Source organism: Mesorhizobium sp. WSM4850 (genome assembly GCF_055811735.1).
The window spans coordinates 1-108,275 of record NZ_JBVVPV010000008.1 but is presented as its reverse complement, the minus strand read 5'-3'; the positions used below and the strand labels follow the sequence as shown (position 1 = coordinate 108,275).

Sequence of the window (108,275 nt, the reverse complement as noted above, 5' to 3'; positions counted from 1 at the left end):
TCATCTCGACGGCGAGACCGGCCTTGACGCGATCGCCAAACTGCGCGCTATCCATGGCCATGACATGCCGGCGGTGCTGGTCACCGCCGACCGCTCGAGCGAGGTGCGCGCCAGCGCCGGCAGGCTCGACGTGCCGGTGATCAACAAGCCGCTCAAACCAGCGGTGCTGCGCTCGATGATGGCGAGGGTCAGACCGCTGGCGTCGGCAGCCGAGTAAAGCCGGAGGGTCAGCCGGCCGCCGCCAGCGGGTCGCTGCCGATCTTGGACAGCAGGATCACCGCCTGGGTGCGGCTGTCGACGCCAAGCTTCTGCAGAATGGCCGAGACATGCGCCTTGATCGTCGCTTCGGAGACACCGAGCTCGTAGGCGATCTGCTTGTTGAGCAGACCTTCCGCCAGCATGCCGAGCACGCGCGTCTGCTGCGGCGTCAGCGTCTGCAGCCGCTTGATCAGATCGGATATCTCGGGATCGCGCTCGACGCCGAGATCGATGCCGGTGGGCGCAGCGATGTCGCCGGCAAGCACCGACTGCACAGCGCTGCGGATCTCCTCCATGCTGGCCGATTTGGAGATGAAACCCGAAGCGCCGAGGTCGAGCGCGCGCCGGATGGTCACCGGGTCGTCATGTGCCGACACCACCACCAGCGGCACCGTCGGATGGATGCCGCGCAGCGAGATCAGACCGGAAAGGCCGCTAGCGCCTGGCATCGACAGGTCGAGCAGCACCAGATCGACGTCCTCATTGGCCACGACCAGCGCCTTGGCGCTTTCGAAATCGCCGGCCTCGTGAATGCCGGCGACGTCGCCGATGCCGGCAAGCGCCTCTCTCAGCGCACCGCGAAAAAGCGGATGATCGTCAGCGATGACGAAAGTATAGCCTGACGGCACATGGCCCTCCCCGAATCCCATTGATGATTGTCTGCTTCTTGCGGGATCAGTCGAACGATTATGCGGCGATATCAGCCGTTTTCAAGCGGCAAGCCGGTGCGCCGGGCTTCCCCGGTGAACGGTGCTCAGGTTTTTTGCGAATTGGGCTTGAGGCCATCCTCGCCGCTGTCCTTTTCCATGTCCTTGACGATGCCCATGAAGCCGCGCAGGAAGCGCTCCATGTAGCTCATCGTCTTGTTGAAATCCTCCTCGCTGGGCAATGTCGACTCAAAGCGGGCGGCAAGCGAGTTCTCGAGCTTGACGACGCGCTGGTCGAGCGCCTTCACCGAACTTTGCAGCCGGTCGATCTCGTCCTGGAAGGCGGCGCGTTCATCGGCCGCCATCTTGCAGACGAGCTGGCCGGAACGCTCCTCGCAGATCGACATCGCACCGGTCTGCGTGTCCATGCGGACATAGCCGGTGGCCGACTTTTCCAACCGGTAGCGGTCGGCTTCCTCGGAAAAGGCTGATGCCGCGACGAGCGAGACGAGGGCTGCAGGGATCAAGACGTGCTGCGGACGCATATTGTTTGTCCTCCATAGGCCAGTAAGCGCAATCTTATCGCATGTTTGCGCCGGAAATGGGGAAGAACCCTGGCCTTTACCTTGACGCAGGTTCCGTCGGAAAACCGTGTGACACTTTTCCGGAACCTGCTTGCCTCTTCCCCGTACGATTGGTTCGGACTATAGCGCAACCATGTCTCAGCTTATCTACAAGATAGTGCCTGAACCGCTGTGGCGCGAGGCCGAAAGAAATCGTCGCTTCACCGGCGCGCCGATCGATGTCGCCGACGGCTTCATTCATTTTTCCACCGCCGGCCAGGCCAAGGAAACCGCGGCAAAACACTTTGCCGGCCAGACCGGGCTGCTGCTGGTCGCCGTCGATGACGCCAGACTGGGTGATGCGCTGAAATACGAGGTCTCGCGCGGTGGTGCGCTGTTCCCGCATCTTTACGGCCCTCTCGACCTCAACGCCGTCGTCTGGGTGCAACCATTGCCGCTCGGCACCGATGGCCTGCACCAATTCCCGACGCTGGAGGCCGAATGAGCGTGCTCGACCGGCTCGGCCAGAGGTTCCTGTTCGCATTCGATCCGGAAGCCGCCCACGGCCTGTCGATCGCGACGCTGAAATGCGGGCTGCCGATAGGCGGGAGACCCGTGCGCGACGACAGGCTGAAAGTCAGCGTCTGCGGCATCGATTTCCCCAATCCGCTCGGCATGGCCGCCGGCTACGACAAGAACGCCGAGGTTCCCGATGCGCTGCTTGGCCTCGGCTTCGGCTTTGCCGAGGTCGGCACGATCACGCCGCTGCCGCAGGCCGGCAACCCGAAGCCGCGCATTTTCCGGCTGACATCCGACGAAGCGGTGATCAACCGGCTGGGCTTCAACAACGAGGGTCACGCGGCCGCCGAACAACGGCTTGCCGCCCGCAAGGGCCGCGCCGGCATCGTCGGCGTCAATATCGGCGCCAACAAGGACAGCACAGACCGCGTCGGTGACTATGAACGCGGCGTTGCCAGGTTTGCGCCCTACGCCAACTATCTGACGGTCAACATCTCCTCGCCGAATACGCCGGGCCTGCGCAACATGCAGGCGCGTGAACAGCTTGGCGAGCTGCTGTCGCGCGTCATGGCCGCACGTGCGGCAGCGGCCGCGCAGCCGGCCATCTTTCTGAAGATCGCGCCGGACCTGGTCGAGGCCGAACTGGAGGATATCGCCGCCGAGGTCACCGAGAAAGCAATAGACGGCGTCATCGTCTCCAACACCACCATCGCGCGGCCGCGGCTGCGCAGCGCCGATCTTGCCGGCGAGACCGGCGGGCTTTCGGGAAAACCGCTATTCGAGCGCTCGACGATCGTGCTGGCAAAGATGCGCAAACTGCTTGGCCCGGACCCCGCCATCATCGGCGTCGGCGGCGTCGATTCCGCGGAGACGGCACTTGAAAAGATCCGCGCCGGCGCCGATCTCGTCCAACTCTACACCGGCATGATCTATGCCGGGCCGGCACTTCCGGGCCGCATTCTTGCCGGTATGGCCCGGTTCGCGGACATGCAAAGGCTCAAATCACTGCACGAGTTGCGCGATACCAGCCTCGATCAATGGGCATCCAAGCCGCTCTGACCCGAAGTCGCTCTAAAAAGCACCTGCCGCTCATGCCCCTGCAGATCGTTCATCATCCCGACTACGACGCCGGTTTTGCCGTCAATCATCGCTTCCCGATGAGCAAATACAAGCTGCTGATGGAAGCCTTGGGCGCGCGCGGACTGGCCGGCCACGCCGCGCTCAACATGCCCGAGCCGGCCCCGGCATCATGGCTGAAGCTTGCCCATGCCGCCGGCTATGTCGACCAGGTGCTGGGCTGCGAAGTGCCAGAAAAAATCGAGCGCGAGATCGGCTTTCCGGTAGGCCCGCGCGTCTCGCTCAGGGCGCAGCTCGCAACGGGTGGCACCGTGCTGGCAGCGCGGCTGGCGTTGCTGAACGGCATCGCCTGCAATACCGCCGGCGGCAGCCATCATGCGCGGCGCGCGCAAGGCGCCGGCTTCTGCACCTTCAACGATGTTGCGGTGGCTTCACTGGTGCTGCTTGCCGAAGCCGTCGCCGGCAATATCCTGATCGTCGATCTCGACGTGCATCAGGGTGACGGCACGGCCGACATTTTGGGCGCTGAACGGCGCGTTTTCACCTTTTCCATGCATGGCGATCGTAACTATCCGACGCGCAAGATCGCTTCCGACCTCGATATCGCCCTGCCCGACGGCATCGGCGATGCAGCCTATCTCGAAAGGTTGGGCGGCATGCTGCCGGAACTCACCGCCAGGGCGCGCTGGGACATCGTTTTCTACAATGCCGGGGTCGACGTTCATGCCGAGGACCGGCTCGGCAGGTTGTCGCTGTCGAACGACGGGCTGCGTGCGCGCGACGACATGGTGATCCGTCATTTCCGCGCGCTCGGCATCCCGGTCTGCGGCGTTATCGGCGGCGGCTATTCGACTGACGTGGCGGCTCTGGCCGCGCGCCACGCCCTCCTGTTCGAAACGGCCTCAGGCTTCGCCTGACGCACGCTGACCTTCGGTTCGGCGTCTGCTCTATTTCCGGTAGTTGGCGATCCTGAGCAGGATGAAGGCTGGAATGACGATCGCCGCACCGAGCAGGATGTAGCCGAGGAAACGGTCAATAGCGCGGAAGCCCAGGTTCCAGAGATCGACGAAGACATTGCGGATGCCGTAGAGCACATCCATCGGCGACCAGCCGAAAGCGTTCATGACAAGGCCGACGAGGAACGACAGCACCAGCAGCTTCAGGAGCACCCGGAGCGGCGTGTCGCCGAGAAAGCGCGTCAGTGCGGACAAGGCGTGTCTCCAGATTCGGTTGCCCCGATTCGGGCACAGCTCCAGAAATACGCACTTGCCGCGCTGGCATCAAGGCGGGGCTCTAATTCGGACAACTCTGGCGATTGCCCAATCCACGGCTTGCATGTTATCGAGGCAGTTGCGCGGAGTGCAATGTCAGCCTCAGCGCGTTAGCGGCGATTGGTAGAGGTGCGCCACCAATGCAGCCAACATCCCACAATGTTTGAAGCGATCGCCACAGTTTGTCGACCATCTACATCTCAGGACTAAATGGAAACGGTCGAGCACAATCCTTTGGAAACAGATACTTACGATATTCTTAAGGAGCGCAACGCTGAGGCCTACAAACTTTTTTTTGACATTGAAGTGTTACTTCGTGAAGTGATTCAAGATCGCCTTTTGAAGCTACATGGTCCAAAGTGGCTCCGCGTGGGTCTTCCTGGGGACATACAGGAAAAGGTCAAAAATGGCGTTTCACATGACAAGCGAACATCATGGAGCAATCAATTTCCGCATCCTCCGCTTTACTTTATTGACTTCCCCGACCTTAAGAAGCTTATCTTGAGCGGAACTAATTGGCCTTCTGCCTTTTCCGACATATTTTTCCACAAGTCTACGCCCGAGTCTGCATTGTCTGACATTGAAATCGTGAGGAATAAGGTCGCGCACAATCGTATAGCGTCAAAGCAGGACCTAACCGTCCTGCAGGCCGCTTGGACCAAGTTGATTGAAAGCCTGAACGCCTCAACCATCAATGACGCGAAAGCTACGGTTGCAGGTCGAGTATCTGTCAAGAGGGATGCTTATTTTCTGCACGCCGCCCTTGTTTCTGCCTGTCATTCTGTAAATATTGGCGAGAAAATTCACGAAATCCCCGCTTCTGCTTTCAAAATTGTCAACAACTGGTGGTTCGATGAGATATACCTCACCTATGACTTGTCGCCGATTATCCAGGCGATAGAGCTATGTGAACAATACATCATGATACCTTCAGGTCTTGGTCAGGCGGTGGTTAGGCGGCAATGGGCAGAGAATAATAATGCAGAATCGCTTTTTAATAACGCTTTGTCGCTATTCACCTTAATACTGAAAGAAATAGACATTCACTATGACTAAAGATATGCGAGAGCTACCAAATCCGTATGACTTCGCTAACCCAGTGAGTGAAGATCGGTTTTTCTTTGGCCGTACAGCAGAAAGTTCTGATCTTACCTACTACCTCAATCACGCGTTGGCGACCCGTAAACCCATCCATTTAGCTCTGGTTGGCGCCAGAGCCTCGGGAAAGACGAGTTTCCTAAATGTTGCCCAGAACGATGCGCGTAGACGTGGATTTTGCACAGTGCGCATAAATCTAAATGAGGGAGATGTTAAGACCGACCTCGATTTTTTTCGAAAATTACTTCACAGCGTTCTGATGGCTGCGTTCGATGCTGGAGCATATGGCGGAAAGCGTGGCGCAGCCTATTTTGCATATCTTGAATTGACAGCCACTTTTGTGGTGAAGGACTTAGAGAATTTGCCGTTCGTGTCTCCGATACAGATGGCCTTTGCGTTGAAATCCGGAAATAGGGAATTCTCTATTCCTGATGATATCATTTCAGACGACCTCCGCCTAATATATGAAAATATCGGAATGCCTATCTGCATACTTGTCGATGAGTGCAACGTTCTTCGAGAAAATCGAATAATCCTCGAGAAGTTGAGAAACGTATTTATGAATATGAACGGCTATATGCTCATACTTGCCGCGACCGAGGATTTCTTCCCTATGATGGATGAGGTATTCTCACCGATCATGCGTCAATTTAAGCGTATCGATATCGGCCCGTTCAAACTGGAAAGCGACGTGAAGGAATGCATCACCAACCCTTTGGCAAATGTTGGGATCAGCCGTCCCGAAATCCGGAAGTTGGTATCGAACATTTTTATCCGAGATATCGACGTACTGTCTGGTCGACGGCCTTATGAAATTCAATTGATCTGCCATACCCTTTTCCGCAGGTGTCAGGAAGGTGTCTCAAAACGCTTTAGCTTAGATCTTAAAACCATTGAGGCGATACAACGCGAAATCGCATCGGGCCAGAAGGTAGACGAAAGACCAATCATTCGCTCGGCTAAGCTAACTAAGCGAAAGACTTTTTCGGTGCTGAACTCGGTTTCGGGGAGCATCGAAAGACTAAGTCGACATGATTGGTGGCGTCTTGAATGGTTTTTGAATGGCAACAGCCAGTGGTCTGAGGCAAGTTTTTCTAATGCGATCGACGAACTGGTCGCTGCTGGCTTACTCACTGAGACTGGCGCCGGAGTTGAGTTTGCGGGTGACGCGTTTGATCGACTCTATATCAAATACATAGCGAGACAGAAAGGCGCTTATATAAACTCGACGGGGAGCCAATTTGAATATATACTGTTTCGCTATTTGATGGATGCCTTCTCCGAATTTGACCAGTTAGAACCACTTGGCGCTATTCAGGCACCCGATTACGTCGACATTTTATCTATGCTGATACCTTTTCTTGACGGCAGTAGACCGATCGAGCAGGGGGAGAGGCTTGAATTTGCCCCACTGGCGGAGGATTTTCTTTCTCGAGTTTTGGGGATGGAAGAAAGCAAGCATGTAGTCATCTTGGAGTTGTATTTTAATTCTGACCTGGGCGCTTGTCAGGGGTGGTTCGTCTGGGACGACCCGGATCATCAGGTTAGCCTTCGAAAGCTTGAGAAGAAAATAGCGGAGATGCAGAGTAGAGCTAACGATATTGGCTTTACGTTTGTATCTACAAAATATGCGTTCGTTGTTCCACCGCATGACTCTCTAGTGTCGAGAATCCATCTGCTCGGCAACGAGCAGTTGGCCACACGCTTGAGTGGCAGTCTAATGGCTGAATTGCCTACCGTCTATCTTGATGGCCGAAATATTGAAAAAGCAAGGCGCTTGGTAGAGATCGCTTTTGCAATCTCAGAAAGCCGGATGACACGTGATGCCAATAACGTAGGTTACTTATACATGGCGTGCGGGGATTATAGAGAAGCTAGACTATGGTTCCAGGCGGCTCAACAATACGCGATCGATGATGACAGGCAGTTGCTTGAATACAACATGGGAGTTCTCTCTGCAATGATCGGTGACTTCGCGGAGGCCCGAACTCATCTTTTGACGGCAAAGTCCGCAGAGGCATTTAACGAAGTCTCTGTCGTTTATCGCCTTTTTGTGGAAGATAACGCTCTAAAGAACGAAGAAGTTTACGATCCTAGCTCCATGTCAGACCTTATTGATCAAGCGATAGCGGCTGTTGATACGTTCAGTTTACATTAAGCCATGAGCTACAGACTTCGAATACAATACTAGATCTTTCGTCGAGAAGTCAGTGCGGACAAGGCGTGTCTCCAGATTCGGTTGCCCCGATTCGGGCACAGCTCCAGAAATACGCACTTGGCCGCCCGGCATCAAGGCGATCGCTCAGTTGCGGCGGTCGGCGCTTTGCCGAATTGTGCTCTTGACACTTATGTTGCAGTGCAGCAAAATTGGGCGACAGAGGGTAACCAGTTGATATCGAACTGCCAGACTCATCGCCCGGTGATGGACGGACTGCGCCGTCTTACCCTGGCTCGCCAACACAGGGCTTCTTGAATGAAGTACAGGCGCGATATCGATGGCCTTCGGGCCGTTGCGGTCCTGCCGGTCGTACTCTTCCATTTCGGCATCTCGGCAATTCCAGGCGGCTTTACCGGCGTTGATATCTTCCTCGTCATATCTGGCTATCTGATCACCGGAAGCCTGCTGGACGACCTTGAACGCGGCCAGTTTTCGATCGTCAGCTTCTACTGGCGCCGCGCCCGGCGCATTCTGCCGGCGCTGATCTTTGTCACGCTTCTCACCTGCGTTGCGGCCCTGTTCATTCTTCTGCCGTCGGATATGCATGAATTCAGTCTCAGCGTCATAGCGGCTTCGACTTTCTGGTCGAACATCTATTTCTGGAAAACGTCAAATTACTTCTCGATCGATGCCGAGCTCCGACCGCTGTTGCACACCTGGTCGCTTTCGGTCGAGGAGCAGTACTATATCTTTGCCCCGATCCTGATGTTCCTGATCTACCGCTTTTTTGCCAAACGCTGGCTGACGATACTCCTGCCGATCATCCTCGGCAGTTTCGTGCTGGCGGTCATGGCGACGTGGCTGGCGCCAAACGCGGGATTCTACCTGCTGCCGACACGGATCTGGGAACTCATGCTGGGCTCCGTGCTCATGCTGAAACGCCCCCCGCCCCTGAGCAGCCGGTTTCTTATGGAACTGCTCGGGTTGGCCGGATTTGGCCTTCTCGCCATGGGGTTCTTTGCGATCTCGGAGAGCGATCCGTTCCCGGGCTACAACGCCTTGTATCCCTGCGTCGGAACGGTCCTGCTTATCTATGTTGGCCAAAACAGCCCCTCGACGATCGCCAGCCGCATACTAGAAGTCCGGCCGCTGGTCTGGATCGGCCTCATCTCCTATTCGCTGTATCTTGTTCACTGGCCGATCAATGCGTTCGCGCACTATCTCTCACTAGAAGAATTCGACCCGTCGATGACCGTTGCGTTGACGGTAGCAAGCCTCGCGCTGGCTGCGTTTTCCTGGAAGTACGTCGAGCAGCCGTTTCGGCAGAAAAGGAGCTTCACCGCCCCGGCGCCCATCTTCGCCTTTTCAGCGGGCGCAATCGCTGTTCTTTGCCTTGGCGGGGCGGCGGGGGCGCTCGGCAACGGCTTTCCGCAACGCTTTCCAGACTATGTCCAACAGCGGATTCCTGTCGGGGACTGGGGCAATGGCACCTGTTTCAACGAGGGCTTCAGCCGGATCGAAAACTGGAATATCGAGGATTGCACGCGCACACGCGGCTTCCCTACAACCGTTTTGTTGTGGGGTGACTCGTTCGCCGCCCACTATGTTCCAGGCCTGGACGCCAACATAAATCAACTCCGGGCCAATATCGTGGAATACACCTACGCGGGCTGTCCCCCGATTCTCTCCTACTTCTCCTATGGACGCCCGGATTGCATGCGGTTCAATCAGCAAGCCCTGAAGATTATCCAGGACGCTGGCATCAAGACGGTCGTGCTCAGCGGTCGGTGGACCGACTACGAGGCCAGAAGTTTCGACGGTCTCCAGCAAACGATCGATACGATTCGTGGTCTGGGTGTGCGTGTGTTTGTCATCGGCCAGTCCCCGCAGTTCATAACCGATGTTCGGAAAATCGCGTTCTTCGCAAAGCGCGAAAATCTCGATGATACGTCGTGGCCAATGGCCATGGATCCCGACATCAACAACCGTGTGCGCGCATTTACCAAAGGCGCCACCTTCATCGATCCGCTGAATTTCCTCTGCAGCGCCGGACGCTGCTCCTACGCCGACGCAGGCCAGTTCCTCTATTTCGATTACGGCCATTTTTCTACCGTCGGGGCCACGCTGGCCATTTCGAAATACTGGCCGTCCTTTGCCACAGACGATGCCGTTGCCACGACGGAGTAACAGTCGGCCCGCTGGCAAGGCACGAGTGCACACGAGTATACGCATAACGATTGCCCGAATGCCGGCTTGCGTGGTAACGAGGCTGCTGCGCGGGTATGATGTAATGGTAGCTTGTCAGCTTCCCAAGCTGAACGCGCGGGTTCGATTCCCGCTACCCGCTCCAGCTTGCCCAGTCGGGCCGGCCGGCGCCGCACCTCACAGGACCACATGATCAGGTGAGCGGCAAACATCAGCCGGATAGAACATAACGTGATTCTAATAAGAGGCGGCAACAAAAGACGCTGATCCGCGTTTGCGCTTGATCTGAAGGCCAGCCAGGGAGGAACCCAAATGGCCGACGACAAGAGCAATAGAGGTTCTGGCGACGGAAACCGCGTCGCGCGCGACCAAGACTATGAATTCCGCTATTTCGCTACCAAGTTCGGCCTCTCAATACCGCAGATCCGCGAGCTTTTTGGCAAGCACGGCAATGATCGCGAGACCCTGTATCGGGAGGCTCGGAAGCTCGGAAACGCCGTGACCACACAAGAACGGATCTCGAACGACGACCGAACGTTTCACAACCAGGGCCGCCCATGACCGGCAAGCGACATAGCCAAGAAGTCGAACATGAGAGCGACCTTTTCTATCTGTGTCCGACAGGCGGCCAAGTCGTAGATGCTCGGGACCTGCGGCATGTCAATTGGCACGAGCCGCTGGAACTCGATGCCTGATCTGCTCAAAAGGCACCGCGATGTTCGGCAAAGACCTCCTGGTTCACATGCTCGACCGCCGCGACACCCTGCCGCCAGACGAGATCGCGCTCATTGAGGCTCTTCCGGTTCGGCCGGTAACTTTCGGACCCGATGAGGAGATCGTCAGGGAGGGATCCCGCCCCACCGAAAGCTGCCTTGTCGCGAATGGGTTCGCAGTTCGAAACCAGGCTATTCGGGAAGGAAAGCGTCAAATAACGGCAATTCACGTGCCGGGAGACTTTGTCGATCTGCATAGTTTACTGCTAAAAGTGATGGACCACAGCGTGAGCGCGCTGGGTTCGTGCGATGTAGTTTTCATTCGACACAAAGACCTGCTTACAGCAATGGGTGGAAGTCCACATCTCACCCGGATGCTCTGGCTTTCGACGACTATCGACGCCTCGATCCAAAGGACCTGGATAACCTGCCTCGGGCGTCGCTCCGCCAAACAGCATCTCGCACATATAATTTGCGAGTTGTATGTCCGATTAGAGATAGTCGGATTGGCCTCTGACCAGAAGTTCGCTATTCCACTGACGCAAGCGGAAATGGGGGACGTGCTTGGTCTATCTGTAGTTCACGTGAATCGGACACTGCAGGAGCTTCGAGCGAAGGACCTGGTTATCTGGAAAGACCGCAGGATTGTTATCCTTGATTTCCAGCGATTGGCCTTACTGGCCGACTTTGATACGACTTACCTAAATCTCTTCCACGAGCCACGGTGACCGCCCTCGGCCAAGACGCGTCGGCGCACTGATGCGGCATCAAGATTTCTCGTCAAATAAACAATGTGAATGAGCCCTCGCTCCGGATCGATTACGGCTGGGTCCAATTGGCACAGTTGACGTCAAAGAAGGATTGCACATGCGTGAGCTCGAAAATCTCATCGAACAGTATGTAAATAGTCGGAGGCGGCGCCATAGTTTCATATCGACGGGGCTCGCCGTAAAGGCGCTCAAACAGATCGTACCGGCATGTTCGGTCTCAGATTCCGACCTGGCGAACATGATTGCCAATCGTGCAATAGACTACAACCTTCCGGTGAGCTTTGACCTTAATGAGAGCTAGGCGTGGCGCGTCATTATGCAGTCCGACCATGAGCCTTCCGAGGCCTACGAAACGGTCAAGGAAGAGGCCGACCGGCAAAGCTCGGGTGGAGATGCCGGCACCCTAGCAGGCAAGGTCGGCAAAGTTGTTGAATCGACCGCAAACAGAACTGAGGAAGCCATTCGCGATCGTTTGCAGGGGTCGTCGGACGGGTCTTCTACCACCACATAGCGTCGCCACCAGCCTGAAGGTCAGGTCCATAGGACGTCATCCGGCATCGTCTCCGGCGCGCGCCCGGGCCTTGCGAGAGCAGGTGGCGGGCCAGTCCGCTTTGCTACGGGGCAAGCTCGTCGACGGCGCGGGCGGTCTCGTCCTTGAACTCGACCTTCGTGCCCGGCTGCACGATGGAGCCGAGATCTTCGACATCCCAATTGGTCAATCGGATGCAGCCATGCGAGAAGGTCGTGCCGATCTTGCCAGGTTCGGGCGAGCCGTGGATGCCGTAGCTTTCGATGGAGAGATCAATCCACACCGATCCCACGGGATTGTTCGGCCCGGCAGCGATGGTGAAGGGACGCTTGGTCTTGACTCCCTTGAAGGCAAAATCCGGATGGTAGTGATAGGTCGGATTGCGCACCACGCGCTTGACCTCCGCCGTGCCGCTTGGCGCCGGATTTTCATCGCTGCCGATCGAGGCGGGGTAGACTGCGAGCCATTTGCCGGAAAGGTCGAGCACGCGCACCAGGCGAGCGTCCTTGTCGACCTCGATGCGGGCTACGCCCGCGGGAGGATCGCCGCGGCCAACATCAGGCACGATCAAGGTCTTGCCGGGCCTCCTGAAGCCGACGCCCGGATTGAGCATCCTGAGCAACTTTTCGCTGACATGGAAGCGCTCCGCCAGCTTCTCCACCGCGTTGCGATAGGCGAGCCGCCGCAGGCGGGCCATCCTCTCCATGCGAGCCGGAATACGCCTGGTGAAAGGTCCGCGCACATCCTTGCGCGTCACCTCATAGGTGACCAGAACCGGGTCGGCGGAGGTCGCCGTGAGCTTGCTCCAGGTCTCCGCAGTGAGCTTGCCATCGGATCGGAGTCCGTTCGCCTGCTGAAAGGCGCCGACTGCCTTGGCGAAGTTCTCTGAGAGGCGACCATCGATCAGCCCCGGCGAGAAGCGGGCGCCATCCAAGAGGATCTGCGCCTTGAGCAGCGTCGGATCGTTCGGTTCACCGGCGGTGAATTGGGCCTGATTAATGGTCGCCAGGTCCAGCTTGGCCGAACGCGCCCCGCCGCACGCGAAGGCAAGCAACGCGGCGAAGACGAGGAGAAGCCTGATCATAGATAGCCTCCCTGGGGACCTGCACAGGAGCCCGCTTCTATGACGTGGCACGGCCCTGTGTGGTTCCTTCGCTCGAGCGATATTCTGATTGAAGCGACATGGCGGAAGAGTGAATTGGCAACGGATCGCTTGATTTAACGCCGTCAGCCCACCTCTCGCAAAATGAAGTCGTGCAGCATCTTGGCCGCCGGCGACAGCACGCGATTTTTTACGGTGATCAGACTGTAAGGCCTGACCTCGATGTCGAATTCGGTCTGGACGACGTCGATGGCGCCGGCCAGCCCCTCGGGGTTCTGGATGAATTTCGCCACCTGGATCGACACCGGCGCGATGGCGTCCGACTGCGCGACCATGACCAGGGTGAGCAGCAGCGAGCTGGTGTTGAGGATGCGGTCCGGCAGCGCGATGTTGCGGTTCAGGAAATTGCTCTCCATCGCCTGGCGCAGCGGCGAGCCGCCCGACTGGAAAACCCAGTCATAGGCGGCGGTCTGCTCCAGCCGCACCGCCTTGCCCTTGGCCAGCGGGTGGCCGCGGCGCACAATGAGGCAGGCTTTTTCGACGCCGATGACGCGGGCCTCGAACAGCCGCGGATTGAGGTCCTCGGGGATGCGCGCGATGATGAAATCGTGACGTGTGGCGATCAGTTCGCGCGCCAGCACATTGGAGGTCTCGACCTGCATGGTGATCTCGATACGCGGATAGATGCGCCGGATCTCGCGGATCGCCGGCACGGCGAGCTCGATTGCAGGGGCCGTCACCGCGCCCAGGAACACCGAGCCGCCCTTGCCTGCCTTGAGCTCGGATATCTCGCGGTCGACCTCGCGCATCTCGAGCAGGATCGAACGCGCGCGCCTCGCCAACGCCTTGCCATAGGGCGTCAGCGTGATGCCGCGCGGCAGCCTCTCGCACAGCTTGACGTCGAGCACCGCCTCCATCTCGGCGATCATGCGCGAGGCGGCGGGCTGGGAGATGTTCATGACCTGGGCTGCCGCGCTGACCCGGCCATGGTCGTCGAGGGCTGCGATCATGCGCATGTGGCGCAGACTGAGGCCGCTGCGCAGCAAGGTCTCACTCCTGCCGGGACGTTCCCCATAACCCTCTGTAAGTCCGCCAGAATCCCGTAGCGCCGCCATGATCTCCGTTTGCTCCTCGCTGGTGGCCGGCCGGCAATCCCGGCCCGATCTTTTGGCCACTTTCAATTCTTTTGGCCACTTTCAGTATACCAGTTTGGGTATAGCAACTACCAAAGATCGCATTTGACAGTTATGGCAAAGCGCCACACCTTTGCGCGTCCTGAAACCTGACCGTCGCCAGCGAGAAAAATCGCATCGACCGGAACCAGAGTCTCAGGGCCGATTGGGAGGATACCGGAGATCGATATGGCGGCAGCGGCGCGTTTTGGCGCTCCTGCACGATCGCGCGGCCCACGAAACCCAGGGTGCGCGTCCATCAACCAGGGAGAGTTAATGTGAAGATCATCAAGACACTGGCCGCCGTCGCGGCCCTTAGCATCGCGGCCATGACGGTCCCGGCGCAGGCAGGCGAAGGCCTCATCGGCGTGCTGATGCCGACCAAGACCTCGCAGCGCTGGATCAACGACGGCGACGCCGTCAAGTCCCAGCTCGAGGCTCTGGGCTACACTGTCGACCTGCAATATGCGCAGGACGATATCCCCAATCAGCTCAGCCAGCTCGAAAACGAAATCACCAAGGGCCCAAAGGCGCTGATCATCGCCTCGATCGACGGCACCACCTTGTCGGACGCGCTGCAGAAGGCGGCTGACGCCGGCGTCGTCGTCGTCGCCTATGACCGGCTGATCAAGAAAACCCCGAATGTCGACTACTACACCACGTTCGACAATTTCGGCGTCGGCGTCATCCAGGCGAAATCGCTGCTCAAGGGCCTCGGCTATCCCGAGAACAAGGGGCCGTTCAACGTCGAACTGTTCGGCGGCTCGCCTGACGACAACAACGCCTTCTTCTTCTACGACGGCGCCATGTCCGTTCTGCAGCCGCTGATCGACGACAAGACCCTCGTCGTGAAATCCGGCCAGATGGGCATGGACAAGGTCGGCACGCTCCGCTGGCTGGCAGCCACCGCCCAGGCCCGCATGGACAATCTGCTCTCCGCCCACTACTCGGATGGCAGCCGCGTCGATGGCGTGCTCTCGCCATATGACGGCCTGTCGCGCGGCATCATCGCCTCGCTGCGCGCCGTTGGTTACGGCACGGCCGATCAGCCATGGCCAATCGTCACCGGCCAGGACGCCGAAACCGCTTCGGTCAAGGCGATCATCGCCGGCGAGCAGTACTCGACCGTGTTCAAGGACACCCGCGAACTCGCCAAGGCGACGGTCGAGCTCGTCGACAAGGTGCTCTCGGGCGGCAAGCCGGAGGGCCTCGACACCAAGACCTACAACAACGACGTCAAGGTCGTCCCCTCGATCCTGCTGACGCCGCATGATGTCGACAAGTCGAACTACCAAGCCCTGGTGGTCGATTCCGGCTACATCAAGGCCGAAGAGCTGAAGTAACCGCAGACGTAAAACCCGGGGTCCTGCGCAACGCAGGGCCCCGCTTCGCCAGTGAACGACCCGGTATGTTTCCGGACCTCGCAGGAGTGGTATTCCCGATGGCCCAGACGATTTTGGAGATGCGTGACATCACCAAGACGTTTCCCGGCGTCAAGGCGCTTTCGAATGTCAACCTCAGCGTCGAGGAAGGCGAGATCCACGCCGTTGTCGGCGAGAACGGCGCCGGCAAGTCGACTCTGATGAAGGTGCTGTCGGGCGTCTATCCAGCCGGCACCTATGATGGCGAAATCGTCTATCGCGGCGATGAGTGCCATTTCAAAGGCATCCACGACAGCGAGCGCCGCGGCATCGTCATCATCCACCAGGAACTCGCGCTGGTGCCGATGCTGTCGATCGCCGAAAACATCTTCCTCGGCAACGAACACGCCAGCTACGGCATCATCGACTGGAATTCCAACGAGACGCGCACCAGCGCTCTGCTCAAGAAGGTGGGCCTCAAGGAAGACCCCAAGACGCTGATTACCAATATCGGCGTCGGCAAGCAGCAACTGGTCGAGATCGCCAAAGCGCTCAGCAAGGAAGTGCAGTTGCTGATCCTCGACGAGCCGACGGCGAGCCTGTCCGAAAAGGACAGCCAGGCGCTGCTCGACCTGCTGCTCGAATTCAAGCGGCAGGGCATCACCTCGATCCTGATCTCGCACAAGCTCAACGAAATCAACCGGGTCGCCGACAAGGTCACGATCATCCGCGACGGGCGGACGATCGAGACGCTGCCCAAGAAGGACATCTCGGAAGACCGCATCATCACCTCGATGGTCGGCCGCTCGCTGGACGACCGCTATCCGTCGCGCGAGCCTGACATCGGTGAGGTCGTGCTCCAGGTGAAGAACTGGTCGGTCTATCATCCGATCCATGCCGAGCGGCAAGTGATCAAGGGTATCGATATCGACGTCCGCAAGGGCGAGGTGGTAGGTATCGCCGGGCTGATGGGCGCCGGACGCACCGAATTCGCGATGAGCCTGTTCGGCCGCTCCTATGGCCGCCGCATCACCGGCGAGGTGCTGCTTAAGGGCAAGCCCATCGATGTCTCCTCTGTCAGCAGGGCAGTCGAACACGGCATTGCTTACGTCACCGAAGACCGCAAGACCTACGGTCTCAATCTGATCGATCATATCAAGCACAACATCACGCTGGCCAATCTTCCCGGCGTGTCGCGCCACAGCGTGATCGACGACATGCGCGAGCTCGCCGTCGCCAACGACTACAAGGCCAAGACCAACATCCGCTCGTCCAGCGTTTATCAGATGACCGGCAATCTATCGGGCGGCAATCAACAGAAGGTGGTGCTGTCGAAATGGCTGTTCGCCAATCCGGAGGTGCTGATCCTCGACGAGCCGACGCGCGGCATCGACGTTGGCGCCAAGTATGAAATCTACACGATCATCGCGCGGCTCGCCTCGGAGGGTAAGGCGATCATCGTCATCTCGTCCGAGATGCCCGAACTGCTCGGCATCACCGACCGTATCTATGTCATGAACGAAGGACGTATCGTCGGCGAAATGGCGGCGAGTGATGCCAGCCAGGAAAAGATCATGCGCGCCATCGTTCGCGGAGAAGGAAAAGCATCATGAGCACCGAAAGCGGTCCCGTCCCGAAAAGCGGCGTCGCCGAAGATGTGCAGCAAGGGCCGCGCATCGCTGTCTCGGCGCTGGTCACCAACCTGCGCGAATACGGCCTGATCCTGGCGCTTATCGCCATCATGGTGTTCTTCCAGTACACGACGTCCGGAACGCTGTTCAAGCCGGTGAACTTGAGCAACCTGGTGCAGCAGAACAGCTTCATCATCGTGATGGCGCTGGGCATGCTTCTGGTGATCGTCTCCGGCCATATCGATCTCAGCGTCGGCTCCGTCGCCGGTTTCATCGGCGCGCTGGCGGCGATGATGATGGTCATCTGGCCTCTCGGCCCTTTCAGCAATCCGCTGGTGGTGTCGATCATCTGCCTGATCGTCGGGGGTGCAATCGGCGCGGCACAAGGCTACTGGATTGCCTATCACCGAATACCGAGCTTCATCGTCACGCTGGCGGGGATGCTGATCTTCCGCGGCATCTGCCAGGCGCTGCTGGGTGGGGGGTCTTCCGTGGGGCCGCTTCCGGTCGGCTTCAAGGCGCTCAGTTCCGGCTTCATTCCCGACGTGATCGGCTCATTGACGCTGATACCGCCGGTGGTGAACGCCGCCGGCAAGACAATCGTCGGCAGCGGCCTGACGCTGCACATGACGACGATCGTGCTCGGCATCGTCGCCGTGGTCGCCTATGCTTATTTCGGGCTCAGGGCACGGCGCAGCCGCGAGCGGCATGGCTACGAAGCCGAGCCCTTCTCGCTGTTCGTCGTCAAGACCTTGGTGACCAGCGCCCTGGCGCTGTTCCTGGTCTACCAATTCGCCACCTACAGGGGTCTGCCAATCGTTCTCGTGGTGATGGGCGTGCTGATCGCGCTGTTCGTGTTCGTCACCAAACGCATGACGGTCGGCCGCCGCATCTACGCAATGGGCGGCAATGCCAAGGCGGCGCAGCTATCGGGTATCAAGACCGAGCGGCTGACCCTGATGGTGTTCATCAATATGGGCGTGCTCTCGGCGCTCGGCGGGCTGATTATTGCGGCGCGCCTTGGCCAGGCGGTGCCGGCGGCCGGCCTCGGCAGCGAGCTCGACGTCATCGCCGCCGTGTTCATCGGCGGCGCTTCGGCGATGGGCGGCGTCGGTCAGGTTGTTGGCGCGGTGGTCGGCGGTTTCATCATGGGCGTCATGAACAACGGCATGTCGATCATGGGCGTCAATGTCGATTGGCAGCAGGTGGTCAAAGGCCTGGTGCTGCTCGGCGCCGTGGTCTTCGACGTCTACAACAAGAACAAGGCTTGAGGGAACTCATGCATGTCGCCAAACGTGTGCAGCGTGTTGGGACAACGGCATGCATGAAAGCAAGGATTAAAGTGGGCCGCTTTTCAAAGGCGGCGCGCTTTTAGGAGGCACGGGTCACATCGCGGCGCTGCCGGGCGGCGCAAGGAAGTCCCCCAGGGGACCGGGCCCGCGAGCAATCCGGACGAAGAATTTCACCCGTGGCGCGGACACCGTCCGAGCTGCGCCAGGAAAAGCTTGCCAGACCGGCAGGCCGGCCAAGGCAATTGAGAGAGGGTACGTCATGCTGATTTCCCAGATCCTCGACGAGGCGGAGACCATCCGCGTCGTCGCCCGCAACGGCGGCAAGACCAGAATCATCAACGGCGCCCGCAGCGTCTATTCGCTGGCAATGGAGGCCGCGCGCACTGGCACCGGGCTCGTCGCCCTCATCGAGCGCAAGGGTTTTGGTGAAGCGGTCGACCTCGATGCCGCCTACAAGAAGGGGCGGCTGCTGTCGCCGATCAACCATCCCGACCCGGCGCATCTCCACCTCACCGGCACCGGGCTGACACATCTCGGCTCCGCCGCGACCCGCGATTCCATGCACAAGAAGCTCAGCAGCGACGGCGAGAAGCAGCTCACCGATTCCATGAAGATGTTCCGCATGGGGCTGGAGGGCGGCAAGCCGGCCAAGGGCCAGACCGGCGTGCAGCCGGAATGGTTCTACAAGGGCAACGGCACCATGGCAGTGGCGCCCGGTGCGGCACTTCTGTCGCCCGCCTTCGCCGAGGATGCCGGCGAAGAGCCGGAAGTCGCCGGCATCTATATCATCGGCGACGACGGCGTCCCGTTCCGCGTCGGCTTCACGCTGTCAAATGAGTTTTCCGATCACGTCACCGAGCGCGTGAACTATCTTTTCCTCGCGCATTCCAAGCTGCGCAACGCTTCGTTCGGGCCGGAAATCCTGATCGGCGAGCTGCCGTCCGACGTCAGGGGTTCATCGCGCATCCTCCGCGACGGCCAGGTGCTGTGGGAAAAGCCTTTCCTGTCGGGCGAGGCGAACATGTCACACACCATCGCCAATCTCGAACATCACCACTTCAAATATTCGGCCTTCCGCCAGCCGGGCGACGTGCATGTGCACATGTTCGGCACCGCGACACTGTCCTTCGCCGACGGCGTCAGGACCGAGGCCGGCGACGTCTTCGAGATCGAGGCCAAGGATTTTGGCCTGCCGCTGCGCAACCCGCTTGAAATCGAGCAGCCGGTGAAGGTGGCGGTCAAGGCGCTTTGACGGCGTGATCTCCCCCCTTGAGGGGGAGATGTCGCCGAGGGCGACAGAGGGGTCGTCTCGCGTGGAGCGCCAGCCCCCTGCGTCTGCGATAAAGAGAGCCGGGCCCGGCCGGACCGACCCCCTCTGGCCTGCCGGCCATCTCCCCCTCAAGGGGGAGATTGGCAGCTTCGACCTCTCAATAAATATCGAAGTCGAAATATTTGGCCTGGATCTTCTTGTAGGTGCCGTCTGCGACGATCGCGTCGATTGCGGCGTTGAGCTTTTCGCGCAGCGCATTGTCTTCCTGGCGCACGGCGATACCGGCTTCGGTCTCCGTGCCCTTGACGTCGCCGACCATCTTGCAGCAGTCGTCGCTCGACTTCTTCATCCAGTCCATCAGCACGAATTTGTCTGAAAGGACGGCATCGAGACGGCCGTTCATCAGGTCGGCGACCGCCTCCTCCTGGGTTGGATAGAGCTTCGCCTCGGCGCCGGCCTTGCCATAGACATCCTGGGCATAGTCGGCCTGGGTGGTCGAAGCCTGGGCGCCGACTGTCTTGCCGGCGAGTGCCGCCGGTTCGGTCGAGGCAATATCGCTGTCCTTCAAGGCCACCAGCGAAAGCGGCGTCGTATAGTATTTGTTGGTGAAGGAGACCTGCTTCTTGCGCTCCTCGGTAATGCTCATGGACGCGATGATGGCGTCGAACTTTTTGGCCTGGAGCGCCGGGATCATGCCGTCCCAGTCCTGCGTGACAAGTTCGCATTCGACCTTCATCTGAGCGCAAAGCGCATTGGTGATGTCGATGTCGAAGCCGACGAGCTTGCCATCCGCGGTGATGGTGTTGAACGGCGGATAGGCGCCTTCAGTGGCGATCTTCAACTTTTCCTGTGCTTGCGCCGACAGCGACCCGGCTGACATCGCCAGCATGACGGCTGTTGCTGCCGATGCGATCCATCTTGAAATCTGCATTTTCTGTTCCCCTTGTTCCAACCGTATTGACGGCTAAGACAGCCAAGCACGACCCGTAAGGTCAGGCAAGCATGGTCTGATCATAGCGGGCGATCAGCGCGCGGCGCGAAAATGCTTGGACAGTTTCAGGCCCTGCGCCTGATAGTTCGAGCCGAGATCTGTGCCGTAGAGCGCCTGCGGCCGCTTCAGCATGTGCTCGTAGACCAGCCGTCCGACGATCTGGCCGTGATCGAGGATGAACGGCACTTCGTGGCTGCGCACTTCGAGCACGGCCCGGCTGCCGGTGCCGCCCGAGGCCGAATGGCCGAAACCCGGATCGAAGAAACCGGCATAGTGGACGCGGAATTCGCCGACCAGCGGATCGAAGGGCGTCATCTCGGCGGCATAGAGCGGCGGCACATGCACCGCTTCCTGGCTGACGAGGATATAAAATTCGTCCGGGTCGAGCACCAGTTCGCCGGCACCGCTCTTGTAGAGCGGGTCCCAGAAATCGACGACATCCTGCGCGGCGCGCTTGTCGACATCGACCAGGCCGGTGTGGTGCTTGCCGCGGTAGCCGACCAGCCCGTCCTTGTCACCATCGAGGTCGATCGACAGTGCGATGCCGCCGCCGGAAATGTTCGGCGGCTCGGTGGCGACGAGCGTCTCGGCACGGTGCAATTCGTGCAGCTCGCTTTCCGACAAAAGCGCGTTGCCGGTGCGGAACCGGATCTGCGACAGCCGCGAGCCGGTGCGGACGACGATCGGAAAGGTGCGCGGGCTGACTTCGAGATAGAGCGGGCCGTTGTAGCCGGCAGCGATCTTGTCGAACTCGTGGCCGCGATCGGTCATCACGCGGGTGAAGATGTCGAGCCGCCCGGTCGAGCTTTTTGGGTTGGCCGAGGCGGAAATGTTTGCCGGAAGCGCCAGGCTCTCGAGCAGCGGCACGATATAGACGCAGCCCGTCTCCAGCACCGCACCATCGGTGAGATTGATTTCGTGCAGCTTCAGGCGGTCGAGTTTTTCAGCAACCCTGTGGTTGGGGCCGGGCAGGAAGGAGGCGCGCACCCGCCAGGCCTTGTCGCCAAGCCTGAGGTCCAGGCTGGCCGGCTGGACCTGGTCGGCGTCGAGCGCGCGCGGCGACTTCAGCGCGCCCGACTGGTACAGCGCGGAAATATCCTGATCCGGAAGAATGCCTGTCTGCCGCAAAGTCTGGCTCCGCTCGAAGGCCGGGCGTGGTCTCGTCTTGTCGCAGGTTCTTGCCGTGGAACCCGCTGGTACAAACCTCTTAATCATGCCGGCAATTGACGCAAGCGCGGTGCAGGTCTAAAGGATCGTTATCCCGTGGTGATTTGGCCGGTCGGCTTGCAGCCACGTTAAACAAGTCGCTAAAGGACCGTCGGGCCGAAAGGCCGTACGACCGGTTGCGACTTTCGCGGCCGGTTTTTTTGTGTTTGGACCATTTTTTGTGTTTGGAACAAGGTGATGACGAGCAAAACGCGCAACTGGAAGCCTCAGACCGCCCTCGTGCATGCAGGAACGCTGCGTTCCGGCTTCGGCGAAACCTCCGAGGCGATGTATCTCACGCAAGGCTATGTCTACGACACGGCGCAGGCGGCGGAAGCCCGCTTCAAGGGCGAGGAACCGGGCTTCATCTATTCGCGCTATGCCAATCCGACGGTCGACATGTTCGAGAAGCGCATGTGTGCGCTGGAAGGTGCCGAAGATGCCCGCGCCACCGCATCCGGCATGGCGGCGGTGACGGCGGCGTTGCTGTGCAGCGCCCGGGCCGGCGACCACATCGTGGCGGCGCGCGCGCTGTTCGGCTCCTGCCGCTGGGTCGTCGAGACGCTGGCGCCGAAATACGGCATCGAGGCGACGCTGGTCGACGGCACCGACATCGCCAATTGGGAAAAGGCGGTCAGGCCCAACACCAAGTTGTTCTTCCTTGAAAGCCCGACCAATCCAACGCTGGAGGTCGTCGACATCGCAGCCGTAGCCTCGCTTGCCGATTCGATCGGCGCGCGGCTGATCGTCGACAACGTCTTTGCCACGCCCTTGCAGCAGAAGCCGTTGCAGCTCGGCGCCCATATCGTCGTCTATTCGGCGACCAAGCACATCGACGGCCAGGGACGCTGCCTCGGCGGCATCATCCTGTCGGACAAGAAGTGGATCGACGAGAATTTGCACGACTACTTCCGCCACACCGGTCCCAGCCTCTCGCCCTTCAATGCCTGGACGCTGCTGAAGGGGCTGGAGACGCTGCCGCTGCGCGTTCGCCAGCAGACGGAAAGTGCCGGCCGGATCGCTGACTTCCTCGCCGAGCGATCGGAAATTGTCCGCGTCATCTATCCCGGCCGCGCCGATCACCCGCAGGCGGCGATCGTCAAGAAGCAGATGTCGGGCGGCTCGACGCTGATCTGCCTCGACGTCAAGGGGGGCAAGCAGGCGGCCTTCGCCTTCCAGAACGCGCTCGATGTCGTGCTGATCTCCAACAATCTCGGTGACGCCAAGAGCCTGATCACCCATCCGGCGACGACGACACACAAGAATCTGAGCGACGAGGCGCGGGCCGAACTTGGCATCGGGCCAGGCACGCTCAGGCTGTCCGTCGGACTGGAGGACACTGACGACTTGCTCGAAGACATCGAGCAGGCCTTAGCCGCCAGATAGGGATACGCGCCGAACTGCTGCGCTCTGATCTGCAAAGCGGCGCGGTCAGGCGCCCGACGGCGACTCTTCCAATTCCGCAACGGCGCTGGTTTGGATGGTCATCGTGTTGCCGCGCCAGTCGACGGCACCGCTGAGCCAGCCGCGCACCCAGATGGCGGGAAGCATCACGTCCCGCGCAACCATCGCCGGGATCATGCGCAGCGACAGGTGCCAGCCCTTGGCCGAGGCGAGAGCGCATTCCGGCAGATAGGCGACTATCAGCACGGCGACGGCGGTAGCCGGCAGGCTGAAACCGGCGCCTGCTGCCGCAACCAGCGCCAGCACCAGCGGCGGCGCCGCTCCGATCAGGATCTCGGGCGCGAAGAACAGTGGGAATGTGACGCGACGCAGGCGTGCCCAGCGGGCCTGGCGCGACCAGATTTCGCCAAATGTGCGCAAGCCGAGCGGCTGCTCGAACGGCGAGGCAACGAGATTGACGCGCAGTCCGAGCCCGTTGACAAGCTTGGTCGCAGCGGCATCCTCGGCAATCTCCGCAGCAAGCGCACGGATGCCGCCATTGGCGTCGAGCAATGGCTTGTTCCACAGCATGCTCTTGCCCTGGGCAAAACCGAGGCCGAGCGCCTCGCCGGTATATTGCCAGCGCGCCTGCAGCGTATTGAGGAAAGCGCATTCGACCTCCGCCCAGATCCCGTCCGGCCGCGAGCCGATCGGCGTCGAGCAGACGAGGCCGGTGTCCTGCCGCCATGCCGTCATCAGATGCTGGACATAGTCCCTCCGCATCAGGACGTTGGAATCGGCAAGGACGACCCAGTGGTGGCGCGCGGCCTCCCAGCCCTTCACGCAATTGTTGAGTTTCGGATTGCCGCTGATGCGGTCGTCGCCGACGAGCAGCCGGGCCGGCACGGCCGGAAAGCGGGCGATCGCATCGGTGATCCGCCCGACCACCGGGTCGTCGGCATGGGCGACGCAGAAGATGAGCTCATAGTGCGGCCAGTCGAGCGAGAAGGCGCGCTCGAGCGTCTCCTCGGTAAACGGCTCGACGCCGCGCGACGGCACGACGATCGACACCGGCGGCGCCTTGGCGGCTGGCGGCGTGATCCTGCCAGGCCGCTTCAGCTTCAACGAAGCGAGCAGGATGCTGGCGAGATTGACAACAAGCAGAACTATGGAAAGCAAGGCGGCTGTGACTGTCAATTCCATCAATATCTGGTCGCTCCAGAAAAAACCGGCCGCATGAAGCCGTTTTCAACAGTTCGACAGAATGCTGAGTCGCCCGGCCCTGCACACCATCCCCGGCCCTGCACACCATCATTGTCACGTGTCACTTAAATGACATTGTTGTTCGGCACCTGCGCTTAACAAATTCGGGCAACGATGGCAGACACCGAGGCGACGCACCCCGTTGACCGAACTGCGGAGAGGGTCGAATGTTCCGTCTGCATAGTGTGGAGTGATTTATGTACAGCGCCCTCACGCGCGACATCGAAGTGCAGGTCAGGCCGTTCTATCTGGAAGATCGCTCCGACCCTTCGGAGAACCGCTATGTCTGGGGCTACCAGGTGACCATCGACAACCAGTCGGATGAATTCGTGCAGCTTCTGTCGCGCTACTGGCAGATCACCGACGGCACCGGCCGGGTCGAGGAGGTGCGCGGCGCCGGCGTTGTCGGCGACCAGCCTGAACTCAATCCAGGCGACAGTTATCAGTATACGTCTGGCTGCCCACTCTCGACGCCATCCGGCATCATGGTCGGCCACTACACGATGCGCAACAAGCGGGGCGAAACGTTCGACGTCGCCATCCCCGCCTTTTCGCTCGACCTGCCGGGCACGCGGCGGACGGTGAACTGAGAGAGATAGATGGCCGGAAGGTCGTGCTGCCCCTCATCCGCCTGCCGGCACCTTCTCCCCGTATAGTGAACGGGGAAAAGGGAACCCATCTATCTATCAACTGGACAACCTGTCGCAACGCTGGCGCCCCCTCTCCCCGTTCTTCACGGGGAGACGGTAAGGGTGAGGGGCAGCGCCAACGCTTCGTCGGTGATTTCAATTCTATTGAGCCGCAGCAAATTCCGCCGGGTCGAAGTCATATTGCTTCGAGCAGAATTCGCAGGCGACGTGAATGCCGCCATCCTCGGTGCTGTCCCTGATCTCGTCGGCGGAGAAGCCTCCGAGAATGCCGCGGATCTTCTCCCTGGAGCATGAGCACTGGTCGGCTACCGGCACGCCGCCGAAGACGCGCACGCCGTGCTCGTGGAACAGCCGGTAAAGCAACCGCTCGGCGCCGATCGTCGGGTCGATCAGTTCCGTCGGCTCGATGGTGCCAAGCAACGCGAGCAGTTCCTGCCAGGAATTGTCGGCCGGATCATGGATCTCCTCGCGCGGATCGCCGTCGCCACCCGGAAGGTCGGGCACGCGCATGCGTTCGGGCGATTGCGGCAGGAACTGCGCCAGGATGCCGCCGGCGCGCCATTGCTCGCGGGCACCGCCGATGCCGGGCGTCAACAGCTTGGCCACCGAAAGCCTGAGATCGGTCGGGATCTGCTCCGACTGCCGGAAATAGGTGCGCGCGGCCTCCTCGAGCGTCTCGCCGTCGAGCTGGACGATGCCCTGATAGCGCTGCGTGTGGGCGCCCTGGTCGATGGTCAGCGCCAGGACACCGCTGCCAAGCAGCGTCCGCTGCGAGGTCTCGCCGGCAGACGTCAGTGCCTCCAGCCGGTCGGCGTCGAAGCGGGCATAGGCACGCAGCGCATGCGGCGTGGAAAAATCCGCCACCAGCATGTCGACCGGCCCGTCGGTGCGGGTCTGCAGGATGAACTTGCCTTCGAATTTGAGCGAGGTGCCGAGCAGCACCGTCAGCACGCAAGCTTCCGCCAGCAGGCGGGCGACCGGCTCGGGATAGTCATGCCGACCGAGGATCGCGTCGAGCATCGGCCCGAGCTGGACGGTACGGCCGCGCACGTCGAGCGGGCCGACCTCGAAAGGCACGACATGATCGTCGCCGGCGTAGCCGAATTCGCCGAGTTTGGGTTGATGTTCAGCCAATTGACGGGTTTCCAACATGACAAAGCTCCGGGGCGCGGCGATGCCGCCCTCCGGGGCGCATGCGTCGAAACGCGCTCGATTTGCGTGATGCGCCTGAGATAGGCATCACGCACTCCCGGATCAAGGCGGCCGGGATAACGGCGGCCCGGATCACGGTGACCCGGATCAAGCGCCGAGGCACCAGGCCAAAACCGCCTTCTGCGCGTGGAGCCGGTTCTCGGCCTCGTCGAACACCACCGAATGCGGGCCGTCCATGACTTCGTCGGTGACCTCCTCGCCGCGATGCGCCGGCAGGCAGTGCATGAACAAGGCGTCGGACTTTGCCTTCGCCATCAGTGCCGCATTGACCTGATAGGGTGAGAAGACATTGTGGCCGCGAGCACGGTGCTCCTGGCCCATCGACACCCAGCAATCGGTAACGACACAGTCGGCCTCGTGGACGGCCTCCTCGGGCGAGCGGGTGAAGTTCAACTTGCCGCCATGCGCCCTCGACCAGTCGACATGCTTCTGCGCCGGCTCGCTGCCTTCCGGCACGGCGACGTTGAGGTTGAAGCGGAACCGCGCCGAGGCCTCCAGCAGTGAATGCAGCACGTTGTTGCCGTCGCCGGTCCAGGCGATGGTCTTGCCGGCGACCGGGCCGCGATGCTCCTCGAAGGTCATGATGTCGGCCATCAGCTGGCAGGGATGGGTATCGTCGGTCAGCCCGTTGATGACGGGGACGGTGGCGTTCTCGGTCAGTTCCAGCAGCCGGTCATGCGATGTGGTGCGGATCATGATCGCGTCGACATAGCGCGACAGCACCTTGGCCGTGTCGGCGATGGTTTCGGAGCGGCCGAGTTGCATCTCGGCGCCGGTCAGCATGATGGTCTCGCCGCCGAGCTGACGCATGCCGACGTCGAAGGACACGCGCGTGCGCGTCGACGGCTTGTCGAAGATCATCGCCAGCACCTTGCCTTCAAGCGGTTTTGTCCGCTCGCCAGCCTTGAGCCTTGCCTTTCGCACGACGGCATCGTCCAGCATAAGGCGCAGATCGCCCTCGGAAACGGCGGAAAGATCGGTGAAATGGCGAAGGCTCATGTGGGTCTTCCGACTGTTATTTCGCCGCAGCCGCGGCGATGGCGTCCGACAGGCCCCGGGCGCCGGCGCGGATGCGGTCGAGCGCCGCATGGATCTCGGCGTCGGTGACGGTGAGCGGCGGCAGCAGGCGAAGAACGTTGTCGCCGGCAGGAACCGCCAGCAGATGCTGGTCGCGCAATGCCATGTTCACCTTGGTGTTGGGCGCGGCGCATTTCAGGCCGAGCATCAGGCCGCTGCCTCTGATGTCTTCGATGACATCGGGAAATTCGTCGGCGACGCCCGCCAGCCCCTGCTTCAGCAGCAACGCCTTGCGCTGCACATCCTCCAGAAAACCGTCTGCCAGCACGACGTCGAGCACGGCGTTGCCGACCGCCATCGCCAGCGGATTGCCGCCGAAAGTGGTGCCGTGCACGCCGGCGGTCATGCCGACGGCGGCCTCGTCGGTGGCAAGGCAGGCGCCCACCGGGAAGCCGCCGCCGATGCCCTTGGCGACGGCCATGATGTCGGGCGTGACGCCAGCCCATTCATGCGCGAACAGTTTTCCAGTGCGGCCGATGCCGCACTGGACCTCGTCGAAGATCAGCAGCAGATCATGCTGTTCGCAGAGCTGCCTCAACCGCTTCAGCGACTGTGTCGGCACCGGGCGAATACCGCCCTCGCCCTGCACCGGCTCGATCAGGATCGCGGCGGTCTCTGATGTGATCGCCTTTTCGACGGCCTCGATGTCGTCGAAACCGACCTGGTCGAAACCTTCGACCTTGGGGCCGAAACCTTCCAGGTATTTGTACTGGCCGCCGGCGGCGATGGTCGCCAGCGTGCGGCCATGAAAAGCGCCTTCGAAGGTGACGATGCGAAAGCGCTCGGGATGGCCCTTGACGAAATGGTAGCGCCGCGCCGTCTTGATGGCGCATTCCAGCGCCTCGGCGCCGGAATTGGTGAAGAACACCTTGTCGGCGAAGGTTGCGTCGGCCAGCCGCTCGCCCAGACGGCTCTGCCCCGGAATCTCGTAGAGGTTGGAGACATGCCAGAGCTTGGCCGCCTGCTCGGTGAGTGCCGAGACCAGATGCGGATGGCTGTGGCCCAGCGAATTCACGGCAACGCCGCCGCCAAAATCGAGATATCGCTCGCCCTTGTCGGTGACCAGCCAGGTGCCTTCCCCATGGTCGAAGGCCAGGGGCGCGCGGGTAAAGGTCTCGAAAAGCGCCGAACCGCTCATTATATGCGTCTCCGGAACCGGAAAATCAAAAAGCCGCCAAAGCGGCGGCCTGTGCGGCTTATCGTGTTTTTCGGCCATGAAGTCAACGAAAACGTCGCGCAAGGACGCGCGGCAAGCTTTCCAGCGAGACGCCGGCTCATCAGCGACCGGGCAAGTTGGGGAAAACCGAAAAAACCGATTCGTGTTGGCCCTCGGACTCTTGTCACCGAGTCAGCGCATAAGGTACTTATAGGTCGAGAAATAACTAGATTTCGTGCGGCGGACCTAATCACCCGATATATGTGGTGTCTGCCCGGCGGAAGCCGGATCGTGGAAGGATTCCGATCGCCGCACATTTCAGCAGGAGCGCGGTCTCATGAATTGGACTGACGAGCGGGTCGAACTTCTTAGAAAATTGTGGTCGGAGGGGCTGAGCGCCAGCCAGATCGCCGCACAGCTTGGGGGTGTCAGCCGCAATGCCGTCATCGGCAAGGTGCATCGGCTGAAACTGTCGGGCCGCGGACGCGCGACTGCCACGCCGGCACGCCAGAAGAAAAGCGTGCAGGGATCGAGCGTGCAGAAATCGGTGTCGCGGGCCGCGAGCACTGCGCGGCATATCACCACGTCGATCGGCGCGACCGCGCTGCAGGCGCAATTCGACGCCGTACCGGTGACGCGTCATTATGTCCGTCCGGTCGAGAACGTCGTCGTGCCGATCTCGCGGCATCTGCAGCTCGTCGAATTGACCGAGCGGACATGCAAATGGCCGAATGGCGATCCGCTTTCGGAGGAGTTCCATTTCTGCGGCAACGACGCGGCCGAAACCGGACCCTATTGCAAGTATCACGCCCGCGTTGCGTTTCAGCCCGCTTCGGAGCGGCGGCGCAGTAGGTAGGGGAGTAAGGGAGTGAGGGGGTACGGCAGTATATATGGGGTGAACTGCAAAAGACTGCGCTCGTGAGGCGCCATCTTTCCCTACTGCTCTACTGCTCTACTGCCCTACTCTTCACAGCCAGCCGCTCTTGCGGAAGCGCCAGTAGAGAACCGAGCAGACCAAAATAATCGCTCCCAGAACGACCGGATAGCCATATTCCATCCTAAGTTCCGGCATGTCGTTGAAGTTCATGCCGTAGATGCCTGCGAGCGCCGTCGGCACCGCCAGGATTGCAGCCCATGAGGCGAGCTTCTTGGTGATCGCCGTTTCCTGGCTCTGGCCAACCAGGAGGCTCGCCTCGAAGGCAAATGCGAGCACCTCCCGCAAGCTGTCGATCTTCTCCTGGACGGTGCGGATGTGGTCGGTGACGTCGCGGAACAGCGGGTGCATGGCCACATGGATCTGCGGCAGGTCGGCGCTGGTCAACCGGCGGCAGACTTCCACCAGCGGCAGCGCGGCGTTGCGCAGGCGCAAGAGATCGCGGCGCAGCATGTAGAGCCGCTCTATGTCGGAGCCGGTCATCGGCTTCAGCAGAACCCTGTCCTCGATCGCCTCGACCTCGTCCTCGATCTGCTCGAGCACCGGCATGTAGTTGTCGACGATGAAATCGAGAATGGCATAGAGGACGAAATCCTCGCCTTTGGCTAGCGAATGCGGGCAGCTTTCCCAATGCTGGCGAACGGCGGCATAAGAAGTCGACGGACCGTGCCTGACGCTGACGATGTAGCCGGCGCCGACGAACAGATGCGTCTCGCCGAAGGTGACGCGCCTGTCGATCAGTTGAGCCGTGCGGGCAACGATGAACAACGCATCGCCATATTGCTCGATCTTCGGCCGCTGATGCGGATGCTCGGCGTCCTCGATCGCCAGATCGTGCAGGTGGAATTGCGCCTGGACACGAAGCAACAGGTCGCGGTCCGGCTCCAGCAAGCCGATCCAGACGACATGACCTGGCTTCTTGGCCCATTCGCCGGCTTCCTCGATCGGAATGTCGGCGACACGCCGGCCGGCGGTATAGACGCTGGAAGCGACGATGGCCGATGTCGGCGGGGCCGGCGTCAGGTTCCGAACGGTTTCCATCGCTACCTCCTGGAGGCATGGCCTCGGGTCAGGATCAGGAACGTTCGGTAAAGCTTAGCCTAAATCAGCAATGGGTTCGAGAGGCAGCCGCTCACTTCGCCGGTAGCGTTGCGGGAAGCACAATCTTGTCTGTCTTGTCGCCCTTCGGCCGCTCGGCCGGCATCTGGTCGCCGGTGACGATGTAGTAGATCGTCTCGGCGATATTGGTGGCGTGGTCGCCGATCCGCTCGATGTTCTTGGCGCAGAACAGCAGGTGCGTGCAGGGCGTGATGTTGCGCGGATCTTCCATCATGTAGGTCAGCAACTCGCGAAACAGCGAGGTGTACACGGCGTCGATCTGATCGTCGCGGTCACGCACGAAGCCGATCTTTTCCACCGAGCGCGACGCGTAGACGTCGAGCACTTCCTTGAGCTGCGTCAACGCCAGGTCCGCCAAAGCCTCGATGCCGCGGAACAGGCTGGTCGGCTGGCGCCCTTCTATGACGGCAACCACGCGCTTGGCGACATTCTTGCCGAGGTCGCCGACCCGCTCGAGATCCGCCGAGATGCGGATCGCGCCGACGATCTCGCGCAAATCCGTCGCCATCGGCTGGCGCTTGGCGATGATGATGATCGCCTTGTCGTCGATCTCGCGCTGCCCCTGGTCCAGAACGGCATCGTCGCGGATGACCTTCTGGGCAAGGCCAGGGTCGGCGTTGACCAAGGCCGCAATCGCCTGTTCGACCATGCGTTCGGCATGCCCGCCCATCGCGGCAATGCGCTTCGACAGATATTTCAGCTCCTCGTCATAGGCGCTGACGATGTGCACGGACTGCATGGAGATGCCTTCCCGGGTCTTCTGGTCCGAGTCGTTCCTCGAATCCCCGCTGATACGCTAGCCGGATGACAGAAAAAAGAAAGCGATAGAGCGACGTGCGTCCACTAGGCCACAGAGTAGGCTCTAAAGTCCTGTATCCACGCATCGGGTGGTCCTAAAGTCTTCCGGTACTCGGGCCGGCGCGTGCTTAGATAGTGAGGTGTCAGTGCACCGGCAAATGCACCGTGAAAGCTGCGCCGTTGCCGACCTCCGACTTGATCGACAGCCTGGCGTTGTGGCGCGTCAGGATATGCTTGACGATGGAAAGGCCAAGGCCGGTGCCCTTCTGGGTCCGGCTGTTTTCGACATCGACGCGGTAGAAACGTTCGGTGATGCGCGGGATGTGCTCCTCGGGAATGCCGGGGCCAAAGTCCCGGATGGTGATGTCGATGCCCGGTTCGGGACCGTCATCGCTGTGGGCAATCGTCACCACGACACGTCCACCCGACTGTCCGTATTTGCAGGCGTTTTCCAGCAGATTTTCGAAAACCTGGAAAAGTTCATCGCGATCCCCCGGCACATTGAGTGGTCCTTTCGCGAAATCCCGCTCGATGGCAACGCCGTTTTCCCGGGCAAGCGGACCCAGCGAATCGATGACGCTGTCGAGGGTCTGGCGGAGATCGACCTCGGTTCCCGGCTTCAGATAGGGTTTCATCTCCAGCCGCGACAGCGACAGCAGGTCGTCGATCAGGCGCGCCATGCGGCCGGTCTGGTTGTGCATGATCTGCAGGAACTGCTCGCGCGCCGCCGGGTCGTTGCGGGCTGGGCCGCGCAGCGTCTCGATGAAACCGGAAATCGAGGCGAGCGGAGTTCGCAACTCATGGCTGGCATTGGCGATGAAGTCGGCCCGCATCCGGTCGATCCGGCGCGCCTCGCTCTGGTCCTTGAAGACCAGCACATAGAGGTCGGTGCCGTGGCCGACCGAAGATGCACTCACGCGATAGGCCCGTTCGACCGGCAGCTTTTCGGTATATTCGACGACGTCCGAAGCGGCGGCGCCCGACAGGATACTGTCCAGCAAGGCCTGCATCTCGGGCGCGCGGAATTTCAGCGACAGCGACATGCCCGGTGCGATGCCGCCGAAGGCGGCGAAGGCGGCGGCGTTGGCATGGACAATCGTCGCGGCGCGATCGAAGATGATCAGCGGATCGGCAACGGCAGCCGCCAGATATTCTCCCGACAGCTGTTGCAGCCCGCCTGCCTCGATCGCCGCGGCATCCTCCGCGGATTGGCGCGCTACGCCGGCCGGCAGCATCGCGGCGGCGAGCAGCAGCACCGCACATGCCAGCAGCACAACATAGAAGGACATGTCTGCGAAACCATAGACCGTCAAGATCGCGACGATGCCGGTCGCAAGCAGCCAGCGGCTGTTCCACAACCGGGTGGCGACGGCTTGCGCCGTGGTTCGCTGTTCTGCGCCGCCCATAAAAGCCATTGTCAGCTACTGTCAGCCATTCGCGCGCACTATGCCTCCGTCCCCACCCCGACCGGCAGGTTGGAAACTTCCCGCTGACCGTCGCTATCACTAATCTGCTGCATCGTTCCTTTCGAAAATCGATTCCGATTTTCGGGCCGATGCAGTAAGGCTCCCAATAGCATGAGTCCGGAAGCTGGAAAGGTTGGTCTCGATGGAAAACCCCAAGGAAGATGCCGCCGCGCCTGTTCCGGGTCCGCAAAAGATCCGGATCAACGGCAAGGAGTTCGAGTTCGACATCGAGGATCCCAAGCTTCCGGACTGGATCGAGGACAACAAGCTGACCGCCGGCGGCTACCCCTACGACAAGAAAATGAAAAGCGACGAGTATGACGAGACGCTCGAGCGGCTGCAGATCGAGTTGGTCAAGGCGCAGGCATGGCTGCAATCGACGGGCAAGCGGGTGATGTCGCTGTTCGAAGGACGCGATGCCGCCGGCAAGGGCGGCACAATCTTCGCGCTGCGCCAGTACATGAACCCCAGGACTGCGCGCAACGTGGCGCTGACCAAGCCTAGCCCAACCGAAATCGGGCAATGGTATTTCCAGCGCTATGTCGCGCACTTTCCGACATCCGGCGAGTTCGTCACCTTCGACCGCTCCTGGTACAATCGAGCCGGCGTCGAGCCGGTCATGGGCTTCTGCACGCCGGAGCAGCATCAGAGATTCCTGGACGAGACGCCGTATTTTGAACGGATGATCTGCAACGAGGGCATCCATTTCTTCAAATTCTGGCTGAACATCGGTCGGGAAACACAGCTTGAGCGGTTTCACGATCGCCGCTGGAGTCCTTTGAAGAACTGGAAATTCTCGCCGATCGATATTGCCGGCATCGCCAAATGGGACGATTACACCAAGGCGCGCGATCTCATGTTCGAACGCACCCATAAGGAATTCGCGCCCTGGATCATCATCCAGGCCAACGACAAGCGGCGCGCGCGACTTGCCATCATCCGGCGCATCCTGTTGTCGCTTCCCTATGACGGCCGCGATCTCGACGCCATCGGCAAGGAAGACAAGAAAATCATCGGGGAAGGGCCTTCGTTCCTGGGAAGACAGGCCTGAAGCGCTGCCGCGCGCCCCCAAGGACGCGCGGCACGATTCCGGATATTTTTGTCATTCTGCCGAATGACGTCTCATGCCGCCAGCCGGGCAATCCGCTGCAGCCGCCGCAGTGTGGTATCGTCCTGCAAAGCCTGCTGAAATAGCGAAATCTCCTGGTCGATGCGATCGCAGAGTGCGCCTGTGTCGCCCTTGAGCAGGTCGCGCGTCTGCAGCAGTGCGGCAACCGGCTTCTTGGCGAGTTGCCTGGCTCTGCCAAGTGCGGCTTCCTCGACGTCGCCGACCACGATCTCCGTGACCAGGCCCAGCATCCTGGCGTCCGCGGCACTGAGCGTGTCGCCCAGGCAGAAGAAGCGGAAAGCGCCGGCATAACCGAGTTTCTGCGGCGCCAGGATGCTGGTCGCCGCGTCCGGCACGAGGCCGAAATCGACGAACGGCACCCGGAACGTGCTTTCGTCAGATGCGATCACCATGTCGCAATGGAACAGGATGGTGCAGCCGACACCGACGGCATCGCCGTCGACACAGGCAAGGACCGGTTTGGGGAACGTCGCCAACGTGCGGAACATGTCGGTGACGGCAGCGATCAACCGTTGATGCTTGGTGGCGTCGAGGAACTCGGAGAAATCGCCGCCGAGGCAGAAGCAGCCGGCGAGGCCGCGCAGCACCACGACGCGCACATCATCGTCGATTGCAGCTTCGTGGAAGATCCTGGCCAGGCTTTCATAGGCTCGCCCGTCCAGCACCGGCCGGCCGTCATCCGACGACACCGTGACGATCAACGAATGATTGCGGAACTCTGTTTGCGGGTGGATGTTCATGGCTGTCTCCAATTCTCACGAGGCCTGCCTCATTCCGAGCCTGTCGGGATATCCCCTGGCCAGGACCGGCGCGAAATGACTGCGACGCGACCGCACCACCTCAAGCGTGTGCTCGTTGAAGGTGAGCAGTGTGGCGACGACCTGCTGGTTGCCATAGGTGCGCTGGTAGCCAAGCGGCTTCGCCAGGAAGTGCAACTGCAGCGCCCGCAGAACCCACATCGGCTCGAACTCGATGATCACCTGGTTGACATTCCGCTTCAGCCCCCACTCGACGAAGCCGGCAATGAGCTCGGTGCCGACCGTGGAGACGCCGCGCTTGCCGTCACGAAAGCCCGGCGCGACCGCATAGCGGGTCAGTTCCCACACGTTCGGCCCGGATGGCGGCGTCCCTTCAAAGAGGTCCGCCAGCACCTCGGTCAGAAGATGCGCACGCGTTGTCGGCAACATCCGCTGATAACCGGCGAGCTCGCCATTGCGGATGACGAGTTGGTGCACCGCCTCGTCATGGTCGAACTGATCGATCTCAAGGCCGTCGGGGCGCTGCAGATCGGTCCACCCCATCTCCTCGACGAAAATTTTGTAGCGTAAGCGATGAACGGCCTCCCAAAGGTCGGGACGTTCCATAAGTTCCTGTGTTGTAAGGGAAAAAAGCATCTGCCGTCTCCTAGGTTCAATAGGAAGATACGGCCGGGCTGTCCCGAGGAAATTACGCGATCACGTAGGCAAGAATTTCTAGGCCGGCACGGCCGAGCTAGCTAATATAGCCGCGCCTTATCGCTTCCGCGACCGCCTGCACCCGGTTGACGGCACCGAGTTTGCTTTTGGCGTTAAGAAGGTGTTTCTCTGATGTGTGTTCCGAAATGCCGAGAATCTGTGAAATCTCCCATTCGGACTTGCCGACGGCGGCCCATTGCATGCATTCGCGCTCACGCGGCGTCAGTTCGACGTGGTGGTCGAGGGTCTTGGCCGCCATCGTGTGGATCTGCATGGCGCGGCCAATCGCATAGGTCGCCACCAGCGACACCAGCCCAAAATCGGCGCCCGACAATTCGACGGCCTCGCCGCCCAGCGACACCATGACGATCTGGCCATCGAGCGTGATCAGCGGGAAGGCCAATCCGTCGCGCAGCTTGAATTCGCCGGCGTCGCCCATCACTTCGCCGCTGCTCTTGTCGATGCGGATGCTCTGGGACGCTTCCCGCCACTGGAACGGCGCCTGCAACTGCTTCATATGGCTGACGACGGGGTCATGGTCGACATAGTTGCGCGCCACATAGCGCTCCAGCCATTCTCCCGGCCACTCGCAAAGCAGCACATGGTCCTTTTGCTGGCCTCTTGGCGTGCCCGGCTGCGGAACCGTTCCGGCCATCAGCGCCGTCAGGCCGAACTCCGAGGTTATGCCAAGCAGCTTTTCGCAGACCGCGGCCGCCGTATCGGCGTGCTGCAGCTGATCTATGAATTCCAGTGTGCGATCGAAGTGGCCCATTGCAACATCTACCCCATGTTGCCTTCCCGCGTTGAGATCAACGGCCCAGTGCTTGACCCGCACTTTGCCCTCGACCCCGGATTACAAACCTGCTCCCCTCAGTTTGCAGCGGCTTGCGGCTACCCTCCAGCCGACCGCCACACATGTTTGCAAGCTCGCTGAAGCATAGCCCTAAATCGGCGTGATGAAATCAAAAACCGTTGTGCCTGTGGCATTTTCGTACCAAAAGCCACATTGGACAGGACAGGGCGGAGCTCGATCGTGACGATTCGGTGGATGACCATCGTCTTGATGCTGGCAATGACGGGGGCAGCGTGGCTCACGGGAGCGCGTGCCGCGGAGCCGCAAGTGCCGGTGCTGTGGGATGCCAAGGAGCGGCTGCCGAAGCCTGACCTGTCCGCGCTGCCGCGTCTGAGATTCCTGACCACCACCGATTTCCCGCCGTTCAACTTCCTCGACGGAGCGGGCCGCTTGTCCGGCTTCCATGTCGATCTGGCGCGCGCGATCTGCGCCGAGCTCGGCATCGCCGAAAAATGCCAGATCCAGGCGCTGCCTTGGGCCGAGCTCGAAGGGGCACTGCAGAAGGGCGAAGGGGAAGCGATCATTGCCGGCATTGCCGCCACGCCGGAGTCGCGGTCAAAATATGCCTTCTCGCGTTCCTACCTGCAGTTTCCGGCGCGCTTCATCATGCCGAAGGCAAAGGCGCTCACGGAGCCTATCTTCGACAGACTGCGTGGCAAGCGCGTCGGCGTGGTCGCAGGCTCCGCGCATGAGCGGATGCTGCGCGATTATTTCGGCACCGTTCAGGTCGTTCCTTTCGCGCAGCTGGAAGCGCTCTACGATGGTCTCAAGGCCGGCAAGGTCGACGCCGGCTTCGGCGACGGCATGCGCTTCGCCTTCTGGCTGGGTAGTTCGAATGCCGCAGCCTGCTGCCGCTTTGCCGGCGGTCCCTATCTGGCGCCCGAATATCTGGGGTCGGGTATGGCCATCGCCACCAGGGCCAACGATCCAGCGCTGGCCGCAGCGTTCGACTACGCACTGCAGGAGATTTCAGTGAAGGGTATCTTTGCCGAATTCTATCTGCGCTACTTCCCGGTCAGTTTTTTCTGATCCGGCCCGGTCAGCTTCTTCTGACCCGTTGGCGTCTGGATCAAGTCAGCGTGCGCAGGCGAGCCTTGGCAGCACGGGCGATGGCGGCGACGGTGAGCGTGTCGAGATCGAGCTGGCGACGGATAAGCTGCAGCACCCTCACCTCCTCCAAGCGCATTTCGAGGTCGACGGCCGCAACCTCGAAGGCCGCGGCATAGGCGGTGTCAAGCAGGCGATCGGGCAGTGCTTCAGCGACGCGCGCCAAAACGCCTTCCAAGCCGTCCTTTTCGTGCAGCAACTTTTGGCAGTCCTGGGCGACGCCGACCAGCCGGTCGTGGTCGAAGTCCTCGAACACCGGCCATGAGCGGACGACGTCGCCAATCCGCGCCAATTCGACATTTGTCATGTCGCGATCGGACGCGGAGGTGATGACCATAAGATAGATCAGGGCTTCTTGCGGCGGCAACGGCATTTAAAACTCCTCAAACGGGCTCCGAAGTTAGGAACGAGGCACCGACGTCGCAAGGAAAAAGAGCCGCGATCGTTGACGCCCACGGCAGGCACGCCTAGAGACCGGTTGAAAAAATCATCCCTTTTTGCGGCGATGCCGGCGAATAATTTGGAAACGGTGACATGGCGGGATCAAACATCATCGATCTCAATCCCGAGGTGCTTGCGGCAGCGGCTGAAAGCAAGGCGTGGCCGTTCGACGAAGCCAGGAAGATCGTCGAGCGCTACAAAGACACTGACTTTCCCGAGACCGTCCTGTTTGAGACCGGCTACGGTCCGTCGGGGCTGCCGCACATCGGTACTTTCGGCGAAGTCGCACGCACTTCGATGGTGCGCCACGCCTTCCGCGTCCTCACCCGGGACACGGTCAAGACCAAGATCTTGTGCTTTTCCGACGACATGGACGGCATGCGCAAGATTCCGGACAACGTCCCCGATCGCGCCGCACTCGAGCCGCACCTGCACAAGCCGCTCTCGTTCGTCCCCAATCCTTTCGGCGGCGACTATGCGAGCTTCGCAGACCACAACAACGCAATGCTTTGCCGTTTCCTGGACACGTTCGGCTTCGACTACGAGTTCGCCAGCGCGACGGAATACTACAGGGCTGGCCGTTTCGACGACGTTCTGCTGCGCGCTGCCGAACGTTTCGATAAGATTATGGACGTGATGCTGCCGACGCTCGGAGAGGAGCGTCAGGCGACCTACAGTCCGTTCCTGCCGATTTCCCCCAAAAGTGGCCGCGTGCTTTACGTCCCCATGAAGCATGTCGACGCCAAGGCCGGCACGATCACCTTCGACGATGACGGCACCGAAACCACGCTGCCCATAACCGGCGGCAGGGTGAAGCTGCAGTGGAAGCCGGATTTCGGCATGCGCTGGGCGGCGCTCGGCGTCGATTTCGAAATGTTCGGCAAAGACCACCAGACGAATGCGGTGATCTACGACCGTATCTGCAATATCCTGGGCGGGCGCGCTCCCGAGCATTTCGTGTATGAGCTGTTCCTGGACGAGAACGGCCAGAAGATTTCGAAGTCGAAGGGCAACGGACTGACCATAGACGAGTGGCTGACCTACGCGCCGACCGAAAGCCTCGAGCTCTACATGTACCAGCGGCCGCGGCAGGCCAAGAAGCTCTATTTCGACGTCATTCCGAAGGCGGTGGACGAGTATTACGCCTTTCTGTCCGCCTATCGCCGGCAGGAGTGGAAGGAGCGGCTGGGAAATCCCGTCTGGCACATGCATGACGGGAACCCGCCTGTCGTCGACCTGCCGGTGTCGTTCGCGCTGCTGCTCAATCTGGTCAGCGCCTCGAACGCCCAGAACAAGGACGTGCTGTGGGGGTTCATTTTGCGCCACACCTCAGGCGTGACGCCGAAGACCCATCCCGAGCTCGACCGGCTGGCCGAATATGCGATCCGCTATTTCGACGATTTCGTGAAGCCGGCCAAGGTGTACCGGGCCGCCGACCCGGTCGAGCGCGAGGCGCTGACGAAACTGTCCGAAGCGCTCGCCGCATTGCCGCCAGATGCCGATGGCGAGGCGATCCAGAATGCCGCGCTCAACGTCGCGCGCAAGATCGAACGCTATCAGGACCATTCGAAGCAAAGCCCGGAAGGCGGGCCGGGCGTCTCCGTCGCCTTCTTCCAGATGATCTACCAGATTTTGATCGGACAAGAGCGCGGCCCGCGCTTCGGTTCCTTCGCCGCGCTCTACGGCATCGCAGAAACCCGCGCGCTCATTCAGAAGGCGCTGGCCGGTCAGTTGGCGGCGTAGCAGTCGTCTCGGATGTCGGCGTAGCCGTCGCCGACGGATCGAGAATCGGCTGCGTCGGCTGGGCTGTGGCCGCAAAAGGGGCTGGCGCCGGAGGCAGGCCGGAGAGACTGGGCGCCGGCCCGAAAATGCCCTTCCTCGCCATACGGGCCTTCTCGCCGGTCTCGACATAAGGGCCACCCTTGGCGGCGCGCGCCCAGCCGTTTTCGATCAACCACTGGCCGACATCCCGGTGGCCGACGCGGCAATCGGCGGTGATCAGGTCGCGGCCGCCCTCGGGTGGCACCGTGCAGACCACCGCCCGACCGCGCAGGAAGGCACGGAACGCCGTTCGCGCCCGGGTGCCACACGTCCACGACTTGCCGCCGTCGGTGCAAGTTTCGTCCTGCCTGACGATGTCGACGCCGGAAATCGCGACGGAGTAGCCCTTGGCCTCGATCACACCGGCGGCCGATGCAACCGGCTGGAACAGTTTTGTCCCGTTCCAGTCGTCGGGCATTTTCGTTTTGGGCGGCTTGGGCGGTCCGGCCAGCGCCAACTCACTCAGCGGCGCGCGCGGCTCGACCCGTTCAAGCTCTTGCGGCTGAAGCTGCGGCGGCGCGACGACTTCGGGATCGATGGCCCTGGAATGCGCCTCTGGGCTCGCCGCCTTGGGTCGCGGATTTGCTGATGCAGCAGGCGCTCGGGATTGCGCCGCGATGCCGGCCTGCGCCCGAGCCGCGACGCGCCCATTTTCGTCCTGCAGCACGGCGCGGCCACCTGCGGCAATCGCAGCCCCCATTGCCAGGATCGTCAACACCGCGGCGGCGGCATGAAGCGGACGCACCGGCGGCCCCTACTGGCTTGCCCAGACAATCCGCGCCACCCATTCGACATCGCGCATCGGGATGTCGCGATCCGGGTGATCGGGATTGAGCGAGACCAGCATGATCGACTTCGCCGTCTGACGGTCCAGCACCTTGGCCATTACCTCGCCGGCATAGGTCTTGACGACGACGCGATCGCCCTTGCGGGTGGCGGCGCCCGGCTCGACGATCAGCACGTCACCGTTGCGGTAGAGCGGCAGCATGGAATCGCCCTGGACCTGTAGCGCATAGGAGGTTTCGGTCGCCCGTGCCGGAAGCTCGATCAGGTCCCAGCCCTGGCCCACGGGAAAGCCGGCATCGTCGAAAAAGCCGCCGGCGCCGGCCTGGGCGAAGCCGAGCAGCGGCACCGAAGACGTCTGTGCCGGCAGAGATCCGGGAACGGTCTTGCCCCGGCCTTCGACCAGTCCGGTGAATTCGTCGAGCGAGGCGCCGGTCGCCTCGATGATCTTGGCCAGCGACTCGGTCGACGGCCAGCGCGGCCGCCCATCCGAGGACAGCCGCTTCGACTTGTTGAAGGCAGTCGAATCGAGGCCCGCGCGTTTCGCCAGCCCCGAGGCCGAGAGCGAATAGCGCTCGGCGAGAGCATCGATGGCGGCCCATACGCGGTCATGCGAGAGCACTTTTGCCCTCCTTCCGAACAGGAAAAAATACCTTCTCCGTTCTAACCGGTGGCCGTGATTTTGTCCACCACCGAAGGCGGCGTCACGCCGCCTTCTTGGCCTCGCTCCTGGCATAGGGATCGAAGCGTTCGTAGAAAGTCTCACCCTTCTCTGCCATGTCGAGCAGGAGCTTCGGCGCTTTGAACTCGGCGCCGTACTTCTTCTGAAGACCCTTGGCGATCTTGACGAATTTTTTTGCGCCGATGCCGTCGATGTAGGACAGCACGCCGCCGGTAAAGGGCGCGAAGCCGAAGGCGAGAATCGAGCCGACATCGGCCTCGCGCGGATCGGTGACGATGCCCTCCTCCATCACCCGGGCCGCCTCCAACGCGATGATGACCAGGAGCCGCTGCTTCAGTTCCTCATAGTCGACCTTTTCAGGCGGCAACTGCCGATAGAGATCCTTCAGGCCCGGCCACAGCTTCTTCTTGGCAGGCTTTTGCGGATAGTCGTAGAAACCCTTGCCGTTCTTGCGGCCGAAGCGGCCATGCGTGTCGACCAGCGTGTTGATCAGCGTCATCTGCTTCGGGTCGACCGCCTTGTCGCCGAGATCGCGCATGGTCTGCTTCATGATCTTCTGCGCGAGGTCGATCGCCGTTTCATCCGTCAGCGCCAAGGGGCCGACCGGCATGCCGGCGGCCTTCGCCGCATTCTCGATCATCGGCGCCGGAACGCCCTCGATCAACATCTTGTAGGCTTCCGACATGTAGCGCAGCACGCAGCGGTTGACGTAGAAGCCGCGCGTGTCGTTGACGACGATCGGCGTCTTCTTGATCGCGCGGACGAAGTCGATCGCGGTGGCCAGCGCCTTGTCGCCCGTCTTCTTGCCCAAAATGATTTCGACCAGCATCATCTTGTCGACCGGCGAGAAGAAATGGATGCCGATGAAATTCTTCGGCCGCGCCGAATCCTTCGCCAGCGACGTGATCGGGATGGTGGACGTGTTCGACGCGAAGATCGCCGACGGCTTCAGCACGGCCTCCGCCTTTTCGGTGGCGTCCTTCTTGACGCCCGAATCCTCGAATACCGCCTCGACCACCAGGTCGCAGCCTGTGAGGTCGGCATAGTCCGCCGTCGGCGTGATCAGCGACAGCAGCCTGTCCTTGTCCTCCGGCTTGGCGCGGCCCTTCCTGACCTGATCCGAGATCAGGCTGTCCGAATGCGCCTTGCCCTTGGCGGCAGCGTCCATGTCGCGGTCGAGCAGCACCACCGGAATGCCGGCCTTGGCCGTGACATAGGCGATGCCGGCGCCCATGAAACCGGCGCCGAGCACGCCGATCTTCTTGAACTTGGTTTCCGGCACGCCGGCCGGACGACGCGCGCCCTTGTTCAGTTCCTGCAGCGACACGAACAGCGAGCGGATCATCGCCGCCGCTTCTCTGGTCTGCATGATTTCGGTGAAATAACGCTGCTCGATGCGCAAGCCGGTGTCGAACGGCACCAGCAAGCCTTCATAGACGCATTTCAGGATGGCCGCGGCGGCCGGATAGTTGCCATAGGTCTCGCGACGCAGGATGGCGATTGCAGGTGGCCACAGATTGGCGCCGGCCACCGAATAGACCGGGCCGCCGGGCAGCTTGAAGCCCTTCTCGTCCCACGGCGCCACTGGCTTCAAGCCATTTTTGATCATGGCTTTGGCGGTTTCGACCAGCTTCGTCGGTTCGGCAATCTCATGGATCAGGCCCATCGACCTGGCCTTCTGCGGCGACAGCGTCTGGCCGGAAGTCAGCATCTGCAGCGCCTGCTGCTGGTCGGTCAGCCGCGGCACGCGCTGAGTGCCGCCGGCACCCGGGAAGATGCCGATCTTCACTTCGGGGAGCGCCATCTTGACCTTGTCGGAATCGGCCGCGACACGGCCATGGCAAGCGAGCGACAGCTCGAACGCACCGCCCATGCAGGTGCCGTTGATCGCCGATACCCACGGCTTGCCTGAGGTCTCCAGCTTGCGGAACAAGCCGGTCATGTAGCCGGCATTGTCGAACAATGCCTTGGTCGCCTTGTCCAGGTCCTTGGCTTTATCGGCTGCGAACTTCGACAGCATCTTCTGCAGCATGGTGATGTCGGCACCGCCGGAGAACGTGTCCTTGCCGGAGGTGATCACCGCCCCCTTTATCGACGCGTCGCTCGCCACCTTGTCGACGATGGCGTTCAGCTCCAGCATCGCCTCTTCGGTGAAGACGTTCATCGAGCGGTCGGGCATGTCCCAGGTGACCAGCGCGATGCCATCGGCGTCGATGTCGAGGGTGAAGTTGGTGTAGCTCATCGGTCTCTCTCCCGTCAGACGCGTTCGATGATCGTTGCGGTGCCCATGCCGGCGCCGATGCAGAGCGTCACCAGCGCGGTGTTCAGGTCCCGGCGCTCCAGTTCGTCCAGCACCGTTCCGAAAATCATCGCACCGGTTGCGCCGAGCGGATGGCCCATTGCGATGGCGCCGCCATTGACGTTGATCCTGTCGTGCGAAATGTCGAAAGCCTGCATGTAGCGCAGCACCACCGAGGCGAACGCCTCGTTGAGCTCGAACAGATCAATGTCCGACAGCTTCATCCTGGCACGCTTCAGCAGCTTCTCGGTCACGTCGACCGGACCGGTCAGCATCAGCACCGGCTCCGAACCGATATTGGCGAATGCACGGATGCGAGCGCGCGGCTTCAGGTCGAGCGACTTTCCAGCCTTCTTCGAGCCGAGCAGAACGGCCGCCGCGCCGTCGACGATGCCGGACGAATTGCCGGCGTGGTGGACGTGATTGACCTCCTCCACCTCGGGATGCTTCTGCACCGCGACGGCATCGAAGCCGCCCATTTCGCCGGGCATGACGAAAGACGGGTTGAGGGCCGCCAGCGATTGCATATCGGTCGAAGGCCGCATGTGCTCATCGTGGTCGAGGATGGTCAGGCCGTTCTGGTCCTTGATCGAGATCACCGAATTCTTGAAGCGGCCTTCGCCCCAGGCTTTGGCGGCGCGCTTCTGGCTTTCGACCGCATAGGCGTCGACGTCGTCGCGCGAAAAGCCGTACTTCGTGGCGATCAGATCGGCCGAGATGCCTTGCGGCACAAACCAGCCCGGCAGGCCGACCGAGGGGTCCATGAACCAGGCGCCGCCGGATGCGCCCATGCCGACGCGCGACATCGATTCGACGCCGCCGGCGATGACGATCTCGTCGGCGCCTTGCGCGATCTTGGCGGCGCCGAAATTGATGGCGTCCAGGCCAGAGGCGCAGAAACGCGAGATCTGCATGCCGGGCGCTTTCGTGTCGTAACCGGCCTCGAAGGCGGCGGCGCGCGGAATGACAGAGCCCGCCTCGCCGACCGGATCGACGCAGCCGAAGATGATGTCGTCGACGGCGCCGGTGTCCAGCCCATTGCGGTCACGGATCGCCTCAAGCACCTTGGCGCCGAGCCGCACCGCCGGCACCTCGTGCAGCGAGCCATCCTTTTTGCCCCTGCCGCGCGGCGTGCGCACGGCGTCATAGACATAAGCTTCGGCCATTTTCTGCTCCTTGGTTTGCTGAAAGTCTCTCAGAGAGAGCGCCCGATCAGCAATTTCATGATCTCGTTGGTGCCGCCGTAGATGCGCTGGACGCGGGCGTCGCGGAACATGCGGGCGATCGGATACTCATTCATGTAGCCATAGCCGCCATGCAATTGAAGGCATTCATCGACGACTTTTCCCTGCAGGTCTGACAGCCAGTATTTGGCCATCGAGGCCGTCACCGGGTCGAGGCCTCCATTGATATGGCGGGCGACGCAGTCATTGTAGAAGACCCGGCCGATGGTCGCCTCGGTCTTCAATTCGGCCAGCTTGAACTGGGTGTTCTGGAAATCGATAATCGCCTTGCCGAAGGCCTTGCGCTCCTTGACGTAGTCGATGGTCAACGCCAGCGCCCGTTCGACCATGGCGATGGCGCCGGTGCCGATCTGCAGCCGCTCCTGCGGCAATTGCTGCATCAATTGGACGAAGCCCTGGCCTTCCTCGTGGCCGAGCAGATTGGAAGTCGGCACGCGCATATCGTTGAAGAACAGTTCCGACGTGTCGTTGGCCTTGAGCCCGATCTTGTCGAGGTTGCGGCCGCGCTCGAACCCTTCCACCTCGTCGGTCTCGACGACGATCAGCGAAGTGCCCTTGGCGCCCTTCTCCGGGTCGGTCTTGGTGACAATTATGATGAAATTGGCGAGCTGGCCGTTGGTGATGAAGGTTTTTGAGCCGTTGACCTTGTACTGGTTGCCGTCCTTCTCGGCGCGCGTTTTGACGCCTTGCAGGTCGGAGCCGGCGCCGGGCTCGGTCATGGCGATGGCGCCGATCAGCTCGCCGGTCGCCAGTTTCGGCAGCCACTTCTTCTTCTGCTCCTCCGAGCCGTAGTGGAGGATGTAAGGGGCGACGATCGAATTGTGCAGGCCGATGCCGAAACCGTCGACGCCGACATGGCCGATCGCCTCGATGATGGCGCTCTCATGCGCGAACGTCCCGCCCGAACCGCCATATTCCTCCGGCATCGAGGCACAGAGCAGACCGGCCGCGCCCGCCTTCAGCCAGCACTCACGGTCGACCATCTCGTTCTTCTCGAACTCGTCATAGCGTGGCGCGATCTCTTCCGACATGAAGCGGTGCGCCATGTCGTAGAGCATGCCGACCTCGTCCGCCGCCCAGGCTGGTTTGGGAAGGCCAAGAATTTCGGCGGGGTTGGTCATGCTGTTTCTCCCTTGCGCCGACGTCCCCCCTCCCCTCGAGGGGAGGGAAAATCGAGCTTAGAACGCTTCCGCCGGCAGTGCCATTAATGTATCGGCGCCGCTGGAGATGCGGGCGAGGTGCGCCGACGTTTCCGGCATGATTCGCTCCATGAAGAAGCGCGCCGTCACCAGCTTGCTATCGTAGAACGCCGAAGAACCATTGGCGCCGTTCGCCAATTTCGCCCCGGCCGCCTTGGCCATCTGCGCCCACATATAGCCCAGCGCCACCAGGCCGAAGAGATGCATGTAGTCGGTCGAGGCGGCACCGGCGTTATCGGGCTTGGCCATGCCGTTCTGCATCAGCCACATCGTCGCCGCCTGCAGATCGTTGAGGCCCTTCTTCAGCGCCTTGGTAAAGGGCGCCATCTTCTCGTCAGTGCGGTTCTCCTCGCAGAACTCGCCGACCTCCTTGAAGAAGGCCTGCACGGCACGGCCGCCATTCAAGGCCAGCTTGCGGCCGACGAGGTCGAGCGCCTGGATGCCGTTGGCACCCTCGTAGATCATGGCGATGCGGGCATCGCGCACGAACTGGCTCATGCCGTGCTCTTCGATATAGCCGTGCCCGCCGAACACTTGCTGCGCCATCACTGCGTGGTCGAAACCCTTGTCGGTGAGCACGCCCTTGACCACCGGCGTCATCAGCCCGGTGTAGTCGTCGGCGGCCTGGCGGTCCCTGTCGTCACTGGCACGGTGGGCGATATCGGACTTGATCGCCGTCCACAGTGCCAGTGCGCGACCGGCCTCGTTGAAGGCCTTCATGGTCATCAGGCTGCGGCGGATATCGGGGTGGACGATGATCGGGTCGGCCTTCTTGTCCGGCGCCTTCGGCCCAGACACGGAGCGTCCCTGCAGGCGATCCTTGGCATAGGACACAGCGTTCTGGTAGGCGACCTCCGACAGAGAAAGCCCCTGCAGGCCGACGCCGAGCCTCGCTTCGTTCATCATCGTGAACATGGCTTTCAGCCCGCCATTCGTCTCGCCAAGCAGCGTGCCTTGTGCCTCGTCATAATTCATGACGCAGGTCGAATTGCCATGGATGCCCATCTTCTCCTCGATCGAGCCGCAGGAGACGGTGTTCTTCTCGCCAGGATTGCCTGATGCATCGAGCTTGAGTTTCGGCACGATGAACAGCGAAATGCCCTTCACGCCTTCCGGCGCGCCGTCGATGCGGGCCAGCACCAGGTGGACGATGTTGTCCGCCATGTCGTGCTCACCGGCCGATATGAAGATCTTCTGGCCTGAGATCCTGTAGGTGCCGTCGCCATTGGGAACCGCCCTGGTGCGCAGCAGGCCGAGATCGGTGCCGCAATGCGGCTCGGTCAGGTTCATGGTGCCGGTCCAGACGCCTTCGACCAGCTTCGGCAACCAGAGCGCCTTCTGCTCGTCGGTGCCATGGGTAATGATCGCGGCGATCGCGCCCTGCGTCAGGCCGGGGTACATCATCAGCGACATGTTGGCCGAAATCATATATTCGGAAACAGCGGTATGCACCGCGTAAGGCAGACCCTGGCCGCCAAATTCGACGGGTGCGGCCAGCCCCAACCAGCCGCCCTCGCGGTATTGGTCGAAGGCCTCCTTGAAGCCCTTCGGCGTCGTCACCGAACCGTCGCCATGGCGCTCGCAGCCTTCCATGTCGCCGACGCGGTTCAGCGGCTGCATGACATTTTCAGCGAGCTTGGCGCCCTCGGCGAGGATGGCCTCGACCACGTCCGGCGTCGCGTCGGAAAATCCGGGAAGATTGGAATAGCGCTGGTAGCCCAGCACTTCTTTCAGCACAAACAGCGTGTCCTGGACCGGCGCCCTGTAGATCGGCATGCATTTCCTCCACCATGCGGCCTTGGCCCCGAATCCCCAATGTGAAGTCAGACGGGCATGCGGACCAATGTTCAGGTCGGAATAGCAAAAGTTGACGTTTGCGTAAACGTCAATTTTTTGATGCGACAAATTAATCCCCGCCGCTCGCTCATAGCGTAACGGCGCTGGCCGTAGCCAGTCCGAACAGATTGAAAGATATTCGTCCCGTCGCAGCCGCAAGACAAAGGGAAGAGCCGCGCAGCCAAGGCCCACGCGGCTCTCTCCCAGAAGGCCGTTCACCGGAAGCGGGCGAAGAATTACCCGGCGACGCTGGCCTGCGGCGCCGAGCGTTCGCTCAGCATCTGACGCACCGCCGCCATCGAGTTGCTCAACTCGTTGATGGCATCGTCGATCAGAGCCCGCTGCTTCTGCAGGCGGGCAAGCTGCTTCTCCGACTTTTCGAGCGTCAGTCGCAACTGCTTGGTGTTGGAACCGCTGGGGTCGTAGAGGTCCATCATCTGCTTGACGTCGCGCAGCGAGAACCCGACCTTGCGGCCTAGCAGGATCAGCTTCAGCCGCGCCTTGTCGCGGCGCGTGTAGAGACGGGTCGAGCCGTCGCGCTGCGGATTGAGAAGGCCCTTGTCCTCGTAGAAACGCAGCGTACGCAGCGTTACTCCGTATTTCTTGGCCATCTCGCCGATGCGGACAAGATCCTCGCCGGCTTTATCGGACATGTCATTGGTATTGGCCGCGGCTTCGCCGGGCGAAACAAGTTTCATGGTCACTGGCTTTCCCCATCTGGTGGCGCCGCGGTCCTGGACCGTGCGTCGCCTGAGTCGAAGCGGGGGCGTGCTTCCACTCGTGGTTTCAACAAACAAAATCGCAAACGGCACAATCTGCACCCTTACGTTTACGTCAATTCTATACCGATAGCCGCCTCACGAAGCAAGGGCGTCGTGCGGGAGGACCTTTTTGCCGCATCCGCCACCGCATGGCCCGGCGGCGCTTCAGGCGCTCGTCAACATCGTTGCAACTTCTTAAGCTTGGTTAACGCGTTGTTAGCTAGGTTAGCGGCGCAAGCCGTTGATATCGCTAGCCAGTGTTACGGCGCGTTACCGTTGGCGTTATGGGCCTTGACATGGTGGCCAATGGCCACTATATGTGTCGTATCGAAAGAGGGAGATACGGACATGACTGAACAATTGCCAAGACCGCTCTTGTACTCGCCCGAATCATGAAGGGCGCGCAAGATAATGAAGCTGGCAATTTCGGGCATTTCTTCGGCCCGATGACGGATGCGGAATGGAACGCAGTTTGCGACCGCGCGGAAGAATTCATGCCCGACATCGACGTCACTGCTGAAGAGCGCGCCGCATGGTCTCGTGCTAGCCGCGATTTCAATGCAGAGCAGAGTGCGGAGCGCGTCGCATTCGCCTGTGATCGTTAGGTGCCATGACGCCCGATGAATACCGGGGTGCCCTCAAGCGGCTCGGACTATCGCACAATCGGGCCGCGCCCCTGTTGGGTGTCGACCTTAGAACTAGCAAACGGTGGGCTCTTGGCGAACGCGCCATACCCCCACCCGTCGCCCGCCTGCTCGCCTACATCGAGCGCTACGGCGTTGGGTTGGCGAAAGAGATGATGGACCGCGATAGCGGCAAGGAGGAATGATGAATCTGGAAGGTCTGGCGCGCGGTTTTCCGTTCGCAAAACTCGCGCCACTGCCGTGGAAAGTTATGGCCGGAGGAACGGGCATCGCTTGTTCGGACGAGGTGGGTAACAAGGTCTGCGCCACGACGGCCAATCATGTTTTCCCATCGCGCGGCGAGCGCGAGAGTATGGCCATAGCCAAGGAGATTACGTGCCGCGTCAACGCCCACGACGCGCTCGTGGCTGCGCTGAAAATGGCGCGAGCCGCGTCGATGGGCAAGGTTCGCGGTAGCGTCCTAAACGAAATCGACGCCGCACTTGCGCTTGCGCGCGGAGGGAAGTGATATGGGTGGTGGATGGATGACGCAAAAGCAATATGTGGACGCGCTGTCACGTCTTAATATCTCGCACCCCATGGCGGCAAGGCTGCTTGGAATTCAAGAAAGGACATCCCGTTATTACGCGAACGGCACCACTCCAGTGCCACTCATAATCAAGAAATTCCTCGCACACTTTGAGAAATATGGCGTTGATTTTGCCCATCAGATGTGGCTTGAAGACCTTCGTTCCGGTGCGCGCCAATGACCCTAGAATCCCTAGCCCGCACGATCGCCAAAGCCAGGCACGGCGCGGACGCGATGTGGGCGAACTGGCACCAGGCGTGCACCATATCTCCGCTGTCGATCACATCCTGAATGACTCTGCCTGCCATCCAGCCGATATAGCATCGATCCTTGACGATCGCCAGATCCGCGGCAGAATGTGCGCCTCGTCAATCGATAGGGACAGAACTATACATGCTACCTGGAATCTTTGAAGAAGTCCCATGGTCGGACTCGATCACGGATTACGACAGACAGAATTTCACGGTCTATTGTCAGATCCTCGACGCCTGCGCCGACGATGCCAGCATAGAGGAGATGGCAGATCTCATCCTCGGCATCGACCCGGCTATTGAACCGGTGCGCGCCCGCAACGCTGTCCGCAGCCATATCGACCGGGCAAACTGGATGGTAACGACCGGCTACAAGGAACTGTTCGCAGGCTGACTGCGGGCTCACTCGTCCCTAATCTCCTTCACAGACCCGTGCCGTAGCTTAGGCTCGCCACGTAGCGACCTCACAACGGCTTTGAAGCCTGGCGGCACCCATTCGACGTCAGCCGTGGCAACGGCCTTTGGCAGCCCTGCAGGCGGCTGCGGCTTGGCCTTCCGAACACGCCGCAGGAGACGTTCGCGGATTTCCTTCGTGAGCGATATGGATGGTGACCCGGCATACTTCCCGTCCCGCGCGACAATCGCCTCTGTGCGCTTACCGTTCTCGCGCTTGATGCCGAGCAGATCGAAGTTGCCCAACTCCCAGCATTTTATCTTCAGCCAGGATTCGCTTTCGCCGCTGCGATACGGGCTGCCGCGGCGCTTCGAGACCATGCCCTCCAAGTCCATCCTCTCGACGGTCGCATAGAAGTCGGCACCGCCGCCTTCGACGTGCTGGCTATACTGGATGATGCCTTCGGCCGGCTTGACCATATCCCACAGGATCGCCTTGCGCTCGATCGCCGGCAAGGAGCGCAAATCCTTGCCGTCAAGATGCATGATGTCAAAGGCTACGAAGGCCAGCAGTTCGGCGTTCCATGCCATGCGGGAGTGCATCTCGTGAAAGTTCGGCCTGCCGTCGGGATCGGGCGCTATCATCTCACCGTCTAGGATGAAGGACTTGGCCTTCATCCTCTCGGCTGCTGCGACGATGGGCCAGTATCGCTTTGACCAGTCTATGCCGGTTCTAGTGAGTGCTCGAGCGCCGGCCCAATCAAGAATGATCTGGGTACGGAATCCGTCGTATTTGATCTCATGCAGCCAGTCGTCGCTCACTGGTGGCGTTTCCACCAAGACCGGCTCTTGCGGCTTTATGAACTTCAGCCGGTCGGGGCTGGCGGTTTTACGCATGCACGAAACTCCAACGATCGCGATTCAATTAGCGAACGCTAAGTTGGTTCCGTTTCGATTCAAATGCTAGGCTAGGAATTTATTCCGCTGCGCGCTACACTCGTCCGATGGAGCTCTCAGAACTCACCGGCAAGGTCTATTACGAAGTTCGTTTCGATGACGTCGCCGACTGGTGGGTGCTCGGCGCGCGGTGCGGCTCGTGCGGCCACGAGGCACCGATAGACCGCGACCGACTCCAGCGCCGGTCAGGCGAGGCTTATCTAAGATTTGCCGCCAAGTACATTAGATGCACCGCATGTAACAACCGGCATCACAACCGGATTTATGTTGCTGGAAAACTTCCAAGGTGACGGTAGCGCTGCCACACGGATGATTATGCACAGTTGCCTAGAGACGCAGTCAATTTTCTATTAAGGCCAATTAAGATTTTGCTTACATAACAAATACCTCTTGCAGTCCGTCACGATTAGTTACAATACGATCATGGGCTTGATAACCCACACCCTACCTCGGCACGTTGTGTCGGTGTTTTGTGCGATTTGCTCGGTGGCAACGCACGTCCTGGCTTCGGCCGGGGGCGATGCGTTATGTCCAGGCGAAAGCTAAAAGCCATCGGCTCACCGCCGAGTGAGTTATCAACCCCCGGCTTGCCGCCCTAACGACGGCTTGTTGACGAAGCATTGAGGTGCGGACTTTGCGCTCTGCGCGGGAAAGAAAGGGATGCTCTAAACAAAGAAAGTGGTTTGGGTAAAATGGGCAACATGGCGATGCCGTCCGCTACCGGTAACGTGTATGAGGATAGTGACTGGCAATTCAAACTAGGGCAATGCGTATCGCACAAAGACCAGTCGATGCCATCTCTGGTTATGTGCAGGAACAAGGTAGGAAGACGAGGAGAGGTTTACGGGGTGCGATCGTTCGCAGCCGTGGATCCAAACAGAGACAGAATGATGCTAGGCGATAGCCTAGTCAACGTGGTGCCGGCGACCGGGCCATGCCAAGACTGTCTGCTGCTTAATACGGGATTGTGTCCCAGCGCTTTACGTTTAGCGCCCTAGGCTTGCGGCCCGCCAGCCGACAAGCTATAGGCCATGCATTCCATAGAGGGACAATGCATGGCCGCAACTATCGATAAGATTCGACCGGAACTACTCGAGATAAGCGACGCTGAGTTTGAGCGCAGGCAGGCCGAATTTGAACTGGCGGCCCGCGAGCGTAAGAGGCGCGCAGAGATCGCCGCCAAGGAAGCGCTGGCCGCAGAGGCAGGTGAGCGTGTTGATCGCGTGGTAGCAGATGTCAAATGGCTTCATGACAATGGATTGCTGCCCGAGCGCGTCACCCAAGGCTTTAGCCGCGGTGACGGCATGTTCTCGCCTGGCATGATCCTGCGCGCACCAACCGCAGAAAGCCTGGTGCCTCGCGAAAAGAAACCTGCCGGCGAGCGCAAGTTTCGCCGTCGCAAGGATCCGAAGACGGGCGAGTACATACCGTCAAAGGCTGCGCAGAAGGCAGGTGTCTCCTGAAAAGGAAATAGCCGCCCAAGCGTGAGCAAGGGCGGCTGTTGTTACCATTCAGGCGGACTTATTCCGGCCAGCCCATCCATCGTTTTAACGTTTGCCCAATCTTGGCAGCCGCTCCGCAGTGTTCGACATTGCGCCCCCATATGTCGTCATGTGCTCGCCGTGTGGTTCAGGGCTATCGTGGCAGACCCTCGCGTAGACAATTACCTGGTCGTATCCGTACTCGGTCGCAATGCGCTTCGCTGCGCTGATTGGGATTTCCTGCATCAGGCCCCACCAATCAGCTGCTGCAAGGCTTTCCGCGCCTTATCCTTCAACTCATCAACGGACGTCGCTCCAATGGTGGCGTCTGCGGCAATCGCAGCCTGTACAGCGTCGCTTTCGACGCCGGTCGGTCCTTCATGCCCTGGCCGATCGAGACGCCACACGGTGCCTCCCTGTGCGCGGAACCACGGCGCTTCATAGACGAGAGATTCCACCACGATAGGCCTTCCCGGGTAGCGCCTTCGAGCAAGCGCCACCTCAAGTCCGAGCGTCCAATCGACACCCATGGTCGAGCCCATGAAGTGCCCGAATTTCTCGAGGAAGAACCGCGGCGCAACACCTCCAGGCAATTCGTCGCTAGGCACGTCCTTCAGGTCGCCGTAGACCATCTCCCACGCCGTCTCTGCATCGATGCCAATGGCGATGAACCACTCTCGGGTCGCCTCCTTGCCCGACGCAAAGGTATGCACGGGTACGAATCCGAACTCGTCCTTGAGCAACTTGGCTACGGTGGACTTGCCGACGTTGCGCAGACCGGTGAGGCCAATCATGACTGGTTTGCCGCGTGCTGGCTCGCCATTGTCGTTGGCTGGTAGATCGTGTCCGCCCCAAGGGTCATATGCGAGGGCGGCGGTCATATGTACAAGCCTAAGATGGCGCCAGAAACGGCTGCGCAGCCATACCAAAGCAACGGATGGACAGACAATGTTAGCGACACAAGCGCACCGTGTCCGATTTTGCGGTAATCATCATACGTCATCCTCAATACCTCTTACCGCCAGCTATCATTCGAGCTCCGGGCTTATGGTCCGCCCGCACAGAGTTATAAGCGTCCTTCTCCATCGTCGCGCCGCCAAGGTCATATCTGAGTGCGCCAGCTAGATCGCAGATGCGGATAAGCGCGTCGCCAAGCTCGACTTCCCCCATCTTTCGATGCGGCAGTTTGTCGTCCATAAGGTCTTTGCGCAGCCCCTCCATTGCCTCTGAAAGCTCGCTTACCGCCAGCATGAGTTTGGTGGCGATGACATAGGGATTGGACGGAGAGGCATCGCCATCCCACCATCCTGCCGCAAGCGACTTGCCGTGGAAGTACGAGACGAGACCGTTGATGTGGTTGGCGCGAGCCGCTGCCGGCGCTTCTAAGCGGTTGTCGTTGGCTGGCCTGGCATACTTGCCTGTGCTGTAGCCAAAGTCCTCAGCATCATCGTAGTAGTGCCCGTTCGCTGTCAATTTCAAACATCCTCCTTAACTCGCTTCTTCACACCATCACCGCCATCGTCATCCTGAACAGGCACACCGCGCACTGGGCCTTCCGGTGCGTCGATCTTGAAATCCGGGTCGGTCGCAATGCGCTTGAAGAGAGCGAGCGGATCATTGACAGCCGGTCGAAAGCGCTTGGCGTTGAAGGGCGGATCGTCGTGGCCATAAGTCGGGCACACGCCGCGCTCGATTCCCTCAAGACGAACGCCGATGAACTCGCCATCGACATAACTGGCGTAAGGGCCAATCCAGCGGATTTTGTAGATCTGGCCCTCGGCCACAGGCAGCGGGATGGTTACGTGCGGTGGCGTCTTGGCGTCGATGCAGACGACTTCCTGTCCGACGTAGAAGGTGTTCATGATGTCTCCTCGGTAGGCACAATCTGGAAACGACCGTCGACTTGCCGCCACTGCGGCTTGCCATTGGCCACCCACGCGCGCATGTCCCGCAGGTTCTGATTTACGTTGCCGAACCGCTTGGCGTAGTGCACGGCACCAGCAACCGCCACTGCGTTTGCCGCCGCGACAATGGCCAGCGCACCAAGCGCCCCAGCCGACCACAAGATAGAATAGCCTGTCCACCAGATGATTTGCTCGGTCATGCGGCAGCCCTCGCCACATTACGAGAGAAGAACTCGAACGACGCCAGGAAGGCGTGTTCGGCCGTGGCCGGTGTCCAATACTGAAGGCTGACGCCCAGCGGCTTGTCGTAGCCACCCGCCCACGCGGCGACGCACGGTGCCATGTTGGCTCGCTCGTCGGCAATGATGTCGTGGTCGGCTTCGTGTACGACCTTCGGCATCTCCGGCGGCAAACCGAAGCGCTCACAAACGACCGCCATGACCCTGGCCTCGGCAGGCTTGTAGCCAGTAAGGAAAGGCTTCACGGGCCGCGGCACATCCACAAGGTAGGCTTCGCTTGCATCGTGCAGTAGCGCCCACAGAGCCACGGCGTGACCATACTGAGGGAACAGCCACCAAGCCAGATGATCGCTGTGCTCGGCTACGCTGTAGAACTGAAGGCAGTGGCCAGCGTACCGGCACTGCATGCTCAGCGCATGAGCGATGTCCTCAACAAACACCTCGTCTGCGCGCGGATCCATCGGCCAGAACTGTCGGCCGGTGAATGTCTGCATCCAATCACCGGATCGCGGCAGGCCTTCATTCCAATCCCTCTTGCGCTCAGTTGCCGCCGTAGGCACAACCTGGCGCAAGTTGTCGTTGGCCGTCCTTTGACCAGCCTGCAGTTTTCGCTCCTCTCGCAAGCGAAGGGCTTCATTGAATGTACCCATTGACGCATTTGCCTCTGCAACAGCGTTGGCTACGGCTCTCATCGGCCCAAACGTCTCTTGCGGCAGCGTGTCGTGCTCAACCCAATTGCGGGTGGTCTTTGCGTACGCCTCATATTCCCGATCAGTCTTCGCGTCGGGAATCATGCCGCCAACTCCGGCGCATACCAGCTCTCAACGCGATACACGCTGAAGCGCGTCCGAAACACGTCGCCTTCTTCGGACATGATGGTGCTTGTAGTTATTCGCTCACCGTCGCGGAACCGGCCTTTTGTGTCGCCATAGACCTGACCGCTCAAGCACGGCGCGCGGATGTCTGCTCCCCGCGGCACTCGGTAGGCATTGCGAAGCGTGCCGTTGACATTGTCGTTCATAGCTTTTTGCTCCTCCGCATCCACAGCCGCAAAGCCGCGCTCAATCCATCGCCGGCAGTCCTTTAGCGAAAGCTGTTCGGACTTCGCCAGTTCGGCCGTCATGATTTCAATCTGTCGTTGGCGGATCATTAAAGCACCTTCTCGGCTATGGCGCGGATGACGCCGCGCAGCTCATAAAAGTTCTTGGCCTCATCGATCGAATTCAGAAGGTATTCGCGGTCCAACTGCTTTTTGGCCTCGTACAGACCGACTTTCTCCTTGAGCACCTTGAGGCGAGGCACGTAGTCTAGCGGATCGAGTTTCACGCCTGGCACCCATGAACCAAAGCCCGCTCCAACTGCTGCGCAGTCATGTTGGCCACCATTCTTGCCAGTTCATGCTGCGGCCCCAGCCGGTTCGTTGTCATTGGCGAAAGGCCCGTCAAACAGTTTGCCTATGTCTTCCCACCGCTTCCTGCTCGCGCGCACGATTTCTCGCGCCGCATCGACTGCGGCATCGCGCGATTCGTAGATGTCGTAAGTTGAGAACGCCCGTCAGCCGGGAACGCGGAACTCTGTTATGTCAAACTTGTGCGACGTGTAGACTTCCTCCGTCACAAGGTCACCCTCAAGTAATTCGACCTCATATCCGTAAATGAAGTCACGATATTCTCGCTTGTAATTGATGACATACCGTGCGCAGCGCATTACGCAGCCTCCCTCACTGGTTCATTGTCGTTAGCTGCGACATATGCTCCCGCCACCATTTCTGGCGTCATGACGTTGCGACCGACATAGCCAAACCTCGAGTGGTAGTAGATGACCTTGGCAGACCGACCGGAGAGCCATCCGCCGTTAGCAGCATAGGCGTCTGGCGCCGCCAGCGTCTCGTGCTGCTCAACCTTCATGAGGTTGGTGGTTTTGAGCTCGTCGGCGTGCTTATGTCCGACGTGGGCATATGAGAACCGAGTGCGCCCGTAAGCCTGTCGGAACTTGCCGACAAACACGGAGTCGACGTTAGCAACGCCGCGACGGTGACCGTGATGATAAAAGAGAGTCACGTCGCCATGCTCAATCATGGAGTACGTGCCAGGATTGGTGTCTACCTTGATACGCGGCTCGTGGTCGTAGAAAGCGGCCAGCATCTCGCGCAACCAGACCTCGCTTGACGGGTCATGGTTGGCATCACTCATGATGATGTCGATTTCCTCGTGCTTCTCAAGCAGGAGGCGGATTACCGTCCGCACGATGCGAATGGCAGCCCGCACCATCTTCGGATAGCGCGTGTCGCCGTCGAGCAAATGGCCATGCTCTGGCGTGATGCTCTTGAACGAATCGTAATGGAGGAAATCGCCAAGCTGCGCAAACACGGCACGGCGAGCGGGTGGCGAGGTTGCGATGGCGGCAGCAAACCAGTCGACAATCAACCTTTCACCTATCGACAAATCATAGTCGCCGCCGCCCGTCTCCTCATTCCATGCGAGCGCGCCAAGGTGAGCGTCTGTGATGGTGTACTGGCAAAGAAGGTCGCCATTTGTCCACTGCGGCACAGCAACGGGATCTGCGCGCGGAATCTCTTCCTTGAGCGCCTCCACCGCAGCGCGCATGAACGCTGCGGCCTGTTCGCGGTCTGTGTCGGTCTTAATCCACTTGATGATTTCGCGGCCGTCCGGATCCACGAGCGCGCTAACGCCCTTGATCTTCTGGCCGGCAGGCATTTCGAATTGCTCGCCTCGTTCCGGCTTCTGCTGCACGAAGTCACCGTGCGGTGTACTCGTGGTTTGGCTAATGCGGAACCCCGGCAACACAGGCTTAAAGCCCATCATGCCGCGTTCAGCAGCCCGCTTCAGTTGCGACTTGAGCGTGCTGTCTGGGATGCCAAGCGCGCGCGCTGCGGCCGCCGATGATGGATGAGCCTGGCGAGCCACAACTGCGGCCGCGAGTGCTTCGTCTGTATGCGGGATCAATTGGCGGATTCCTTGTTGTCGATCATGAAAGAGCCTGCCACCCAAGAGACCAATGCAGCCAAACCTATTGCTGGCGTGTAGTCTCCCCTCTCCCAAAAGAACGGGATAATTTCCGTAAGCCAAAACCATATTCCGATTGCGGCCATGACAAGGAAGGTAAGCAAGCCAAAAGCAACAAGGGCAATTCCAATTTGCCTAATCCAACCCGCGTCGCCGTTCTCTTGCGTCCCGCTCATCGTCAGTCTCCTTGTCCCAATTAAGCGCATCGCCGTATGACCAGACGCCGCCTCTTGCGTCGCCTAGCCAGACCTTGCCGCCCTTGCGGGGCGACAGCCGGCCAGCAATACGGCCAGTGCGGTAGGCGTATGTAGTCGCCTGGCTGGATGGTCATGCTGCCAGTGCGTCGGCCAGATCGGCAAGCACCTTGGATGCTTCACGTAGCTGTAGCGCCGAATACCCGCATGACGAGGAAATGAATACCGGAACGCCGTAGACGCCAGCCTCGCCTACCTCAACAATTCCATAGGTGCCTGGCGCAATCTCGCGGCTCGTCACAATGCGGATGGGCGATGCTTTGTCGAAGTGAGTTTCGATGTCTTCCGCAGGCCATGTGTGCCGAGTGCTCTCAACGTTTTCGTTGTCGTCCGTGACATAGAAACAACCGGGCCGATACTCCTTGGCAATCTCATATTCTTTGCCGACCGTGTACATCGACGCCCTAAATACGCCGCGCCACTTTAGCTTATCACCAACCTTAAACTTCGCCATATCCCTCACCCTCCCACACTAAGCTGCGGCCTCTCGGCCTGCTTGTCCTCGTCGCCTTGCACTGGCGGCTCGCCGTCATAAGAGACGGCGCCACCAAGGGAAGTCGCGGCAAGAATGCGCATTGGTGTTCCCCTTGTTTGTTTAAAAGGCAGGCCAAAGCCTGCCGTATTAGTTCCGGTTGGTCGTCAACTCGCCAGCATCTCCCCTGAAGTCGAAATCGGGCAGGATCGTCTGTGGCTTGAAGGTCACTCTGTAGTGGTAGACGCTGACATCTGCGGACTCCATCTGCTAAACGAAGTAGGTCACGTTGTCGGACAGGCCGAGGAAGTGCTTTTTGAAGGCATTCGGTCCCGTCTTGCATGTGACTGAGAGTTGCCCCGAACTGTCGGCATTGCCGAGCGAACAGCGACCCTCGATGGTCAACATGTAACCGCCAGTGATGCCGTTATAGAAGATGATGCGGCGGTCGATCTCGAAGTAGTCTGCCGCCTTCGAGAGATTTTTGGACGCGATATCCGCATCCGTACACGCCGACAGGGCAAGAGAGCCCAAGAGTGCAGCGACTATGGCTTTCTTCATTGGTCCGCTCCTCGTTGCCGTTAGTCGCGTTAAGCGACCAACTCCTCCAATTTTGACTTGATGCGCGTCGCGCGATTGACCTCAGCGGTGGCCGCGTCATGGGCTTCTTCGGCTGCCTTCTTGTTTTCCAGTTCGGCGTATGCTCGCTTAGCGTGATGATTGATCGCCCGCTCCAGGCGGTCGATACCCTTCATAATGCTCGTAATGGCTCCATCGACAGACGGAGCGCCAAACAGTTTCATAGTATTCTCCTCAATGCTGGGTAGGCAGCGATTCGAACTGCTGTATATGATGAATAATATGCCCGTTTGCATCTTGTGTCAAGTAAAAAGGTAAACGGGCATACGGACACGGCCAACAAAAAAACCCGCCAGCTTGTCGGCTGGCGGGCTTCGGAAACATTAGGTGTTGAATTAGGAGCGGGAGGGCTTAGGCTGCTCGAACACGCGATCAAGGCGTTGATTAACGCCATCGATGCGATCTGCAACCCCATCTATCGCCTTCATAATCTGAGTGGTTTGCTCGGCCAGTCCCACCTTCGTGACGTAATTCTCTGCCACGTAGAGCTTATGTGATGCCAAGTCATCGCGCACTTTGCCGATAAGCGCGCCCCACCGCCAATAGATACCGCCAACCGCGCCCGCGACCGCGATCACTAGATAAACCATCTGCTCTGCTGTCATTTATTCATCGCCTTACCACGAAGTTCCGCATCGCGGTCATTATAGAAATCGCGCAACGCCTTCAGGCGCTTCCCGCATTGTATGAGAGCCTTGCGATCGGAGATCCATAGCCGTTCGACATCGTGTTGCGTGATGGCACCTTGCGGTAGACGAGCCGGACCTAAACACAGGACCACCAAGGCGAGGTCAGGCTCGCTTAACACAGGCGGCGGCGGAAATACATTAATGGATCGAGTCGATACGCAGCCGGCTGCCGTCAGACAGGCAAACGCGATCACGATCAGGGTCAGCGTCCGCTTCATCTGAGAGTTCCTTGATTTTCAATTCTAACGCGACGTTCTCGGACTCGAGTTCGGCCAGGCGCTTCGCCTCAAGGGCTTTCGCCAGAGCGTTGGCTTGTGCTTGCCGCGACACTTCCGCGTTGTACGCCTCGGCGATGGCCACCTCGCGCTGATTATATTTCAGCGTCCACTCGGCGTCTTTGTTGCTAGCGCCGGCATGGTATGTGTAGCCAAGCACCGCAGCGATTGCCGCAGCGGCTACTGCGTACACGATTAGTGAGGCGTATCCGCCCGTAACAAGGTCAAGCCACTTCATGACACCTCACCCGAAATAGGCAGCCCCGATACGCAAAGTTCCGCCTCGCCGATGCGCTGCGCGTCACCCATCTCACGACGCTTGACCAAACCATTAACGACCTGGCCACCGGCCTTATTAAAGGCTGTCTGTGCTTCGCAGGCTTGTCGATATTTGCCGTCACGGGTTAGGCGTGCCGCAGTGGATTTGCAGGCTGCGCTAACACCAAAGTTATAGGCACCCGAAATAAGCGACGCCTGCAGGCTTATTGGCTTACCCTCAAACTCAGCAATGCACTTCGTTAGCGGCTTGTAATAGTCATTGGTGACGCGCTTGATAAGCATCGCATCGCACTCGGCCTTTGTCTTGGTCATGCCAGGAACGATGCCCTTAGTCTCGCCGTAGCAGATATCCCAAATCTTCGCGTAACGGTCCCAATGCGATTTGAGCACCAATCCCTCCCATGGGATGATAAGGGAGTTGACGGCAAGCGCTACCGCGGGAGGCGTGGACGCTGGCCATAGGGTGCCGCCTATCGCCAGCCCGCCAGCGAGCACGGCAGCAATCGCGGCCTTGGCGCGCTTGGAGGATGCAATCTTATTTATCGGCATTACCGTCTCCCGATATTGTTTTCTGCGGTATGAACCTTCCCGCAAGGCCGAGAATGCCGAACGTCACACCAAGACCGGCGAACCAGCCGCGCGAGATAGGCAGCAGCCCGTCGAATAGAGTCCAGAAGTTAGCGATGACATCGAGGACGCCAAAGAAGATTGATATGGCCACAAAGTGGACGCTGTAGGCGTGACAAAGCACCGCCTTCCAGTCTGGTATCAGTTTCATAGTGGATCCTTAATTGTCTCGCATCTCCCACAGCGCCAACTCGATCGCGCAGTGATTAGGCTCGACCAGATGCGACATGAGGCGGCAAAAGAGACAGTCCGGCTGCAATGCGGCTATGCGTGCGCATAGTGTTTGGCCACGCAGCCCGCCTAGTGCGTAGTTAAGCGCGCGCGAAATGGTGCCAAAGATAGTCATTTGGCGGCTCCATAATGGAGTTGCATATAGTGGAAATAGTGGCTATAAAATAGCGAACCTGCAGAGCGTTACGAGCGCTAAGCAGGTTCTAACCAAGCCAACCTTTGAAGGAGGTCGAAATGGCTACCCGTATTTTAGCATCCCATGAAATGATGGCGCAAGGTCGCGCGTTTGATGACATCGCATCTATCCTGACGCGGCCGGCTGCTGGCTGGCACCTGTTGGCGCAGCGGATGATGTTCGGCATCGCGATCGGTCTTGGCCTTGCCGCCGGGCTGGCGTTTGCCGGCTAGCCGCACCGCCAATAATAACGGGTTATACACTCGGCGGCACGCCTGTATCGGACTGCATCTATGGTTAAATTGCCGAATTTCTACGCAGAATCACGGGCTTATCTTTGTTTTGCCTTGTGATTTGAAAGGCTGAGAGTTAACGAATTGTTAAAATTCCGTTGACACTTACCCGACGCAAGAACACGATTGCAGTCAGGACGAGGGGTTCAAGCAGAGTTTCGCAACTGCCCCGTCCATTTGGGTAAAAGGGGAGTGCGTACAACATGAAAAAGCTTATCAGCGTGGCCAAGCAGTTCCGCGACGAAGAGTCCGGCGCCGCAATGGTTGAATATTCCATCCTCATCGGTATCATTGCCGTCGCTGCGATCGGCTTCATCATCGGTATCGGCGGCTGGGTCACCGGGCGCTTCACACAACTATGCACCGCGCTCGATGGCACGGTAGGCACCTGCGCTACCGGCGCCGGAAGCTAATTCGAAACAAGCGTGCCGGCCGTCGTTGAACCCGAACCGGCGCGCCTTAGGGCGGCGGACCTGCGTGTGAGCTTCCACACAGGTCCGCCGTTTTTTACTCAAACCCATGAAGCCGCGACAACGCGACGAGAATCGGCTCCTGTATCGCCAGGGTCATTTCCGGACGCCGTTTCGGTCGTGTTGACCGACCACACCACCATTCTCAACACTGTTTCCATCAAATCGTTTAGGTCTTCGGCTGGCGTATCCGCGCCGTTGTAGCTTGCCGATGAGGCTGATGTGCCCGCGGCGATGCCAGCGCAGACCAGCCATCCGCCGTTCTGTACAGCGATGTCGGGAACAGTCAGAGGGTTCGTTGACCCGGCATTCGATCCACTGTCCAGTGCTGTCGGGTTCGACGGGATGACGCGGTAAGTGAGTGCCCGGCAAGCCAGGAGAATTCCGGTATCGCTGGTGTTGCCGACAACGACATTCGCTGTCGTTCCGGTCGGCACCGCGGCTTGCCAGATTCCGACGCCATGACCTGAAGCTGCGTGAGATTTCACGACAAGCGCGGCAGACACTCCGCCAATCGTTATGTTGATTGGAAATCGGTCTGTTGCGCCAAGCCGCCAGAGCAAGACGAGAGGGACCATGCGACTGGCGTCCGCCGCACCGATATCCATTGCCGTGAATGTGTAGTTGGAGGCGTTGGTGTCGCTGAAATCGGTATCCCGGTATTCGCCGATTGGTCCCGGTGGAGGCCCACCGCCGCCGCCAAAGCGGCCTGACTGCACCATCATGCTCATGTGCGGGTGCCGATCAAATATACCTTGAGGCCAGCGGCACCAGTTCCAGCCACGTCGATGTCGATGGTGATCTCGGCATCGTCAGCGAGGGATGTGTCGGAGATGACAGCAGCAACGGCTGCCGTCGTGCTGGTTTTCTCGCTCGCATCGATGGTCAGCTTGGTTGACAGAATCGTTGCGCCGCTTTCGTTGATATCGATGGTCGGCGTGCCGGACGAGGAGTGCGTTGTGAGTGACGCCCTGACTGCGGAAAGCGTGAACGCATACGGCATCCGAAACGTGACTTTGGCCGTTCCGGTCGTGATTGCCGTCGTTTCGTCGCCAACGGCAATAATCAGGGACTCGGTCGGATTTGCTACGGCGCCACCCACTGTGATAGCGGCGCCAACCAAGCCGTCCGTGGTGCCGTCAGTGTAGCATAGCGCCAACTTGAGCGGCCCAACCGAGACCGTCGTAGCTCCCTTGGTGACCGTGATACTGTCCACGGCATCCGGATTATAAACCCAGAACGGGCGCTTGACAGCGGGTAGCGTCAGGACGCGTGTTGCCGATAGGTTGCTCCCTATGAAGATGTTTGCCGACCGAAACTGCGTGCTGGTCAACGTGACATTGCCCGCGGTGAAATCTACAGTATAGGTATCAGCCAACGCATTGCCGAGCGCGGCATCGCCGTCGTTCGATGTTTGCCACTGGCCATCGGCCTGGCCATCAGCGATGGCCGGGAGGTTCAAATCATTTGCCATGAAGGCTCCTAAAGGTCGATGGTCGCTTCTCGCGTCGGGCAGATGACGCCTGTTCCGGAAACCTGCCTCACGTCGAAGGTGAGTTGCGCCGGGATTGAACCGAAGTCCGTCGTGATGTCGGCCGCCAGATAGGTCTTGGTCGTCGCGTTATCCACTGTGAAAGGACGAAGTACAGTGCCGCCAGGACCGTCCTTGATCCTGACGACATATTGCTCCAGCGTCTCGCCAAGCGGTGCCGTATAGTCGCCGTCGTCCGACCAGTAAGCGCCAATGCGCGTGCGCCTAACCCAATCCAGAACGATATCCGAGCCGACCACTGTGGCATCGAGTTGGCACGGCTTTGGGATCTTCTCAGCCTCGCCGGTCACCGTGCGGTTGACAGCCAATGTCGTCTCGATAGACCCACCAAACCCAACAGGTTTGAAGTCGAATGCATCGTCCAGAGACGCAATCGAATAGTCGATGTTCTGGACGTTCTCCTCCGAGAGCCAGACGACGAAATCGCCAGCGGCGTGGAGACCGGTAAACTCTTCCGAAGATCCACGGCCACGACGCAGACCTTCGAACGTGTATGAGTTGTCGCCGTTCGACGTGATGGTCATGACCTGGCAGACTTCCCACCGACCGGGTTGCCCGATGGCAAAGAAATTCGCGCCGTTCATCATTTCCAGATATGTGGCCGAAACCAGGAGATCAGTGTCGCCGGAGATGATCGCGAGATCGAGCGTGCGCGAAAACTCCGTGACGTACGGCGTATCCCAATCTGGCAAAGCCTCCAAGGCGATGCCGACCAAACCATTTGTGACCTGCCCAGCGACAGCCTGATATGTGCCAGCAGCGTCCCTTCGGTACAGCGTCGCCCCGTCCCAATAAGGCTGCCCGCCAGATGCCAGCACATGGTACTGCACCAGACCGTCGCCACTTAGATCATCAGCATCCGACAGAAGCGGTATGTCGAGGTGATAGTACCTGCTCTCTGGTGTCCCCACAGGATTCGGCTCTGTAGGATTACCGGTGCCACCCGATATCGACACCGAAACGCTGTTCAGGAACTCCGTTGCGACGACATCGATCATGTAGTCTGGACGTGTCGTGGTCTCTATAATGCGCGCCGTGACAGTGCGATTTGCAAATGTAAACCGAACGATATCCTCTGGCTCAAGATCAATGTATTTTGCCCTAAGCGTGAGCCGAAACTCATGGCGCTCAATGGCAAGTCGATTTACTTTCTGGGTAGCAAGGACTTTGACCGTATCTGCATCGATAATGATCGGGATACTGACCTTGACTGATTGATCCGATGGAGCCACAGGGAACGGCAGCGAAGGGATTTCACCAAATTGCGGCCGCTCTTGATAAATCTCCGCACGATCTCGATAGTTAATCCCGTAGCGCGCAATGAACTCTTCAGGATTGAGCCGCCTAGCTTTAATTCCCATCGGCTTTAATTCCCGTTTTCAGCTATGTCTCCGGCAGAAGAAAGCGTGGCGTCGACCGCGAATGAGCCGTCCGTGAAAGCGCGCTTGAAGATGACTTGGTCTGCCCGTTCAAACACCGCTATGGAGTAAGGCTCACAGACCGACCTAGCTATGTCTCTCACGCCGGCAGTTACGTCGATCACCGCACCATCGATCACGTCGTCAATGTTGATGGTGTCGATTTCGGAGGAGTCGTACCCGCCACCCTCGAATAGCGCGACGAGAAAGTCGGAAAGCTGCCGTTGGGTGCCGTCGCCTGCAATAATGCTAAGGCGTTGCGGTAGGCCACCGACCGTCACAGTCAGGAGCGTGTCAGTCTCGCCATCGTAGTAAAAGCGTTGCGGGTTGTTTGTTGCACCGGAAACCGACCGGGTTAGCCCGGTTTTGAGGTTCGTGAAATAGCTCGTGCTGCTGGCGACAAAGTACAACTCGTCAGTGAGCCGCTGCATATCCGGGTCGCCAATGTCGCGGCCCGTCACAACTTCGATTTGATACGGCACGGTCTTGGTGTATTCGACCGCGCCTGTCGTGCCGTCGATGCGCTGGACTGTCGCCGCATCGGTCCAGACGACTAGGTCGCCATCGTCGTAGACCGCATAGCGCAAATCGTCGGCTAAGGTTGCCACAACCGTCGAACTCTTGAACGTGCCAAGCGCAGTCAGCGTAACTTTGACGAGGTCTGCGCCTGCACAGAACCAAACGTCGAACTCACTCCCGCGCTTCTCGCCTGGCGTGACGCACTGGATGCTGGTGTAGCCTCCGAAGCTGGCAATCGACCGATAACTTAGTTCGATGTTTGTCGTGGTCAGATAGAACGCGAAAATCTCCTCGTCACTGGAAAATCCCACGAGCACGGCGCCTCCATTGATATCGACCAAGCAGCCGCAGTCTAGTATCGTGCCGGCAGACGATGCCTCGCCCACCGAGGAGGCGATGATGTCTCCCGATAATGGATCGATCAATCTAGCCGTTACAGAATCTGCGGCAAATCCTGCTAGATAAACCATCCTGTCTAGTGCAGTCGAATAACGAAAATCATGAAAATAATTCGCGACAATAGGACTATCAACAGTGAAGTATTCCTGAGTCGCCGGGATGGAAAATCTGCGCAAAACACGCGGGCTGTTCGCCCAGGTGTAGAGGATGCCACTTTCCCAATCAGGCGCCATCAAACTCACGTCATCGGCGCTCAACACCCGATAGGTGTCGTAATCGTGCGTGGCCGCTCCGTCCTGAATCCATTCGGCTTCAAAAACAGGCGGAGCACCCAACCCGATAATATCGAAATCAACGACCACGATATCGAGATAGCCGCGATGGGATGAAACGTTCGTTTCGCCTTCCTCGCGGACCATCGCAGGGTCACGCGGCTGCGTGCTTCTCCCGTCATAGACGTTGAACTTCAGGCCCTTCTGGCGATAGTTGGCGCTGCCGTCATAGATGAGCTTTCCGTTGGCATAGAGCTTGCGCATCGTCCAAGTCGAATCCGGCACGAGCGGTCGAGCAAAGCGCAGCCGCGCCGACATCTTGGCAGTGGTTTTGGTAACGGTGTCCCAATACTCGATGTGAGACGACGTGATGGTCAGGATCGGCGGCACCCAGATATAGGCGGCCGGCAAGCGACACTTGCCATAAACGACCGGAATCGTTTGGCCATAGGCGGATGTGGGAAGCGTCGTCTGGACGGTAGGCACTTCCGGAACCGTCGGCGATGATGTGCCCCCGCCAGAGTCGCCCCAGCCCCCGTAACTCGGTTTCTTGTAGGAGTAGGATAGCGCCATCTACTGTCCCGCTCCGATTAGGAATGATAGACCTGGCAACAGGTTTTCAGCTCTGAAGTTTATCGAGTTGGAAAATCGCGTCTTGCACATGGAAAATGTTTTGTCGCAGCCAGGAACGATCTCGAACGTATCTGCAACCGCCACAGGCCAGCGCGCGGCGCCCCAGAGGCGCAACCGGCCGGTCGCTTGCGTCCACGCGCGCACCTGATTGTACAGGCCGGCATTCTGGCCTGAAGTCCACTTCACGACGCCGTTCGTAAACCAGCCGTCAACGGCTCGGCTTTCTGTCAATGTGGCCGTAAAGTCGCTGTCGTCGGTGCGCGTGGCGACGACTCCGGAGCGGACCCACGCCTCCTCTGCTGTGAACACTGCTGTGCCGTCAGTCGTCGTCGCTGCGACCGTATAGTTGTAGGCTGGTGCCGATGCGTCCGTTGTTCCAGCAGTCGTGCAGCGGAACATGCGATTGTGGTAGTCGCCAGCATCCGAGACGCGTACATAGTCGCCAACTGCATAGGCAATGCTTCGCGAAACGTCTGTCGGATATAGCGGAAGCTTGCAGAAGCCTGGTCGGGAATCGCCAAGGTCAGACCGGCAGGAAACAGAGAGTTCCTCGACGGTGATCTCTTTGGCGCGCTGCAGGATGCCACGTATTTCAAACGTAGCAATCTTCCCGCGGTCGTCGTAATTGATCTCAGAAACAGTATATGGACCAAGCTGCATTGCGCCGTCAGATGGCGCATTGAAGTTCACGACATAGAGGGTGATCTCCATGCCTTCGAACGTGCCTGCATAGACATCTTCGGCGTCGTAGGCGCTTGAGATGGCTGCTGGTGCAGTCACCTCGCCATCAGGAACGGAGGCGTCGCCGCTTGACTTGAGCGTCGAACCCTTGAAGCTCTTGTCCGCTGGCCAGGTTTGCGAATCGAACGCCACATTGCCGCCTGTAGCAGACACGCGGATCGTTGTGCCGTCAGCGAACACAAACTTTCCAAGCCAGCCAAGCGTGTGAGGCGTAGTCGACATGGCCGCCTTAAGGCCAGCCGATACTGTTCTCATCTTAGCACTTCCATAAGGGTAATCGGGCCAGCAGAAGCAAACGGAGTGCCTGTGTCCGGACCTATGGGCAGAGAAAGCGGATTGTAGTCAGCGGCATATCTGACGCGCACGAGCCAGTCGCAAGACACTGTGATTGCCTGCCCCGCGGTCGGGATGTTGCCACCCGTGAAGGTCACAACACCGTCGGTCTGGTTGTAGTGGGTGACGACAGTCTTCGTTACGCCAGCCACTTTGACGATAAGGCTCGAGACGATAGTGATCGGTCTAGCGTAGGCGCGATCCGCATCTGCATAAGTCTTCTTGATCTGGAACGCGGCAGTCGTGCCGTCGCCCGTGCCGATGTTCTCGTCAGTCAGCGTATTATCCAGCGGATCGCGAAGTGGGAATGCGTTCGCGGATCCGCGGCGGCCGAGAACGTGAGCCATGAACGAACGGATTTCAGAAAGAGGCCTGTTGTTTAGCGAAACATCGTAACGCCACAGCGCCACTTGCCAATCCTGATTGCGGTCCTCATAGCCGCCCATGAGAGGGATAACGGTCGTTTGAAAGACCGGTCCCATTTTCATGTCGAGCGCGAACTTGTTGTTGATGGCGACGGTGTCGACCATTATGCCCTCGCCGATTGCATCAGTAGTTCGTCGTACATCTCGCGGGCGCGCTGGCGGGCTGTCCGCTCGCTTTCGCCGGGAGCCGCTTGATAATTCAAGGTGATGTTGGTGCCCGGTTGCTGGACGTTGACAGAAGTATCGAAGCTGCCGTCATCTGACGTGGGCGACAGCTGATAGCTTGGTTTTTTGATCTTGCGTATGCCCCAGCTCGAAATGTAACTGCTTCCGGTCTCGGGGTTTATGGCGTCGCCAAACATGCCGCCACCACCGGAGCCACCGGGACTGCTGCTATCGTTTTTCAGCGCCAGCGCGGCAATCATGGATTGCGACAAGTATTTGGCTGTCGCAGCAGTAACGTCACTCAGTCGATTAATGGTGACGTTGGTCTGCGCGGTATAGCCGCCGATATCGGAGCTAAGGCTGCTGAGATAAGACTTTGTATTGCGGTCCAGCGTCGAGACGTTGTCGGATGTTTCTTCTGTATTGTCAGCCGCTTTTCTTTGATACTCGACGCCTGGATTATCACCCATATCATCTTCGGCCATACCCGGCGGGATGTAGACGATGGGCTTCCCACTACTGCCGCCAAACTTCGTTACGCTGACGCCGGAGCCGTTCACATCTTGCTGACGGCTGAACCTGGTGCTTGGAAGCTCGATTTTGTCTGGATCGCCACCGTAACGTTTGACGGTCGGCAGCGGCTTCGGCGTGCTGGCCCTATAGTCATCAAGCGCCTTCATTGAGGCGTTTTCTGAATCTCGGAAAGCCTGCGCAAAGCCTGCGCGAATTTCATTAGCTGCGGCAACGCCTACTGCCTGCGTGCGCTTCAGTTCTTCCTGCAGAAACTTCAGGTCTTCCACCGCGCGGTCGGTTTCAAGATCGACAATGAAACCGGCATCTGCCTGAACCTTTAGGTCCGCAAGTAGAGTTTTGACCTTCGCAATGTCAGCCTCGATATCGGCCGTCGAACGAGAAAACTCGGAAGCAAGATTTTTGATGCCGTTGACAGCACGCTCAATCGAACCGCCACCATCAAGGTCACCGCTGATAAGCTTCAGCAGGTTCTCAAGCGACGGGTTTGAGGTGAAGTTTTTGACCTGCTCTGAAAAGCCCTTCAGTTCTTGGGCAAACCCTGCGAATCCGCCAGTAGCGTCGACTAGCAAAGGCGCCAGGTTCACAAGCGCTTGGTTCAGATTGACGTCGATGACTTTGGCAAGCACCTCAAGCTTGTCATCAAGCTCGCCGGCTCGCTGCAGAAGGTCGTCAGGGATGATCAGGCCAAGATCGGCAGCGCGGCGCTTGAAGTCGTCCAGCGCCTGGCGTCCGCCATCGAGAACGCGGATCATTTCGATGCCGCCCTTACCGAACACAGCCGTTGCCAATGCCGCCTTCTGGGTGGCGTCCGTCGTATCGCGCATTGCATCAGCAACAAGCTTCAGGCGTTCGCCTTGGTCATCGGTGTTCAGTACCGCGCGAAGCAGTTCCGGATTGAGTTCCTTTAGCTTTGAATAAAGCGCGCCAGTCCCGATTTGAGCCAGGCCGACATTCTTGGCGAATATCTCTAGCCCAGCGTTGAGTTTTTCTTGGCTAACATCGGCCTCCAACGCGCCAAACGAAATCGCCTGGAACATGTCTGTCTTCAGGCCGGTGACGCGCGCCTCATTCGCTATCCCCTCAAACTCGGACAGCGCCGTTCGCGCCTTGTCCAGCGCGCCGCCGAGCGACGTGAGCGCGGCAAGCGCCCCGCCGGCGACAATGCCACCGACGAAGCCCGACAGGACGCCTGTGGCAGCCCTCGAGGCCGCACCGAAGCCTGCCACAGCTTTCGACATGCGCGCGGATTCGCGATCAACGGTGGTTGCGGCCGACTTGAAGCCGGTCGCAAACTTGGCAGCATTGGTGCTGAGATCAATCGAAATAGATCCGACGGTAGCAACCATTTAATCCACCGTTCCGCCCAGAGCTTTTGTGATAAATTTGGCCATAGCCAACTGGTCCTGAAGCGACTGCGCCTTTTTCTTCTCAGGCTCGGGCTTCTTCAGAAGCGCTGCTTCATTTTTGGGTAGGAATTGATGTTTCATGCGCGTGAATATGGCTGTCCGGTAGGCAAGGACGGTAATGCCCTTTTCACGCTCCGTGAAAACGGCAGTGTATGCCTCTATGACGTTGCACGCCGTCATCTTCCAGAAGTCACGTTCAGATATGCCGGCACGAATAGCTAACGACAGGAGATATCCCGTCAGGCTTTCGTGCCCGTCGTAGGGTTTTCGTCGGCAGCCTTCTTGTCGGCTATCTTCTTGGCGTTATCAGCCACCCACGCATCGTGATCCTTGCCGTAACGGAACAGCGAAAAGACATCGAGGCACTTCTTGCCGACAGTCTCTAATGGCAACGGCATGTCGTACGATTTGACAACCGCGCCGTTGGCGTCGCGTAAGGCTACAGCCAAAAATGCTTTGATGTACTTTACCGCCAAGACGGCAAGTCCAATCTGCACTTTCTGCACAAAATCGAACTCGCCGAATTCACTCTCAAGCCTCGCCATGCCGTCCGTATCAAGACGGATAGTGTATCCATCGCCAAAGTCCGAAGCCTCCACTTCGGCGATGAATTTATTCGCCATCATGTGGCGGCCCAAGTCGGAGCAGACGAGTAGCTAATCTGGCCCTGCCAGGTGACCATGCCCTCTGCGACATTGATCGTAAGCTGAGTGATAACGCCGGTAAAGGAGCACACAGAGTAGGTCGACGGCTTGCCAACGCCGTTGTTATCGGCGGCAGAGAAGTCGGCTTTGAAATTCCGTGCCGTACCGTCTGCGTAAGCCTTCAGCAGGCCGGTGCTCGGATCCTGAGACGAGTTGTCAGGATCGAAGTGGCCTTCAAACGGCGTCGTGGCAGACTTAAAGCCCTGTTTGAATTCACGAAAGCCTGATGTCGACTGTAGATGCGTAGCGTCCACTTGGTCTGCGCTCTGCTCGAGGCCGAAAGATGTCGTGTTGCCGATGGCGTTGAAAGCCTCCGGAGCACCCGCGTCACCCATTTTGAGTGCAGCGCCGATGCCGGTCATACCGGTCGTTGCGGTCATAGTGATTTCCTTATGAGTGACGTGACGATGCCTTGCCTAAAAGGGCGTCAAGGCGTGCCTTATCTGATGTCGAGTGGCGGGTGGCTGGTGGTCGCCTCAGCGCCAACGGACGTCGAAAGACATCACGCGGCGATGCGTAGAAAGGTTATCGGCGAAGTCGGTAAAGTCGACGCCGGACTTCCGGAATGACGCGTTAACGTCACCAGAGGTGTAGAGAAGGTCGCGCAAAGCGATCTTGACAGCCTCGCCCAATTGGATGGCGGATACAGCCGTAAGCGCTATGCAGTGGACTTCAACTGTGGCCAGTGGGTATTGTGTTGCACCGGCCAGCGCGTACTCCTCATCCTCTGCGGACATGGCTACCGCAATGGCTGGGAGGCTTGTCGTAAGCGGTATTGGAAACGGGTAGATTCGTTGTGCGGTAAACGCTCTAACTGTGGATTGCGCGAGCAGCGCTTTGATAGTCAGTGAGACTGCGCTCATATCGTGAGCTTCTTCATTCAATCAGCCTCGCCTGCACCTTAAGAAACTGGCGCCTGCCAATCTCTCGCGGTCGCCCAACAATCTCATAGTACTCTTCAACGCCGGAGCCATTCTTGTACGCCAGGCGATGCTCTGCAGTTAGATCGGATCGATAGCGTATGGTGAAATAAAGTCCCATCTCGGCATACCGCCGTGCTGAGGCTTCGCTCTCTTCCGACTTGTGAAATTCCATCTTGGCCCAGACGACCGCGTCGTCTATCCAAGTTGGAATCTCTTCGTTATAGTCCGGATCGTTGAGATTAACGGCGTGCTGGATTCTAATACGTCGATCTAGTTCGCCTGCGCCGATCATTTTGCCGCCTTTGCACGCAGTTTAGCCGCGCGCTTTTCCATCTCTGGACCGATCTTCTTGCTGAACCGCTTCACAACCTCGTCGCGAGTTGCGAAATAGGCTGGTGTTAGCCAGGGCGTAGGGCGCGTGCCGGGATGCACAACGCCGCGCTTTGGCTGGTAATGCGGTGCCGTACCGAACTCGAGCAGATGCGCGTAACGCACCGGTCGCCTTGAGCCAAACTGCGTCGCGCGCTGAAACGAAGCATCCGGCCCGACCTGAAACAGGGGATTAACTTTGGACGTCCTCGGCTTTTGCTTAATGACCAGAGACTTCTCTAGCGATCCCGTCTTCTCTTTCAGCGGCAGTGCGCGAACGTTCGCCTTTGCAGCCTTTAGCGTGGGCTGCAAGGCAAAGCGCGATGTCGCATTGATTGGAACGGACACCACCTTAGCCAACTCGCGTAGCGCACGCGAGGTTTCCCTAGCGCCGCGGACTGCCATCAGATCCTGCGCTTCCCGGCATAAAACTTCACACCGCGACTTGCGATGAAGGCCGCCTGCTTCTGTGAGAATGCTTCGATCCGTTCATCATCGAGATTTGGCACGAATGGCGCGATCGCACGCGCTAGCATAGATGCTGTCCAAAGGTACGGCTGTACCCACCACGACACCTTTGCCGTCAGAGTGACGGCGACCCGTCCATCGTGAATGACCGCCATGCCTACACCTTGACGACGCCAGGATAGACGATGCCAACCTGCAGGACAGTCGTGCTAGAACCCATGCCGATAATCAGCGGATAGTCACCAGCCGCCACGTCGGCAACCGGACAGATGCCTCCTGCGTTGCCTGAGAGGTAATAAGCCGTGCCCGCCTCAATAGTGGCGCCGATCGTAACCGGCCCCGCGGTGCAGACCGCGATAGGCTGATTGAGCACCGCGCCGTTAAGCGCTACGCCGTGCGCGCTCCGTACTGCGGCAGTAGCGCTGTCCGTGTCGGCTAGCGCCCATTTGCCGGTCGTGCTGTCCAGATACACTGCCTGGCCTGCCGTAACGGTAACGCCGGCCGTGCCGTGTGCAATCTTTGCGGTCGAGCCAGGAATGACCGACGTCGCTGTAATAACTAGATCGGCCATGTGGCCTCCTGTTTTGTGTTAGCGTTAGAAACCGTCCGTTTACGCTGCAATCGCCAGAAGCCCCAAGCCTTCATAGCCGGCCTGCGTAAGGTGGTTCTTGTCCGCCCCTGCGCTGGCGTAGTACCCCAGATCCAGCATCTGCGCCGAGGTGATCTTGGCCGCGAGATCGATGGTAGAGCCTTGGGAAAGGATCGAGGCATACGTAGCTATGGCTGACCGGTACCCCACCAACTGCGCATCGTCTGGATCCGAGATCGGATGCGAAACCATGAACACGAAATGGAGTTCATCATGACTCCAAGCATTGAGCGTCCATATCGACTGAATGCGCTGCACGATGGCCGTGCAGTTGTCAACGAACGCCTCCGGGCTATCGCCATCGGCTACAGCAGCAGGGCCAACTGAGGCTAGATTTTCAAGCCGGTCATTCAGACCGGAATTGACCATTATAACGACGCACTTTTCAGCGCCCTGAAGCCGACGAACTTCTGAAAAGTAATGCGTTAGCGCATCATCGCTCGATTGCTGTATGTCATAGGCCATGGTCCTTGCGGATTGCCCGCCACGGTACTCAAGAGTGTGATAGGAGAAGCCAACAGTGCGCGCCGGATTACTCGCGCGCATGAATGTGCTGAAGTACGGTCCTGTGATCCCGTCTGTGCCGGTTCGGGTTGGCTTAAACTCAACTGGCTGACTAGTCCTCGCCGGATTGGCAGCAATAGACAATGTGGTCCGCTGCATAGCCAGCGCGCCAGCATTCGTGGAAATCGGGACAGGAGCAACAGCAAGCGTGCTGAACGGCGATTGGCCGAGCCGAACGTAAGGCCGGAAGGTTCCTGCGCCGCTATCGAATGATCCCCAATGAAGATCGCACTCAAGAGGGCCGCCATTGTCGATCGGGCAGTTTGCAGATAGTACAAGACCAATGGTCGTGTTAGACCCAACGCTAGACCCATCGGCTACGTAAGTGTAGCGGGCAGGAAACAGCCCGCCAAGCCCCCTGTTCATGTACTTGTCAAGATCGGCTGCTGCGCCGGACGTAGCTCCGATCAAAACGCCAGCACGGGCGTATAGGTAGCCTACACCAGAGCCAGAGCCGTTATTCTCATTCTGGCTTATAAGGCCAGTTGCATACATCGGAAGGCGCCGACTCAAGGCGTACTGGAAGCCATGATCCCAGCCGTGGCCACTCAAAAGCTGGTTGCTATCGCCGATGCCGACGATGTCAATCCGCTGAGTTCGAGCCAGATCAAAAACAGGCAGCAGGCCTGCCCCTCCCTGCTGTCCAGTCAATGGGCCGGTCACCAGCTCGAATAGCCCACGCATTAACGGTTGAAACAGACCCATAACAGTTACCCCGTTTAAGCCGAGAACACCCCGCAAGAGGCTCCAGCCACGCGCGAGAAACGATAGGTGCCGGGTGCGGAGATGGATGTGGCGTGCTTGTTCCATTCTCCGGTTAAATTGCCGACTACGAAATACGCACCTGCGTCGTCCTTCAGGGAGATATTCACCTTTGCCTCGATAGGAACGGGTGCGGCAGTATTCTTCAATGAGATTGTGACCGGAGTGCCAGCAGCAACAACCAAATCACTAGAGTCAGCGGCAGTCGTACCAACCGCAAGAAGCGAGGTTGCCATGTTGATTATCCCCAAAATCGGAATGGATAGAGCAACGCATCAACGCCGCGCGGCATCTCATTCAATTTGATTTCCGCGGCGTTCTCGCGGTTTTCGTACCATTCGCCTACAAGCAGCAAAATGGCGTGCTTGATCGGCTTTGGAACTTCGCTATAGCCAGCCGTGAACGTGATCCGAACCGCTTCAGGTTCGTCGTCTCGCGCGTCAGGCCACTCGCCATCGTAGGCGTGGAGGATAAAGCCCTGGCCGTTTGCGGATTCAACGCCAAACTCGCGAAAGTCGCCAATTGTCGCCGTTGTGCCGTCAGTCTTGACATACTCGATCTCGTCTACGGAGACCAACGGCGGGAGAGGAATTTTTATGCTGCCGCTCGGGAAGCAATCTAGTCGCAATTCCCATACCGTCTCGCCAACTGCGCGCCCTAACCAACCGCTAGGCGCATCAATGTGCGCCGTCGCTGTTTCGATAAGAGACTCAATGTAAGAATCGTCATCCGTGAAACTATCTGCCCGGACATGCCGCTTCGCTTCGGCGAGCGTAACCAACGGCGCTGTTGCGGCCGTGACCAATTTCAGCGCCATTGATTATTATCCCTGTCTAGGCTTACGACTGCGCCGCGGTTTGTCTGCCGTGTCCAGCAATTCGAATTCCTCGGCGTCAGGCGTGGCCACAGGCGCGATCTCTGCATCAACAGCTACAATCGGCGCCTCTGCGGCGATTGCCTCCTGTGCGGACTTGCCAATCATCTTTGCGGCAAGCAGACCGTCAGTCGCATCGCCAAAATCGCGCTCATCGCCAGGAACCAGCGCCTCGCGATCATATCCATTTGGATACCACCCGAACGGCTTAAGCACGACGTGCTTCATTACGAAGCAGCCATGATGCCAGCGCCGACAAGCGCAGTCTTCAGCGAGTTGATGGCTGCCACAATGGCATCATCATCAGTGGCATAAGTGCCAGTTGTCGCAACATCTGCAACGAACGCGGCCTGCGTACCGTTGGCTTTGAGGATGCCACCAGTTTCGACATTGATAACGCCGCCGCTGGCAACAACTAGTTCATCGCCGCCCTGCTTGCGGTAAACTTTAGGCTGATAGGTCATAGTAATATTCCCTTTGCTGCGAGGCTGGCAAAAAGCCAGCCTCTAGCGCAATGCGCTTTGGGTTAATTCAATCAAGCCGGAGGATTGGCGGTCGGCGCGAGCGACGGGTGGCCAAGGATCGCCACGCCTGCCAAGAAAATGTTGCCAGCAGCGTTGTTCGCCGGCGTGACAGTCATCCGAACATACCTTTTCGAACCGACGTAGCCGATCTTGCGGCACTCGTTGTCATCGCCAAAGGCGAAACTAGCAAGAGCCTCTGTGCCGAGCAGATACTGGTCGGCAACGGCAGCGCCGTCATCAACCAAGTCCGAGTCGTCGCCATCTTCAACAAGAACCGTAAAGGTGGCATCAGCGTCAGTGTTCGTGCCGGTCACAAGGACCAGCGTGCAGGATTCATAACCGCGTGTATCGATAATCGAAGATACGATAGGCGTATTATCCGTACGAGCTGCAACGGGCACAATCAGCGGCACCGTGTGGATGTTATTCATGAGATCGCGAATGGCCATTAGCCTCGCTCCTTTTCAAAGAGTTGGTAAGGAAACGGGCGGCCACAAAGGACCGCCCTCAGAGACTTAGGCAGCAGCAATCTTCTGCAGCTTCACAGCTTCGAAGTTCACGACGTCGCCACCAACGCGGCGGCGGTTGTAGAACTTCACGTAAGGCTTGGCGGTCAGATTGTCGCGCAGGAGCGTGATGCCGAGACGGTCAACAATCGTATAGGCCGCAGCAAAATCACCAAAGGCGATCGCCAGGGCCGAAGCCTCAACGGCAGGCATGTCCTCTGCGCGCGCAACGGCATAGCCAAGCAGCGTGGCGGGAACGCCAGCCTTGATGTCGCCCATCTGCCACATGTACTGGCCGTCGCCGTCCTTGAGCTTCAGGACGTCACGAACCGTGGTGCGCTTCATCAAGAAGCGAGCATTTGCGGTGTAATAATCCTTGAGCGAGAACACGAGATTGTACACGCCGTCCGCGGTAACAGCCGCAGCCGCGCCGGAGACAACCTGCTCAATCTGGCCGTTCGACGTGCCTGCAGCGTAGGTCAGAAGACCGCGCGGCTTGTTGATGCCCGTGCCGGTGAAGAACGCAGTCGCCTCAACGCGACCGAACTTCTCGCCAACCTTACGGTCGATCCAGCCTTCAACGTCAAAGCCAGCGTCCTCTAGCATCTGCTGCGTGGCGCGCGGCTCCGCATACATCTCGTGGACAGCAATCTTCGATTCGCCAAACTGCGAAGTCGTGGTTTCAGTCGGCGCTTCGGTCTCGCCAATCCAGCCGTAACCGAATTCGCCCTCATCGCGAGGGATAATCAGTTCCTTGCCGGAGATGGTCTCAACAGTAGCAAGAGCGCGCAGCGCAGAGGTTTCGTAAACCTTCGTGATGACGCGAGCGGAGCGGGTAGTCGGGACCATGTAGCCGCCGTCCGGGTCCGAGCCAGTCGACAAAGCGGCCTGGATCTTCGGGTTGTCCTTACGCGAACGAATGTAGGCCGAATGAGCGGCGACATACTCGCCATAGGCGGCCATGTCAGGCTCAATCTTGGTGTCGTGTAGGAGCTTGCCTTCGTTAGCAAGCATGGCCTTGTGCCACTCAAAAGCAGCCTTGGCTTCCTTGGCCGAAGCGTCGTCGGCGAAGCCACCATTGACGCCAGGACGCTTCAGGACAGCGTCAAGCTTGTCGAGATTGTCGTTGGCAGCCTTCAGGCCGCTCTCGAGGGCCGCGGTCTTGGCTTCGACCGAAGCCGCATAGGCATCAATCTTCTGCGTGACCAGTGGGTCAACCTTCTTGCCGGCAGCGTCGATCTCGGCGCGCAAGGCAGCCAAATCGCGAGCGGTATTGTCGTTCAGCGCCTTAACATCGTCGCCAAACTTCTTGATGTCTGCCGTGATCTGCTCGGCAACCTGTGCAGTGATGGTCATGAAGACCTCCTAATGTTTGAAAGTAGCCGAAACAGCCTGAATGGCCGCGGCAAGTGCTGTAAGGTCGACTTTGCCAGCGTCTTGCAGTGGCTCGTCATTTGGTTTGATGATGCGCTTCGCAGCGCGCCATTTTGAGCGTGACCAGCCAGCGTCTTGCATGACTGCGCGCTCTAAATCTCGTTCAGTTTCAGGTTCTCCATCTTCAGTCGAAGGCCATTTCAGCGCCTCCGGCATAGATGCGAATACGGAAAGGTCGAATTTGGCCTTAGCCTCGGTTGACTTCGTGATTTCAGTAGCAAAACCAGCATCAAGAGCCTCTTTGCCGTTCATCCACGTCTCGTCGTCCATCATTTTCTTGATGGAACGAATGCCAGTACCGGTGCGCGACGCGTATGTTCGCGACATGGCATCGTCTATTTTGGTCAAGACAGCAGCAATTTCGCGCAGTTCTTCACTTGTACCCGCCGCAAATGTGCGGGAGTTGTGAATCATGAAGAAGGCGTTGTCCGCGATGGCAATTTCACTGCCTGCCATCGCAATAATGCTCGCGATGCTGGCCGCGACCCCCGTCACCTCTACGCGCACCTTCCCCTTGTGGGCGACTAGGTCGTTGTAGATGGCAACGCCGGCAAAGACGTCTCCGCCTGGCGAGTTAATGCGAAGCGTAATGTCCCCGGCATCTTTCAACTTCGCCCTGAAGTCGCGTGCCGTGACGCCCCACGTGCCAATCTGGTCGTAAAGGTCGATTTCGGTGATGTCAGTCGACGCTCGCACGTCAAAACTCGTGCCGACAGACCGCGCAAAAAAGCGGTCACGGCACCCAGCAGAGGGTTCCGCAATGTCTATAATTTCCATCGTGGTTCCTATGCGGATTTCTTGGCTGGAATGTCTGGTGCTGGCATCGTTCCGCCAGCTTCGGGCGGATACATGTTTGCTGGCCGCCAGTACTTGCCGCCCTCACCGTCATCGCGGCGATTGGAGTTTTCTTTGATGCGGATCTCGTCTGGATTCCAGATTCCATTCTGGATGCCGAGCGCGTATCCTTCCATGCGGGTCTTGAAGTCGCCGCGGAGGAAGTCATCGATCAGGAATTCGGCAAAATACTCGCCCTGCTCTGCTGGTGAAAGCAGATCGCGGTTGATTGCCTGCTCCCACCGCTTAAGCCACGGTCGAAGACTGTGAACAACGAAGTCCAGCGTCTGGTGCTCGATATTCGAAAAGGTCGCGCGCTCAAGATCATTCACAAGGTGCGCTGGGACACGAAATATACCCGCGATTTCTGAGCGCTGAAACTTCCTTGTCTCAAGAAATTGGGCGTCATCTGGATTAATAGATAGCGCTATCCATTCCATGCCCTCTTCAAGGACGAGCGGACGGCTGCTGTTAGAAAGTCCGCCGTACTTTTCCTGAAATTGGTTCCTTAGGCTTTCCGTAGCCTCCGGACCAAGCTTTTGCGGATGCTTTAGTACACCGCTCGGCTTTACGCCGTTCTTGTACAGATGCGAGCCGAAGCGTTCGGCTGCCTGGCCTAGACCGATCGCGTCGCGAGCAAGCGAAATCATCGACTGCCCAACGTACCCCTTCGGGAATGGGCCGCGGATGTGATGCACTTCCTTGGTCTTAAGCGTCTGCCGAGAGTTATCCGGCATCGTGACCGTGTAAATTGGTGTCCAGTCCCGAGCCTGCTTTATTTCGACAGGATCCGGGTTGAGGCCAATAAGACCTATGGTTTGGTCCTTGGCGTTACGCTCAACGTAGGAGTAGCCGTTGCCGCGCATGGCCAGATTGACCATCGTCCCCTCGACGTGCTCAAAAGCCGTATTCCAGGCGTTAGCGCGATCGTGCAGGACTCGGTAAAGCGGGTGGTCGGTTGCCCTATCCTTACCGCCATCGGCTCGGCGCCGATAAAGAATGCATGGCAATCCGGCAACGCTTTCCGCCAGTACACGCACGCAAATCATTACGGTCGTATAGCGGAGTGCCAACTCCGGCGACACAGCGACTCCGGATGAAGACTCGACGCCCTCAAACATGGCATTGTAAAGCTCTTTCGAGCTCGTAATCGTTTCCTTGGTGATCGCAGCTTGTGGGCTGAACGCACCTTTCAATCGGTCAATCCAGCCCATTCACCTTACCTAAATTTCAATAAAACCGCGCGTCTTGTAGACGGACTCGGTGCTAACCGGAGCTCCATCCACCGCAGCACCAACCGCCATGCAGAGCGCAATAGCCGGGTCAATGCGGATGGTGGACTTCTTCTTGGACAGCCATTGGTTGCCCATGAGCGGGTCAGTTTCGATCGCGGCACCCATGATGGCCGACATCAGAACCGGCGACAGACGCAAACGAATGCGCTCTTCCAAGATCAGCGTTTCGAGCGCCGAGACACTGCCAGGCATCCAAAGTCCCAACGGAACCTCTTCGCCGGCAGCCTTGGCCGCTTCAACCTTGTCTGGGTCCGGCTTGGCGCGCTTCTTGCCGCCTTGCGGGTGCGCTACAGTGTTGAGTTCCACACCATAGGCGTCAAGTTCGTCTTCGAACTTGTCGAACACGTACCGGTCGAAAGCCAGGACACCAATGCCGTGGTCCGCATGAACGCGGGCAAAATGTGCCGCCACATGATCGTATCGAATACGAGCGCCATCGGGTGCATTTAGATATCCTTGATCCACCCACAGGCGATACGGTACGTGGTCGACCTTAGACCGCTCGTCCATTGTGTCTCGAGGCGTCCACGCCTCAATCCACGCGTCGTACGTTGGCAACTCGGCAGACGTGCCGTCCGCGCGCACCACCGTCTTTGTGCCTGTCTCGCGCACGAATGCGGCCGCGGTCAAATCCTTGGCGCCAGACAAATCGAGTCCTGCCGCTAGGATAGGTGCGCGCTCATCGTATGGATCGAAGTCGACCATCACCTTTTCGATGAGCGGCCGCGGTATCCATGACGTGTCGGCTTCCGTCCACACACAAAAGTGCAGACGCAAGATGCCGTTGCGCTTTGAAGGAATGTCCTTGGCCTGCGCGACAACGCCGGCCAGGTAGTCGTGCTTCAGCGTCACGCCGAAAAGCGGATTAGCCTTCTGCCAGCAAGTCGGATCCGTAAACGGATCGTCGTCCTTGTCGAGCGCACACACGTAGCTAAACGTGCTGTCGTCAATCACCTCACCGACGTAGGTAAATTCCTCGTCTGGCGTAGCCGTGCCTGCTGCAACCTTAACGGCGTGCTGATGTTCATCCCAGCAAATCGTGGTTCTGTCGCTGCCTGAGTTCGTAATCATGAACAGGAGCGGCGCGCGACGGAACTTAAAGCCGCGCTCGAGCATTTCGATGACCTTGCCATCGGGATGCTCGTGGATCTCGTCGGCCAGGGCCACATAGGGACGAGGGCCGCTGTGCGCGCCTTCCCGACTAATCGGACGAAAGAACGAACGCGCGGCCAGGAACGACAGATTCCATATAGGATTACCGCCAGACGGCGTCAGCGCAGCCTTAAGAGCTGGCGACTGCTCATACATCGCGACTGCGTCGCGGAACAGAACGAACGCCTGGTCTTTGGTGGCGGCTGCCGCATAGATTTCCGCAGCGGCCTCGCCGTCGGCAATCATGCAATAGTGGCCTATGCCCGCCGCCAGTGGCGACTTTCCGTTGCCCTTGCCTTCCTCGATGTAAGCGCGACGAAAGCGCCGCAATACGGCGCCATCCGACTCTGTGCGCTTCCACCCAAAGATGGAGCCAATCTTGAACTTCTGCGACGCATGAAGTTCGAACGGCTTCCCTTCAAACTGGCCGCCGTTCAAGCGAAGCACGTCAGGAAAGAAGTTGATGACGTCGAGCGCCGCAGCCCTGTCCCAAATCAACCCGCGCTCGTGTCCGTGCGCACGGTCGTTCAGGTGTCTGCGGCAGGCGTTGCGGACGTGAGGGCCGGCGACAATCCTGCCTTCGCAGACGTCGAGCGCGTAGGCGTCAACCGGATCTGCGCGTGAAATACTTAGCGGCCGGGTCTTCTTCGTTGTCGCCATTCGGCTTTGCTCCCGCCTTGCTGGCGTCGGCCGGTGTGGCGCCCATCTGCCCGTAACATTGCCTGAGAAGGTTGAGCGCCTGAACGCCCACATCTACGTCCTTGGGATCCATCATCCGACCGCGTATCCTGGCGGCGATAGCCAAGTGACCGCGGTGGCTTGAGTTAAGCCACGGCACCTCAGAGACAATGTCTTTCCATGCCTGCTTGGCGAAGTCGTCTAGCCAGTCAAAAGGCTCGCCAATTCCGTCTGCAACAACCGGTTCTTCGCGCGCCTCAAACTTCTTGCGCCTTACGGCTACTTGACCAGTTATCTTAGCCTTGGCCTTCGGCGTTCTTGGTCTTGCCATTTTCCTATTGCCTTCACAGGCGGAAACGCCTATGGTGATTTTGTTGGCCCCATCGAAGTCGCTACGCGCCGATTGGGTCACGCGATTTTCCAGACAAGCTCAACTTTTGAATTGGAAAAATGCGTACTTTCGGGTTGCGAGCGGTCGCTAAGGCAACGCATGGAGGGATTTTGATACCCCCTCCCGTCTCGTGAATCGACCCATAAGAATTATAATCTCTTATAGTGTGTGTAATTTTAAGGGCTTAGCGCCTCTTTGATGTCACGAAGCGCCTGCCTTGCAGATGTGCGCACGCTCCATATGATGTGCCTTGCATACTCAACCGGCTCAACGTCGGCCATGGCATCAGATGGATTTCCGTCATGGACATATGACATAGACTCAAGAGCACTCATTGCCACTCTTAGCGCCTCATCTGTCTTGCTCACATCGGCCACCCGTCCGGCCCAAAGCGCAAGCCGCCGCGCTCCTCGTGCTGCTTCGCGCCGCTGTGACATGAGGCGCATAAGCTCTGCAGTTCGCCATACCAGAACAGATCAGCGTCGCCCCGATGCGGTATGACGTGGTCGGCTACGGTAGCAGGCTCGACCACCTCATCCTCAAGGCAACGCACACACAGCGGGCTATTGGTCAACTGAAATGTGCGTCGCTGCTTCCATCGCGCCAGGCTATACCAGCCATGCCATTGGCGCTTGGGGCTAGGCCGGTACTGCGTCACGCATGACCCAATCGCCAAACCATTGGGGCACTTTGTCGATTAGCTTAATCAGCATGCACCAGAACCTCTTCTGGCAGGAATTGCACGGACAGGCTAGCGCCATCGAACCATGCAACCTCAACCGAACCGCACTCGCACACGTTGAGTACGGTCATTGCAGGGCCGCCACTTATAAGCGCCACGACATCACCTACAATGAATCCGTCAGTCTCCCACTCTACTCCATCCAAAACGACACCATCAAAGCCTGCACCGTATGCGCCTGGTGAACTATGTGCATTCATGCTCGTTCTCCTCTTCATTGCGCGTAAGTAGTTTGGTCAGAGCTTAAGCGAGATGCACATCCAGGGCAGCGTTCACCTTGCGTCCGTCGAATAGATTCTCAAATTCGCTTTTGCTCAATACGATTGCGGCGTACGACCCCTCCACGCCATTCCTTTCAGGAGATCGAACGGAAACCTCAACTCCGCCATCCACCTCGTTAATTGAGATATAGGGTGGGTAGTTTCCTTCGTACGAAGTATAGGTGAATGCACCTATGTTCTGGCTCATTTGTCATCTTCCTCTAGGTTGGCATGTAGTAATTTGGTCAGGGTGGCGGGACTCGAACCCGCGTTCCAAGCTTCCAAAGCTCAGCGATTATCCACCATCTTCCACCCTGTATGGGTGGGTCGCGGTCGATCGTTACCCATCGTGCATTTCCTTAATTTGGTGCTGTCGGCACGCGACCGAACCTGCGACTTCCGCCTTACAGGGGCGGCGCTCTACCTACTGAGCTACGGCAGCATTAAAAGAACGGCGCGCGGCAATCCGCATCTTGGATATCGACGCGAGGCAGTGCCCATACGTCGACCGTCGAATTTGAAGCCCGCTCGACCGACACGCAGCATGTCGCCGCTAACATCGGGAGCGGGCAATCACCCGTCGCTGCGGAGGAGGCGCGCAACGGGCGATGGGTGTCGAAGATGGCTAGCGCGTCGCAAGAGCCACGCTAACGGTTCGCCAGCCTACCTCTTGCGGATGGCATTGCTGGCCTATGCTGATCTCCCTCACGGGTGCATCTTCGATAAATACAGCCGGCGCCCATACGGTGCGCCTTTGGATATCCACAACGGCGCGATGCGCAAACGTGGGGCTGGATAGTTTCGCCCGGCTCAACAAGTGGCCGAGCGTGGGTGACGTTCGCAAACATCACCCTCTCATATACATACGCTACAACTCGCCACGAAATGGCACACGCTACGCAACTTTTTTTGCGCCACCCTTATTGTTGTCATTCGCGGCGCAAAGGATCTCCGCAGCTTCAACAAGAAGTTTCTTTGCCGCCCTGTCTGCGTATCCCTCGCTGAAGCCAAGTCTAAGGCCGATGTCTTTCAGGTTCCCGCCAGCGGCAACCTCCTCAATGACCTTCCGCGCTTCGCCAGTCTTCGCCTCTGGCGCCTCCCACATGATAGCACCGCTGGATGCCGTTCCGCTGGACTGCGCAATGCCACCGAGAAATTCTGCACCCTTAGCAATCGCGGTTGGGCACTTCGTGGCAGGAAATGGCAAATCTTCAAACATCACAGATCCGTCGACACCGTGCTTGCGTAGCTCGGCCCGGTTAGCCTCTACACCCGTCTGCGGGTCGTACATCGGCGCCAATGCTGGCTCGCCGGAGAATGGCCGCTGGTATGGCTCAGCGTGCAGCGGAGAAGGTGTCGTTGCACCTGTGCGAAATACATACAGGGTTGGATTGCGATTCTTTGACGGCTCATCGGTGCGCGACGTGACCCTGTCTCGAGGCTGAAGCTTGCGGCCTTTCTTGGTGCGGCCATACTCGACAAGCTCGCCGCCCACGAATTTCAGCGAACCAAGCCGAATATGGCTATTGCCGTCGCTGTCATGGTCGACGGTGGGCGCGAGCCATTCACCGCCATCGTCCGTGGAGGCACGTACGAGCTCTCCGACTGTCGGTCGTATTTCTTGGTCGTTGTCGACGGCATCAGCATCCCAGTTGGATGCGGCAAGAGACTGAACGGCTTCTGCCACAGGTTCTGCCAGTTCTGGGTAATTGTCGTAAAGCCATCGCAGGGCAGGCAGCGTACCGCGATAGCGCGGCTCTGGCCTTTTGCGTGAACGCTTGTTGTCGTTAGCTGCGACTGGTTCAGCGGTAAGAGCGTCCGAAAAAGTCTTGAATTTAGACACTGAACGTATCCTCAATCTCGCGGCGCACAATCACGTCAATGTCTTCCTCGACGTGACGCATCGGCTCGTCGTGGCCAACTTCCGTAAATTCCGGCGTACACTCATCAATCATGAGTTTGCCGTCTTTGCGTAGCAGTTTATTCGCCATGCGGTTCCCAAATATCCCATTTCGGCTTTCACCGTAGTCCCAACACCTAGATAAGCATTACGCAGAAATTTTCCTGCCATCGGCATCTATTTTTCTGGCGCACTGGTTGTCATTCGCCGCTAGCCATCCGCGCACCAATGCCTCTGCCTGGTTGGCTGCATCGTCTTCTGTGGTGGAGCGAATAACTGCCTGCCGCGTGAAGCCCAACGCAGAAAGTAATGGATGGCGCGTCTCCTGGCTTGGTTCGAGCTTAGCCTTGCCGACTTTGTTTTCGATAAGCCCAAGGCTGCCCGGCCACATGTAGATGCGCACGTCATGCTCGCCAGCGGTTAGGCCTGCCGCCACAGCCTGTGCACGCGCCTTAGGGCCGCGCTTGGCTGCGTTCTGGTCGCCTGCCAAGGTAAACTTGCCGGGACCGGCTTCGCCCGCATGCTTGGCATATTCACGCATGCCGCGAAGACGACGAACTTGCGCAGCCTGCATGCGCCATTCTTCGATCGGCGCCTCAGTAACGACAGTCTTGCCATTTTGCGTCACGATGCGAACGCGCTTGCCGTTGATGCGTGTCGTCGTCTGTTTACGAGTGGATGGCATGGATGCTCCTGTGAGGTGGATAGGTGGATAGAGGTGGCGAGGTGGCAGAGGTGGATAGAGGTGGTGGGAAGAACTACCTCTTTCCTCCACCTCACCCCACGTCCACCCCTAAAGGGGAAGGACGTGGTGGTGTGAAGGTATTTTACGCTTCGTGGTGTGAGGTTTTATCCACGTCTCACACCCCCACTTTGGAGGTGGTGGATATCCACCTCTATCCACCTAGGTGGGAAGGTGGTTAAGCTGCCCTGGCATACTCGCCGTGGTGTGCATTGGCGGCCTTCCGGTATGCGTCGTGACCGCTTTCTGGCGTGTCAAAATATCCTAAAAACACCTTTGATCCATTGACCCGGATGTCTGCGCGCCAACGCTTATCGGTTTTGTGCCAACTGACGCCTTTGTATCCAGATGTGTTATTTGACTTCATAGTCGTATTCATCTGATTTTGGCTATTGGTCGCAATCCGAAGATTTTTCCATCGATTGTCAGATTTGTTCAAATTGATGTGGTCTATCAATGCATCTGGCACGCATCCGGTCATATAGACGAACGCCAATCGGTGTGCCTGATACCTCTTGCAGTCAATGCCTATCTCCACATATTCATCTTTTGTCCTTCTTCCTGCCACGTCGCCTGGTCGAACACGCATCCTGTCAACCAGCCATGTAAAAAGGCCGTCTGCAGGATTGTACGACAACACCTCTTTAATGCGCCGCTGCGACGGATAACTGTTGCTCTTCATACTATTCTCCGGCAATCCTAAGCAGGTCGAACATATTTAATCGATCGCCCTATATGCTTCGGGTCTGTCTCATTTACGACAGCCAAAATCCCGTTCTCAATCCACGAATCGAGGATGGTTTTGACCTTTCTCTTTTCCGGCGTCATGGCGCGTCCTGTCTCTATTGGGATGCCCAATGCGGTGGCCAGCACGTATCCAGCCCAATCAGACGACTGGTCGCTCTCACGGCAAGATTGGTTTGCCAACTTGACCAGAACGTCTGCCTTAACGACCTCGGGCACCGCCTCAGCTATCTCGTCCTTTGATGGCCATTTCCATTCTGTGACGACGCCAGCGTGATCCTGAGGCTTTGTTAAGCCGCTGCCATTGCCTAGCGGCACGCTTTCGAGCTTGCGCCAATGCTGGCTGTTGTCCATCTTGGTCAAGTTGGCTTTGCCTTGTCCTATCCAGAAGTAGCTAAACCGGTCATCTTTCTCCAATCCTGCTTTTGTCGCCTGCTCTTCCGACATACGGTTTAGGACGCGCACAGAGCGAGCGGCACCGATAAGTGACACAGCGCCTCGAGCATCCTCGACTGTGGCCTCCCGGTCTGCCACCTTCCGCAGATGGTGCACCACGTCCACGGCGCAATTGGTGTAGTCTGCTATTTGCGCCCAGAGCTTCGCCACCTTGTCGATCGCGCCATTGTCATTCTCGTTGACTCGGTGCGTTGACACGAATGGGTCGACAATCTTGACGTCGATGCCAAGTCGCTGGATTTGCTCAACCACGGATTCCACGACCGGCTCGTTGATTTTCAGGCCTGTCTTTCGGTCCTCGTGCATGACGACGAGCTCTTGCTCGCGGCCGGTATCGAGAAACAGATATCCTTCGATGTCCTCAGGCTTGAGTTTGTAGTGAATACACGCTGCCATGATGCGACGTTCCATTTCGTCGCGCGGATCCTCGGCATTGAACAGCCACACCTTGAGACGTTGCGGCGGCTTAATGCCTGTTAGCGGCTTTCCAGACGCCATAGCCAGCGCCTCAACAATGCTGTTACTGGTTTTGCCGAGGCCACCAGGGCTAACCGTCACCGAAACATATTTGCGGATGTAGTGCGTGCCAAATGCGAACTCACGCCGAGGTAGCGTTGCCGGATCGATCCACTTGAATGGTGTCGCGTAGAAAGGCGGCAGGTTGTCGTTGGCGGGTGGCCGTGAGGCGATGTCCGAAGTTTGTATAGATTCTTCGGACACTTCAGCAACCTGCGGGCTGTTTTGCACATCCGCCGAACCAGCCTCAGGCTTGTTTTTGGCCTTGGCGAGCCCATTGGCAATCATCCTTGAGATGTCGACCAGCCGTGTATTGTCATTGCTGTGACTGGGCTCAGGGATCTCGCGCGGTTGACGCATGCCGGCGTCTAGGCCACGACGGATTTTTGCCCACGTCTCCCGCTCGCCATCCTTGGCCAGCACACCGCAAGCGCGGGCAGCATCGTATAGGCCCGACTCGGCATGGCTGCGGGATAGCGCACCAGCGCCAACCATCGTGCCCAAGCTGAAGGCAGACGCGTTGAGTTGGTAGCCGCGACCGCCTTGTGTGGCGTTCGCCAGCGCGGTCAGTTCCGACTCCATGGCGCGCTCTATGTAGACTTCGTTGGTTCCGCGCTCATAGCGGTAGTCGTGGCGCGTAGGCGTATGGACGGGAGGTAGGACAAGCCGCAGAAGCCAATCCGGGGCGTCAGCTATGGGTGCATCGGACAGCCACTCGTATTGCCTGCCGTCGCCGGCTACGCTACCTGGTGCGACGATGTAGCCACCTTCGCCACGCACGTCGACAGCAACGCCAAGACCGCCGCGGTTGCGGATGCCTTCGACGTGGCTAAAGAAGATATGGGTACCGCCGCCCATGGTTTTGGCGCGCGCTGTTTCCGGCAGCGCTCCGTGTTCGGCCTCCATGTCTGCAAGCCAGTCGTGGCCGTCACCGACGCCGGGCTTTCTGTCCAAGTCCAGCACCCAAGCGCCAATGGCGCGCCCTGTTGGCACGCCAACCATTGCATCCGGAGTACGGCGCCACCACTCGCGGATAATGCGCTCGTTTAGAGTCGCTGATTTCAAACCATTACTGGGGTACGGCGTCTTTGGTGAAAGAACTTCGCCTGTTCTTTCATCTACTTCTTCAGCAGATCGGCAAGGGAAGCATGGCCAATTGCGGTCACGATACGATAAGGCCAACTCAAGCGACATCGGCCGTCTCCTTGTTGTTGTTGTTCGCCGGCACACAGAAAGCTAGACTCGGCTGGAACGGCAGGCCGTATTTGGCGTGCTTTCTGATATTGTCTAGCGCCCACAGTGGCTGCAGGTTTGAAATCGCCCAGCACCGTTTAAAGTCGATATCGTCTGTCGTATTAAAGTTGAACAGTGCCTTGGGAATCTTGTGATCTATGTGCCAACCCTTCAGCCCATAGTTCTCCCATGTCATGCCCGGCAGGAATAGCTTTTCAAGGTGCGCCTTGAGTTCATCTAGGGTATATCCGAGAATTGCGAACGTCCTGCGGCCTGCCTTACCACCTTTACCCAACGCGCTTCGCATCGCTCTGCTGATAGCGTTGTGAACTCTTATGTCGGGATTGGCCTGCCTTTTCGCCTGACACTTCCTTGTCTTCTCCCGAACCTTTTCCACATTCTCAGCGCACCACTTTGCCGCATAGATGCGCTTCTTCTCCTTGGCCAAAGGGTCGGTCTCGTACCATTTTTTCTGGCTTGCCAGAACCTTGCTGGCATTTGCCTTACGCCAAGCGGTGTCGGCTTCGCGCTTTCGGTCTGGGTTCGCAGCGCGCCATTCGCGAGAATACTCAGCCACCTTTTCCTTGTTGTTTTCGTAATAGCGATGATTGCGAATCTTCTCACAAGCGCGGCACTCTGAGTTCATACCTGATTTGCTTTTCTTGGTTATCTTGCGCTTCTTGTACTCAGCGCGAAGTTTCCAAACCCCGCATTGCGGGCAAATCTTACCGTCCAACTGGCCAGCCATCTGGTCTATATCCGTCATCGTAGGCCTTCATGAGAAGAGCCACATGCCGAGGCACTGGCTTTGGGTTTGTTGCGCGTTCCAATTCCGATACCTGCATGGCGAGCGGATAGCCTAGAACAGCGGCAAGATCCGCCTGAGTTAAACCCAAGCGAAGCCTTATTTCCTTGAAATCTTGGTTGGTCACAGCGCGTTGATCTCGACTGATACAACACGAACTTTTTCGCCTGTGGTGCGCTCGATAAGGGATTTGCCGATTTTGCGACGCTCACCAGTTGCCCAATTCTCAGCCTGACCAAGCGTTTCGGTATCATGGATGCGTGTGTTGCCGCTTTCGTAAAGCGTCGTCACACGAAAGCTCTTAGGTGCTTCAAGGCGGGCTGCAATCAGGTCCATAACGTTCATGTCCGTATCTCCTTGTTGGTGATCTAGATATAAGGAGAAATCATTAGTTGGTCAAGCGGTCTTGTAAGGATTTTTCATTATTTACGCCGCTAGTGCGGTGGGCTGATTGTCGTTGGCTACATCTGCTGGCGGCATAAACCGCTGAATGCGTTCTCCCAGCCATCTGAATTTCGGCACAGCCCAACTGTTGCCAAGTGCCTTGTAGCGTGGCCCGTCAGGGCTGTTCGGCTTACCGCGCCATGGAATGTCGGTGTAACCGTCCGGAAAGCCCTGTAGGCGCTCGCATTCCATTGGCGTGAGACGGCGGACGGCGCTAGTTAGGACGTGCGGCTTGTCGCCACCTCCCGATGAAGCGCGCAGGGCGGTAGCGACGCTACCACCTAATTCTGCCGTAGCGCCGCCATCTCGGCCACGCAGGGCAACTGTGACCGCAGGCGTCTTGGACTTGTCCAAAGTCGGTGAAACATGTTCGCTGTCACTCAATTCTTGGTTAGCGCTGTTCTGCCATCCGAATGCAATTGCCATTCCAACGCCATGGCCGCCGCCGCCTCCACAAGTCAGCGTTGGTGTTTGGTCCTCCGTTGCGTCGCCGCCGTTATTGATAGAGGTAAAAGCAACAATAGGCGTACCTCTGCCTGTGCCATCTTCGCTGGCGTCGGCGCCTTCGGCTTTGAGAGTGTGCGTTACCGTGCCCGTAACACATACGACATCACCACCTTGGTTGCCGTGAGTTTGGCCCGCAGCCATTACGGGTTGCGCAACTTCAACCGGCCGCGCTTTGTAATCTTTGCCGCTGTTCTGTGGCATGATGGAGTAGACCTGCTGTGAGACGACGGCAAGACTGTCACAGGTATCTACGTCAGTTCCGTATGGCCGATCGCCTCCAGTTGAGTTGCCACCAGCGCGCATGGTGGGCGCCACGTCGACAGTTACCATCGTAGTCGTCTCATAGTCCTGCGAAGAACCTTCGCGCGTTGCGACGCAACGCGCTATTTCTGGCACATACGCCTGACTATCTAATCTGTGGCTGCTGTTTGCTCTAGCGCGGAGCGTAGGGCTAACGGCAACTCCTTCCCTCTTTTCTCGGCTCGGCGCAGAATTCCCTTGCATGCCAACGCGCTCAAAAAGAACCGCGGCGGGATCGGCCCCGTTTCCAAAATCTGCGACAACGATGACACGCTTGCGTCGTTGGGCCAGGCCGAAGAATTGAGCATCGAGGATACGCCACGCGGCGCGTCCTCCGGGTCCAGAGACCATACCCGAGTCTGGCCATTTGGTGTTCCGCTTGCCGTTTCTTCCTGGCGGAGGTGATATGGCATCATCAGCGCCGACAAGTCCTCCCAAGAAACAGCCGAAGGCGTTGTCGGGTGTGTTGAGCCATCCGGGGACATTTTCGATAATGGCATTTCTAGGGTTAATTGCATGAAGTGCCCTCATGTAGACGAGTGAAAGATTGCCGCGTGCGTCTTCAAGGGAGTTGCGCAGACCAGCAACAGAAAAAGCTTGGCATGGCGGGCCTCCACATACGATGTCGACCTTGCCGCGATAATGAGACCAGTCATGCGCAGCCATGTCGCCAACGTTTGGCACTTCGGGATAATGATAGGCTAGGACTGCAGATGGGAATTTCTCAATTTCGGCGAACACCAATGCACGCCAACCAAGCGGAGTGAAGGCGACGCTTGCTGCTTCAATGCCGCTGAACATCGAGGCAAACGTTATGCCGCTATTATCATTATCGTGTTTCAAAACGGCACCGCCTGCTCTCTAACCAGCCTTCTTAGTTCCGCAGCGCAGCCATCCCAAATGCGGCCGCAAAACATCAACACTTGCTCTTCCGTCCACTCGCTCAGGTCTGCGCCCCATTCTTCGACCAGCGGTCCAGCGGCATTCATGCCGCCTTGCCTGGCGCGAAGTTCGTAGGCGTCGACGCGCTTGACCCTTTTGAAGTCCTCAAGGATTAGGCTGCACTCGGCGCACAGCCATTTTGGGTCTTTGTCGCGCTGCGTGGTAAAGCCAATGCCTATGCCGATCGCGTGCTTACCGCAAAAGTGACAGTCGGCTGGCGTGTGTTCGTCAATGGTTGTGGTGGTCATGCTGCGGCCCCGATAGACGGCAGGTTGTCGTTGGCGGGCAAGTCAAACAAGCTAGCGGCAGGCTGTTCTTTTGTGCCGAGTGCGGCAATGTTCTTTGCTGCTTGCCGGAAGTATGACGGCTTCAACTCGAAGCCAATGCCTCGCCTGCCCATCTCGACTGCCGAATAAACCTCACTGCCGATGCCCAAAAACGGCGTCAACACCACGTCGCCTTCCGCGCTCCACAGGTCGATGCATCGTTCGATGACGTCTAATTGCAGCGGCGAAATGTGCTGCTCATCTTTTTCGTCACGTCCACCACGATATTGCAGTGTGCGCGTCTGGCGGATGTCCATCCATACCGGCGAGGCGTAGCGCTGCCACACCAGGACAGACTTCCACATATCAAAAGGCCACGGAGTGCGACCATCAGCGACGGTTTGCGCCGCATGTCTGTCGTAAGCCTCGCGACTGATGTCCAGCCCGCGATCATCGCCAGGCTGCGACCCAACGAACGCCTCAAACATGCCATCTACTGGATTGTCATTGTCGCCATGCTTGCGGAAGGAAACAATATAATCGGCAAGCCCTTGACCGCTGATGCAACTATCCTTGGTGACCTGCTTATGCAGGAGCCGGATAGATTTGGTGCGCTGCTGAGCAATGACAGGGTCTTTCCAAATGCAGACTTCGCTATGGAAGATCCACCCGGCATCCTCATAGGCTCGGATCACTTCGCCGCGGAAATCTCGCATGCCGATGTGGCCGTGACGGATTTTCGACGTAGGCAACTGCATCACGTGCACCGAGTGCATGCGCCCCGGCTTTGTGACGCGAAGCAATTCGGAAATCAGGAACGCGTAATGCTCCCAAAACGCCGGGCCTTCGTTGTTTGAAATGTCGCGGTCGAAGTTGCTGAACTTATAAAGCCCCTCGAATGGCGGCGAGTGGATACCGAAATCAACGCTATCGCCGGGGACCGCGCGGATGAGTTCGCAGGAATCGCCCTGATAGATCGCGTAATTGTCGGTCACGACCTGATCGACGGCGTTGATGCTGGCCGTGGTTGTCTCAAGTTTGTTCGTGGTCATGCGGCAACTCCAAGCCAAGATGGGATTTTCATTGGTTGTTTCGGGTCGTAGTTCGGTTTGTCGCGAACCTGGCCGCGAACGTTCCGTGTCGAGATGTCTGCAGTGTGGAGGATCATTGCCGCAGCCATACGGTCGGCATCGGTCTCTTTGCGGTTGAGGTTGGCGACAACGGCGCCCTCAGTGTCTGCGGCAATGAAGTGCGCCGTGACAGGCTTGCTTTGGCCGAAGCGCCAGAACCTGCGGACGGCCTGATAGACCTGTTCGAAACTGTCATTGAGACCGACAAAGCCGGTGTCAGCGCAATGCTGCCAGTTCATGCCAAAACCGCAGATGGATGGCTTAGTGACCAGGACGCGAATGCGGCCTTCGCTGAAGTCGACAAGCTTTCTCTCCGCGTCTTTGTCGGATCCTCGGATTTCGACGGCATCAGGAATTGCCTTGGCTAATGCCTCACTCTCCGCATTCAGGTTGCACCACCACACGAATGGACGATCGGTCGGCGTCAAAGAGACTGCATGCGCAACGCGGTCGGTGACCGTGTCGCGCCTGGCTGCAATTCGCTGCTGTAGGGTTGCGCCACCATCGCGGAACAAACCATCATGCGCAGCCGATGACCGCACGACGTGATGGATCTGATCCAATGGCGGAAGAATATACGCGCCATCGTCGTACCCGATGTCGGAAGGCTTGCGCATCATGACCGACCATGACGCCATCCATTTCCAGAAGTCATTTTCGGCGTGACCCTTCAGTCGCCACTTCTGAGTGTCGCCATTGTCGTGCGCGAAGAACGTCGCCAGCATGTCGGTATATGACATGATGCCAAGAAACTCAGCGTGGTTGCCTAGCTCCATGAAATCGTTTGGCGCCGGTGTTGCTGTAGCAGCAAGGCGAAATGGGATGTCCTTGCACGCCTTGATTAGCTCGTTTCGATAGTGTCCCGTGGTCGACTTCAGGATGGAGCTCTCATCGAGGATAACGCCGCCGAATTGCCTAAGGTCGAAATGCTCTAGCTTCTGATAATTGGTGATGTTCGTACCTGAGCCGCAATCCTCCTGCGATCGCACGACGCGAGCTTCAATGCCAAACTTGTCTGCCTCCCGGGCCATTTGGTTGGACACCGCAAGCGGCGCCAGATGTAGAACATCCTTGCCAGTTGCTCGATTGACGGCCTGCGCCCATGACAATTCCATAAGGCTCTTGCCTAGTCCTGTGCCGGCGAACAATGCAGCGCGCCCGCGCTTGAGTGCCCACCGCACGATGTCGCGCTGAAACGGGAACAGAACATCCGGTAGCGCCGGTATATCGGCTAGGCCAGTTGGCGGATCGATGATCGCCTTTCGTGCGAGGAAGTCGGCGTACGCTTCATTCATATTCAACAAACCAATCCTGATAACAAGCGACGTCAGCCATTGCTTCTTCAAGCGATTCCAAGTCGCGCCAGTAGGCGTCGTAGTCCGGTTCGTAGTCGGCTCTACCTGCAGCCACTAAGCATTCGAACATGTTGTCGTCGCAATCCATCACGCAGCCTCAGCCAGTTTGCGCTCGACAAGAGCGAACAATCTACACAGCCTGTCGGCAGGAAGTTTCAGAACGAAGGTTGTCAGGTCATTGTTGAAGCGCGTCCAGCTTGAACCGCCACCTCCCGCGCCAGGCTTAATCACCCCTGCGTCTTCCAAGTCCCAAAGGGCAAGATTGTGCAGAACAGAAAACGTATCACGAAAGCGGTCGGAGCTGGTCATCATTCAAATCCTCCGCTCAACCGGCAAGTCGTTCAACTGCGCCTCACAGTAGGTGACGCGCTCGCGCGCCTGCTGTAGTTGGTCCATCCATCGTTTACGATCTTCGTCGGCTCGGCTGTTGGCTTCTTCCTGACTTTCTGGCCGTTCATAGGTAATGCGCACCTGCGGGTATGATTCACCAGCGCAATCGAAATACGGTTCGAAATCTATTTCTGCGCTTGCACGATGTTCGGTGGGAATGTTGTAGTAAACGCACTCAAGCTCATCCAGAAATTTACCCAGCTTATGCTCTGGAAATTCCGTTCTAACACCCCACACCTTGACCACTTCCGTTACAGTGTTCATCATTTCGCCACCCTGTCTTCCCAAACCCGAAACCCCGGAACCATACGCATGCCGGCTCGGACAACAGTGTCAGCCTGAGACTGGCACAGCGCGCGGAACTCTTCCGGCGATCGTCCGTACGCCCAATCCAGCGCCTTTTCTTCGTCCACGATCTCGGCACGCCACACGCTTCGCAGCCCGGTCGGTCCCTTGGCGGTCGACTTGGCAAAGCGCTCGACTGCCGCAGCTTCTTTGACCAAGAGCTCCGCGGACTCGCGCGCCTCAAGATTGCCCTGCGATGCGGCAAGCGCCTCCCTTGCCACGTTGGCCAGTCGCTCCGCTTCCTTGCGCGCAGCCTCTACCAACGCGGCCTTTTCTTCCGCCACCCGCTTACGCCATGCGGCAAGCAGTTCGCCCAGTGAGGCTTTGGCAAGATCCACCTTGCCTTTCTTGGGCTGGATGAAGGGATTGAAGCGCTTTTGAATAGCGTCGATCTTCTCGTCTAGCGGAGCCTTCTCGATCTTGCGTAGTTCATCTGCAGCCTTGCCAGCCTCATGGATTGCGTCATAGAGCGCCGTCACCGTGTCGTGCATTGCCTGGTTAGCAATAGGCTCCCCGTCCGCAAAGTTTTTAGCTTCATCGTACAGATCAGAGATGGCCGTAAGCGCCTCGTCGATCGGATCGACCGGTGGCTGGTTGTTGCCGATAACTGCGCGCGGGTTGGCCGCAATGGTGTTGATGTCGGTCATGCTAATAGATCCTTGTGCAAAACTGCGTAGTCGTTCTGCGGCTAGTTCAGCCGTACATGCTTACAAGGCACCATCGCGGCTTTCCGGTAATGCCGCGCTCAGTGCACCAATTAGTGAATGCGTCGATCTTTTCCAGCGGCACCTCTTACCTGCCGTAAAGACGGCGTGCCTTCTCTCTGGTGTCGGCGGCGGCATGCGCCTGCGCCAACCTAATGGCGTCGTCCCTGACCACTAACCATCCCTCTGCGCGCAACGCACTGATCAACTGAACAGCCAACGCTGGCGCACCAACGTAGCCGTTAACGCATCCACGCAAAGATGCGGTAAGCACTTCAACAGGTTGTTTCATTGTGACCTCAAAAGGGTATGTCTGCGTCGTAGTCCATCATTTCGCGAATGCCTGGCGATAGCTCGTTATCGTTATCCGCAGGCCTATCGTTATCGTTGTCCGCTCTCACCAAGCCAGCGCGGTAGTCTTTGGCGTTAGCGTATTTTCCGTTGTACTCAATTTCGATTTCGGCCGTGTCGTTTAGCTCATGTTGCCTAATCAAGAACTCCTCTACCGTCGCAGGGAATGGACGTTGCCCTCCGTGTGCGTGCCAGTACCGGTCAGCATGGCTTTTCGCTCTGCGGCTTTCTGACTTGGGATGCTCGCCGTGCTGCGGGCAAATCCACGACGAGACAGCCAAAAAGCCGCACATGTAGGAAATCTTGACGCTCGGTGGGTACTCCGGATTCTTGTTTGGATGTTCCGCAAAGCGGCGACTTGACACCTCACGCCACATGTTCTTTTCGGTAGACAGAACGGGCGCCGCATCAGCGGTTGCCGTTATCTTCACTTCCTCGCTTGGCGGGAAGATGTAGCCGCAGCAGTGGCAAGTCATCTGCGAGATAGGGATTTCCTCCCCGCACCCATAGTTGCCGTCCACATCCTTTTCATCCTGAGGACACGTCTTCTTGGGTTGTTCGCCATCGCCGTCGCCAGGCGCTTTCGGTCGGATCTGATCAATCGGCCCATGATAGGCAAGGTTCTTGCCGTGATCAGAAACAAGGCAATCATCCTTGCCTGGCGAGTTGCGAGTGCCGCGGCCAAGAATCTGTACCAGCTTCCCGGCCGACTTGGTTGACAGGATAAGCGAGATGAAGTCTACGAACGGGAAGTTGGTTCCGGTCGTGATCATGCTTACCGACGATATCGCCCAATATTTTCCAGATCGAAAACCTTCGAAGATCTCCTTGAGTTCATGCGAGTTGTCGCTGGTGAGAACCGCACACGTGCGGCCATGCCTACGAATTGCTTGCGCAATGTGCTCCGCATTTGCCTTACTGGTGCTGAAGAAAAGCCCGGCACGCCGGCCTTCCGACATAGCCATGTCCTCGGCTACGGCGTCCTCGATTATGCGCTCCGCCGCGTCCGAAATCTGGCCAGGAATGTAATCGCCGCCGCGCGTACCCACTCCCTTCAGATCGATCTTGGCAGTCGTCTTGTGGCTGGTTAGCCGCGTCAGGTAACCTTGCTCGATAAGGTCGGTGAGCTTCGCCTCATAGACGACGTCGTCAAACAGCCGGTCCTCACCGTCAGTGAGGCGTCCGGAATCCATCCTGTAATCAGTCGCGGTCGTTCCGGCGATGCGGCTGTCTTCATTGATCTCGCGAACGCCAGAAAAGAATTGCCCATACTGAGTGTCCGCGTTTCGGCTGATCGCGTGCGCCTCGTCAATGAGGACAAGGTCAATTGGGCCGATCTCTGCGGTGCGTTTGTATATGGATTGGATGCCACCAAAGAGCACCTGCGCCCGAGCGTCCCTTCTGCCCAACGAGGCAGAATATATGCCCGCTGGCGCGAACGGCATGAGGCCCACGAACTCTTTGTAATTCTGCTCGACCAGGTTTGCCGAATGCGTGACGTTCGCAATCCGCAGGTCCGGATAGTCGCGCAGTAACTCCTCAATGATCTTGGCGATGACAAGCGCCTTGCCGGCGCCGGTCGGAAGCACGATTAGGCCATTGCCGCTGCCCTCCGCGGCCCAGTATTTATAAAGACAATCTATTGCATCTCGCTGATAAGGCCGCAGTTCAAGCATTATGCAGCCGCCTGAAGTTGCGCCCTAGCCTTATTTACGATCTGGTCGACTCGCGTTGTACCTATGCCCCTGGTGTCTCCAATTTCACGCAGCGTATCGCCCATTGCGCGGAGCACAACCACGTTACCGTTCTTGATGCCGTCCAGGCACGACAGTGCGTCGACCAGCTCGACGTAGTGTTGCTGCGAGGGTTTTGTGCAATGCACGGGATCAGCCGCACCTGTGAGCTCTACGAACCGAAGTCCTTTGCGCGCAGCGGTCTTTCTGGCCTGATTACTCACAACGCCTCGCATGCAGAAGCAAAGCCATCCCCACAGGCTGCCATCCTCCCGGAAGGTCTCCCAAGATCCGAGCGCATAGATAATGCTATCCGTCACAAGGTCGGCTTGATCTTCGGACCTGTGACGATACCGCTTTGCGCGATTCGTTAGGCCGGGCAGATAGGCCATAACTCGAGCGTCGAATTCCTTAGGCCGCTTTTGCATTGGTACCCTCGTTGCTGTCATCTGCGCCATCCGTCCAAAGCTTTCCGCTCCGCAAGCGGTATGTGATGGTTTCGTTGTCTTGATCAGCACTCACGAGCTCGCCAGGCACGAGCGCCGGAATGAAGAGATGTGTTGGGCATCCCGCATCTTGCTCTTCAAGTGACAAAGGCTTCGACCACCGTGCGCAATCCCATCCAGCGTTGCCGTCCATAACCGGAGTGCTATGCATGCACGTTCGGCAATGCACGCGTGGCCATAGCTCTTGCCAGCACACCTCGGCTTGCCGGCAGAACCTGCCGCGGAAGTCGTCGCGCTTCGTGCACAGGCGGACTGGCGGCTCCGGCATCTGAATGATGCGCTCAATGCGAGCCACTGCGCGAATGGCAAACTCGACGTCATAGTTCACGCGCTCGAGATGCAAGTCCTCATCGTTCTTGTTGGTCATCATGTACAGCACACGGTCTATGCCGAGCCCATGCATGTAGAATTGGAAAGTTGCATAGTGCTCCGGCTTGCCGAGTTTTACACCTTCCTTCTTTACCTTCTTGAAGTACTCTTCCTTGGACGATTTGCACTCAATGATGTGTTCGGTCTTTGCTGCCTCTGGCAGACCGATCGTACGCCCGTCGATTTTGCCCCGCAGATGCCCGCCAGCAGCGCGCACCTTGTCCTGCTCGCCCCAGACGTCGCAGCCTATGAGGCGTATGAGATCCAACAGGCGCTCTTCCTCGATGTTCCCTCGCTCAAAGATACGACGCTTCTTCCAGTCTATTGTTTCGCGCCGGCTTGACCGTCGGAATGCCAACCAGATCGCGCGGTCGCACTCGACGCCAATGTCGCCGGCCGGGACGCCAACGGATTCCCAATCGTCATGCCCTTCGACAATTGCCCCTTGAATTGCACGCAAGGTCGACGGCGTAGCTTTTGGCAGTGGCGCCATTACAGGAACAACTCCAAGGTATGTGGGCATCGCATTGGGAACGATGCGTCCTCGCGATAGGCCGTGCAGATTGGTTCGCCATTTCGGATCTTCAGCTGGTGTGGTTTCTCTCCCCACACGGCCATGTTCATAATGATGCAAGAGCCGGGCTGCTCTTGGCCAAACTCGTCTTCCCACGGTTCTGCCTCTGACAACTCGAGGCAGTGCACGCACCATTTCTGGGAGAAGGCCAGGTCGGCCTTCTCGTTAACTGGACGCCAGAGATCGCCATCCATGGCTACACGCGCATAGGCATGAGGACACAAAGCAACTCAGGTGCATTGTCCGACATAAACACCGCAGGTGAGCCGGCATCCGCAAGCGCCAACTTGACATCACCAGCCGGGAACTGCCCGATGAGTTCGGCCAGGTATGCGCTGTTGAAGCCGATGTCGATTGGCTCACCACTATACGTGACCGCCACCTCTTCCGTTGCGCTGCCATTGTCCGGCGAGTTGACGGCTAGCGCGGCATGGTCACTCGCGAAGGAAAGTTTGACTGCCCGACCGCGCTCCGAGGACACAACCGATACACGGTCAGCGGCTTTGCCGAGCGTGCCTGCGTCGAACGTGATGAGCTTGTCATTGTTCTTGGGAATGACGCGCTCGTAGTCAGGGAAGGTGCCGTCGATCAGCTTTGATGTGATGACAGTTTCGCCAGCGGTCACTCGGAACTTTGTGTCCGAAAGCGAAACGGAAACATTGCCCTTCGGCACCAGTCCGACCATCTTACGCGGAACGATGATGCCGCCGAACTCTCCGACCGCGGCAGTAGCATGGCGAGATAATCGATGGCCGTCCGTTGCAACGGCAGTGAGTGCAGTTTCGTTGCCAGCCAGGTAAACGCCGTTGAGATAGTATCGGGTTTCCTCGGTAGAAATCGCGAACGTGACTGGCGCGAAAAGTGAGGCCAGATCCAAGTCGAAGCTCGTCGTGAAACCATCTACTGAGAATGACGGAAAGTCGGCATCGGGTAGCGTCTGCAGACGAGACGTGTATCGGCCAGCCTTCACGGTTAGCACGCCGTCTGCCTCTGACATGGAAACAACCGCCGATGCTGGCAATTTCTTGACGATGCTATCCAGCAAGGACGCCGACACGCAGAATGCGCCGTCCTCTTCGGCTTCGACAGTGACAGCGGACTGGATCTCGATATCCATATCGGTCGCCGTTGCCGAGAGCTTCCCGCCATCCGCAACAAGGCGCACGGTCGACAGGATCGGAATGGTGTTCCGCGATTCCACAACGCGTGTCGTGGCTGCGAGCAGGCGCGCTAAAGCCTGGCGCTCGATAGATAGGCGCATGGTAGTCTCCTCGTGTTGGGAAGTGGTGGGTGTGGCCGTCAGTGCGACCACACCGGCAACCGTAGAGTTTAGGCTGCCTGCTTCAGAAATCCGTCTTCATCGTATCGACTTTCATCGAACGTATCGCCCTTCAGTTCAGCCAGAGTTTTGAACAGCACCAAAGCATTGCTCGGCTGATCGTCATTGGCTGGCGTTAGCCAATCGTCAGAACCATCATCCGCGACCGTAAGCGCATTGATGGCCGCATCCAGACTGAAATCCTGTGACTCGCCGACCAACTCAACCTTGGTTCCGTAGGCCCCGCCGATCTGGTCTTTCAGATCATCCCACGTGTCGATTTTCACGCCTCGACATGCGAGTGCGATTTTCAGAATGTCGCCCTTGCCAATAGTGTAGCCGCGCTGCTGGTATTTCAGAACGCGTGTGGCGCTTGCCAGAGGGTAGCGAGTGCCAGGATTGAAACGCAGAAACCGCTGCGAGTTGTGCTTGAGGAAATCGTCATGGAACACGAATTCCTTGGTATCGTAATCATATGCGGCCATGACGATCGTGTAGTCGAACGCCTTGAATATGTCCTGTGCGGTAGGGAAGAAGTCGAAATGCATGTACTGGACGATGGTGCCGTTATCGCTGAACGTCACGGCGCGCTTTGACGTGTCGACGTTCCACCAACTGGAGTCGTAAGCCTGTGCAACCGCAGTTTCAAAATCCTCGCGGCTCTTGAAATAGATATCCAAATCGTTGATGGGTTTGCCAGTGAAAACGCTGGTGATAGCGCCGCCTGCCACGTATGCGCCCTCGCACGGCCAGGCGTAGTTGGCAATCAATCTTGCTTCAGCTTCGAACATGAATTCTCCTCAAAATCGAAAGAGAGTGGGCGGGCCGAAGCCCGCCGTTAGGTGTTAGTCATCTGCGCCAAGAGCATGACGCCATCCTTCGGTTCCGAAAGCGTCGTCCTGATCGTTCTCATCGAGGAAGTTCTCTAGCGCATCAATGTGCTGGAACACCTTCATCAATTCATCTGGCGAAGCCTGACCAACAAGCGCCTTGCCGCGTACGGTATTAACGAACCTTTCGGTTTGCGCTTTCATCATTATGCCGCTTTCTTGTTGCCCCAAGGCTTGGTGCCAGCCGGCTTGCTAGTCGTTGTGGCCGCAGGCGAAGGCCTATTCTGATTGGCGACCGGTCGATTGTTGTTGGCGGCTACAGGCGCCAGCTTAGGCTGCACCTCGTCAATCGACGGCTCTGGCAGGGCGCCTTCGTCTTCGAAGTAGTATCGCTTGATCTCCATGCGGGCTGGATACTGCGGCGTCCCGTCTGCATTGGTCTTCTTGCTCGGTTTGCCGAGACCAAGCTTAACCGTGTAAGAATGGAAATGCAGGTCCTCGCTGTCCTCTACTTCAGAAATGCCAATTGCGCGGCAAAGAGAGGCAAACTCCTTCTGGCCAATTTCTTGGGCCTGAGCGTTCGCGTTCTCAAGGTTGATGAAGCCGAAGAACTTACGCCCCTTAACTTCCTCAGGCGCGATAACGTTTGATGTGTATTTTAGCCCCTTGCCTGTGCGTGCGTTTTCCGGGCCAGTCTCAACGACGTCGCTGGCCTCAATTTCGAACTGCATAATGCCAGCAGGAAGCTCGTCAAACCCCTCGCGTTGAGTGGTGTCGTGTTCCTGTGCGTTGAACCTTTTGCCAAGAGCGGCCATAGTGGATTCCTTGTGGTGTGGTAGACTAGAAAGTAAAGTGCTATTCCGCAGGCTCGGCCACTTGCCGTCCGGTCGGTACAATGATGTGCTTGGCTATCTCCTCGTAACCGTGACCCTCCTTGAATGGCAGCGTTCCAGACAGCCGGTATCGATTCTTGGCCACGAAGCCTGGCCGCTCCTCGATTGCGATTTGGCGATCACCGCCGCCCTCGCCGCGCTTGCGAACGTTGTCCTTATGGAATCCAGCCTTTTCCTTGACGATAGAAACACGCTGGTGGATGTAGCCTACGATGTCGGACGCATGGGACACCGCATTGCCTGCATCGTCGGAGAGGTTCAGTCGGTAGCGCGGGTAGCTATCGGTCGTGACACCGGGGTCTGTCTTGACCTTGGCGTGACCCAAGAGAACGACCGCAAAGCCAGCGTGCTTCAGATCGATTAGCTTGTTGATGAGTTCTCGCCAGACCGATGCGACCGCCTTGCCGCCAGCGCCGAACGCACCCTCGGATATGTCGCTCCATCCGTTTCGTGCGCACGCCTCTGCAACGATGAGAGGTTCAGCGCTATCAAGCGTGTCCAGAACGAACGTTAGGCGGTCGTGATCGTCCTCAAGCATCCAATCAATCTGATTGACGATGTCGGCGTATTCCTCGCAGAGACCGCGAGTTGGCATCTCAATGCCGGTCGGAGGACGTTCGTTCTTCCCGGTCTGCACATAGTACGGCGCCGGGAATTCGCTGGCGAGCGTCGTCTTGCCTAGACCCTCTCCACCGTAAATCGTAATGATAGGCGGGTGCCTGTCCTCGGTGGTGTCAACTCTGTCCCAATCTAGTGCCATTAGCCAACAAACCTCATTGCGGCGAGTGCCAGCACCAGTGCGATGCTGGTAAGTAATGCGATGTGGAAAGGATCCGGCGCGGTCATTTGAGAAGCGACCATGCTACGAGCGGCAAGAGCACGATTGCCAGCGTGATCCACACAGCCAGGTAACGCTGTGCGGCAGGCGCTTCGTTATCGTCGTCTTCGATAAAGTCCTCCATTTATGCTGCCTCCAACTTGCGACGATCCGCGCTGTGCATGAACTGCGGCGCTCGAGTTTCCGACACCTTGGCGGAAGCTGCGGCACGCGCTGCCCGCTTACGGTCACCGCGCGTCAAGCCCTGCGGGTCTGTCTCTGGCTCTACTGCTGGCACGCGAAAGCCGTGCGTACCGGTCATTGTCGCCATGGCGGTAAGGCGACGCTGTTGTCCGGCGTAGTCTGATGATGGATTGCCAAGGCGGGTAACAGCCACGGCTTCCGCGTCTAGGATTTTGGCTAGTGCATTCATGCTTGGATCCTCGATACGCGGCGAGCCACCTCCTGCTTGCCGTTAGTGGCGTACGTCTTACCGTCGATGATGTGCGGCACGTACTTGGATTCCGGATACTTGAAGCCACGCGCCTCACTGGATGCCACCTTAACGGCGTGTCGAGCTTCGGCTCGCATTACCTGTCTTGAAGTCATAAAACCTCCTGCCTACTGGCTTGCGCCAGTAGGTTGTTGGTGTTTGCATTGCTGTGTGGTGTGTTGGTTAGGCGGCCTTGCCGCCAGTGCAGACCCAAGTCAGAATGGCTTCTGCTACTGCAGTGGCGACGCTCTTTGGTATCAGGATGATGTCGTCACCCTGCTTGACCGAGACGGAGTCGTCATCAAACTCTTCGCAGATAATGTCGCCGTGGCCCTGCACCTCAAGGTAGATGCGAATGTTGTTCTGCACCCGCATCACGCAGCCTCCCGCCGCAGCCAGTCCTCAACTGCGTCCTTGGCGGTTTTCAGGTATAGGCCGGTATTGCTACGCAAATCCTTGATTGCCGCAATCACCTGCCCACCAGCCGCCAAGCGCTGCCATTCGTGGTCGTAGGTGCGCTCCACCTTCTTCACGTCGACCATCTCGTACACGCCGAACTCCTGGCCGCGGTGCTTGTCAGCAAGGCGGGCAGCCTCGGTTTCCGCTGCGTTCCTGTTCGCGTGAACAAACGGCAGTGTCGAAGGTTTCGGCTGGCCGTTCTCGATCAACGCTACAATGGCCGTTCCTTCCGAAGCGTGCTTGCGCACGATATCGGCCATGGTGGTGACCGGAGATACTAGTTCAAAGTAAGAGCCGGGGCGCCAAGTCGTATAGCCACGCTTGTCAGTGAAGTGAACCGACGTTGACACACCTTGTGTTTTGGCTACGGCAACGAATTCGTCGCCAATTTGTGTTTCGCCTGCCGGATTTGATACAAGACGAATGCGGTCGCCAGCCTTGAAACCGCCGCCAGCATCCTTTGCGATTGTTGCTTCCGCAACAACGGGCCATTCGGCGATGAGGTCGTCAACGTCGCGGTCTATGCACGACTTACCTTCGGCAGTGATGCCATGCCATTTTTTGCCGTCGACTTCGTGGAAAAACGGATAATCGTGGTTGCCTCCGTGTTGATTCACGCCAACAAGTGCCTTCCGCCCGTCGCGCGTCTTGTAGAACTTGCCGGCTTCGATGCGGAGGGTGGTTGCCGCCTGAACTAGCGTACAGTCGGACGAAGATTTAGTGTCGTGTAGCTGCCATGTATGGCCGCACGGTCGGTCGGCAAAGCGAATGTTGCCGCCAGCCGTCACATCCTTGACTGTGAATGTTCCCTGCTCGCCGATCGACACTCTGTCGCCAGACGCCGGCCTATCTTTATCGGTGAATCGGTATCCCGGCTCGCGCGCCGCAACCTTCCGCCCGCCACCATACTCGTCGGCCAGGTTGTCGACTTCGGCTGCAGCGCATGAGGAGTAGGTAGGGATGGGTTCGATGTCGTTCATCGAAACGCGATTGTCATCGCCCACGTTATCGGAGACCATCACGTCCTTTTCGAAGACTTGCGTCACAGGATAGGTCTTGCCAGCGGTCAAATCGAAGCCGCTAACCAGCAACCGCACCTTGTCGCCGACGGCGAACTTGGGCGCGGCAATAAGCTTGAATTCAGGATACGAACCATCGTCTGTAAACACGTTGCGCACGCCAACCAAGTTCCACCAGCGATAATCCGTGCGCCTAGCCTCGTCCTTAATGGTGTATCGCTTACCTGCAATCAGACCTTCGTAAGCCTCCGCGACCGTGACAGAATCACCCACCTTAAACTTATGTGCGCCACCAACATGCATATTCATGCCACTTCCCTCTCAAATGAAATCACATTGCCTTCGGCCTCACGGCACTCGAAACTCACTTCACCAGCCTGAAACCACCGCTCTTGCGGCGCTCCGGCGCCATCCATGTAGCGCACTGCATACCTGTCCATCTCGCCAAGGTACGAGCGACGCCCAACAACAAGGCCATCGATGTCGGTTCCAGTTAGTCGAACGCGAGAGCCGATCATGCGGCACCGTGCAGGGATGCGAAGCGCGGCATGCTTACGGGTTGCGTCGTGTAGTCAGTGCTGCAAAAGCCGATAACGGGCATATGCTTGACGATGGTCCGGGCGGTCTCCTCAACCGCACTTGGCTTAAATCTGGCTAGATCCCTAGCGCGGCCGAAGATTGCTCTAACAACACGCGATTTCCCCTTCAGCGCTTGCGCGCTGCCAGCAATTGCATCCATATGGGACTGCTCCTCGTAAGGCGTTTTTGATTGGGTAAACGAATCGCGTTACCGCACCGACTCGTTAACTACAGGGCCAACAATATGCCCGTTTACCTTTTTTGTCAAGACTCAAAATGACTTCGTGCATTTGACAAACCGCAACGAAAGGCATATTTTCATGTCTGCGCTGTTGGGGCGCGCAGTTAATAGGAGTGCGTTGTGACTGACGAAGATAGAAAGAGGCGCGCCGCGGAGCGCGTTCGGGAGCTTCGCGAGTCTTTTGGAATGGAGCAGCCTGAGTTTGCTCGCTTCATAGGGCTGCCGAAGGACGGGCAGTCTTCCATCTCCAAATGGGAGGCAGGTAAGAGTGCGCCAGGTGCGAAGGCTGCAGCTCTGCTAGCTCTCAAAGGTGGTAAGGATGCTTTATATTATCAGGGCCTCGAGCCTATCGCGTCCGCGCCCTCGGCAAACGTCAGAATGGCTAGAATTGTTGGCGAGGTGCAGGCCGGCGCATGGCGTGAGGCGATCGAGTTTCCTCCGGATGAGCAGGAGCCATATCCTGTGCCGCCCAGCACGCCGAATTTCGACATGCAGGCGTTTGTCGTTCGCGGCCCGTCTATGAATCAAGTCTTTCCGGATGGAACGGTGGTATTGGTCGCCGGCACTATCGCAAATCGGATCAACCCCAAAAGCGGTGATTACGTCCTGGTCCAGCGTGTGAACTCGGATGGCCTGCACGAGGCTTCATTGAAGCAATATGTCGTCGATGTCGACGGCAGCAAGTGGCTTTGGCCGAGATCCAACGACCCACATTATCAGACGCCACTCCTTGTGAGCGAGAACGACGACGCGTCAATTACCGGTCGCGTCATGAAGGCCGAGCTGGATTTCCCGCTCGCACGTCGCGGTAGGTAACAATTATGCGAGCGGGCATTTAGATAAAAGATGAACTAATGCCCGTTTGCATTTTTGTTGTTGACTGAAAAGGTAAATGGGCATATTGTGATTCCTGTAGCCGCCTAGTGCGGCAGGGCTCTTGAAGCAGGAATTGCACACATGGCAAAGAAGTTGGCCGCATCCGTTGGCGCGGCACAGTTGGTTAGTGCCTATAAGGGTTTTAACCGAGATCTCACATGCACGCCTTCTGGCGTAAAATTCCAGTACGAGGTCGGCAAGTCCTACAATAACGGCGGCAAGAAGGTCACCCGGTGCGGTGAAGGCGCATTCCACGGCGTTGCTATGCCGCTGGATGCGTTTAGCTATTATGGCCCTGCGACATCCGTTTATCACGGTGTTGGCTTGGGCGGTGATATTGTCCGCAAGGATGATGAAGATACCAAGATTGCATCGGCTGAGATCACCATCAATGCCGAGGTCAAGCTTCCTGAGTTCATTCGTGCCGCCGTCAGGTGGGTTATCGGTGAGGCGAAGGAAAGGGTTACGACCGGCTACCGTGCCCATGCGGCGAGCACCGGGGACTATGCCCATGCGGCGAGCACCGGGGACTATGCCCATGCGGC

At 58.7% G+C, this 108,275-nt stretch carries 124 protein-coding genes, 3 tRNA genes, 1 pseudogene and 1 riboswitch (1 of these 129 running past the window's edge); of the genes and pseudogenes, 30 read left to right on the top strand and 98 right to left on the bottom strand.

The window, feature by feature from the left end; translation table 11 throughout:
• Positions 1 to 217 carry the end of a hybrid sensor histidine kinase/response regulator gene (locus AC0L2Z_RS11415; protein ID WP_023803300.1) on the top strand. It extends 3,272 nt beyond the left edge of the window, so 217 of the gene's 3,489 nt are visible here — the last part of the coding sequence; the start codon falls outside the window, past its left edge; its stop codon occupies positions 215 to 217.
• 10 nt (positions 218 to 227) lie between these two features.
• Here the strand turns inward: AC0L2Z_RS11415 and AC0L2Z_RS11410 are convergent, their stop codons facing one another.
• Together AC0L2Z_RS11410 and AC0L2Z_RS11405 are read right to left on the bottom strand one after the other, a co-directional pair.
• On the bottom strand, positions 228 to 887 hold the full coding sequence (locus AC0L2Z_RS11410) for a response regulator transcription factor (RefSeq protein ID WP_023803301.1): 660 nt from the start codon (positions 885 to 887) through the stop codon (positions 228 to 230).
• 125 nt (positions 888 to 1,012) lie between these two features.
• Positions 1,013 to 1,450 carry a hypothetical protein gene (locus tag AC0L2Z_RS11405; protein WP_023803302.1) on the bottom strand — a complete coding sequence of 146 codons (438 nt, stop codon included), beginning with the start codon at positions 1,448 to 1,450 and terminating at the stop codon, positions 1,013 to 1,015.
• Between the two features lie 172 nt (positions 1,451 to 1,622).
• Here AC0L2Z_RS11405 and AC0L2Z_RS11400 point away from each other — a divergent pair, with 172 nt between their 5' ends.
• Genes AC0L2Z_RS11400 through AC0L2Z_RS11390 form a run of 3 tightly spaced genes read left to right on the top strand, consistent with a single transcriptional unit; the run spans position 1,623 to position 3,981 of the window.
• Entirely contained in the window at positions 1,623 to 1,973 is a 351-nt protein-coding gene (locus tag AC0L2Z_RS11400; protein ID WP_128178048.1) for a DUF952 domain-containing protein, read from the top strand.
• The gene (locus AC0L2Z_RS11395) at positions 1,970 to 3,046 is read left to right on the top strand and encodes a quinone-dependent dihydroorotate dehydrogenase (RefSeq protein ID WP_473628002.1); all 1,077 of its coding nucleotides are present in this window, start codon (positions 1,970 to 1,972) and stop codon (positions 3,044 to 3,046) included. The genes AC0L2Z_RS11400 and AC0L2Z_RS11395 overlap by 4 nt, the downstream gene beginning before the upstream one ends.
• Before the next feature lie 32 nt (positions 3,047 to 3,078).
• A complete protein-coding gene (locus AC0L2Z_RS11390; protein WP_473628001.1) occupies positions 3,079 to 3,981 on the top strand; it encodes a histone deacetylase family protein in 903 nt (300 codons plus the stop codon).
• 30 nt (positions 3,982 to 4,011) lie between these two features.
• Here the strand turns inward: AC0L2Z_RS11390 and AC0L2Z_RS11385 are convergent, their stop codons facing one another.
• A complete protein-coding gene (locus tag AC0L2Z_RS11385; RefSeq protein ID WP_027155530.1) occupies positions 4,012 to 4,275 on the bottom strand; it encodes a DUF6460 domain-containing protein in 264 nt (87 codons plus the stop codon).
• A 270-nt stretch (positions 4,276 to 4,545) separates the two neighbouring features.
• Between AC0L2Z_RS11385 and AC0L2Z_RS11380 the strand changes: the two genes are divergently transcribed.
• The 7 genes from AC0L2Z_RS11380 to AC0L2Z_RS11350 all read left to right on the top strand — a co-directional run bounded on the left by AC0L2Z_RS11380 (position 4,546) and on the right by AC0L2Z_RS11350 (position 11,790).
• Positions 4,546 to 5,391, top strand: a complete 846-nt coding sequence (locus tag AC0L2Z_RS11380) for a hypothetical protein (protein WP_473628000.1) — start codon at positions 4,546 to 4,548, stop codon at positions 5,389 to 5,391.
• On the top strand, positions 5,384 to 7,591 hold the full coding sequence (locus AC0L2Z_RS11375; protein ID WP_473627999.1) for a hypothetical protein: 2,208 nt from the start codon (positions 5,384 to 5,386) through the stop codon (positions 7,589 to 7,591). Before AC0L2Z_RS11380 ends, AC0L2Z_RS11375 begins: the two co-directional genes overlap by 8 nt.
• A 315-nt stretch (positions 7,592 to 7,906) precedes the next feature.
• Complete coding sequence (locus AC0L2Z_RS11370) at positions 7,907 to 9,778, top strand: acyltransferase family protein (RefSeq protein ID WP_473627998.1); 1,872 nt, start codon at positions 7,907 to 7,909, stop codon at positions 9,776 to 9,778.
• 89 nt (positions 9,779 to 9,867) lie between these two features.
• Positions 9,868 to 9,941 (top strand) — tRNA-Gly (locus tag AC0L2Z_RS11365).
• 167 nt (positions 9,942 to 10,108) lie between these two features.
• Positions 10,109 to 10,357, top strand: a complete 249-nt coding sequence (locus AC0L2Z_RS11360; protein WP_023802203.1) for a DUF3606 domain-containing protein — start codon at positions 10,109 to 10,111, stop codon at positions 10,355 to 10,357.
• A gap of 154 nt (positions 10,358 to 10,511) precedes the next feature.
• Positions 10,512 to 11,237: a Crp/Fnr family transcriptional regulator gene (locus tag AC0L2Z_RS11355; RefSeq protein ID WP_287345642.1), complete on the top strand. Its 726-nt coding sequence runs from the start codon at positions 10,512 to 10,514 to the stop codon at positions 11,235 to 11,237.
• 358 nt (positions 11,238 to 11,595) lie between these two features.
• Positions 11,596 to 11,790 (top strand): hypothetical protein, encoded by a 195-nt coding sequence (locus tag AC0L2Z_RS11350; RefSeq protein WP_128169177.1) that lies wholly within the window; start codon positions 11,596 to 11,598, stop codon positions 11,788 to 11,790.
• Positions 11,791 to 11,893: 103 nt separating this feature from the next.
• On the opposite strand, the gene AC0L2Z_RS11345 is transcribed toward AC0L2Z_RS11350, so the two are convergent.
• Together AC0L2Z_RS11345 and AC0L2Z_RS11340 are read right to left on the bottom strand one after the other, a co-directional pair.
• Entirely contained in the window at positions 11,894 to 12,892 is a 999-nt protein-coding gene (locus AC0L2Z_RS11345; RefSeq protein WP_473627997.1) for a L,D-transpeptidase family protein, read from the bottom strand.
• Between the two features lie 143 nt (positions 12,893 to 13,035).
• Positions 13,036 to 14,025 carry a LysR family transcriptional regulator gene (locus tag AC0L2Z_RS11340; RefSeq protein WP_473628057.1) on the bottom strand — a complete coding sequence of 330 codons (990 nt, stop codon included), beginning with the start codon at positions 14,023 to 14,025 and terminating at the stop codon, positions 13,036 to 13,038.
• A gap of 335 nt (positions 14,026 to 14,360) precedes the next feature.
• Between AC0L2Z_RS11340 and chvE the strand changes: the two genes are divergently transcribed.
• The 4 genes from chvE to araD1 all read left to right on the top strand — a co-directional run bounded on the left by chvE (position 14,361) and on the right by araD1 (position 19,618).
• Complete coding sequence (gene chvE / locus AC0L2Z_RS11335) at positions 14,361 to 15,425, top strand: multiple monosaccharide ABC transporter substrate-binding protein (RefSeq protein WP_023802196.1); 1,065 nt, start codon at positions 14,361 to 14,363, stop codon at positions 15,423 to 15,425.
• 23 nt (positions 15,426 to 15,448) lie between these two features.
• Positions 15,449 to 17,056, top strand: coding sequence for a multiple monosaccharide ABC transporter ATP-binding protein (gene mmsA / locus AC0L2Z_RS11330; RefSeq protein WP_473628055.1), 1,608 nt, complete (start codon positions 15,449 to 15,451; stop codon positions 17,054 to 17,056).
• Entirely contained in the window at positions 17,053 to 18,345 is a 1,293-nt protein-coding gene (gene mmsB / locus AC0L2Z_RS11325) for a multiple monosaccharide ABC transporter permease (RefSeq protein WP_128169181.1), read from the top strand. Before mmsA ends, mmsB begins: the two co-directional genes overlap by 4 nt.
• Before the next feature lie 280 nt (positions 18,346 to 18,625).
• Positions 18,626 to 19,618, top strand: coding sequence for an AraD1 family protein (gene araD1, locus AC0L2Z_RS11320; RefSeq protein WP_473627995.1), 993 nt, complete (start codon positions 18,626 to 18,628; stop codon positions 19,616 to 19,618).
• Between the two features lie 175 nt (positions 19,619 to 19,793).
• Here the strand turns inward: araD1 and AC0L2Z_RS11315 are convergent, their stop codons facing one another.
• On the bottom strand, positions 19,794 to 20,567 hold the full coding sequence (locus tag AC0L2Z_RS11315; RefSeq protein ID WP_473627993.1) for an ABC transporter substrate-binding protein: 774 nt from the start codon (positions 20,565 to 20,567) through the stop codon (positions 19,794 to 19,796).
• 93 nt (positions 20,568 to 20,660) lie between these two features.
• Positions 20,661 to 21,755: a 2'-deoxycytidine 5'-triphosphate deaminase gene (locus AC0L2Z_RS11310; RefSeq protein ID WP_473627991.1), complete on the bottom strand. Its 1,095-nt coding sequence runs from the start codon at positions 21,753 to 21,755 to the stop codon at positions 20,661 to 20,663.
• Positions 21,756 to 21,880: 125 nt separating this feature from the next.
• Positions 21,881 to 21,958: riboswitch (SAM riboswitch) on the top strand.
• 73 nt (positions 21,959 to 22,031) lie between these two features.
• On the opposite strand from AC0L2Z_RS11310, the gene AC0L2Z_RS11305 reads away from it, so the two are divergent.
• Positions 22,032 to 23,219, top strand: a complete 1,188-nt coding sequence (locus AC0L2Z_RS11305; RefSeq protein WP_128169183.1) for an O-succinylhomoserine sulfhydrylase — start codon at positions 22,032 to 22,034, stop codon at positions 23,217 to 23,219.
• Positions 23,220 to 23,264: 45 nt separating this feature from the next.
• Here AC0L2Z_RS11305 and AC0L2Z_RS11300 read toward each other — a convergent pair whose 3' ends face one another.
• Entirely contained in the window at positions 23,265 to 24,419 is a 1,155-nt protein-coding gene (locus AC0L2Z_RS11300; RefSeq protein WP_473627990.1) for a ceramide glucosyltransferase, read from the bottom strand.
• A gap of 257 nt (positions 24,420 to 24,676) precedes the next feature.
• Here AC0L2Z_RS11300 and apaG point away from each other — a divergent pair, with 257 nt between their 5' ends.
• Positions 24,677 to 25,069 (top strand): Co2+/Mg2+ efflux protein ApaG, encoded by a 393-nt coding sequence (gene apaG / locus AC0L2Z_RS11295; protein ID WP_473627988.1) that lies wholly within the window; start codon positions 24,677 to 24,679, stop codon positions 25,067 to 25,069.
• 201 nt (positions 25,070 to 25,270) lie between these two features.
• On the opposite strand, the gene AC0L2Z_RS11290 is transcribed toward apaG, so the two are convergent.
• The 3 genes from AC0L2Z_RS11290 to AC0L2Z_RS11280 all read right to left on the bottom strand — a co-directional run bounded on the left by AC0L2Z_RS11290 (position 25,271) and on the right by AC0L2Z_RS11280 (position 28,556).
• Positions 25,271 to 26,281 carry an Hsp33 family molecular chaperone gene (locus AC0L2Z_RS11290; protein WP_023802186.1) on the bottom strand — a complete coding sequence of 337 codons (1,011 nt, stop codon included), beginning with the start codon at positions 26,279 to 26,281 and terminating at the stop codon, positions 25,271 to 25,273.
• Between the two features lie 147 nt (positions 26,282 to 26,428).
• Complete coding sequence (gene argF, locus AC0L2Z_RS11285) at positions 26,429 to 27,340, bottom strand: ornithine carbamoyltransferase (RefSeq protein ID WP_473627986.1); 912 nt, start codon at positions 27,338 to 27,340, stop codon at positions 26,429 to 26,431.
• Between the two features lie 16 nt (positions 27,341 to 27,356).
• Positions 27,357 to 28,556 carry an aspartate aminotransferase family protein gene (locus AC0L2Z_RS11280; RefSeq protein WP_287174605.1) on the bottom strand — a complete coding sequence of 400 codons (1,200 nt, stop codon included), beginning with the start codon at positions 28,554 to 28,556 and terminating at the stop codon, positions 27,357 to 27,359.
• Positions 28,557 to 28,911: 355 nt separating this feature from the next.
• On the opposite strand from AC0L2Z_RS11280, the gene AC0L2Z_RS11275 reads away from it, so the two are divergent.
• On the top strand, positions 28,912 to 29,430 hold the full coding sequence (locus tag AC0L2Z_RS11275) for a GcrA family cell cycle regulator (RefSeq protein WP_023802183.1): 519 nt from the start codon (positions 28,912 to 28,914) through the stop codon (positions 29,428 to 29,430).
• Between the two features lie 111 nt (positions 29,431 to 29,541).
• Here AC0L2Z_RS11275 and AC0L2Z_RS11270 read toward each other — a convergent pair whose 3' ends face one another.
• The 3 genes from AC0L2Z_RS11270 to AC0L2Z_RS11260 form a co-directional block, all read right to left on the bottom strand.
• Positions 29,542 to 30,549, bottom strand: a complete 1,008-nt coding sequence (locus tag AC0L2Z_RS11270; RefSeq protein ID WP_473627985.1) for a magnesium and cobalt transport protein CorA — start codon at positions 30,547 to 30,549, stop codon at positions 29,542 to 29,544.
• A 91-nt stretch (positions 30,550 to 30,640) separates the two neighbouring features.
• Entirely contained in the window at positions 30,641 to 31,366 is a 726-nt protein-coding gene (gene phoU / locus AC0L2Z_RS11265; protein ID WP_023802181.1) for a phosphate signaling complex protein PhoU, read from the bottom strand.
• A 202-nt stretch (positions 31,367 to 31,568) separates the two neighbouring features.
• Complete coding sequence (locus AC0L2Z_RS11260) at positions 31,569 to 32,831, bottom strand: sensor histidine kinase (protein WP_473627983.1); 1,263 nt, start codon at positions 32,829 to 32,831, stop codon at positions 31,569 to 31,571.
• A 202-nt stretch (positions 32,832 to 33,033) separates the two neighbouring features.
• On the opposite strand from AC0L2Z_RS11260, the gene ppk2 reads away from it, so the two are divergent.
• Complete coding sequence (gene ppk2, locus AC0L2Z_RS11255; protein ID WP_473627981.1) at positions 33,034 to 33,942, top strand: polyphosphate kinase 2; 909 nt, start codon at positions 33,034 to 33,036, stop codon at positions 33,940 to 33,942.
• Between the two features lie 71 nt (positions 33,943 to 34,013).
• Here the strand turns inward: ppk2 and AC0L2Z_RS11250 are convergent, their stop codons facing one another.
• From AC0L2Z_RS11250 to AC0L2Z_RS11240, 3 genes are all read right to left on the bottom strand, one after another.
• On the bottom strand, positions 34,014 to 34,760 hold the full coding sequence (locus AC0L2Z_RS11250; RefSeq protein ID WP_084646899.1) for an enoyl-CoA hydratase-related protein: 747 nt from the start codon (positions 34,758 to 34,760) through the stop codon (positions 34,014 to 34,016).
• Positions 34,761 to 34,775: 15 nt separating this feature from the next.
• On the bottom strand, positions 34,776 to 35,414 hold the full coding sequence (locus tag AC0L2Z_RS11245; protein WP_027155170.1) for an acyl-homoserine-lactone synthase: 639 nt from the start codon (positions 35,412 to 35,414) through the stop codon (positions 34,776 to 34,778).
• Positions 35,415 to 35,511: 97 nt separating this feature from the next.
• Positions 35,512 to 36,246 carry a helix-turn-helix transcriptional regulator gene (locus tag AC0L2Z_RS11240; protein WP_023802176.1) on the bottom strand — a complete coding sequence of 245 codons (735 nt, stop codon included), beginning with the start codon at positions 36,244 to 36,246 and terminating at the stop codon, positions 35,512 to 35,514.
• A gap of 276 nt (positions 36,247 to 36,522) precedes the next feature.
• Here AC0L2Z_RS11240 and AC0L2Z_RS11235 point away from each other — a divergent pair, with 276 nt between their 5' ends.
• Positions 36,523 to 37,356, top strand: coding sequence for a transporter substrate-binding domain-containing protein (locus AC0L2Z_RS11235; protein WP_473490480.1), 834 nt, complete (start codon positions 36,523 to 36,525; stop codon positions 37,354 to 37,356).
• Positions 37,357 to 37,396: 40 nt separating this feature from the next.
• On the opposite strand, the gene AC0L2Z_RS11230 is transcribed toward AC0L2Z_RS11235, so the two are convergent.
• Entirely contained in the window at positions 37,397 to 37,807 is a 411-nt protein-coding gene (locus AC0L2Z_RS11230; protein ID WP_023802174.1) for a tellurite resistance TerB family protein, read from the bottom strand.
• Positions 37,808 to 37,968: 161 nt separating this feature from the next.
• On the opposite strand from AC0L2Z_RS11230, the gene AC0L2Z_RS11225 reads away from it, so the two are divergent.
• Complete coding sequence (locus tag AC0L2Z_RS11225) at positions 37,969 to 39,618, top strand: lysine--tRNA ligase (protein WP_473627979.1); 1,650 nt, start codon at positions 37,969 to 37,971, stop codon at positions 39,616 to 39,618.
• On the opposite strand, the gene AC0L2Z_RS11220 is transcribed toward AC0L2Z_RS11225, so the two are convergent.
• The 7 genes from AC0L2Z_RS11220 to AC0L2Z_RS11190 form a co-directional block, all read right to left on the bottom strand.
• Entirely contained in the window at positions 39,581 to 40,441 is an 861-nt protein-coding gene (locus AC0L2Z_RS11220) for a thermonuclease family protein (protein ID WP_473627977.1), read from the bottom strand. The two genes, AC0L2Z_RS11225 and AC0L2Z_RS11220, sit on opposite strands and share 38 nt — an antisense overlap.
• Positions 40,442 to 40,450: 9 nt before the next feature.
• Positions 40,451 to 41,101, bottom strand: a complete 651-nt coding sequence (locus tag AC0L2Z_RS11215; RefSeq protein ID WP_128170882.1) for a S24 family peptidase — start codon at positions 41,099 to 41,101, stop codon at positions 40,451 to 40,453.
• Between the two features lie 82 nt (positions 41,102 to 41,183).
• Positions 41,184 to 43,403 carry a 3-hydroxyacyl-CoA dehydrogenase NAD-binding domain-containing protein gene (locus AC0L2Z_RS11210; RefSeq protein WP_473627975.1) on the bottom strand — a complete coding sequence of 740 codons (2,220 nt, stop codon included), beginning with the start codon at positions 43,401 to 43,403 and terminating at the stop codon, positions 41,184 to 41,186.
• A gap of 14 nt (positions 43,404 to 43,417) precedes the next feature.
• Positions 43,418 to 44,626, bottom strand: coding sequence for an acetyl-CoA C-acetyltransferase (locus tag AC0L2Z_RS11205; protein ID WP_023802169.1), 1,209 nt, complete (start codon positions 44,624 to 44,626; stop codon positions 43,418 to 43,420).
• A gap of 29 nt (positions 44,627 to 44,655) precedes the next feature.
• Positions 44,656 to 45,825 carry an acyl-CoA dehydrogenase family protein gene (locus AC0L2Z_RS11200; RefSeq protein ID WP_287174623.1) on the bottom strand — a complete coding sequence of 390 codons (1,170 nt, stop codon included), beginning with the start codon at positions 45,823 to 45,825 and terminating at the stop codon, positions 44,656 to 44,658.
• 57 nt (positions 45,826 to 45,882) lie between these two features.
• Positions 45,883 to 47,679, bottom strand: a complete 1,797-nt coding sequence (locus AC0L2Z_RS11195) for an acyl-CoA dehydrogenase (protein ID WP_473627973.1) — start codon at positions 47,677 to 47,679, stop codon at positions 45,883 to 45,885.
• A gap of 296 nt (positions 47,680 to 47,975) precedes the next feature.
• A complete protein-coding gene (locus AC0L2Z_RS11190; RefSeq protein WP_473628054.1) occupies positions 47,976 to 48,437 on the bottom strand; it encodes a MerR family transcriptional regulator in 462 nt (153 codons plus the stop codon).
• 455 nt (positions 48,438 to 48,892) lie between these two features.
• Here AC0L2Z_RS11190 and AC0L2Z_RS11185 point away from each other — a divergent pair, with 455 nt between their 5' ends.
• From AC0L2Z_RS11185 to AC0L2Z_RS11170, 4 genes are all read left to right on the top strand, one after another.
• Positions 48,893 to 49,105 carry a hypothetical protein gene (locus AC0L2Z_RS11185; protein WP_473627971.1) on the top strand — a complete coding sequence of 71 codons (213 nt, stop codon included), beginning with the start codon at positions 48,893 to 48,895 and terminating at the stop codon, positions 49,103 to 49,105.
• Between the two features lie 223 nt (positions 49,106 to 49,328).
• Positions 49,329 to 49,652: a hypothetical protein gene (locus tag AC0L2Z_RS11180; RefSeq protein WP_473627969.1), complete on the top strand. Its 324-nt coding sequence runs from the start codon at positions 49,329 to 49,331 to the stop codon at positions 49,650 to 49,652.
• Between the two features lie 16 nt (positions 49,653 to 49,668).
• Entirely contained in the window at positions 49,669 to 49,893 is a 225-nt protein-coding gene (locus AC0L2Z_RS11175) for a hypothetical protein (RefSeq protein WP_473627968.1), read from the top strand.
• A gap of 212 nt (positions 49,894 to 50,105) precedes the next feature.
• On the top strand, positions 50,106 to 50,357 hold the full coding sequence (locus AC0L2Z_RS11170; protein ID WP_473627966.1) for a hypothetical protein: 252 nt from the start codon (positions 50,106 to 50,108) through the stop codon (positions 50,355 to 50,357).
• A gap of 8 nt (positions 50,358 to 50,365) precedes the next feature.
• On the opposite strand, the gene AC0L2Z_RS11165 is transcribed toward AC0L2Z_RS11170, so the two are convergent.
• Positions 50,366 to 51,253 (bottom strand): ATP-dependent DNA ligase, encoded by an 888-nt coding sequence (locus AC0L2Z_RS11165; RefSeq protein ID WP_473627964.1) that lies wholly within the window; start codon positions 51,251 to 51,253, stop codon positions 50,366 to 50,368.
• A gap of 1,115 nt (positions 51,254 to 52,368) precedes the next feature.
• Here AC0L2Z_RS11165 and AC0L2Z_RS11160 point away from each other — a divergent pair.
• Complete coding sequence (locus AC0L2Z_RS11160) at positions 52,369 to 52,776, top strand: hypothetical protein (protein ID WP_473627963.1); 408 nt, start codon at positions 52,369 to 52,371, stop codon at positions 52,774 to 52,776.
• Positions 52,777 to 53,039: 263 nt separating this feature from the next.
• On the opposite strand, the gene AC0L2Z_RS11155 is transcribed toward AC0L2Z_RS11160, so the two are convergent.
• The 16 genes and pseudogenes from AC0L2Z_RS11155 to AC0L2Z_RS11080 form a co-directional block, all read right to left on the bottom strand.
• Positions 53,040 to 53,675, bottom strand: coding sequence for a hypothetical protein (locus AC0L2Z_RS11155; RefSeq protein ID WP_473627961.1), 636 nt, complete (start codon positions 53,673 to 53,675; stop codon positions 53,040 to 53,042).
• 124 nt (positions 53,676 to 53,799) lie between these two features.
• On the bottom strand, positions 53,800 to 54,273 hold the full coding sequence (locus tag AC0L2Z_RS11150; protein ID WP_473627960.1) for a nucleoside triphosphate pyrophosphohydrolase family protein: 474 nt from the start codon (positions 54,271 to 54,273) through the stop codon (positions 53,800 to 53,802).
• On the bottom strand, positions 54,270 to 54,656 hold the full coding sequence (locus tag AC0L2Z_RS11145; protein ID WP_473627959.1) for a CAP-Gly domain protein: 387 nt from the start codon (positions 54,654 to 54,656) through the stop codon (positions 54,270 to 54,272). Before AC0L2Z_RS11145 ends, AC0L2Z_RS11150 begins: the two co-directional genes overlap by 4 nt.
• The gene (locus AC0L2Z_RS11140) at positions 54,653 to 54,898 is read right to left on the bottom strand and encodes a hypothetical protein (protein WP_473627958.1); all 246 of its coding nucleotides are present in this window, start codon (positions 54,896 to 54,898) and stop codon (positions 54,653 to 54,655) included. The genes AC0L2Z_RS11145 and AC0L2Z_RS11140 overlap by 4 nt, the downstream gene beginning before the upstream one ends.
• Positions 54,895 to 55,731: a hypothetical protein gene (locus AC0L2Z_RS11135; RefSeq protein ID WP_473627957.1), complete on the bottom strand. Its 837-nt coding sequence runs from the start codon at positions 55,729 to 55,731 to the stop codon at positions 54,895 to 54,897. The genes AC0L2Z_RS11140 and AC0L2Z_RS11135 overlap by 4 nt, the downstream gene beginning before the upstream one ends.
• Positions 55,728 to 56,087: a hypothetical protein gene (locus AC0L2Z_RS11130; protein ID WP_473627955.1), complete on the bottom strand. Its 360-nt coding sequence runs from the start codon at positions 56,085 to 56,087 to the stop codon at positions 55,728 to 55,730. Before AC0L2Z_RS11130 ends, AC0L2Z_RS11135 begins: the two co-directional genes overlap by 4 nt.
• Complete coding sequence (locus tag AC0L2Z_RS11125) at positions 56,087 to 56,263, bottom strand: hypothetical protein (protein ID WP_473627954.1); 177 nt, start codon at positions 56,261 to 56,263, stop codon at positions 56,087 to 56,089. Before AC0L2Z_RS11125 ends, AC0L2Z_RS11130 begins: the two co-directional genes overlap by 1 nt.
• Positions 56,264 to 56,643: 380 nt before the next feature.
• Complete coding sequence (locus AC0L2Z_RS11120) at positions 56,644 to 57,903, bottom strand: oxidoreductase (RefSeq protein ID WP_473627953.1); 1,260 nt, start codon at positions 57,901 to 57,903, stop codon at positions 56,644 to 56,646.
• Complete coding sequence (locus AC0L2Z_RS11115) at positions 57,900 to 58,139, bottom strand: hypothetical protein (protein ID WP_473627952.1); 240 nt, start codon at positions 58,137 to 58,139, stop codon at positions 57,900 to 57,902. The genes AC0L2Z_RS11120 and AC0L2Z_RS11115 overlap by 4 nt, the downstream gene beginning before the upstream one ends.
• Positions 58,140 to 58,290: 151 nt before the next feature.
• Positions 58,291 to 58,671, bottom strand: a complete 381-nt coding sequence (locus AC0L2Z_RS11110) for a hypothetical protein (protein ID WP_473627951.1) — start codon at positions 58,669 to 58,671, stop codon at positions 58,291 to 58,293.
• Between the two features lie 168 nt (positions 58,672 to 58,839).
• Positions 58,840 to 59,250, bottom strand: a pseudogene (locus AC0L2Z_RS11105) (beta-sandwich lipoprotein).
• A gap of 29 nt (positions 59,251 to 59,279) precedes the next feature.
• Positions 59,280 to 59,492 (bottom strand): hypothetical protein, encoded by a 213-nt coding sequence (locus AC0L2Z_RS11100; protein WP_473627949.1) that lies wholly within the window; start codon positions 59,490 to 59,492, stop codon positions 59,280 to 59,282.
• Positions 59,493 to 59,663: 171 nt separating this feature from the next.
• A complete protein-coding gene (locus tag AC0L2Z_RS11095) occupies positions 59,664 to 59,933 on the bottom strand; it encodes a hypothetical protein (protein WP_473627947.1) in 270 nt (89 codons plus the stop codon).
• Positions 59,934 to 60,155: 222 nt separating this feature from the next.
• Positions 60,156 to 60,530: a hypothetical protein gene (locus AC0L2Z_RS11090; RefSeq protein ID WP_473627946.1), complete on the bottom strand. Its 375-nt coding sequence runs from the start codon at positions 60,528 to 60,530 to the stop codon at positions 60,156 to 60,158.
• Entirely contained in the window at positions 60,527 to 61,120 is a 594-nt protein-coding gene (locus AC0L2Z_RS11085; RefSeq protein WP_473627944.1) for a lysozyme, read from the bottom strand. The genes AC0L2Z_RS11090 and AC0L2Z_RS11085 overlap by 4 nt, the downstream gene beginning before the upstream one ends.
• Positions 61,107 to 61,349 carry a DUF7940 domain-containing protein gene (locus tag AC0L2Z_RS11080; protein ID WP_473627943.1) on the bottom strand — a complete coding sequence of 81 codons (243 nt, stop codon included), beginning with the start codon at positions 61,347 to 61,349 and terminating at the stop codon, positions 61,107 to 61,109. Before AC0L2Z_RS11080 ends, AC0L2Z_RS11085 begins: the two co-directional genes overlap by 14 nt.
• A 299-nt stretch (positions 61,350 to 61,648) precedes the next feature.
• Here AC0L2Z_RS11080 and AC0L2Z_RS11075 point away from each other — a divergent pair, with 299 nt between their 5' ends.
• Positions 61,649 to 61,837 (top strand): hypothetical protein, encoded by a 189-nt coding sequence (locus AC0L2Z_RS11075; protein ID WP_473627942.1) that lies wholly within the window; start codon positions 61,649 to 61,651, stop codon positions 61,835 to 61,837.
• Between the two features lie 263 nt (positions 61,838 to 62,100).
• Entirely contained in the window at positions 62,101 to 62,310 is a 210-nt protein-coding gene (locus tag AC0L2Z_RS11070; protein WP_473627941.1) for a Flp family type IVb pilin, read from the top strand.
• Positions 62,311 to 62,408: 98 nt separating this feature from the next.
• Here the strand turns inward: AC0L2Z_RS11070 and AC0L2Z_RS11065 are convergent, their stop codons facing one another.
• From AC0L2Z_RS11065 to AC0L2Z_RS10790, 56 genes are all read right to left on the bottom strand, one after another.
• The gene (locus tag AC0L2Z_RS11065) at positions 62,409 to 63,098 is read right to left on the bottom strand and encodes a hypothetical protein (protein WP_473627939.1); all 690 of its coding nucleotides are present in this window, start codon (positions 63,096 to 63,098) and stop codon (positions 62,409 to 62,411) included.
• Positions 63,095 to 63,841, bottom strand: coding sequence for a hypothetical protein (locus AC0L2Z_RS11060; RefSeq protein ID WP_473627937.1), 747 nt, complete (start codon positions 63,839 to 63,841; stop codon positions 63,095 to 63,097). Before AC0L2Z_RS11060 ends, AC0L2Z_RS11065 begins: the two co-directional genes overlap by 4 nt.
• Positions 63,842 to 63,849: 8 nt before the next feature.
• Entirely contained in the window at positions 63,850 to 65,280 is a 1,431-nt protein-coding gene (locus AC0L2Z_RS11055) for a GTA baseplate fiber-binding domain-containing protein (RefSeq protein WP_473627936.1), read from the bottom strand.
• A 5-nt stretch (positions 65,281 to 65,285) separates the two neighbouring features.
• Positions 65,286 to 67,100, bottom strand: a complete 1,815-nt coding sequence (locus AC0L2Z_RS11050; protein WP_473627934.1) for a hypothetical protein — start codon at positions 67,098 to 67,100, stop codon at positions 65,286 to 65,288.
• Positions 67,101 to 68,156, bottom strand: a complete 1,056-nt coding sequence (locus tag AC0L2Z_RS11045; RefSeq protein ID WP_473627933.1) for a DUF2163 domain-containing protein — start codon at positions 68,154 to 68,156, stop codon at positions 67,101 to 67,103.
• Positions 68,153 to 68,764 carry a DUF2460 domain-containing protein gene (locus tag AC0L2Z_RS11040; RefSeq protein ID WP_473627931.1) on the bottom strand — a complete coding sequence of 204 codons (612 nt, stop codon included), beginning with the start codon at positions 68,762 to 68,764 and terminating at the stop codon, positions 68,153 to 68,155. The genes AC0L2Z_RS11045 and AC0L2Z_RS11040 overlap by 4 nt, the downstream gene beginning before the upstream one ends.
• Positions 68,764 to 70,704, bottom strand: coding sequence for a hypothetical protein (locus AC0L2Z_RS11035; RefSeq protein ID WP_473627930.1), 1,941 nt, complete (start codon positions 70,702 to 70,704; stop codon positions 68,764 to 68,766). Before AC0L2Z_RS11035 ends, AC0L2Z_RS11040 begins: the two co-directional genes overlap by 1 nt.
• Complete coding sequence (locus tag AC0L2Z_RS11030; protein ID WP_473627928.1) at positions 70,705 to 70,944, bottom strand: hypothetical protein; 240 nt, start codon at positions 70,942 to 70,944, stop codon at positions 70,705 to 70,707.
• Between the two features lie 59 nt (positions 70,945 to 71,003).
• Positions 71,004 to 71,387, bottom strand: a complete 384-nt coding sequence (locus AC0L2Z_RS11025; RefSeq protein WP_473627926.1) for a hypothetical protein — start codon at positions 71,385 to 71,387, stop codon at positions 71,004 to 71,006.
• Entirely contained in the window at positions 71,387 to 71,848 is a 462-nt protein-coding gene (locus AC0L2Z_RS11020) for a phage tail protein (RefSeq protein WP_473627924.1), read from the bottom strand. The genes AC0L2Z_RS11025 and AC0L2Z_RS11020 overlap by 1 nt, the downstream gene beginning before the upstream one ends.
• Positions 71,849 to 71,944: 96 nt before the next feature.
• The gene (locus AC0L2Z_RS11015; protein ID WP_473627923.1) at positions 71,945 to 72,352 is read right to left on the bottom strand and encodes a hypothetical protein; all 408 of its coding nucleotides are present in this window, start codon (positions 72,350 to 72,352) and stop codon (positions 71,945 to 71,947) included.
• Positions 72,345 to 72,683 (bottom strand): phage head closure protein, encoded by a 339-nt coding sequence (locus AC0L2Z_RS11010; RefSeq protein ID WP_473627922.1) that lies wholly within the window; start codon positions 72,681 to 72,683, stop codon positions 72,345 to 72,347. Before AC0L2Z_RS11010 ends, AC0L2Z_RS11015 begins: the two co-directional genes overlap by 8 nt.
• Complete coding sequence (locus tag AC0L2Z_RS11005; RefSeq protein WP_473627920.1) at positions 72,680 to 73,165, bottom strand: HK97 gp10 family phage protein; 486 nt, start codon at positions 73,163 to 73,165, stop codon at positions 72,680 to 72,682. Before AC0L2Z_RS11005 ends, AC0L2Z_RS11010 begins: the two co-directional genes overlap by 4 nt.
• Positions 73,165 to 73,383: a hypothetical protein gene (locus AC0L2Z_RS11000; RefSeq protein WP_473627919.1), complete on the bottom strand. Its 219-nt coding sequence runs from the start codon at positions 73,381 to 73,383 to the stop codon at positions 73,165 to 73,167. Before AC0L2Z_RS11000 ends, AC0L2Z_RS11005 begins: the two co-directional genes overlap by 1 nt.
• A 2-nt stretch (positions 73,384 to 73,385) precedes the next feature.
• Positions 73,386 to 73,799, bottom strand: a complete 414-nt coding sequence (locus tag AC0L2Z_RS10995) for a hypothetical protein (RefSeq protein ID WP_473627917.1) — start codon at positions 73,797 to 73,799, stop codon at positions 73,386 to 73,388.
• A gap of 39 nt (positions 73,800 to 73,838) precedes the next feature.
• Positions 73,839 to 75,146 (bottom strand): hypothetical protein, encoded by a 1,308-nt coding sequence (locus tag AC0L2Z_RS10990; protein WP_473627916.1) that lies wholly within the window; start codon positions 75,144 to 75,146, stop codon positions 73,839 to 73,841.
• Positions 75,147 to 75,160: 14 nt separating this feature from the next.
• A complete protein-coding gene (locus AC0L2Z_RS10985) occupies positions 75,161 to 75,439 on the bottom strand; it encodes a hypothetical protein (RefSeq protein ID WP_473627914.1) in 279 nt (92 codons plus the stop codon).
• Between the two features lie 5 nt (positions 75,440 to 75,444).
• Positions 75,445 to 76,020 carry a head-tail connector protein gene (locus AC0L2Z_RS10980; protein ID WP_473627913.1) on the bottom strand — a complete coding sequence of 192 codons (576 nt, stop codon included), beginning with the start codon at positions 76,018 to 76,020 and terminating at the stop codon, positions 75,445 to 75,447.
• Positions 76,021 to 76,026: 6 nt separating this feature from the next.
• Positions 76,027 to 76,305: a hypothetical protein gene (locus AC0L2Z_RS10975; protein WP_473627912.1), complete on the bottom strand. Its 279-nt coding sequence runs from the start codon at positions 76,303 to 76,305 to the stop codon at positions 76,027 to 76,029.
• The gene (locus tag AC0L2Z_RS10970; protein ID WP_287181247.1) at positions 76,305 to 76,541 is read right to left on the bottom strand and encodes a hypothetical protein; all 237 of its coding nucleotides are present in this window, start codon (positions 76,539 to 76,541) and stop codon (positions 76,305 to 76,307) included. Before AC0L2Z_RS10970 ends, AC0L2Z_RS10975 begins: the two co-directional genes overlap by 1 nt.
• Before the next feature lie 71 nt (positions 76,542 to 76,612).
• Positions 76,613 to 77,050, bottom strand: a complete 438-nt coding sequence (locus AC0L2Z_RS10965; protein WP_473627911.1) for a hypothetical protein — start codon at positions 77,048 to 77,050, stop codon at positions 76,613 to 76,615.
• A 66-nt stretch (positions 77,051 to 77,116) separates the two neighbouring features.
• Positions 77,117 to 78,463, bottom strand: a complete 1,347-nt coding sequence (locus tag AC0L2Z_RS10960; RefSeq protein ID WP_473627909.1) for a phage major capsid protein — start codon at positions 78,461 to 78,463, stop codon at positions 77,117 to 77,119.
• Between the two features lie 9 nt (positions 78,464 to 78,472).
• On the bottom strand, positions 78,473 to 79,318 hold the full coding sequence (locus AC0L2Z_RS10955; RefSeq protein ID WP_473627907.1) for a head maturation protease, ClpP-related: 846 nt from the start codon (positions 79,316 to 79,318) through the stop codon (positions 78,473 to 78,475).
• 8 nt (positions 79,319 to 79,326) lie between these two features.
• Positions 79,327 to 80,589, bottom strand: coding sequence for a phage portal protein (locus AC0L2Z_RS10950; RefSeq protein WP_473627906.1), 1,263 nt, complete (start codon positions 80,587 to 80,589; stop codon positions 79,327 to 79,329).
• Positions 80,590 to 80,598: 9 nt separating this feature from the next.
• Positions 80,599 to 82,482 carry a terminase large subunit gene (locus AC0L2Z_RS10945; protein ID WP_473627905.1) on the bottom strand — a complete coding sequence of 628 codons (1,884 nt, stop codon included), beginning with the start codon at positions 82,480 to 82,482 and terminating at the stop codon, positions 80,599 to 80,601.
• Positions 82,427 to 82,912 (bottom strand): hypothetical protein, encoded by a 486-nt coding sequence (locus tag AC0L2Z_RS10940; protein ID WP_473627904.1) that lies wholly within the window; start codon positions 82,910 to 82,912, stop codon positions 82,427 to 82,429. The genes AC0L2Z_RS10945 and AC0L2Z_RS10940 overlap by 56 nt, the downstream gene beginning before the upstream one ends.
• Before the next feature lie 343 nt (positions 82,913 to 83,255).
• A complete protein-coding gene (locus tag AC0L2Z_RS10935) occupies positions 83,256 to 83,444 on the bottom strand; it encodes an HNH endonuclease (protein WP_473628053.1) in 189 nt (62 codons plus the stop codon).
• A gap of 149 nt (positions 83,445 to 83,593) precedes the next feature.
• Entirely contained in the window at positions 83,594 to 83,833 is a 240-nt protein-coding gene (locus AC0L2Z_RS10930; RefSeq protein WP_473627902.1) for a YodC family protein, read from the bottom strand.
• A 43-nt stretch (positions 83,834 to 83,876) separates the two neighbouring features.
• Positions 83,877 to 84,101: a hypothetical protein gene (locus AC0L2Z_RS10925; RefSeq protein WP_473627901.1), complete on the bottom strand. Its 225-nt coding sequence runs from the start codon at positions 84,099 to 84,101 to the stop codon at positions 83,877 to 83,879.
• 34 nt (positions 84,102 to 84,135) lie between these two features.
• A tRNA-OTHER gene (locus AC0L2Z_RS10920) sits at positions 84,136 to 84,210 on the bottom strand.
• 48 nt (positions 84,211 to 84,258) lie between these two features.
• Positions 84,259 to 84,335 (bottom strand) — tRNA-Thr (locus AC0L2Z_RS10915).
• 453 nt (positions 84,336 to 84,788) lie between these two features.
• Entirely contained in the window at positions 84,789 to 85,736 is a 948-nt protein-coding gene (locus AC0L2Z_RS10910) for a hypothetical protein (RefSeq protein WP_473627900.1), read from the bottom strand.
• A complete protein-coding gene (locus AC0L2Z_RS10905; RefSeq protein WP_473627899.1) occupies positions 85,729 to 85,884 on the bottom strand; it encodes a hypothetical protein in 156 nt (51 codons plus the stop codon). Before AC0L2Z_RS10905 ends, AC0L2Z_RS10910 begins: the two co-directional genes overlap by 8 nt.
• 57 nt (positions 85,885 to 85,941) lie before the next feature.
• Positions 85,942 to 86,478 carry a VRR-NUC domain-containing protein gene (locus AC0L2Z_RS10900; RefSeq protein ID WP_473627898.1) on the bottom strand — a complete coding sequence of 179 codons (537 nt, stop codon included), beginning with the start codon at positions 86,476 to 86,478 and terminating at the stop codon, positions 85,942 to 85,944.
• Positions 86,479 to 86,713: 235 nt separating this feature from the next.
• Complete coding sequence (locus AC0L2Z_RS10895; RefSeq protein WP_473627896.1) at positions 86,714 to 87,217, bottom strand: HNH endonuclease; 504 nt, start codon at positions 87,215 to 87,217, stop codon at positions 86,714 to 86,716.
• A gap of 17 nt (positions 87,218 to 87,234) precedes the next feature.
• Positions 87,235 to 89,445, bottom strand: a complete 2,211-nt coding sequence (locus tag AC0L2Z_RS10890) for a bifunctional DNA primase/polymerase (protein WP_473627895.1) — start codon at positions 89,443 to 89,445, stop codon at positions 87,235 to 87,237.
• Positions 89,435 to 90,250, bottom strand: a complete 816-nt coding sequence (locus AC0L2Z_RS10885) for a hypothetical protein (RefSeq protein ID WP_473627893.1) — start codon at positions 90,248 to 90,250, stop codon at positions 89,435 to 89,437. The genes AC0L2Z_RS10890 and AC0L2Z_RS10885 overlap by 11 nt, the downstream gene beginning before the upstream one ends.
• A 162-nt stretch (positions 90,251 to 90,412) precedes the next feature.
• Positions 90,413 to 90,634, bottom strand: coding sequence for a hypothetical protein (locus AC0L2Z_RS10880; protein ID WP_473627892.1), 222 nt, complete (start codon positions 90,632 to 90,634; stop codon positions 90,413 to 90,415).
• Positions 90,635 to 90,715: 81 nt separating this feature from the next.
• Positions 90,716 to 92,383 (bottom strand): DNA cytosine methyltransferase, encoded by a 1,668-nt coding sequence (locus tag AC0L2Z_RS10875; RefSeq protein WP_473627891.1) that lies wholly within the window; start codon positions 92,381 to 92,383, stop codon positions 90,716 to 90,718.
• Positions 92,380 to 92,730 carry a DUF6511 domain-containing protein gene (locus AC0L2Z_RS10870; protein ID WP_473627890.1) on the bottom strand — a complete coding sequence of 117 codons (351 nt, stop codon included), beginning with the start codon at positions 92,728 to 92,730 and terminating at the stop codon, positions 92,380 to 92,382. The genes AC0L2Z_RS10875 and AC0L2Z_RS10870 overlap by 4 nt, the downstream gene beginning before the upstream one ends.
• Entirely contained in the window at positions 92,727 to 93,800 is a 1,074-nt protein-coding gene (locus tag AC0L2Z_RS10865) for a DNA-methyltransferase (protein ID WP_473627888.1), read from the bottom strand. The genes AC0L2Z_RS10870 and AC0L2Z_RS10865 overlap by 4 nt, the downstream gene beginning before the upstream one ends.
• Entirely contained in the window at positions 93,797 to 95,173 is a 1,377-nt protein-coding gene (locus AC0L2Z_RS10860) for a DEAD/DEAH box helicase (protein WP_473628051.1), read from the bottom strand. Before AC0L2Z_RS10860 ends, AC0L2Z_RS10865 begins: the two co-directional genes overlap by 4 nt.
• The gene (locus AC0L2Z_RS10855) at positions 95,166 to 95,321 is read right to left on the bottom strand and encodes a hypothetical protein (RefSeq protein WP_473627887.1); all 156 of its coding nucleotides are present in this window, start codon (positions 95,319 to 95,321) and stop codon (positions 95,166 to 95,168) included. The genes AC0L2Z_RS10860 and AC0L2Z_RS10855 overlap by 8 nt, the downstream gene beginning before the upstream one ends.
• Positions 95,321 to 95,545, bottom strand: coding sequence for a hypothetical protein (locus tag AC0L2Z_RS10850; RefSeq protein WP_473627886.1), 225 nt, complete (start codon positions 95,543 to 95,545; stop codon positions 95,321 to 95,323). The genes AC0L2Z_RS10855 and AC0L2Z_RS10850 overlap by 1 nt, the downstream gene beginning before the upstream one ends.
• Positions 95,546 to 95,890, bottom strand: a complete 345-nt coding sequence (locus AC0L2Z_RS10845; RefSeq protein WP_473627885.1) for a hypothetical protein — start codon at positions 95,888 to 95,890, stop codon at positions 95,546 to 95,548.
• Positions 95,887 to 96,615 carry a hypothetical protein gene (locus AC0L2Z_RS10840; protein WP_473627884.1) on the bottom strand — a complete coding sequence of 243 codons (729 nt, stop codon included), beginning with the start codon at positions 96,613 to 96,615 and terminating at the stop codon, positions 95,887 to 95,889. Before AC0L2Z_RS10840 ends, AC0L2Z_RS10845 begins: the two co-directional genes overlap by 4 nt.
• Positions 96,616 to 96,971: 356 nt before the next feature.
• Positions 96,972 to 98,699 carry a DEAD/DEAH box helicase gene (locus tag AC0L2Z_RS10835; RefSeq protein ID WP_473627882.1) on the bottom strand — a complete coding sequence of 576 codons (1,728 nt, stop codon included), beginning with the start codon at positions 98,697 to 98,699 and terminating at the stop codon, positions 96,972 to 96,974.
• Positions 98,699 to 99,184, bottom strand: coding sequence for a sigma-70 family RNA polymerase sigma factor (locus AC0L2Z_RS10830; RefSeq protein WP_473627880.1), 486 nt, complete (start codon positions 99,182 to 99,184; stop codon positions 98,699 to 98,701). The genes AC0L2Z_RS10835 and AC0L2Z_RS10830 overlap by 1 nt, the downstream gene beginning before the upstream one ends.
• Positions 99,168 to 100,124 carry an oxidoreductase gene (locus AC0L2Z_RS10825; protein WP_473627878.1) on the bottom strand — a complete coding sequence of 319 codons (957 nt, stop codon included), beginning with the start codon at positions 100,122 to 100,124 and terminating at the stop codon, positions 99,168 to 99,170. The genes AC0L2Z_RS10830 and AC0L2Z_RS10825 overlap by 17 nt, the downstream gene beginning before the upstream one ends.
• 277 nt (positions 100,125 to 100,401) lie before the next feature.
• Positions 100,402 to 101,466: a DNA polymerase III subunit beta gene (gene dnaN / locus AC0L2Z_RS10820; RefSeq protein ID WP_473627876.1), complete on the bottom strand. Its 1,065-nt coding sequence runs from the start codon at positions 101,464 to 101,466 to the stop codon at positions 100,402 to 100,404.
• Between the two features lie 68 nt (positions 101,467 to 101,534).
• Positions 101,535 to 102,314, bottom strand: coding sequence for a Gabija anti-defense Gad2 family protein (locus AC0L2Z_RS10815; protein WP_473627874.1), 780 nt, complete (start codon positions 102,312 to 102,314; stop codon positions 101,535 to 101,537).
• A 54-nt stretch (positions 102,315 to 102,368) separates the two neighbouring features.
• The gene (locus tag AC0L2Z_RS10810) at positions 102,369 to 102,560 is read right to left on the bottom strand and encodes a hypothetical protein (protein WP_473627872.1); all 192 of its coding nucleotides are present in this window, start codon (positions 102,558 to 102,560) and stop codon (positions 102,369 to 102,371) included.
• The gene (locus AC0L2Z_RS10805) at positions 102,560 to 103,168 is read right to left on the bottom strand and encodes a DUF669 domain-containing protein (RefSeq protein WP_473627870.1); all 609 of its coding nucleotides are present in this window, start codon (positions 103,166 to 103,168) and stop codon (positions 102,560 to 102,562) included. The genes AC0L2Z_RS10810 and AC0L2Z_RS10805 overlap by 1 nt, the downstream gene beginning before the upstream one ends.
• Positions 103,169 to 103,208: 40 nt before the next feature.
• The gene (locus tag AC0L2Z_RS10800) at positions 103,209 to 104,006 is read right to left on the bottom strand and encodes an ATP-binding protein (RefSeq protein ID WP_473627868.1); all 798 of its coding nucleotides are present in this window, start codon (positions 104,004 to 104,006) and stop codon (positions 103,209 to 103,211) included.
• A 733-nt stretch (positions 104,007 to 104,739) separates the two neighbouring features.
• A complete protein-coding gene (locus AC0L2Z_RS10795) occupies positions 104,740 to 104,931 on the bottom strand; it encodes a hypothetical protein (protein ID WP_473627866.1) in 192 nt (63 codons plus the stop codon).
• Complete coding sequence (locus tag AC0L2Z_RS10790) at positions 104,931 to 106,343, bottom strand: hypothetical protein (protein WP_473627865.1); 1,413 nt, start codon at positions 106,341 to 106,343, stop codon at positions 104,931 to 104,933. Before AC0L2Z_RS10790 ends, AC0L2Z_RS10795 begins: the two co-directional genes overlap by 1 nt.
• Before the next feature lie 631 nt (positions 106,344 to 106,974).
• On the opposite strand from AC0L2Z_RS10790, the gene AC0L2Z_RS10785 reads away from it, so the two are divergent.
• Complete coding sequence (locus AC0L2Z_RS10785) at positions 106,975 to 107,670, top strand: S24 family peptidase (RefSeq protein WP_287181217.1); 696 nt, start codon at positions 106,975 to 106,977, stop codon at positions 107,668 to 107,670.
• Positions 107,671 to 107,811: 141 nt separating this feature from the next.
• The coding region (locus AC0L2Z_RS10780; RefSeq protein WP_473627863.1) for a DUF7666 domain-containing protein at positions 107,812 to 108,275 on the top strand (464 nt) is incomplete at its 3' end.

What these genes read in the sequence shown, in the direction of transcription:
- AC0L2Z_RS11405 (WP_023803302.1), bottom strand. Translation starts at nt 1,450, where the DNA reads ATGCGTCCGCAGCACGTCTTGATCCCTGCAGCCCTCGTCTCGCTCGTC.
- AC0L2Z_RS11400 (WP_128178048.1), top strand. Translation starts at nt 1,623, where the DNA reads ATGTCTCAGCTTATCTACAAGATAGTGCCTGAACCGCTGTGGCGCGAG.
- AC0L2Z_RS11395 (WP_473628002.1), top strand. Translation starts at nt 1,970, where the DNA reads ATGAGCGTGCTCGACCGGCTCGGCCAGAGGTTCCTGTTCGCATTCGAT.
- AC0L2Z_RS11390 (WP_473628001.1), top strand. Translation starts at nt 3,079, where the DNA reads ATGCCCCTGCAGATCGTTCATCATCCCGACTACGACGCCGGTTTTGCC.
- AC0L2Z_RS11380 (WP_473628000.1), top strand. Translation starts at nt 4,546, where the DNA reads ATGGAAACGGTCGAGCACAATCCTTTGGAAACAGATACTTACGATATT.
- AC0L2Z_RS11375 (WP_473627999.1), top strand. Translation starts at nt 5,384, where the DNA reads ATGACTAAAGATATGCGAGAGCTACCAAATCCGTATGACTTCGCTAAC.
- AC0L2Z_RS11370 (WP_473627998.1), top strand. Translation starts at nt 7,907, where the DNA reads ATGAAGTACAGGCGCGATATCGATGGCCTTCGGGCCGTTGCGGTCCTG.
- AC0L2Z_RS11360 (WP_023802203.1), top strand. Translation starts at nt 10,109, where the DNA reads ATGGCCGACGACAAGAGCAATAGAGGTTCTGGCGACGGAAACCGCGTC.
- AC0L2Z_RS11355 (WP_287345642.1), top strand. Translation starts at nt 10,512, where the DNA reads ATGTTCGGCAAAGACCTCCTGGTTCACATGCTCGACCGCCGCGACACC.
- AC0L2Z_RS11350 (WP_128169177.1), top strand. Translation starts at nt 11,596, where the DNA reads ATGCAGTCCGACCATGAGCCTTCCGAGGCCTACGAAACGGTCAAGGAA.
- AC0L2Z_RS11345 (WP_473627997.1), bottom strand. Translation starts at nt 12,892, where the DNA reads ATGATCAGGCTTCTCCTCGTCTTCGCCGCGTTGCTTGCCTTCGCGTGC.
- AC0L2Z_RS11340 (WP_473628057.1), bottom strand. Translation starts at nt 14,025, where the DNA reads ATGGCGGCGCTACGGGATTCTGGCGGACTTACAGAGGGTTATGGGGAA.
- mmsB (WP_128169181.1), top strand. Translation starts at nt 17,053, where the DNA reads ATGAGCACCGAAAGCGGTCCCGTCCCGAAAAGCGGCGTCGCCGAAGAT.
- araD1 (WP_473627995.1), top strand. Translation starts at nt 18,626, where the DNA reads ATGCTGATTTCCCAGATCCTCGACGAGGCGGAGACCATCCGCGTCGTC.
- AC0L2Z_RS11315 (WP_473627993.1), bottom strand. Translation starts at nt 20,567, where the DNA reads ATGCAGATTTCAAGATGGATCGCATCGGCAGCAACAGCCGTCATGCTG.
- AC0L2Z_RS11305 (WP_128169183.1), top strand. Translation starts at nt 22,032, where the DNA reads ATGACGAGCAAAACGCGCAACTGGAAGCCTCAGACCGCCCTCGTGCAT.
- AC0L2Z_RS11300 (WP_473627990.1), bottom strand. Translation starts at nt 24,419, where the DNA reads ATGGAATTGACAGTCACAGCCGCCTTGCTTTCCATAGTTCTGCTTGTT.
- apaG (WP_473627988.1), top strand. Translation starts at nt 24,677, where the DNA reads ATGTACAGCGCCCTCACGCGCGACATCGAAGTGCAGGTCAGGCCGTTC.
- AC0L2Z_RS11290 (WP_023802186.1), bottom strand. Translation starts at nt 26,281, where the DNA reads ATGTTGGAAACCCGTCAATTGGCTGAACATCAACCCAAACTCGGCGAA.
- argF (WP_473627986.1), bottom strand. Translation starts at nt 27,340, where the DNA reads ATGAGCCTTCGCCATTTCACCGATCTTTCCGCCGTTTCCGAGGGCGAT.
- AC0L2Z_RS11280 (WP_287174605.1), bottom strand. Translation starts at nt 28,556, where the DNA reads ATGAGCGGTTCGGCGCTTTTCGAGACCTTTACCCGCGCGCCCCTGGCC.
- AC0L2Z_RS11275 (WP_023802183.1), top strand. Translation starts at nt 28,912, where the DNA reads ATGAATTGGACTGACGAGCGGGTCGAACTTCTTAGAAAATTGTGGTCG.
- AC0L2Z_RS11270 (WP_473627985.1), bottom strand. Translation starts at nt 30,549, where the DNA reads ATGGAAACCGTTCGGAACCTGACGCCGGCCCCGCCGACATCGGCCATC.
- phoU (WP_023802181.1), bottom strand. Translation starts at nt 31,366, where the DNA reads ATGCAGTCCGTGCACATCGTCAGCGCCTATGACGAGGAGCTGAAATAT.
- AC0L2Z_RS11260 (WP_473627983.1), bottom strand. Translation starts at nt 32,831, where the DNA reads ATGGGCGGCGCAGAACAGCGAACCACGGCGCAAGCCGTCGCCACCCGG.
- ppk2 (WP_473627981.1), top strand. Translation starts at nt 33,034, where the DNA reads ATGGAAAACCCCAAGGAAGATGCCGCCGCGCCTGTTCCGGGTCCGCAA.
- AC0L2Z_RS11250 (WP_084646899.1), bottom strand. Translation starts at nt 34,760, where the DNA reads ATGAACATCCACCCGCAAACAGAGTTCCGCAATCATTCGTTGATCGTC.
- AC0L2Z_RS11245 (WP_027155170.1), bottom strand. Translation starts at nt 35,414, where the DNA reads ATGCTTTTTTCCCTTACAACACAGGAACTTATGGAACGTCCCGACCTT.
- AC0L2Z_RS11240 (WP_023802176.1), bottom strand. Translation starts at nt 36,246, where the DNA reads ATGGGCCACTTCGATCGCACACTGGAATTCATAGATCAGCTGCAGCAC.
- AC0L2Z_RS11235 (WP_473490480.1), top strand. Translation starts at nt 36,523, where the DNA reads ATGACCATCGTCTTGATGCTGGCAATGACGGGGGCAGCGTGGCTCACG.
- AC0L2Z_RS11230 (WP_023802174.1), bottom strand. Translation starts at nt 37,807, where the DNA reads ATGCCGTTGCCGCCGCAAGAAGCCCTGATCTATCTTATGGTCATCACC.
- AC0L2Z_RS11225 (WP_473627979.1), top strand. Translation starts at nt 37,969, where the DNA reads ATGGCGGGATCAAACATCATCGATCTCAATCCCGAGGTGCTTGCGGCA.
- AC0L2Z_RS11210 (WP_473627975.1), bottom strand. Translation starts at nt 43,403, where the DNA reads ATGAGCTACACCAACTTCACCCTCGACATCGACGCCGATGGCATCGCG.
- AC0L2Z_RS11205 (WP_023802169.1), bottom strand. Translation starts at nt 44,626, where the DNA reads ATGGCCGAAGCTTATGTCTATGACGCCGTGCGCACGCCGCGCGGCAGG.
- AC0L2Z_RS11200 (WP_287174623.1), bottom strand. Translation starts at nt 45,825, where the DNA reads ATGACCAACCCCGCCGAAATTCTTGGCCTTCCCAAACCAGCCTGGGCG.
- AC0L2Z_RS11195 (WP_473627973.1), bottom strand. Translation starts at nt 47,679, where the DNA reads ATGCCGATCTACAGGGCGCCGGTCCAGGACACGCTGTTTGTGCTGAAA.
- AC0L2Z_RS11190 (WP_473628054.1), bottom strand. Translation starts at nt 48,437, where the DNA reads ATGAAACTTGTTTCGCCCGGCGAAGCCGCGGCCAATACCAATGACATG.
- AC0L2Z_RS11185 (WP_473627971.1), top strand. Translation starts at nt 48,893, where the DNA reads ATGAAGGGCGCGCAAGATAATGAAGCTGGCAATTTCGGGCATTTCTTC.
- AC0L2Z_RS11180 (WP_473627969.1), top strand. Translation starts at nt 49,329, where the DNA reads ATGAATCTGGAAGGTCTGGCGCGCGGTTTTCCGTTCGCAAAACTCGCG.
- AC0L2Z_RS11175 (WP_473627968.1), top strand. Translation starts at nt 49,669, where the DNA reads ATGACGCAAAAGCAATATGTGGACGCGCTGTCACGTCTTAATATCTCG.
- AC0L2Z_RS11170 (WP_473627966.1), top strand. Translation starts at nt 50,106, where the DNA reads ATGCTACCTGGAATCTTTGAAGAAGTCCCATGGTCGGACTCGATCACG.
- AC0L2Z_RS11165 (WP_473627964.1), bottom strand. Translation starts at nt 51,253, where the DNA reads ATGCGTAAAACCGCCAGCCCCGACCGGCTGAAGTTCATAAAGCCGCAA.
- AC0L2Z_RS11160 (WP_473627963.1), top strand. Translation starts at nt 52,369, where the DNA reads ATGGCCGCAACTATCGATAAGATTCGACCGGAACTACTCGAGATAAGC.
- AC0L2Z_RS11155 (WP_473627961.1), bottom strand. Translation starts at nt 53,675, where the DNA reads ATGACCGCCGCCCTCGCATATGACCCTTGGGGCGGACACGATCTACCA.
- AC0L2Z_RS11145 (WP_473627959.1), bottom strand. Translation starts at nt 54,656, where the DNA reads ATGAACACCTTCTACGTCGGACAGGAAGTCGTCTGCATCGACGCCAAG.
- AC0L2Z_RS11140 (WP_473627958.1), bottom strand. Translation starts at nt 54,898, where the DNA reads ATGACCGAGCAAATCATCTGGTGGACAGGCTATTCTATCTTGTGGTCG.
- AC0L2Z_RS11135 (WP_473627957.1), bottom strand. Translation starts at nt 55,731, where the DNA reads ATGATTCCCGACGCGAAGACTGATCGGGAATATGAGGCGTACGCAAAG.
- AC0L2Z_RS11130 (WP_473627955.1), bottom strand. Translation starts at nt 56,087, where the DNA reads ATGATCCGCCAACGACAGATTGAAATCATGACGGCCGAACTGGCGAAG.
- AC0L2Z_RS11115 (WP_473627952.1), bottom strand. Translation starts at nt 58,139, where the DNA reads ATGAGCGGGACGCAAGAGAACGGCGACGCGGGTTGGATTAGGCAAATT.
- AC0L2Z_RS11110 (WP_473627951.1), bottom strand. Translation starts at nt 58,671, where the DNA reads ATGGCGAAGTTTAAGGTTGGTGATAAGCTAAAGTGGCGCGGCGTATTT.
- AC0L2Z_RS11100 (WP_473627949.1), bottom strand. Translation starts at nt 59,492, where the DNA reads ATGAAACTGTTTGGCGCTCCGTCTGTCGATGGAGCCATTACGAGCATT.
- AC0L2Z_RS11095 (WP_473627947.1), bottom strand. Translation starts at nt 59,933, where the DNA reads ATGACAGCAGAGCAGATGGTTTATCTAGTGATCGCGGTCGCGGGCGCG.
- AC0L2Z_RS11090 (WP_473627946.1), bottom strand. Translation starts at nt 60,530, where the DNA reads ATGAAGTGGCTTGACCTTGTTACGGGCGGATACGCCTCACTAATCGTG.
- AC0L2Z_RS11085 (WP_473627944.1), bottom strand. Translation starts at nt 61,120, where the DNA reads ATGCCGATAAATAAGATTGCATCCTCCAAGCGCGCCAAGGCCGCGATT.
- AC0L2Z_RS11080 (WP_473627943.1), bottom strand. Translation starts at nt 61,349, where the DNA reads ATGAAACTGATACCAGACTGGAAGGCGGTGCTTTGTCACGCCTACAGC.
- AC0L2Z_RS11070 (WP_473627941.1), top strand. Translation starts at nt 62,101, where the DNA reads ATGAAAAAGCTTATCAGCGTGGCCAAGCAGTTCCGCGACGAAGAGTCC.
- AC0L2Z_RS11065 (WP_473627939.1), bottom strand. Translation starts at nt 63,098, where the DNA reads ATGAGCATGATGGTGCAGTCAGGCCGCTTTGGCGGCGGCGGTGGGCCT.
- AC0L2Z_RS11060 (WP_473627937.1), bottom strand. Translation starts at nt 63,841, where the DNA reads ATGGCAAATGATTTGAACCTCCCGGCCATCGCTGATGGCCAGGCCGAT.
- AC0L2Z_RS11055 (WP_473627936.1), bottom strand. Translation starts at nt 65,280, where the DNA reads ATGGGAATTAAAGCTAGGCGGCTCAATCCTGAAGAGTTCATTGCGCGC.
- AC0L2Z_RS11050 (WP_473627934.1), bottom strand. Translation starts at nt 67,100, where the DNA reads ATGGCGCTATCCTACTCCTACAAGAAACCGAGTTACGGGGGCTGGGGC.
- AC0L2Z_RS11045 (WP_473627933.1), bottom strand. Translation starts at nt 68,156, where the DNA reads ATGAGAACAGTATCGGCTGGCCTTAAGGCGGCCATGTCGACTACGCCT.
- AC0L2Z_RS11040 (WP_473627931.1), bottom strand. Translation starts at nt 68,764, where the DNA reads ATGGTCGACACCGTCGCCATCAACAACAAGTTCGCGCTCGACATGAAA.
- AC0L2Z_RS11035 (WP_473627930.1), bottom strand. Translation starts at nt 70,704, where the DNA reads ATGGTTGCTACCGTCGGATCTATTTCGATTGATCTCAGCACCAATGCT.
- AC0L2Z_RS11030 (WP_473627928.1), bottom strand. Translation starts at nt 70,944, where the DNA reads ATGACGGCGTGCAACGTCATAGAGGCATACACTGCCGTTTTCACGGAG.
- AC0L2Z_RS11025 (WP_473627926.1), bottom strand. Translation starts at nt 71,387, where the DNA reads ATGGCGAATAAATTCATCGCCGAAGTGGAGGCTTCGGACTTTGGCGAT.
- AC0L2Z_RS11020 (WP_473627924.1), bottom strand. Translation starts at nt 71,848, where the DNA reads ATGACCGCAACGACCGGTATGACCGGCATCGGCGCTGCACTCAAAATG.
- AC0L2Z_RS11010 (WP_473627922.1), bottom strand. Translation starts at nt 72,683, where the DNA reads ATGATCGGCGCAGGCGAACTAGATCGACGTATTAGAATCCAGCACGCC.
- AC0L2Z_RS11005 (WP_473627920.1), bottom strand. Translation starts at nt 73,165, where the DNA reads ATGGCAGTCCGCGGCGCTAGGGAAACCTCGCGTGCGCTACGCGAGTTG.
- AC0L2Z_RS11000 (WP_473627919.1), bottom strand. Translation starts at nt 73,383, where the DNA reads ATGGCGGTCATTCACGATGGACGGGTCGCCGTCACTCTGACGGCAAAG.
- AC0L2Z_RS10995 (WP_473627917.1), bottom strand. Translation starts at nt 73,799, where the DNA reads ATGGCCGATCTAGTTATTACAGCGACGTCGGTCATTCCTGGCTCGACC.
- AC0L2Z_RS10990 (WP_473627916.1), bottom strand. Translation starts at nt 75,146, where the DNA reads ATGGGTCTGTTTCAACCGTTAATGCGTGGGCTATTCGAGCTGGTGACC.
- AC0L2Z_RS10985 (WP_473627914.1), bottom strand. Translation starts at nt 75,439, where the DNA reads ATGGCAACCTCGCTTCTTGCGGTTGGTACGACTGCCGCTGACTCTAGT.
- AC0L2Z_RS10980 (WP_473627913.1), bottom strand. Translation starts at nt 76,020, where the DNA reads ATGGCGCTGAAATTGGTCACGGCCGCAACAGCGCCGTTGGTTACGCTC.
- AC0L2Z_RS10975 (WP_473627912.1), bottom strand. Translation starts at nt 76,305, where the DNA reads ATGAAGCACGTCGTGCTTAAGCCGTTCGGGTGGTATCCAAATGGATAT.
- AC0L2Z_RS10970 (WP_287181247.1), bottom strand. Translation starts at nt 76,541, where the DNA reads ATGACCTATCAGCCTAAAGTTTACCGCAAGCAGGGCGGCGATGAACTA.
- AC0L2Z_RS10965 (WP_473627911.1), bottom strand. Translation starts at nt 77,050, where the DNA reads ATGGCCATTCGCGATCTCATGAATAACATCCACACGGTGCCGCTGATT.
- AC0L2Z_RS10960 (WP_473627909.1), bottom strand. Translation starts at nt 78,463, where the DNA reads ATGACCATCACTGCACAGGTTGCCGAGCAGATCACGGCAGACATCAAG.
- AC0L2Z_RS10955 (WP_473627907.1), bottom strand. Translation starts at nt 79,318, where the DNA reads ATGGAAATTATAGACATTGCGGAACCCTCTGCTGGGTGCCGTGACCGC.
- AC0L2Z_RS10950 (WP_473627906.1), bottom strand. Translation starts at nt 80,589, where the DNA reads ATGGGCTGGATTGACCGATTGAAAGGTGCGTTCAGCCCACAAGCTGCG.
- AC0L2Z_RS10945 (WP_473627905.1), bottom strand. Translation starts at nt 82,482, where the DNA reads ATGGCGACAACGAAGAAGACCCGGCCGCTAAGTATTTCACGCGCAGAT.
- AC0L2Z_RS10930 (WP_473627902.1), bottom strand. Translation starts at nt 83,833, where the DNA reads ATGAATGCACATAGTTCACCAGGCGCATACGGTGCAGGCTTTGATGGT.
- AC0L2Z_RS10925 (WP_473627901.1), bottom strand. Translation starts at nt 84,101, where the DNA reads ATGAGCCAGAACATAGGTGCATTCACCTATACTTCGTACGAAGGAAAC.
- AC0L2Z_RS10905 (WP_473627899.1), bottom strand. Translation starts at nt 85,884, where the DNA reads ATGGCGAATAAACTGCTACGCAAAGACGGCAAACTCATGATTGATGAG.
- AC0L2Z_RS10900 (WP_473627898.1), bottom strand. Translation starts at nt 86,478, where the DNA reads ATGCCATCCACTCGTAAACAGACGACGACACGCATCAACGGCAAGCGC.
- AC0L2Z_RS10895 (WP_473627896.1), bottom strand. Translation starts at nt 87,217, where the DNA reads ATGAAGAGCAACAGTTATCCGTCGCAGCGGCGCATTAAAGAGGTGTTG.
- AC0L2Z_RS10890 (WP_473627895.1), bottom strand. Translation starts at nt 89,445, where the DNA reads ATGTCGCTTGAGTTGGCCTTATCGTATCGTGACCGCAATTGGCCATGC.
- AC0L2Z_RS10885 (WP_473627893.1), bottom strand. Translation starts at nt 90,250, where the DNA reads ATGACGGATATAGACCAGATGGCTGGCCAGTTGGACGGTAAGATTTGC.
- AC0L2Z_RS10880 (WP_473627892.1), bottom strand. Translation starts at nt 90,634, where the DNA reads ATGAACGTTATGGACCTGATTGCAGCCCGCCTTGAAGCACCTAAGAGC.
- AC0L2Z_RS10870 (WP_473627890.1), bottom strand. Translation starts at nt 92,730, where the DNA reads ATGACCACCACAACCATTGACGAACACACGCCAGCCGACTGTCACTTT.
- AC0L2Z_RS10865 (WP_473627888.1), bottom strand. Translation starts at nt 93,800, where the DNA reads ATGACCACGAACAAACTTGAGACAACCACGGCCAGCATCAACGCCGTC.
- AC0L2Z_RS10860 (WP_473628051.1), bottom strand. Translation starts at nt 95,173, where the DNA reads ATGAATGAAGCGTACGCCGACTTCCTCGCACGAAAGGCGATCATCGAT.
- AC0L2Z_RS10855 (WP_473627887.1), bottom strand. Translation starts at nt 95,321, where the DNA reads ATGGATTGCGACGACAACATGTTCGAATGCTTAGTGGCTGCAGGTAGA.
- AC0L2Z_RS10850 (WP_473627886.1), bottom strand. Translation starts at nt 95,545, where the DNA reads ATGATGACCAGCTCCGACCGCTTTCGTGATACGTTTTCTGTTCTGCAC.
- AC0L2Z_RS10845 (WP_473627885.1), bottom strand. Translation starts at nt 95,890, where the DNA reads ATGATGAACACTGTAACGGAAGTGGTCAAGGTGTGGGGTGTTAGAACG.
- AC0L2Z_RS10840 (WP_473627884.1), bottom strand. Translation starts at nt 96,615, where the DNA reads ATGACCGACATCAACACCATTGCGGCCAACCCGCGCGCAGTTATCGGC.
- AC0L2Z_RS10835 (WP_473627882.1), bottom strand. Translation starts at nt 98,699, where the DNA reads ATGCTTGAACTGCGGCCTTATCAGCGAGATGCAATAGATTGTCTTTAT.
- AC0L2Z_RS10830 (WP_473627880.1), bottom strand. Translation starts at nt 99,184, where the DNA reads ATGCAAAAGCGGCCTAAGGAATTCGACGCTCGAGTTATGGCCTATCTG.
- AC0L2Z_RS10825 (WP_473627878.1), bottom strand. Translation starts at nt 100,124, where the DNA reads ATGGCGCCACTGCCAAAAGCTACGCCGTCGACCTTGCGTGCAATTCAA.
- dnaN (WP_473627876.1), bottom strand. Translation starts at nt 101,466, where the DNA reads ATGCGCCTATCTATCGAGCGCCAGGCTTTAGCGCGCCTGCTCGCAGCC.
- AC0L2Z_RS10815 (WP_473627874.1), bottom strand. Translation starts at nt 102,314, where the DNA reads ATGTTCGAAGCTGAAGCAAGATTGATTGCCAACTACGCCTGGCCGTGC.
- AC0L2Z_RS10810 (WP_473627872.1), bottom strand. Translation starts at nt 102,560, where the DNA reads ATGATGAAAGCGCAAACCGAAAGGTTCGTTAATACCGTACGCGGCAAG.
- AC0L2Z_RS10805 (WP_473627870.1), bottom strand. Translation starts at nt 103,168, where the DNA reads ATGGCCGCTCTTGGCAAAAGGTTCAACGCACAGGAACACGACACCACT.
- AC0L2Z_RS10800 (WP_473627868.1), bottom strand. Translation starts at nt 104,006, where the DNA reads ATGGCACTAGATTGGGACAGAGTTGACACCACCGAGGACAGGCACCCG.
- AC0L2Z_RS10795 (WP_473627866.1), bottom strand. Translation starts at nt 104,931, where the DNA reads ATGCGGGTGCAGAACAACATTCGCATCTACCTTGAGGTGCAGGGCCAC.
- AC0L2Z_RS10790 (WP_473627865.1), bottom strand. Translation starts at nt 106,343, where the DNA reads ATGAATATGCATGTTGGTGGCGCACATAAGTTTAAGGTGGGTGATTCT.